The organism is Serratia sp. 22264 (assembly GCF_052045345.1).
In the GTDB taxonomy this organism is placed as follows: Bacteria; Pseudomonadota; Gammaproteobacteria; order Enterobacterales; family Enterobacteriaceae; genus Serratia; species Serratia plymuthica.
The window spans coordinates 115,344-229,942 of record NZ_JBQEOY010000006.1 but is presented as its reverse complement, the minus strand read 5'-3'; the positions used below and the strand labels follow the sequence as shown (position 1 = coordinate 229,942).

Genomic DNA, 114,599 nt, shown 5'->3' with positions numbered 1-114,599 from the left:
TGAGCGAACCTGTAGTGGGTACCGGCTCAAGCCGCCGTAAAGCCGAACAGGCAGCAGCGGAACAAGCGTTGAAAAAGCTGGAGCTTGAATGAGCGAAGAAAAACAATACTGTGGTTTTATTGCGATAGTCGGTCGTCCCAACGTGGGCAAATCCACGTTGCTCAACCAACTGCTGGGGCAAAAGGTCTCCATCACCTCGCGTAAACCGCAGACGACCCGTCACCGCATTATGGGTATCGACACCGATGGCGCCTATCAGGCTATCTACGTCGACACCCCGGGTCTGCATATCGAAGAAAAACGCGCCATCAACCGTTTGATGAACCGCGCGGCCAGCAGCTCAATCGGCGACGTAGAGCTGGTGATCTTCGTAGTAGAAGGCACTAACTGGACTGCCGACGATGAAATGGTGGTCAACAAGCTGCGCAGTCTGAAATGCCCGGTCCTGCTGGCGATCAACAAGGTCGACAACGTTACCGACAAATCCAAGCTGTTGCCGCACATTGCGTTCTTGAGCCAGCAGATGAATTTCCTCGACGTGGTGCCAATTTCTGCCGAAAAAGGCATGAATGTGGACACTATCGCCGCTATCGCGCGCAAGTTGCTGCCGGAAGCGGAACACCACTTCCCGGACGATTACATCACCGACCGCTCCCAGCGCTTTATGGCGTCGGAAATCATCCGTGAAAAGCTGATGCGTTTCCTGGGTGAAGAGCTGCCTTACTCGGTTACGGTCGAGATCGAACAGTTTGTGCCGAACGAGCGCGGTGGTTACAACGTGCACGGGTTGATTCTGGTCGAGCGCGAAGGCCAGAAGAAAATGGTCATCGGCAACAAAGGCTCGAAGATCAAAACGATCGGTATCGAAGCTCGCCACGACATGGAACAGATGTTTGAAACCAAAGTGCATCTGGAACTGTGGGTGAAAGTGAAATCGGGCTGGGCGGACGACGAACGTGCGCTGCGTAGCCTGGGCTATACCGACGACCTGAAGTAACTTCTCCAATGGACGGCTGGGAGCGCGCTTTCGTCCTGCATGGGCGACCGTACAGTGAAACCAGCCTGATGCTGGACATGTTCACGGAAGGTCATGGGCGGGTGCGCTTGCTGGCAAAAGGCGCGCGCAGCCGCCGCTCCAATCTAAAGGGTTGTCTGCAACCCTTTACTCCCCTGCTAGTGCGCTGGGGCGGCCGTGGCGAAGTGAAAACGCTGCGTAACGCCGAAGCGGTTTCTCTCGGTTTACCTCTCAGCGGCATGATGCTGTACAGCGGCCTGTACGTGAACGAACTGTTGTCGCGGGTGCTGGAGCAGGAAGCCAACTACTCGGTATTATTCTTCGACTATCTGCAATGTCTGCAGGCGCTGGCGGCGGAAGATATTTCCCCGGAGCAGGCGCTTCGTCAGTTTGAGCTCGCACTGCTGAATCACCTGGGCTATGGCCTTGATTTCCTGCACTGCGCCGGCAGCGGCCAGCCAGTGGACGATGGCATGACCTACCGTTACCGCGAGGAAAAAGGCTTTATCGCCAGCCTGGTGGTGGACCATTACAGCTTTACCGGCCGCGAGCTGCGTGCGCTGGCAGAGCGTCAGTTCCCCGATGCGCAAACCTTGCGTGCCGCCAAACGCTTTACCCGCATGGCGCTGAAACCCTACCTGGGCGGCAAACCGCTGAAGAGCCGCGAACTGTTTCGTCAGTTCGTCCGCAAGCAGCCGGATACGCCGGTCGACGACGCCTGACCTTTTCCCCTTTTGCGGCCCTGCGCCCGCGTGTAAACTGCTGGCACTGAAAATCGTTTTTAGAGGGTTGTCATGGCTGATTTGCTGCTGGGCGTTAATATCGATCACATCGCCACGTTACGTAACGCGCGCGGAACCCAATATCCGGATCCGGTTCAGGCGGCATTTATCGCCGAACAGGCGGGGGCTGACGGGATTACCGTGCACCTGCGTGAAGACCGCCGCCACATCACCGATCGCGACGTGCGTATCCTGCGTCAAACCATCCAGACGCGCATGAATCTTGAAATGGCCGTGACCGACGAAATGTTGGATATCGCCATTGAAGTGAAACCGCAGTTTTGTTGCCTGGTGCCGGAAAAACGTGAAGAGGTCACCACCGAGGGTGGGCTGGACGTTGCCGGGCAACAGGACAAAATGGCCGTGGCGGTTGAGCGTTTGACACAGGCCGGCATTTTGGTGTCGTTGTTTATCGACCCGGATCATCGCCAGATTGATGCGGCGGTGGCGGTTGGCGCACCCTATATTGAAATCCATACCGGCGCCTATGCCGAAGCCACAGGCGAGCTGGCGGTGAAGGCCGAGCTGCATCGTATTGCGGTCGCGGCTACCTATGCCGCCGGCAAGGGCCTGAAGGTCAATGCCGGTCATGGCCTGACTTACCATAATGTTCAACCGATAGCTGCGTTGCCAGAGATGTATGAACTGAATATCGGGCACGCCATTATCGGCCAGGCAGTAATGAGTGGATTGCCGGCAGCGGTTGCCGACATGAAATTGCTGATGCGGGAAGCGCGTCGCTAATGGCCGTACTGGGGCTGGGTACCGACATCGTTGAGATGGCGCGCATTGAAGCCGTGGTGGAGCGCAGCGGCGATCGCCTGGCACGCCGCGTGCTGAGCGCAGCCGAGTGGGAGGTGTATCAGCAGCATCAGCAACCGGTCCGCTTTCTCGCCAAGCGCTTTGCGGTGAAAGAAGCGGCCGCCAAGGCTTTCGGTACCGGCATCCGCAACGGGCTGGCATTTAATCAGTTTGAAGTTTTCAATGACGGTCTCGGCAAGCCGAACATTCGTCTGCACGCTCGCGCTGCGGAGTTGGCGCAGGAGATGGGCGTTACCGCCATCCACGTCTCGCTGGCGGATGAACGCCGTTACGCCTGTGCAACGGTCATTATCGAAGGGTAAGGCGGTATCGGCCGTAAAACAAAAGGGCGCCTGTTGGCGCCCTTGTCGATCGGAAGGTAGCGGTTACAGCCGATCGGCGTGATGCAGCATCACAAACTTGTCCCACAGCTGTTCGTTGCTTTCACTGTGCTGCGGGTTAACGATAATGGTGTTATCGATCGGGCATACCTGCTGGCAGGTTGGGATATCGTAATGGCCAACGCACTCGGTGCAGCGATCGGTGTCGATCTGGTAGATATCCTCCCCCATCGAAATGGCCTGATTCGGGCATTCCGGCTCGCACATATCGCAGTTGATGCATTTGCGTGTGATTAGCAGGGCCATGGTTTATCTCTCATCATTAATAGGGGTATTTTGCGCAGCGCGGATTATAACGTCTAAACCAGTTTTTTCACTAACTGTTCGCTGTGTTTGATACGGTCGCGGGCATGATCGAGATCGTGCTGAATCAAGGCCATGAACAGCAGGTCGGTGAGGGCGAACTGGGCGGTGCTGGAAGAAATAGCGGCGCTGCGGGTATTGGGTTCCTCTGCGATGGTATACAGGCAGTGATCGGCGCGTTGCTGCAGCCCGTTCGGCGAGAAACTGGTCAGCGCCAGCACCTTGGCCCCGGCCAGGCGGGCTTCCTCCGCCGCCAGGTTGATTTCCCGCCGTTCCCCGCTGAATGAGATCGCCAGCAGCAAATCCCGCTTGTCCAGTGCCTGTACTGCCGCCAGTTGGACGTGCATATCCGGCTCTGCTATCGCCATCACGCCAATTTTCAGCAGCTTGTAGGAGAAATCCTTGGCGACCAACCCGGAAGCGCCGATCCCCACCAAAATGATCCTTCGCGCCTGACGCAGCATATCCAGCGCCTGATGCAGACGCTCTTCGCTATTGATATCCAGCGTGGCGCGCAACGCGGACTGCTTTTCCACCAACAGCTTTTCGCCGACCGTTTTCAGCGCATCGCTGCTGAGGATCCGGTTATGCACGGTGACCGCCGGCTCGGCCTGCGGCTGGGCCAGGGTTTCGCTCAGCGCCAGCTTCAATGCAGGAAAGCCTTTGTAGCCCATCTTCTGAGCAAATTTCACCACGCTCGACTGACTGACTCCCGCCAACTGGGCCAGCTTTTGCGAGCTGAGATGGCGCGCCTGCTGAGCATTATGCAGCAGGAAATCCGCCAGTTTGCGGTCGTTTTGAGCCAGCGTTGGATACATCTGACGAATGCGAAGAAGGGTACTCATAAGGTTGTGTCCCATAATTGATCGTGGCACCGTCGCAGACCCAAAAGTCCGTAATCAAGGCGGAGGGTGCAAAGCATAGCGGACCTATGTTTAAACCCGACAACACAGAGTGCGGGCTTTTGGGGCGCGACCCGAAGGGCTGGGGCCATTTGAACGCGCATCGGTGTTACGAGCCGCTTATTTGGCCCACCAAACCTCACGACTCGTGCCTGGTTGCGCGCTCACATGACCGCCAGCGGTGCTCGCGTGCAACTATGGGGCGCAACCCGTATTTCCCTGGAAACCAGCGGGTATTCTGCCACGCCGGCGGCGAAAACGCGCAGTGAAAATTTTTTGTGAGCTCGTCTTTAAAATAGCAAATAGTGCTCGCTTTAATGAATAAAATATTCAAATAATGTTTTTATGTTTGGAATTAAAAATTCAAAGGTAAACAAATGAACCTAGGCGCATTGGTATCTGAAACCCGTAACCCAGCCACCATGGGGCTGGATGAAATGTCGACGCTGGAGATGGTGAGCTGCTTTAACCGGGAAGACCGCAAGGTGCCGGAAGCGATTGAAAAAGAGCTCCCGGCCATCGCGGAGGCGGTGGATCTGGCGGCGGCGGCGTTGAAGGCCGGCGGCCGGTTGATTTATCTGGGGGCGGGTACCAGCGGCCGTCTTGGCGTGCTTGACGCCTCCGAATGCCCGCCCACCTTCGGCGTGCCGCATGGCAGGGTCGTTGGGCTGATAGCCGGCGGGCCGGGCGCGCTGCTGAAGGCGGTAGAAGGCGCAGAAGATGATGCAGCCCTGGGAGAGGCCGATTTGCAAGCGCTGACGCTGACGGCCACCGACATGGTGGTGGGGCTGGCGGCATCCGGGCGTACGCCTTATGTGATCGGCGCCTTGCGCTACGCGCGTCGGTTGGGATGCCCGACGGCGGCGATTTCCTGTAATCCGGATTCACCCATTGCCCACGAAGCGCAGGTGGCGATTTCACCGGTAGTGGGGCCGGAGGCGTTGACCGGCTCGACGCGCATGAAATCCGGCACAGCGCAAAAACTGGTGTTGAACATGCTGTCGACCGGCGCGATGGTCAAACTGGGCAAGGTATATCAGAACCTGATGGTGGACGTGAAAGCCACTAACGTAAAACTGGTGGATCGCGCCTGCCGCATCGTCGTGGAAGCCACCGGCGCCGAACGCAGCCAGGCTGAGGCGGCGCTGACGCAGACCGGTTTTGAAGTCAAACCGGCGATTCTGATGATTCTGGCCGGTATTGGCGCTGAAGAAGCGCAGCGTCGCTTGCAGCAGCACGACGGCTATTTGCGTGCGGCATTGACGCGTTAAACCACACTTGGGGCGGGCGATGGACAAAACAACGGCACTGGCAACACAGATACTGGCGGGGGTTGGCGGCGAGGGGAATATCCTCAGGTTGGAGAACTGCATGACGCGGGTTCGCGTCGAGGTCCGCGACGAACTGCGCCTGGATTTACCGGCGCTCAAGCAGTTGCCGGGCGTTAAGGGCTATATCAAACAGGGCGATCAGCATCAGTTTATTGTCGGTCCGGGCGCCGCCGCCAAGGTGGTGGACGCCATGCGTTCGCTGCTCAACGGTGCTCCCGCCGCGTTGGCGGGCGGTGATGATATCGCTCGTACCAAGGCGCAGGCCAAGCAGAAATACGCAGCCCCGATGAGCGGCGCACTGAAAAAACTGGCCGATGTCTTTATCCCGCTGATACCGGCGTTCATCGCTTCGGGCCTGATTACCGGCATCATCAACTTGCTGAAGCGGCCCGACATCGCCGGCGAGCTGGCGGTCAACTACCCCAACGTGCTCGGGCTGCTGGCGATTTTCGGCAGCGCGGTATTCGCCATCATGAACATTTTGGTGGGGGTCAACGCCGCCCGGGTGTTTGGCGGTTCGCAGGCGATGGGCGGCGTAATGGCCGGCATTCTCTCCAGCCCGGCGCTGGCGCAGATTACGCTGTTCGGCGAGGCGCTGCAGCCGGGGCGCGGCGGGGTGATTGCGGTGCTGCTGGTGGTGGCGCTGATGTGTTGGGTGGAAAAACGTCTGCGCAACCTGCTGCCGGAGTCTATCGAGCTTATCCTTAATCCGCTGTTGACCACGTTGGTGACCGCGTCGCTGGCGATTATGATTTTGCAACCGCTCGGCGGCTATATATCGGACGCCATCGCTCACGGCGCCAATCTGGCGATCGACAAGGGCGGGTTGCTGGTGGGCGCGATACTGTCCGGGTTGTTCCTGCCGCTGGTGCTGTCCGGTCTGCATCAGGGATTGGTGCCGATACATGTCGAGCTGGTGCAGGCGCACGGCTCCAACCCGCTGCTGCCGATCCTGGCGATGGCGGGAGTGGGGCAAGTGGGGGCTGCATTGGCGGTATTAATGAAAACCCGCAACGCGCGCCTGAAAAAGGTGATCAAAGGGGCGCTGCCGGTCGGTATTCTCGGCATTGGCGAACCGCTGATTTTCGGTGTGACTTTGCCGCTGGGCAAGCCTTTTATTGCCGCCTGCTTCGGCGGCGCGGTGGGGGGCGCGCTGATCAGCTACTGGAAAGTGGCGACGGTGATTACCTTCGGTATTTCAGGTTTGCCTTTGGCACTGACCATTGTCTCGGGTAAGGTGATGTTGTATCTGGCCGGTATGGTGATTACGATTGTGGCTGGATTTATTTTCACCTGGATAATGGGATTCAACGATCCTGAGGAGTAACGTTTGAGCGAGAAACAGAACCAGGAGGCCGTGGAAGGCCGCCGCGTGGTGTTCTTTGATCTGGACGGTACGCTGCATCAGGAAGACATGTTCGGCAGTTTCTTGCGTTTCTTGCTGCGTCACCTGCCGCTTAATCTGCTGTTGGTGGTGCCGCTGTTGCCGGTGGTCGGGCTGGCGATGTTGATGATGGGGCGCGCTGCGCGCTGGCCGATGAGCGTCTTGCTGTGGTCGATCACCTTTGGCCGTTCGGAGGCCAGGTTAAAGGCGCTGGAACAGCAGTTCGTCAGCTATTTCCGCAATAAGGTGACCGCGTTTCCGGTAGTGCAAATGCGTCTGCGTCAGTACCTCGATGTGCACGATGCGCAGGTGTGGCTGATCACCGGTTCTCCGGAACGGCTGGTGGAGCAGGTTTATCGGGACTCCGCTTTCCTGTCGCGGGTGCGCCTGGTCGGCAGCCGCATTGTGCGCAGTTACGGCGGCTGGGTGTTGACTATGCGCTGTCTTGGCGTCCAGAAAGTGATGCAACTGGAGCAGCGTCTCGGCGCGCCGCTCAGGTTGTACAGCGGGTACAGTGACAGCAAGCAGGATAATCCGCTACTGTATTTCTGCGAGCACCGTTGGCGGGTCAGCAAGCTGGGTGAGTTGCAGCAGTTGGAGTAAGCAAAGGGCGGATTTCCGCCCTTTGCCGTTTAGATCCCCTCGGGTTTTCCAATTGCAGCGTGAAAAACGGCAGCCATAACGCCTTAATCATCGGTCAGATCGTGCGGCTTGCGTCCCAACTGCCATATTTTCTCCGCATAGTGCCCCAGCGCCCACAGGCTCAGACCGAGCACCACAAAGAAAATCGCCTTGGGCATGCTGTCCCAGAAAAACTCGAAGAAGCGGGTATAAAGGTTGATGCACAGGAAGGTCAGACCGAATCCGCGCAGCATGGCGTCATCGCGTTTCAGCCCCAGCCAGATGACCACTGCGGCGGCGATGCCGAACAGCAGGCTCCAGTGGAACAGTTCGATCTGGCGCACGCTATACCAGCTGTCAAGATCGCCGTAATTGCCGAAGATCGACAGCAGCCACAGGGCGATAAACAAATACAGCAGCCCCATCGCCAGCGAAACCCGCTCCAGCCCACGCCGTGCAAGCAGCGGTTGCAGCAGCAATGCTGCGGCGATCAGGGCTGCGCCGAAGGCGATAAAGCGAATCGGGAAGCTCATGCCCAGCCAGTAAGCGCCCCAGCCGGACAGGTAACCGGTTTCGGCACCGAAGGCGTTGCCGAGCGACAGCAGGGCAAACCACCAGACCAACCCGGAGCGGCTGAACCAGCCAATCACGCCGTAAAGCAGAGCGGCGAACATCAACAGCAATGAAACCCGGCCACTGCCGTTGTCCAGCCAGACGCCCATTTGCCACAGTGCGCAGGCGGTGAAGAGCACGGCAATGAACAGCGCGGCCTCATTACCGTAGCGTTTTTCCGGATGACGGCGACGACGGCGCAAGGCCCAGGTGTAGGCCAGCGCGGCCAGTATGCCGGCCATCGCCATGCGAACCGGGGCATCGAAGCGGAACAAGCCGCTCAGCCAGTCCAACAGATCGCTGTCGGCGAACAGGCTGGTGATGGCAATGACCAGCGAGGCCAGTGCGGCGAGAAACGCATAACGCGCCAGCCGCCGCCAGTCGAAAGGCTGTACTTCCACATGCTGCAACAACAGCTCTTGCTGTTGCACCGTCAGCGCGCCTTCGCCGACCCAGCCGTTCAGGGCTTTGCGTACCACGGCGGCGTTCTTCTTGCTGAATTTCATGTTTCTTATCCCTGATAACATCGCTATTCGTTCAGTATATACCCGTTGCATTTCAAGCCGCAGCGCTCGGCTTCGCACCCGGCCGGCAGGGGCGAATATATTCACCCCGGTTAACGCGGGCGCAGCATGCAGCGCACCTACTGTGTATAATGCCCGCCGCAAAAGCGCACGAGGAATTATGCGATGACTGAATATAACGATGAATACTGGATGCGTCAGGCGTTGCTGCTTGCCCAGCGTGCTCAGGAAGAGGGCGAGGTGCCGGTGGGTGCGCTGCTGGTGCTGGACAATCAGGTGATTGGCGAAGGCTGGAACCGGCCGATTGGCCGCCACGATCCCACCGCGCATGCGGAGATCATGGCGCTGCGGCAGGGCGGAGCGGTGTTACAGAACTATCGCCTGTTGAATGCCACGTTGTATGTCACCCTGGAGCCGTGCGTGATGTGCGCCGGCGCAATGGTTCACAGCCGCATTCGTCGGCTGGTGTACGGCGCGGCCGATGTGAAAACCGGTGCGGCAGGGTCGCTGGTGGATATTTTGCGCCATCCCGGCATGAACCATCAGGTGGAGATCGCTTCAGGCGTGCTGGCGGACGAATGCGCCGCGACGCTGAGCAACTTTTTCCGCCTGCGCCGCGAGCAGAAAAAAGCGCTGAAGCTGGCGCAACGTGCGGCGGATAAGCCGGAGTAATTAGTGGTTAAGCGCCAGTTCCGGCATAACGACCGGATAGCCTTTCCCCAGCGCTTCCTGTTCGGCCGCTTCCTGCGCCGCCTTCCTCTCTTTTTCTTGCAGATAGCCGACCAGGCTGACCTGATAGCGGCGAATGTTTTCCACGTAGTTATAAGCTTCGCGTCCGCGCGCATAGCCGTAGGTCAGCTGCGGGTAATAACGTTTTTGGCTGAGCATCGGCAGGCGCTGTTTGACGTCCACCCAACTGTCCGGGTTGCCTTTTTGCATTTTGGTCAGCTTGCGGGCGTCGAGCATATGGCCCCAGCCCATGTTGTACGCCGCCAGCGAGAACCAGATGCGTTCGTCTTCCGGCACGCTGTCGGGCACCTTGGCCATTAACCTCTGCAGGTAAAGTGCGCCGCCCTGAATGCTTTCCTCGGGATCCAGACGATCGTTGACCCCCAGGCCGTCGGCGGTGGCCCGCGTCAGCATCATCAGGCCGCGCACGCCGGTGGGCGAGGTTGCCTGCGGGTTCCAGTGCGATTCCTGATAGGCGATGGCCGCCAGCAATTTCCAGTCGATCTCATTGGCGTATTTTTCAAACAGCGAGCGGAAGGTCGGCAGCACCGAGTCGATGGCCGACAGGAAGGTTCTGGTATCGACGTAATCGAAACTGCCGACGTGGCCGAGATACTTCTCTTCCAGCCGCGCCAGCGTGCCGTCGTCCACCATCTGGCTATAGAAATCCAGCATCGCCGCATACAGGCTATCGTCGTTGCCGCGTTTAAGATACCAGGTGACCGGCTCTTCATCGGTGACGTCGAACGCAACCGCCAGTTGCGGGTGGATGCGCTGAAGCAGGGCGATAGTCACAGAGTCGCCCAGGGTATAGTCCAGTTTGCCGTCGGCCACCTGCTCCAGCAGCTCTTTTGAAGTCAGATCGCTGGAGGCTTCCCAACTGAGGTCCGGGAATTTACTTTGCTTAAGCTGTTTCAGCGTGCTGACGTGCGCGGAACCGGAAGCGACCGCCAGCTTGCCTTTAATATCGGCAAAGGTTTTTGGCCGTGGGGTGCCCAGACGATAGACCAACTGCTGGGAAACGGAATAATAGGCCGGGCCGGTGCGTGCGCGGCTGAGGCGATCCTGGTTGTAGATCAGGCCGGCGGCCAGCAGATCGGCGTCGTCATCGTCCAGATCGTCAAACAGGTCATTGATATTGTTGTGCGGGATCACCACCAGCTTCACGCCCAGGTAATTGGCGAAGCGTTTCGCCAGCTCGTAGTCGAGCCCACCCGGCCCCTGCTTGGTGGTGAAATAGGTTAGCGGCGTGTTCAGCGTACTGATACGCAGCTCGCCACGGGATTTGATCTCTTCGAGCTGCCCACCCTGGCCGCCGCGCCAGGTAATATTGGGCCACAGGGCGAGCGCCAGAAGCAAGGTAACAACACCGATGAGAATGTAGTTTATTTTTAGGCGTTTCAAATAGTTATCCAGTGGTGGTACGGGTGCGCCGGTGACCGATGGTCAGTCTTTTCTTATGGTTAAATCACCAGTGCGGGAGCATTTTGCGCAACAAAACGCCAGCGTGCAACTTTATTGACACGTTATGACAATTCGAGGGGGCGAACAGCTTTTATCAATAATAGCTGCGCAAACGGTTTCGTCGGCGGCGTAGATTCTCTATAATGGCGCGCGTTTTCCCCTGTTGCGCCCAAAGAAGTGCTGAAGTCAGTTGCTTCGAAGACGAGAGAACTTTGATTATGGAAATACTGCGTGGTTCGCCCGCTTTGTCGGCTTTTCGTATTACCAAACTGCTGTCCCGCTGTCAGGACGCTCAACTTCCGGTCAGTGATATCTACGCCGAATACGTCCACTTTGCCGATGTTAATGCACCGCTGAGTGCCGAAGAACATGGCAAGCTCACGCGCCTGCTCAAGTACGGCCCCTCTCTCGCCGAACATGCCCCTGAAGGCCGCCTGCTGTTGGTGACGCCACGTCCGGGTACCATTTCCCCCTGGTCTTCCAAAGCCAGCGATATCGCCCACAACTGCGGTTTGAAGCAAGTGGTGCGGCTGGAGCGCGGCCTGGCGTTTTACGTCAAGGCGCCGACGCTGACCGAAGCGCAGTGGCAACAGCTTGCCGCGTTGCTGCACGATCGCATGATGGAAACGGTATTCGGCGAACTGCAGCAGGCAGAACAGCTTTTTGCTCAGCATCAGCCGGCGCCGTACCAGGCGGTGGACGTGCTGGGCGAAGGCCGCAGCGCGCTGGAACAGGCCAACCTCAAGCTGGGGCTGGCGCTGGCGCAGGATGAAATCGACTATCTGCTGAATGCCTTTACCGGTCTGGGGCGCAACCCGACGGATATCGAACTCTATATGTTCGCGCAGGCCAACTCCGAGCACTGCCGCCACAAGATTTTCAACGCCGACTGGATCATCGACGGCGAACAGCAACCTAAGTCGCTGTTCAAAATGATCAAAAACACCTTCGAGCAGACGCCGGATTACGTACTCTCTGCTTATAAAGACAACGCGGCGGTCATGGAAGGCTCTCAGGTTGGCCGTTTCTTTGCTGCGCCGGAAAACGGCCAGTATGACTACCATCAGGAAGACGCGCATATCCTGATGAAGGTGGAAACCCATAACCACCCGACGGCGATCTCCCCATGGCCGGGTGCCGCTACCGGTTCCGGCGGCGAGATCCGCGACGAAGGCGCCACCGGCCGCGGGGCCAAGCCCAAGGCGGGTCTGGTGGGCTTCTCGGTTTCCAACCTGCGTATTCCCGGTTTCGAACAGCCGTGGGAACAGGACTTCGGCAAACCGGATCGCATCGTGACCGCACTGGATATCATGACCGAAGGCCCATTAGGCGGCGCGGCGTTCAACAACGAATTCGGTCGTCCTGCGCTGGTCGGCTACTTCCGTACCTATGAAGAGCAGGTCAACAGCCACAACGGCGTCGAACTGCGCGGCTACCACAAGCCCATCATGCTGGCGGGCGGTATCGGCAACATCCGCGCCGATCACGTGCAGAAGGGCGAAATCACCGTGGGCGCCAAGCTGGTGGTGCTCGGCGGGCCGGCGATGAATATCGGCCTGGGCGGCGGTGCGGCTTCTTCCATGGCATCCGGTCAGTCCGATGCCGATCTGGATTTCGCCTCGGTACAACGCGACAACCCGGAAATGGAACGCCGCTGCCAGGAAGTGATCGACCGCTGCTGGCAGTTGGGCGAACAAAATCCGATTCTGTTTATCCACGACGTAGGCGCCGGCGGCTTGTCTAACGCCATGCCGGAACTGGTCAGCGACGGTGGCCGCGGTGGCCGTTTCGAACTGCGCGACATCCTTAACGACGAGCCGGGCATGAGCCCGCTGGAAGTGTGGTGCAACGAATCGCAGGAACGCTATGTGATGGCGATTGCGCCGGCGCAGATGGCGCAGTTTGACGAAATTTGCCGCCGTGAGCGTGCACCTTATGCGGTGATCGGCGAAGCCACCGAAGAACTGCATTTGACGCTGAACGACAACCATTTCGACAATCAACCGATCGACATGCCGCTGGACGTGCTGCTGGGCAAAACGCCGAAAATGACGCGTGACGTGACCAGTCTGCAGGCCAAAGGCGAGCCGATCCAACGTGCGAACATCACCCTGGAGGATGCGGTAAAACGCGTTCTGCATTTGCCGGCGGTGGCAGAGAAAACCTTCCTGATCACTATCGGCGACCGCACCGTAACCGGCATGGTAGCCCGTGACCAGATGGTTGGCCCGTGGCAGATCCCGGTAGCCGACTGCGCGGTGACCACCGCCAGCCTGGACAGTTACTACGGTGAAGCGATGTCGATCGGCGAACGTGCGCCGGTTGCCTTGTTGGACTTCGCCGCTTCCGGCCGCCTGGCGGTAGGGGAAGCGCTGACCAACCTGGCCGCGACCGAAATCGGTTCGCTCAAGCGCGTGAAGCTTTCCGCTAACTGGATGGCGGCTGCCGGTCACCCGGGTGAAGACGCCGGCCTGTATGCAGCGGTGAAAGCGGTAGGCGAAGAGCTTTGCCCGGCGCTGGGTATCACCATTCCGGTAGGCAAAGACTCTATGTCGATGAAAACCCGCTGGCAGGAAGGCGAAGAGCAGCGCGAAATGACGTCGCCGCTGTCGCTGGTGATCACCGGCTTTGCCCGCGTGGAAGACGTTCGCCACACAGTGACGCCGCAGTTGCGTACCGATAAGGGCGAGAGTGCGCTGTTGCTGATCGACTTGGGCAACGGCCACAACGCACTGGGCGCAACCGCATTGGCGCAGGTTTACCGCCAACTGGGCGACAAGCCGGCCGATGTGCGCAATGTAGAACAGCTGGCAGGCTTCTTCAACGCTATGCAGCAACTGGTGGCCGATCGTGCGCTGCTGGCATACCACGACCGTTCCGACGGTGGTCTGCTGGTCACGCTGGCGGAAATGGCGTTTGCCGGCCACTGCGGCGTGAACGTGGATATCAAAGGGCTGGGCGACGATGCGCTGGCAGCGTTGTTCAACGAAGAGCTGGGCGCGGTGATTCAGGTCACGGCCGACCGGCTTGAAGCGGTACAGCAGGTCTTTGCTCAACACGGCCTGACGGACAATGTGCATCACATCGGCAGCGTGCAGGCCGGCGATCGCTTTGTCATTACTCAGGGCGACAAAGCGCTGTACAGCCAAAGCCGCGCGACCTTGCGCACCTGGTGGGCGGAAACCACCTGGCAGATGCAACGCCTGCGCGATAACCCGGAATGCGCCGATCAGGAGCACCAGGCCAAGCAGGACGACCGCGACCCGGGCCTGAACGTCAAGCTGACCTTTGCGCCGGAAGAAGACATTGCCGCGCCTTACATCGCCAAGGGCGCACGCCCTAAAGTGGCGGTGCTGCGCGAGCAGGGCGTCAACTCCCACGTTGAGATGGCGGCAGCCTTCCACCGCGCCGGCTTCGATGCGGTAGACGTTCATATGAGCGATCTGCTGGAAGGGCGTCGCGATCTGCAAGACTTCCATACGTTGGTTGCCTGTGGCGGTTTCTCATACGGCGACGTACTGGGTGCCGGCGAAGGCTGGGCGAAATCGATTCTGTTCAACGACCGCGTTCGTGACGAATTCGAATCCTTCTTCCACCGTCCGCAAACCCTGGCATTGGGTGTGTGCAACGGTTGCCAGATGATGTCTAACCTGCGCGATCTGATCCCGGGTGCCGAACACTGGCCACGTTTCGTACGCAACCTGTCGGATCGTTTTGAAGCGCGTTTCAGCCTGGTGGAAGTGGCGGCCAGCCCGTCGCTGTTCATGCAGGGCATGACCGGTTCACGCATGCCGATCGCCGTATCCCACGGTGAAGGGCACGTTGAAGTGCGCGATGCAGCGCATCTGGCGGCGTTGGAAAGCAGTGGTCTGGTGGCATTGCGCTTTGTGGACAATGCCGGTCAGGTAACGGAAACCTATCCAGCTAACCCTAACGGTTCGCCAAACGGCATCACCGCAGTGACCAGCAGCAACGGCCGTGCGACGGTGATGATGCCGCACCCGGAACGTGTATTCCGTACCGTGAGCAACTCATGGCATCCGGAAGAGTGGGGCGAAGACAGCCCGTGGATGCGCATGTTCCGCAACGCCCGCAAGCAATTGGGCTAAGCGGTTACTACGCGGTAACGAAAGGGGCGCAAGAGATTGCGTCCCTTTTTACTTATTGCGCCGGTGCCGGTTTGCCGTTGTCTGCATTTTGCGACAGAGAACCTTTTTCATGTCTCTAAAAAGAGACACTTAACTCATTGATTTATAATGGTGAAAAATTAATTGGCTTAAGTTGTCGGTTTTTGGCGACAGGGTGATGGTTTTTTAATCGACCCATGGCAGGTTAATTTGAGCTTATAGACTGTTTTTTTATTTATTTATTAATATATTCAATGTGTTAATAAATATCTTGAAAAATTGGCACGTAAAGTGCATTATTCTCCCCAGTTGCTCATTCAACTTTTTATGACGGCCCCGTATTTAGACGGAAGTTTGCCTCATAAGCCTCCGAATGATGCCAAAGAAATGGTGCCTATCGTCCAACTAAACCGATAACAGACGCGTAAGCGGCTTTATCAAGCATCGGGCGACACGTGGAGTGAGGCACCGCCTGTATCCAACTGTGATGAGTGTTCATCAATCCCGGATACTTATGGATGCTATTCGTCCTGTTCGATGCCAGCCTTGTGCTACATCACCCTGGGGACGAGATTCAAGGGCATCCACAATTTCTTGCGATGGGGCAGTTTTGCCCCAGCGTCAATTCTCGAAGCAGCGCTTACGCCTACATCAGGCCTGTATCGCCATCGATATCCTCAAATGCCAAGGCTACCCAAAAAATCTTTTTACTCATGCTTTGCCGCGGGTTTCATTGGCCTTGGTTTGTACTGTTATTTGGCGAGCGGAATTTTTATCTTTTAACGACAGCACCGAGCCTGATGGCCGGTGCTTTTTTTTTGCGTTTAATCCCCCGTTATAGGCTGCCTTGGCAGGATAATCGCCCGCCGGGCTTTTTTCTCACCGGTGACTCGGTTAGCATCGAAGCAGATGAGAGACAATGAGATGATTTCGTTGAAAAGATGGCGTTTATTCCCCCGCTCGCTGCGTCAGCTGGTCCTGATGGCATTTCTGCTGGTGCTGCTGCCGCTGCTGGTACTGGCTTATCAGGCTTATCAAAGCCTGGATCATCTCAGCGCGCAGGCGGCGGATATCAACCGCACCACGCTGGTGGATGCGCGGCGCAGCGAGGCGATGACCAGCGTGGCGCTGGAGATGGAGCGCAGCTACCGTCAGTATTGCGTACTGGTCGATCCCACCCTGGAGCGGCTGTACCAAAATCAACGTAAGCAGTATTCGCAGATGCTGGACGCCCATGCGCCGATCCTGCCGGATGAACGCTATTATCAAACGTTGCGCAGCCTGCTGACCCAGCTCGCTGCGATTAAATGCCAGAGCAGCGGGCCGGACAAACAGGCATCGACGCTGCTGGAGTCTTTCTCGCGTTCCAACGCCGAGATGGTGCAAGCTACGCGCGCCGTAGTGTTCTCGCGCGGCCAGCAGTTGCAGCAGGCGATTGCCGAACGCGGCCAGTTTTTCGGCTGGCAGGCGTTGATGCTGTTTCTGGTCAGCGTGTTGCTGGTGGTGCTCTTCACCCGCATGATTATCGGCCCGGTGAAAGCGGTGGAGCGCATGATCAACCGTCTGGGGGAGGGGCGAGCGCTGGGCAGCACCGAGTCGTTTAAAGGCCCGCGTGAGCTGCGTTCGTTAGCGCAACGCATCATCTGGCTGAGTGAGCGCCTGGCGTGGCTGGAGTCGCAGCGGCATGAGTTCCTGCGCCATATCTCGCATGAATTGAAGACGCCGTTGGCCAGCATGCGCGAGGGGACGGAACTGTTGGCAGACGAAGTGGCCGGCCCGCTGACCTCCGATCAGAAAGAAGTCGTGACTATTCTCGATAACAGCAGCCGCCACCTGCAACTGCTGATAGAGCAGTTGCTGGATTACAACCGTAAACTGGCCGATGGCCCGGCGGAGCATGAGAATGTTGAGCTGCGCGATATGGTCGAGTTGGTGGTCGCCGCGCACAGTTTGCCGGCCAGGGCGAAAATGATCCGTACCGAGATCACATTGGATGCGGAAATCTGCTGGGCAGAGCCTACGCTTTTAATGCGCGTGCTGGATAATCTCTACTCCAATGCGGTGCACTACGGCAAGGAATCCGGTAACATTTGGATTCGCAGCCGTCAGGTTGGGCAACGGGTGCAGATTGATGTCGCCAACAGCGGCACGCCAATCCCCGAGGCCGAGCAAACCATGATTTTTGAGCCTTTTTTCCAGGGTAGCCACCAGCGAAAAGGGGCGGTAAAAGGAAGCGGTCTGGGGTTGAGCATCGCTCAGGATTGTATCCGCCGGATGCGCGGTGAATTGCAGCTGGTCGAAGTCGCCGGCGCAGACGTCTGCTTCCGCATTGAATTGCCATTAACCGCCGAGAATGAATAAATAATGTACACATGGTCTAAACGCCTTCGTCTATTGCAGACCGAACGTTCACCGCGTGCCACGCAGAGCGCGCCACTCGGCAAGCGTCGTCTTTCCTTTTTAGGCAGCGTTCTTTGCGTGCCGTTTTTGCTGGCAGGCTGCGTCGATCGTGCGGTCAGCAGCGGCCTGAGCCAGCAGCAGCAAGAAGCGATCCCGGACACCAAAGTGGTGGATTACCGCATCGCAGCCTGCGATACCCTGTGGCAGCTCGACGACAAAGACGCGTTGAATAATTCACTTTACTGGCTGCGCGCGATGGATTGCGCCGATCGCGTAGGATCGACCCAGGCGCGCTCGCTGGCGAAAACCCTGCCTGGCGACAGCTGGGACGGTATTTTCAAGCAAAGTATTCTGTTGGGCAGCGCCGAGCCGACGTCGGGCGAACGCCGCCAGATGGTCGATCGTCTGAACAGTTACCGCCTGGCGTTCCCAAGCTCCTTGCGCCCGTTGCTGCAACTGTGGCGCCAGCAGCAGGTTCTGCAGATCACCTTGTTCGACGAAAAGGCGCGCTATCAGCACCTGCAGGAAAGCTCGGACAGCCAGATAGATGCGCTGCGCCAGGGCCAGATCCGCTTGCAGGCCCAGTTACAGGATACTTCGCGCAAACTGGAGAATCTGACCGATATCGAACGTCAGCTCTCCTCGCGCAAGCAGTTACAGGGCGAAATCCCGGATAACGGCGCGACACAGCAAAAAACCGACGCCGCAGATAAAAATGCCGCGTCGGCCAAGGCCGCAGAGCCGGAAGCCGAACCGGAAAAGGGCACCGCCCTGCCGGTGGACCCGGAAGATACCTACGCGCCGCCCCCCGCTAACAAGGAGTCTCACGCGCGATGACAGCACGCAAACCGGCCAATCTGTTATTGGTTGACGACGATCCCAGCTTGCTCAAGCTGCTGGGTATGCGCCTGACCAGCGAAGGTTTTCATGTCACCACCGCCGAAAGCGGCCAGGAAGCGCTGCGCCTGTTGGGGCGCGAACAGATTGATCTGGTGATCAGCGATCTGCGGATGGACGAAATGGACGGCATGGCGCTGTTTGCCGAAATTCAAAAGCACCAGCCTGGCATGCCGGTCATCATCCTTACCGCCCATGGTTCGATCCCGGATGCGGTAGCCGCCACCCAGCAGGGCGTGTTCAGCTTCCTCACTAAACCGGTGGATCGCGATGCGCTGTATAAGGCCATAGATGAAGCGCTGTCGCTTTCGCTGCCGGCCGGTGACGACAGCTGGCGCGAAGATATCGTCACCCGCAGCCCGATTATGCTGCGCCTGCTGGAGCAGGCGAAAATGGTGGCGCAGTCCGACGTCAGCGTGCTGATCAATGGCCACAGCGGCACCGGTAAAGAAGTGTTGGCCCAGGCGATCCACGGTGCCAGCCCGCGCGGCAAAAAGGCGTTTATCGCCATTAACTGCGGCGCCTTGCCGGAACAACTGCTGGAGTCTGAGCTGTTCGGTCACGCCAAAGGGGCGTTTACCGGTGCGGTCAGCAGCCGTGAAGGGCTGTTCCAGGCGGCGGCGGGCGGCACGCTGTTCCTCGATGAGATCGGCGATATGCCGCTGTCGTTGCAGGTCAAACTGCTGCGCGTGCTGCAGGAGCGCAAGGTGCGCCCGCTGGGCAGCAACCGCGATCTGGACATCGACGTGCGCATTATTTCCGCCACCCACCGTGACCTGCAAAAGGCGATGGCGAAAAACGAGTTCCGCGAAGATCTCTACTACCGCCTGAACGTGGTGAACCTGAAGATCCCTGCGCTGAATGAGCGGGCTGAAGATATTCCACTGTTGGCCAACCATCTGCTGCGTGAATCCGCCAAGCGTCACAAGCCGTTTGTCCGCAGCTTCTCTTCCGACGCCATGAAGCGCCTGATGACCGCCACCTGGCCGGGCAACGTGCGCCAACTGGTGAACGTGATCGAGCAGTGCGTGGCGCTGACGTCTGCACCGGTGATCAGCGAAGCGCTGGTGGAGCAGGCGCTGGAAGGGGAAAATACCGCGTTGCCGACCTTCGTCGAGGCGCGCAATCAGTTTGAATTGCACTATCTGCGCAAGCTGTTGCAGATCACCAAGGGTAACGTAACCCAGGCCGCACGCATGGCGGGCCGCAACCGTACCGAGTTTTATAAATTGCTGTCGCGCCACGAGCTGGACGCCAACGATTTTAAAGAATGATATTTTCCGCCATGGCCTGCGCGCGCAGGTTCTCAACAAACGTGGCGGAATGATTTACACTCCGTTCTCTTTGTCGTGGCATGACCGGGCGTAGAGAACCATGGAACGTATTAAGCAGGATCCTAAACAATGAGCAGATCACTTTCCATCGCATTGGCCCAGCTGAATTTGCTGGTCGGTGACATTGAAGGCAACACCGAACGCATGTTGCAAACCGTGCAAGAGCAGCAGAAGGCGGGAGCCGATCTGGTCATGTTCACCGAGCTGGCGCTGTCCGGTTACCCGCCGGAAGACCTGCTGTATCGCGACGATTTCTACCAACGTTGCGACGCGCAGCTTCATCGCCTGCAGCAGGCGTCCACCGATGTGGCGATCCTGGTCGGCCACCCGTGGCGCGAAGGCGACAAGCTGTATAACGCGTTGTCGCTGTTCTCTGAAGGGCAACTGTTGGCGCGCTATTTCAAGCAACAGCTGCCGAACTACGGCGTCTTCGATGAGAAACGCTACTTCCACGCCGGCAACGAAACCTGCGTGGTGAACCTGAAAGGCTACCGTCTGGGCCTGCTGATTTGCGAAGACCTGTGGTTCCCGGAGCCGGTCGATGCCGCCAAGGCCGCCGGCGCCGAAATGATTTTGTCGATCAACGCCTCGCCGTACAATCGCGAGAAGCCGTATATTCGCAAGACGCTGATGGCCGGCCATTGCCAGCGCACCCATCTGCCGCTGGTGTATCTGAACCAGATCGGCGGGCAGGATGAATTGATTTTTGACGGTTGCTCGAAGGTGTTCGACGCGGCCGGCAACATGACCCACCGCCTGGCGGCGTTTGCCGAGCAGGTGACGCTGTTGAGGTTCAACGAACTGGACGTGGTGCCAATGACCGCACCGGCCGCCGAGTTGCCGCAGCTGGCGCAGGTTTATGAAGCGCTGGTGCTGGCGGTGCGCGATTACGTGACCAAAAACGGCTTCAAGGGCGCGGTGTTGGGGCTGTCCGGCGGTATCGACTCGGCGCTGACGCTGGCGATTGCCGTTGATGCCCTGGGTAAAGACAAGGTGCAGGCGCTGATGATGCCGTTCCGCTACACCGCGGATATCAGCATCGCCGACGCCAAGGAAGAGGCTGAAATCCTCGGCGTCGAGTTCGATATCGTCTCCATCGAACCGATGTTCGACGCCTTTATGGGCCAGTTGACGCCGATGTTCGCCGGTACCGAACGCGACACCACCGAAGAAAACCTGCAGGCGCGCTGCCGCGGAGTGGTGCTGATGGCGCTGTCCAACAAGCGCCGCAGCATCGTGCTGACCACCGGTAACAAAAGCGAGATGGCCGTGGGCTACGCCACGCTGTATGGTGATATGGCCGGTGGCTTTGACGTACTGAAAGACGTGCCGAAAACGCTGGTGTTCAAACTGTCCGAATACCGCAATACCGTCTCCTACGTGATCCCGCAGCGCGTTATCGATCGTCCGCCGTCCGCCGAGCTGGCGCCGGATCAGGTCGATCAGGACAGCCTGCCGCCGTACGACATTCTGGATGCGATTCTGGAAGGTTACGTCGAACGCGATAAGTCGGTTGCCGATCTGGTGGCCGAAGGCTTCGACGAGGCGATCGTGCGCAAGGTTATCCGCCTGGTGGATATCAACGAATACAAGCGGCGTCAGGCCGCCGTCGGGCCGCGTATTACCGCCCGCAATTTCGGCAAAGACCGCCGCTACCCAATCACATCCGGCTTTGGCCGCAAAAATTGGTAATTAAGGAAAGAAGATGAAAAAAATTGACGCGATTATCAAGCCGTTCAAACTGGATGACGTCCGCGAGGCCTTGGCCGAAGTCGGCATTACCGGTATGACCGTGACCGAAGTGAAAGGCTTTGGCCGCCAGAAAGGCCACACCGAGCTGTACCGTGGCGCAGAGTACATGGTCGATTTTCTGCCGAAGGTGAAAATTGAGATTGTCGTGGCCGACGATATCGTCGACACCTGCGTGGAAACCATCATGCAGACTGCGCAAACCGGTAAAATCGGCGACGGTAAAATCTTCGTCTTCGACGTGGCGCGCGTGGTGCGTATTCGTACCGGCGAACAGGACGAAGAAGCGATTTAATGCGATCCTCTACCGAGCACCGCCGGCTTGAGCCTGGCCGGTGCTCGGCTTCTTACCCCCACTAAAAACATCCCAAGGCTTTATCTCTCAGTCATTTCCGCCATAAGCATTCTAAAAAAGCGAAGGCTATCGCGTTTTTGATAGTTTTTTCGATCGCTTTCCTCACGGGATCTACACTCAACTCAACTGTCTTGATTAAGGCGATCCCCCATGAATGTCAAGTTGCGGCCAGGCGGCAAGGGCGCGCCTCCCCAGGATCTTTCTCACGTAAGTGGTTGTAAGCGTATGCAGACAACAACGCAACGGCTTGAAAGGTGATGGGGATGATGACGCTGCGCCAAATCCGCCACTTTATCGCCGTGGCGGAAACCGGTTCGATCTCCGCCGCCGCCCAAGCGGTGTTCGTTTCACAGTCTTCGCTGACGCTGGCCATCCAGCAATTGGAAACCGACATTGGCGTGCGGCTGTTTGATCGCCACGCCAAGGGCATGAACCTGACGCATCAGGGCCATCAGTTCCTGCGCCAGTCTTACCTGATCCTCGCCACGGTGGATAACGCCAAGCGCAGCCTGCAACTCGGCACCGAAAGCCTGACCGGCAAACTGACCATTGGCGTCACCAGCCTGGTGGCGGGCTACTTTTTGGTGGAACTGCTGAAGCGGTTTAAATCGGCCTATCCCAACGTCACCATTCAGGTGATAGAAGATGAACGTCCCTATATTGAGCACCTGCTGGTGAGTGGGGAGATCGATATCGGTGTGCTGATCTTGTCGAATATCGAAGACCGCGATGCGCTGCAAACCGAAGTGCTGATGCATTCACCGTATCGCCTGTGGTTGCCACCGCTGCATCCGTTGCTGGAGCACGAAAGCATCAGCCTGGCAGACGTGGCAAAGCAACCGCTGATCCAGCTTAACGCCGACGAAATGGACGTGCATGCGCGGCGCATCTGGGCGCGCGCCGGGCTGAAGCCGGAGATCGCCATGAAAACCGCCTCGACCGAAGCGGTGCGCAGCCTGGTGGCGGCGGGGATGGGGGTTTCCATCCAGCCGGACATGGCGTATCGCGCCTGGTCGCTGGAAGGCAATATGATTGAGGCGCGCAAGCTGGCGGATCTGCTGGAGCCGCTGGATATCGGCCTGGCGTGGCGGCGGGGCAGCGCGCGGCCGGAACTGGTCACGCCGTTTCTTACCATCGCGCGTGAGAATGGCAATATGCATGCCGCCGGCCTGAAGCATTCGATTTAATCGAACGCGGCCTTCAGTATTTAGAATTTGTTGGCTGCCTGATGCTCGCATAGTCTGATTAAAACTAACTTATTCACATTTTGTTAACGTTTTCGTCACTCAGGGGCAGCAGGCAATGACAGATGTGCATTTCCTTACAGGCTTGACCTGTCAGCAATTTATTAACGGTGAGTCGGTCGAAGGCGAAGGCCAGCAAGAGTGCATCGTTAATCCCGCCAATGGCGAAACGCTGGTTTCGATTACCGAGGCTTCATCGGCGCAGGTCGGCAGCGCGGTCAAGGCTGCACAACAGGCTTTTGGTCAATGGTCGCGTACCACCCCGGCTTACCGAGCTTCTATTTTGTTACGCATCGCCGACGCCATCGAGCGGCAGGCCGAGTATTTGGCAGGGTTGGAAGCGCTTAACTGCGGCAAGCCGCTGCACCAGGCACGCAGTGACGATCTCCCGGCAGCCATCGACGTTTTCCGCTTTTTTGCCGGCGCAGTACGTACCCAGCAGGGGCAGCTAGCCGGCGAATATATCGAAGGGCACACCTCAATGATCCGCCGCGATCCGATCGGCGTGGTGGCCTCGATTGCGCCGTGGAATTATCCGCTGATGATGGCGGCATGGAAAATCGCCCCGGCGCTGGCAGCGGGCAACACCGTGGTATTCAAACCTTCCGAACATACCCCGTTGAGCATTTTGGCGCTGGTGCCTGCATTGCAGGAGATCCTGCCGCCGGGGGTGCTGAACGTTCTGTACGGCGGCGGGGAGGGCGTCGGCAGCCATTTGGTCGGCCACCCGCAGGTTCGGCTGGTATCGGTGACCGGCGACATCGTGACCGGGCAAAAAATTCTGCAGGCGGCGGTGAAAAGCGTCAAACGCACGCATCTGGAACTGGGCGGTAAAGCGCCGGTGATTGTCTGTGACGATGCCGATCTCGACGAGGTGGTCAGCAGCATCCGCACCTACGGCTATTACAACGCCGGCCAGGATTGCACCGCCGCCTGTCGTATCTACGCGCAGGCGGGGATTTACCCGAAGCTGGTGGACGCGTTGGGTGAGGCCGTCGCCAGCCTGCGCTTTGCCCGCAAGCGCGATGAAGACAACGAAATAGGCCCGCTGATCAGCAGCCGTCAGCGCGATCGCGTCGCCAGTTTTGTCGAGCGGGCGCTTAGCCAGCCGCATATCGAATTGATCACCGGTGCCGCCGCGCACTCCGGCCCGGGGTTTTACTACCAGCCAACGCTGCTGGCCGGTTGCCTGCAAAGCGATGAGATCGTTCAGCGCGAAGTGTTTGGCCCGGTCGTGAGCGTAACCCGCTTTGACCATCTGGAGCAGGCGGTCAACTGGGCCAACGATTCCGAATACGGGCTGGCCTCATCGGTATGGACGCAGAATATCGACAAGGCGTTGCATATCGCAGCCCATCTGCAATACGGCAGCACCTGGATCAACACCCATTTCACCCTGGCGAGCGAGATGCCACACGGCGGCCTGAAGCGTTCCGGCTACGGTAAGGATCTTTCCAGCGATTCGCTGCAGGATTACAGCGTTGTAAGACACGTAATGGCGAAATTCAAAGCCAGCTTCTAGCGGTTTCATAAAGCAAAAAACCGCGGCAGCCGTTCCCTGCCGCACACAGATACGCAACACAGGGGTAATTACGATGGGAAAAACTACCGCAGTCACCACCACGCTCTCCGCACTCTGTATCACCGTGCTTTGCGGCTTGGCCCAGGCGGCCGAGTTGCCGCAGGCGCTCGGTAAAGGCGAAGGACGGCTGGATATCATCGCCTGGCCCGGTTACATCGAGCGCGGCCAGTCCGACAAAAACTATGACTGGGTCACCCAGTTTGAGAAACAAACCAGCTGCGCGGTGAATGTGAAAACCGCCGCAACCTCCGACGAAATGGTCAGCCTGATGGCCAAGGGCGGTTACGATCTGGTCACCGCGTCCGGCGACGCCTCACTGCGATTGATCCTCGGCAAGCGGGTACAACCGATCAATACCGCGCTGATCCCCAACTGGAAAAGCATCGACCCGCGCCTGCTGAACGGCGCCTGGTACACCGTGGACGGCAAAACTTACGGCACGCCGTATCAGTGGGGGCCAAACCTGCTGATGTACAACACCAAAACCTTCCCGACACCGCCGGACAGCTGGGGCGTGGTGTTCCAGCAACAGAACCTGCCGGACGGCAAAACCAATCAGGGCCGGGTGCAAGCTTACGACGGGCCGATTTATATCGCCGATGCGGCGCTGTTCCTGAAGGCCACTCAGCCGCAACTTGGCATCAGCGATCCGTATCAGCTTAATGAAGAGCAGTATCAGGCGGCGTTGAAGCTGTTGCGTACTCAACACGCGTTGATCCACCGCTATTGGCACGATACTTCGGTACAGATGAGCGATTTCAAAAATGAAGGCGTGGTCGCTTCCAGCGCCTGGCCGTATCAGGCCAACGCCCTGAAAGGCGAGGGCCAGCCGATCGCCACGGTCTTCCCTAAAGAAGGGGTTACCGGCTGGGCGGATACCACCATGCTGCATGCCGACGCCAAACACCCGAATTGCGCCTATCAGTGGATGAACTGGTCGCTGGAGCCGAAGGTGCAGGGCGACGTGGCCGCCTGGTTCGGTTCAGTGCCGGCCTCCCCGGCGGGCTGCAAGGCCAGCGCGCTGCTGGGCGAGAAGGGCTGTGAAACCAACGGTTTTAATCAGTTCGACAAGATCGCCTTCTGGAAAACGCCGCAGGCGCAGGGCGGCAAGTTCGTGCCGTACAGCCGCTGGACGCAGGACTATATCGCCATCATGGGTGGCCGCTAACGAACGGGGGCGCAGCTCGCTGCGCCCAAACAGCATCAGTGTGGAGCGTACATCATGACCATTGCCGTGCAATTTATCGATGTTTCGCGGACCTTCGGCGATGTTCGCGCCGTAGACCGGGTGTCTATCGAGATCCAGGACGGAGAATTTTTCTCCATGCTCGGGCCTTCCGGCTCGGGGAAAACCACCTGCCTGCGGCTGATCGCCGGTTTTGAGCAACTGAGCGCCGGCTCGATCCGCATACACGGGCAAGAAGCCGCCAACCTGCCGCCCTATCAGCGTGACGTGAATACCGTGTTCCAGGATTACGCGCTGTTCCCGCACATGTCGGTGCTGGAAAACGTCGCTTACGGGTTGATGGTCAAAGGCGTCGCCAAACGCGAACGGCTGGCGCGTGCGCAGGAGGCGCTGGACAGCGTGGCGTTGGGGTTTGTGGCCGAACGCAAACCGGCGCACCTTTCGGGTGGCCAGCGGCAGCGCGTTGCGTTGGCCCGAGCCCTGGTCAACCGGCCACGGGTGCTGTTGCTGGATGAACCGCTCGGCGCGCTGGATCTCAAACTGCGTGAACAGATGCAGGGCGAACTGAAAAAGTTGCAGCGCCAGTTGGGCATCACCTTTATTTTCGTTACCCACGATCAGAGCGAAGCGCTGTCGATGTCCGATCGCGTGGCGGTGTTCAACAATGGCCGAATCGAGCAGGTCGATGCGCCGCGTGAGCTGTATATGCGGCCGAGGACACCGTTCGTCGCCGAGTTTGTCGGCACCTCCAACGTGGTGCGCAGCGAACTGGCGCAGCGGTTGCTTGGCCAGACCGCCACCTTCTCGATTCGCCCGGAGCATATCCGCCTGGCGGATCAGGCCGGTGCGGCACCGGATGAAATCCAGGTGCAGGGCAGGTTGCAGGAGATCCATTATCAGGGCGCGGCAACGCGTTATGAAATCGCGCTGAGCAGCGGCGAAAAACTGCTGGTCAGCCAGGCAAATCCCCAGTGGCATGCCGGCGGGCAGCAGCGTTTGATCGGGCAGCCGGTCACCGCCTGCTGGTCGCGTGAGGCGATGGTGCCGCTGCTGGAGGAGAGGTGAGATGGATATGAGCATCGACTTTCCCGCGCCGCGCCGCGGTACTCTGCGCGCTCTGTCGACCTGGTTCTATCGCCGCCCGACGCTGTATCTGTTGCTGCTGTTGGTGCCGCCGCTGCTGTGGTTTGGCGCGGTGTATCTCGGTTCGCTGTTGACGCTGCTGTGGCAAGGGTTCTACACCTTCGACGACTTCACCATGACGGTGACGCCGGATCTGACCTTCGACAACCTGCGGGCGCTGTTCAACCCGGCCAACTACGACATCATCCTGCGCACCCTGACGATGGCGGTGCTGGTGTCGCTGGCCAGCGCGGTGCTGGCGTTCCCGATTGCCTATTATATGGCGCGCTACACCAGCGGCCGCGTCAAAGCGTTCTTCTACATTGCGGTGATGATGCCGATGTGGGCCAGTTATATCGTCAAGGCCTATGCCTGGACGCTGCTGTTGGCTAAAGACGGCGTAGCCCAGTGGTTCCTGCAACACCTCGGGTTGGAACCGGTACTGGCGGCAATCCTGAGCGTGCCGGGCGTAGGGGGCAACACTCTGTCGACCTCCGGGCTGGGGCGTTTTCTGGTGTTCGTGTATATCTGGCTGCCGTTCATGATTTTGCCGATCCAGGCTGCGCTGGAGCGTTTGCCGCCTTCGCTGTTGCACGCCTCGGCGGATCTGGGCGCGCGCCCGGCGCAGACTTTCCGTTACGTGATCCTGCCGCTGGCGGTGCCGGGCATTGCTGCCGGGTCGATATTCACTTTCTCGCTGACGCTGGGGGACTTCATCGTGCCGCAGTTGGTGGGGCCGCCGGGTTACTTTATCGGCAGCATGGTGTACGCCCAACAGGGGGCGATCGGGAATATGCCGATGGCGGCGGCCTTTACCCTGGTGCCGATCGTACTGATCGCGATTTATCTTTCCATTGTGAAACGTCTGGGGGCCTTCGATGCACTCTGAACGCGCGCCGTTAGGGCTGAAGTTGGCCGCCTGGGGCGGTTTGATCTTCCTGCATTTCCCGCTGGCGATTATCGCCATCTATGCCTTCAACACCGAGGATGCTGCGTTCAGCTTCCCGCCAAAGGGGTTTACGCTGCATTGGTTCAGCGTGGCCGCCGGCAGGCAGGATATCCTCGATGCGATGCTGCTTTCGGCGCAAATAGCCGCGCTGGCGACCGCCGTGGCGCTGGTGCTGGGCACCCTGGCGGCAGCGGCGCTGTATCGGCGTGATTTCTTCGGCAAGGACAGCATTTCGCTGCTGCTGCTGTTGCCGATCGCGCTGCCGGGCATCGTCACCGGTCTGGCGCTGCTGGCGGCGTTCAAGGCGCTGAATATCGAGCCGGGGGTGCTGACCATCGTCATCGGTCATGCCACCTTCTGCGTGGTGATCGTGTTCAATAACGTGATTGCCCGTTTCCGCCGCACCTCTTACAGCCTGATCGAGGCGTCCATGGATTTGGGCGCCGACGGTTGGCAAACCTTCCGTTACGTGATTTTACCCAACCTGGGGTCGGCGCTGCTGGCCGGCGGCATGCTGGCGTTCGCGCTGTCGTTTGACGAAATCATTGTCACCACCTTCACCGCCGGACATGAGCGCACGTTGCCGCTGTGGTTGCTAAACCAGCTCGGCCGACCGCGCGACGTGCCGATCACCAACGTGGTGGCGTTATCGGTGATGTTGCTGACCATGATCCCGATTTTGGGCGCCTATTACCTGACTAAAGGCGGCGAAAGCGTCGCCGGCAGCGGCAAATAATTTCCTAACCAGACATCTTACAAAAGGATAACCCTATGCAAAGCCAACTGCTGATTAACGGTCAACTGGTTACCGGCCAGGGGACGTCGCTGCCGGTGTATAACCCGGCGACCGGAGAGGTGATCTTGCAGGTAGCGCAAGCCAGCCTGGAGCAGGTGGATCAGGCGGTGCTGGCGGCCGACGCCGCCTTTGCCGAATGGGGGCAGACCACGCCGAAAGAGCGTGCCGACTGCCTGCTGAAGCTGGCGAATCTGATCGATAGCCACGCGGAAACCTTTGCCCGGCTGGAATCGCTCAACTGCGGCAAACCTTATCACTGCGTGCTGAACGACGAACTGCCGGCAGTGGCCGACGTATTCCGCTTCTTCGCCGGTGCCAGCCGCTGCCTGAGTGGGCTGGCGGCCGGCGAGTATCTGGCCGGGCATACCTCGATGATCCGCCGCGATCCCCTGGGCGTGGTGGCCTCGATTGCACCCTGGAACTACCCGCTGATGATGGCGGCGTGGAAGTTGGCCCCGGCGCTGGCGGCGGGCAATTGCGTGGTGATTAAACCGTCGGAACAGACCCCGCTGACCACCTTTAAGCTGGCCGAACTGGCCGCCGGGCTGTTCCCGCCGGGCGTGCTTAACGTGCTGTTCGGCCAGGGGGCCGGGGTCGGCGATCGGCTGACCGGCCATGACAAGGTACGAATGGTGTCGCTCACCGGTTCGATTGCTACCGGGGAACACATTATCGCGCATACCGCGCCGGGCATTAAGCGCACCCATATGGAGCTGGGGGGCAAGGCGCCGGTGCTGGTGTTTGATGATGCCGACCTGCAACAGGTGGTAGAAGGCATCCGCAGTTTTGGTTTTTACAACGCCGGCCAGGACTGCACCGCCGCCTGCCGCATTTATGCCCAGAAAGGCATTTACCCCGAACTGGTGAAGCGGCTGGGCGAGGCGGTCGCCAGCCTGAAAATAGGGCCGCCGGAGGACGAAAGCAGCGAGCTTGGCCCGCTAATCACCGCCCAGCATCTGGAGCGGGTGGCGGGATTTGTCGAGCGGGCGAAGGCGTTGCCGCATGTGCAGGTGGTGACCGGCGGTGAGCGAGTTAGCGGCCCCGGCTACTATTTCCAGCCGACGCTGCTGGCCGGTACGCGGCAGGACGATGAAATCGTGCAGCGGGAGGTGTTCGGCCCGGTAGTCACTATCACCGAGTTTGACGATGAGGCGCAGGTGCTGGCCTGGGCCAATGAGTCCAACTACGGGCTGGCATCGTCGTTGTGGACCCGTGACGTGGGCCGTGCGCATCGGTTGAGCGCCCGCCTGCAATACGGCTGCACCTGGGTGAATACCCATTTCATGCTGGTGAGCGAAATGCCGCACGGCGGCCAGAAGCTGTCGGGCTACGGCAAAGATATGTCGATGTACGGGTTGGAGGACTACACCGCGATCCGGCATGTGATGTTTAAACATTGATTTTACTGTGTTTACCCGCACAATAGCGCACCTTCAGGCCGGTGTTGACCGGTCTGATTGATAATAAGAATTGAAAGGAAGCTAATATGGGAATCACCCGACGCGATTTTCTCAACGGGGTGGCGATCACCATCGCCGCCGGGCTGACGCCGCTGCAAATTCTGCGCGCGTCCCCGCAAACCGCCAATCAAACCCTGTATTATCCGCCAGCGCTGACCGGGCTGCGCGGTAACCATCCGGGCTCGTTCGAGCACGCGCACCAACTGGGGCGCGACGGTAAGGCATTCGATTTCGGCAGCGTACCCGCTACGGAAGAGTTTGACCTGATCGTGGTCGGTGCGGGCATCAGCGGGCTGGCCGCCGCCTGCTTCTGGCAGCAGATGAAGGGCACACAGCAGCGTATTTTGCTGATCGACAACCACGATGACTTTGGCGGCCACGCCAAGCGTAATGAATTCAGCAGCGAAAACGGCACTATTCTCGGCTATGGCGGCAGTGAGTCGCTGCAATCACCACGCTCGAACTTCAGCCCGGTGGCGATGGGGCTGCTGCAAAAACTCGGCGTCAGCATCGACAACCTGGAAAAGGCGTTCGATAAAACTTTCTACCCGGATCTGAACCTGAGCCGCGGCGTCTATTTCGATCGTAAAAACTTCGGCGTCGACAAAGTGGTGAATGGCGATCCGGGGCGTATGGTGGCGGATGATATTCCGCGTGATCGGCTTAATGGCCGCTCCTACGAAGCCTTTATCGGCGATTTCCCGCTGCCGGAAAGTGACCGACAGGCGCTGATCGCGCTGCACACGGTGGACAAGGATTATCTGCCGGACCTGACTCAGGAACAAAAGAGCGAATGGCTCGACAAGCACAGTTATACCCAGTTCCTGCGTGAAAAGGTCGGTCTGAGCGAAATGGCTATCCGTTATTTCCAGCAGACCACCAGCGATTTCCAGGCGGTGGGTATCGACGCCACTTCGTGCAGCGATGCGCGCATCTGCGATCTGCCCGGCCTGAACGGCATGAATTTGCCGCCGCTGGATGAGGAGTCGCAGGCGGATCTCGACGATCCTTACGTGTTCCACTTCCCGGATGGCAACGCCACGCTGGCGCGCCTGATGGTGCGTCATCTGATCCCGGCGGTGGCGCCGGGCGGCAAGGATATGAACGACATCGTGCTGGCGAAGTTCGACTACAGCCGGCTCGATCGGCCGGAATCGCCTGTAAAACTGCGCCTGAACAGTACCGGCTTGCACGCGGCGAACGTCGGCGACAAGGTTGAAGTGACCTATATGACCGGCGAGAAAATGACCAAGGTGCGCGCCGGGCAGGTGGTGATGGCCGGTTACAACATGATGATCCCGTATCTGGTGCCGGAAATGTCGCATGAGCAGCAAGAGGCGCTGAAGCAGAATGTGAAATCACCGCTGGTGTACAGCAAAGTGGTGATCCGCAACTGGCAGCCGTTTATCAAGCTGGGTGTGCATGAAGTGTATTCGCCGACCGCGCCTTATTGCCGCGTGAAGCTGGATTATCCGGTAAGCATGGGCGGTTATGAACATCCTCGCGACCCGAATCAGCCGATTGGCCTGCATATGGTGTATGTGCCGACGCTGGCGGGCAGCGGGCTGAGCCCCCGCGAACAGTCGCGCAAAGGCCGCGCCTTGCTGCTGGGCACACCGTTTGAGGTGCATGAGCAGATGATCCGCGAACAGTTGCAGGGCATGCTGGGTTCCGCCGGTTTCGACCATCAGCGCGATATTCAGGCGATCACCGTTAACCGCTGGTCGCACGGCTATTCCTACTTCCTCAATGGGCTGTTTGATGATGAAGAGGAGGCGAAAAAAATCATTGAGACGGCGCGTAAGCCGATAGGCAAGATTGTCATAGCCAACTCGGATTCGGACTGGAGCCCGTACGCCAACTCGGCAATCGATCAGGCATGGCGCGCGGTCAATGAACTGGCCTTCGGCCAGGCGGCCGTCAAGGAGGGAGCATGAGTCTACGTTCATGGTATCTGCTGACCTTGCTGGCGGCGGGCGGTTCGGCTCAGGCGATGTCGGCCGGGGAATACGTGGCCAAGGCCGGTGACTGCACCGCCTGCCATACCGCGCCGGGCGGTGCCTTGCTGGCCGGCGGCATGAAGTTCCCGACGCCGCTGGGCGCTATTTACGCCACCAATATCACGCCGGATAAGCAGCACGGCATCGGCGCCTATTCTTTTGACGAGTTTGACCGCGCCATGCGCCAGGGCATCGCCAAAGATGGCCATCGCCTGTATCCGGCGATGCCCTATACCTCTTACGCCAAGATGAATGCGGCGGATATGCGCGCGCTGTACGATTATCTGATGCAGGAAGTGCCGGCGCAGAACGCCGCCAACCGCGCCAGCGATATCAGTTGGCCGTTGTCGATGCGTTGGCCGCTGGCGGTTTGGAATCAGCTGTTCCATGACGATGCCCAATATCGGCCGGACAGCGGGCAGAGCGCCGAGTGGAACCGCGGTGCTTATCTGGTGCAGGGCGCAGGCCACTGCGGCAGTTGCCATACGCCGCGCGGCTGGGCAATGCAGGAAGAAGGGCTGGACAGCAGGGAACCGGCCTTCCTGAGCGGGGCCGAGCTGGACGGTTGGTTCGCGTCTAACCTGCGCGGTATGCCGCAGGAAGAGGTGGCGGCACTGTTGAAAACCGGCCGCAGCCGACATGCTGCGGTGGCCGGGCCGATGAGCGAGGTGGTCACCCACAGTACGCAGTATCTTACCGATGGCGACCTGAACGCCATTGCCACTTATCTGCACAGCCTGGCGGCGGAAAAACCTCCGGCAGAGAAAGCCGTTGCCCCGGTGGCCGGCAGTCAACAGGCCGGGCAGCGCACCTATGCAATGTACTGTTCAACCTGCCACGGCAATAAAGGCGAGGGCAGCGACAACACCATTCCGGCATTGGCAGGCAACGCGACGGTGACGGCGGACAATCCGCTGACGGCGCTGCGAGTCTTGCTGGAAGGGGCGCAAACGCCGATCACTCAACAGGCTACCGCGATCGCCATGCCAGGTTACGGCTGGGCATTGAATGACCGGCAGGCGGCCGATCTGATGAGTTACTTACGCGGAAGTTGGGGCAATCAGGCTGGGGCGGTAACGGCGCAGCAGGTGCAGGAAGCGCGTAAGCTGGCGGAGAAATAACGGTGGGGCGCGGTGCTGTTCATAGACCGCGCCCCTTTTGATTACAGTACTTTATGCGGGCCGAAGCATTCGTAATGGATGCGTTCGGCGCTCACGCCCATTTCCAGCAGTTGTTTGCCGACATGCTGCATAAACGGCACCGGACCGCAGAAGTAGTAATGCATCTGTGGATCGTCGAGCGTTTCGCGCAGTGCGCTGAGGTCCATCAACCCGCGGCTCTGATAATCGCGGCCTTCCACGTCGTCGGTGCCCGGCTCGCGGTACCAGACGTGACTGCTCAGGTTTGGCATGCGGCCGGCGATATCAGCCACTTCATCTGCGAAGGCGTGAACGCTGCCGTTTTCCGCTGCGTGCAACCAGCGCACGTTCGCCTGATGTTGGCTGTCGTGCAGGGCATTGAGCATACCGAGCATGGGCGTTTGGCCTACGCCGGCGGAGATCAGGGCTACCGGAGTGGTTGGCTGCACGTCAAGGAAGAAATCCCCGTGCGGCGGAGCAAGGTAAATCACGTCGCCCTCTTTGGCCTGCTGATGCAGGAAGTTCGAAACCTTACCTTGATCTTCACGCTTCACCGCGATGCGGTAGTATTCGCCGTTAGGCGCGGTGGTCAGTGAGTATTGGCGGATTTCCTGATTTTCCATGCTGTCGTGATTGATATAGACCGCCAGATATTGCCCCGGCTTGAAGTCAATCACGCGGCCACCGTCCACCGGCGCCAGCACGAAGCTGCAAATCACGTCGCTTTGCGGCTGCTTTTTGACAATGCGGAAAGCGCGCCGTTCGCGCCAGCCGCCATTCGCGTTTTCACTTTCCTGATAAATCTGGCCTTCACGCTGGATGAATACGTTCGCCAATACGCCGTAGGCCTTGCCCCAGGCATCCAGTACTTCCTGGCCTGGGCTGAACATTTCGTCCAGCGTCGCCAGCAGGTGGCCGCCGACGATTTGATACTGCTCCGGCTGGATATTCAGGCTGGCGTGCTTTTGGGCAATACGCTCTACCGCCGGCAGCAACGCCGCCAGATTTTCGATATTGGCGGCATAGGCGCAGATCGCATCGAACAACGCCTGGCGTTGATCGCCGTTGCGCTGGTTATTCATGTTGAAAACATCTTTCAACTCAGGATTGTGTTCGAACATGCGATCGTAGAAATGGGCGGTCAGTTTAGGCCCGGTCACGGCCAGCAAGGGGATTGTGGATTTTACGGTGGCGATGGTTTGGCTATCCAGCATGGTTGCGCTCCTTTGGCTTCAATTATTGGTATATTTAAAAAGTTGCATATTAAATGCATCTTTATGTTTGCGCAAATACTAGCGATTTCAGCCGGGGCTGTAAATACCCTTATTTTTGTTGCGGCGTTGTTAAGCGTCGATCTCGCTCACAGAACATGAAAAAACCGCATCCTCAGCATGAGTAAAAGTCCGTTGCCGGATGGCGTGATATATAGGATCAAAGCCTTGCAGCGCCTTATGCCAATCGTTTGCGTAAAAACCTCTGTCAAGACCTATCCTCGGTAGGGGAAAACAGTTTACACTGTTGCCCAGAACCCAACCGGGTAGTTATTTGGTGATTTTTTAGTTAGCCGATTTAAGTCAGGAGATGCCGGATGTTAAAGCGTGAAATGAACATTGCTGATTACGATGCCGAACTGTGGCGTGCAATGGAGCAAGAAGTCGTGCGTCAGGAAGAGCACATTGAACTGATTGCGTCTGAGAACTACACCAGCCCGCGCGTAATGCAGGCTCAGGGTTCCCAGTTGACCAACAAATACGCTGAAGGCTATCCGGGCAAGCGTTATTACGGCGGCTGCGAATATGTGGATATCGTTGAGCAACTGGCCATCGATCGTGCTAAAGAGCTGTTTGGCGCAGATTATGCCAACGTTCAGCCGCACTCCGGCTCCCAGGCTAACTTCGCCGTCTACACCGCGCTGCTGCAGCCGGGCGACACCATTCTGGGCATGAACCTGGCGCACGGTGGCCACCTGACCCACGGTTCGCCGGTCAACCTGTCCGGCAAGCTGTACAACGTGGTGCCTTACGGCATCAACGACAAAGGCGAAATCGACTACGACGATCTGGCCAAGCAAGCGCAGACCCACAAACCAAAAATGATCATCGGCGGCTTCTCGGCCTTCTCCGGTCTGGTTGACTGGGCAAAAATGCGTGAAATCGCCGACAGCATCGGCGCTTACCTGTTCGTTGATATGGCGCACGTTGCGGGCCTGATCGCCGCCGGCGTTTATCCGAACCCGGTTCCGCACGCGCACATCGTTACCACCACCACCCACAAAACCCTGGCGGGCCCGCGTGGCGGCCTGATCCTGGCGAAGGGCGGTGATGAAGATCTGTACAAGAAGCTGAACTCCGCCGTATTCCCTGGCGGCCAGGGCGGCCCGCTGATGCACGTGATCGCCGGTAAAGCGGTGGCGCTGAAAGAAGCGATGGAGCCTGAATTCAAGGTTTACCAGCAGCAAGTTGCCGATAACGCCAAAGCGATGGTGAAGGTGTTCCTGGAGCGCGGCTACAAAGTGGTTTCCGGCGGTACTCATAACCACCTGTTCCTGCTGGACCTGGTTGACAAAAACCTGACCGGTAAAGAAGCTGACGCCGCCCTGGGCCGCGCCAACATCACCGTGAACAAAAACAGCGTGCCAAACGATCCTAAGAGCCCGTTCGTTACCTCTGGCATTCGTATCGGTACGCCGGCTGTGACCCGTCGCGGCTTCAAAACCGCTGAAGTGACTGAGTTGGCCGGTTGGATCTGCGACGTGCTGGACAACATCAACGATGAAGCCACCATCGAACGCACCAAGAAGAAAGTGCTGGATATCTGCGCCCGCCTGCCGGTCTACGCATAATTCTGCTTTCTCTTTAAAAACCCGCTTCGGCGGGTTTTTTTATGCCTGTTACCGGCAAACTGTGAACTGCTTGGCACTCTATCCCCTTGATCGTGGATGAATGTTGCTCGTGAGTGTGAGCTCTGTCAAAGTATCGCCTACACACCGGAGGGATCATGGTTCTGCAATCAACGCGTTGGCTTGCTCTCAGTTATTTCACCTACTTCTTTTCTTATGGCATCTTCTTACCGTTTTGGGGCGTTTGGCTGAAAGGCGAAGGCATAGCGCCTGAAACCATAGGTCTGTTGCTCGGTGCCGGTTTGGTGGCGCGTTTCCTCGGCAGTTTGCTGATTGCTCCCCAGGTTAAAGATCCTTCCCATCTGGTGACGGCACTTCGCCTGCTGGCGTTGCTGACGTTGGCCTTCGCCGTCGGTTTTTGTTTCGGCAACGGCTGGGGTTGGCTGATGCTGGTGATTGCCGGCTTCAACCTGTTCTTCTCGCCGTTGGTACCGCTGACCGACGCGTTGGCCGCCACCTGGCAAAAACAAATCACCATGGACTACGGTCGAGTCAGGCTGTGGGGCTCGCTGGCGTTCGTGATCGGTTCTGCGCTGACTGGGCAAATGGTGTCGGTTTGGGGCCATAACGCCATTCTCTATAGCCTGATCGCCAGCGTGCTGGCGATGCTGCTGGGCATGATGCTGAAACCGAGCGTGATGCCGCAGGGGGAGACGCGTACCCAAAGCGGGCCAGACCGCTCACTGCGCGAAATGCTCAAGGAAGGGCCGGTCTGGCGTTTCCTGTTGTGCGTCACGTTGTTGCAGGGTGCGCATGCCGGCTATTACAGCTTTGGCTCTATCTACTGGCAGGAAGCCGGTTACTCGGCTTCGACGATTGGTTATCTGTGGTCGCTGGGCGTGGTGGCGGAAGTCATCATTTTCGCCAGCAGCAATGTCCTGTTCCGCCGCTGGAATGCGCGCAATCTGCTGTTGCTTTCCGCCTGCTGCGGGGTGCTGCGCTGGAGCCTGATGGCTTACAGCACCGAACTGGGTTGGCTGCTGGTGATCCAGATCCTGCATTGCGGCACCTTTACCGTTTGCCATCTGGCGGCGATGCGTTTTATCGCTGCACGCAAAGGGCCGGAGGTGATCCGGTTGCAGGCGATTTACTCGGCGCTGGCGATGGGGGGCGGCATTGCGATTATGACGGTGATTGCCGGCTTCCTGTTTGAACATCTGCAGGGCGGGGTATTCTGGGTGATGGCGGCGGTGGCGTTGCCGGCGCTGTTTATCCGTCCGCCGGCCGTTGCGGTCAGCGGCAACCGTTAAGTCGTTTCCAGCAGCGCGCGGATGGCTTTGCGCTGCTGGCGTTCTAACGGCAATTCGGTATAAATCAGCGGCGGTTGCGGTTCACTGTGTACCGCCGCATAAGGGCTGATCACCAGCGTGATACCCTGCGGCGCGCCGGAGCGCAGGTAATCGCGCAGCGGCAGATACTTGATATTTAATGGCAACAGCGTTAATTCGCGGATCTGATATTCCACTTCCTCTTCCAACTGCGGGTTGTCCAGCGTCAATAACAACACCTGTTTTTCCTGCAGCGCATTACCCTGCATCAGCCAGGCGCCGAAACTGATGGCCACCAACCCCGCTTCCTCGCTGGAAAAACGAATTTCATATTCCTGTTCGAGCGGTGCCAGCGCTTCCTTGGTGGTGCGCATCAGGCGCGGGTACATGCGTAACACTTCCTCGAGCAGCATATTGTCAATGCCGATGTCAAAACGACAGCGCTCGACCGCAGGCGCCAGATGGGCGAATAGCTGGCTGATCAAATCCTCTTTACTGCTGAAGGTCATGCCGGAAATCTGCTGGAAGCGCTCGACCATGTTTTCAATCGCTCTCATTAAGCGCAGATCTTCCTCCGAGTCGTTGCTGTAGTAGCTGTGGTTTTTCAGCATGGTGAACATCAGCACCAGAAAATCGATTTCGCTGGTCTCGGGTTGCAGGGCGAAAAGCTGATTCAGCGATTGATGAAGCAAGCTGGCCGCCTGATGCTCTGGTTTCTGATGCAGCCAGGCGCGCTGGGTGGCGGTGAATAGCGGGTGCCGCTGGCGTTGGGTTTCCCAGGCGCAGTAACACAGATAATACTGCAGAAATTGGCGATCGCGCTGATCGAGGGGCCGGTTGAGCATCGGTTCACAACTGCTGATGTAACTTTCCAACTGCGGCGACGGATCGGCGTTTACCGCCAACGCCTGATGCAGCCAGGGGGCAAAATGCTGGTCGACAAACTCCGGGCTGCAGCGCAGGGCTCTGCGCAACCAGTGGAGCAGGCAGAGGCGTTGGTTGAGCGCGCTTCCCTTGAGCCGGTAGCCTTCGTCGGAATTGCCGACGAGCTCCAGATGGTGGAAACGCTGGATTTCACTGGCAACCTCGGCTATATCTTGCCGGGCAGTAGGGTGGTCGACGCCGTTGATTTGGCTGATAGTCTCCAGTTGTACTGCGGGCACTGGCGCATACAGCATCAGTAACAGATGGCAGCGCCGTTGTTGACCGGAGAGCTCAGGCACAGGGTCAGTGTCCAGGCTCATATCACCTTCTGGTGCGTAACGTTTAAATTATGAATAAGCATAGCAAAAGGCTATGCGGCGGCGGGGCTGCGGCGCCCGGTTTTATTTCGGCTTACCACTTTCGTCACAATTATTGTGCCGATTAACGGCGGTTGAAGGTTGGTTGATGTTACTTTATAACAATAATGAGTATCGTTTGATGATGAAGTTACGTTTTATTGTGGCCGGTTTTTTCGCGTTATTCAGCGCCGGCGTCGTCGCACACCCGCACAGTTTTATTGATATGAACACCACCTTTGTGGCGAAAGATCAAAAACTGGTCGGCTTGAAAATGGTTTGGGTAATGGATGAAATCACCTCGGCGGATCTGCTGTACGATGCGCAGAACGCGAAAAGCGACTCGGAAGTGTGGAAAAAGCTGGCGGCGGAAGTGATGGCCAACGTGCTAGGTCAGCACTACTTCACCGACGTGTATCGCGACGGCAAGCCGGTGAAATACCTGAATCTGCCGACCGAATACCATTTGTCGCGCCAGGGGCACCAGGCGGTGCTGGAGTTTGTGCTGCCGCTGGCCGAGCCGCAGCCGCTGGCAGGCAAGCCGTTTGAAATCTCCACCTACGATCCCACCTATTTTGTCGATATGACTTACAAAGACCAAACGGCGCTGCATCTGCCGCCGGAAATGGCGCCGCAGTGCAAGTTCAGCCTGATGACGCCGAAGCCGGATTCCTCCTTGCAGGCTTACGCATTGTCCCTCGATAAGAACGATGCACCCAGCGAAGATATGGCGCTGGGGCAACAGTTCGCGCAGCGGGTCACTTTGCAATGTCAATAAACCTTAGCCAGAACGCCGCGCGTAAGCGGCACTGGGCCTTCAGCCTGTGGCCGCTGCTGCTGTTTGCGCTGTTGCTGGCGTTGGCCGCGCAGGTGGCGTGGCACTATTGGCCGCAACTGCTGATGCAAAGCGTGGTGTGGCAGAAGGGGCTGCATCAACAACTGGCCGGCCTGTTGCAGCAGGTAAAAGCCGCCCCCCAGCAGGCCGGGCTGGCGTTGATGCTGTTTAGCCTGAGCTATGGCGTGCTGCATGCACTTGGCCCCGGTCACGGCAAGGTGGTGATTGCCACTTATCTGGCCACCCACCCGGCGCGGCTGAAAAGCAGCCTGAAACTGACCTTTGCCGCCTCGCTGGTTCAAGGGCTGGTGGCTATCGCGTTGGTGACGCTGATGCTGGTGGTACTGCAATTATCCTCCCGCCAACTGCATCAGAGCAGTTTCTGGTTGGAGAAGGGCAGTTTTATTTTGGTCATGCTGCTTGGCGTGCTGCTGAGCTGGCGGGCGCTGAAACGCCTGTATTACGCGGTGAAAGCGCTGCGCCCATCACCGGTGCTGCGAATCAACAGCCTGCAACCTTTGCCGGCGGATCACGTTCACAGCGAGCATTGTGGTTGCGGGCATCGCCATTTGCCGAGCGACAGCGAATTGCAGGCGGGCAGTGACTGGCGCACGCAAACTGCCATCGTGCTGGCGATGGGCATGCGCCCCTGCTCGGGGGCGATACTGGTGCTGCTGTTTTCCAAGGTGATTGGCGTATTCGCCTGGGGCGTGGTTTCGGCGTTGGCGATGGCGTTTGGCACGTCGCTGACCATTTCATTGTTGGCCTTGCTGGTGCATTACAGCCGCCGGTTGGCGGTGCGCCTCAGCCGTTCGCGCGCACCGGCCGCCTGGAGCGCCGTTGCCTGGGGATCGCTGGCATTGGCCGGTGGCTTGATTCTGCTGTTCGCCGGATTGCTGCTGTATGCCAGCGCTCAGCCGGAGTTCGGTGGTGGTATCCGGCCTTTCTCCCGCTGACCGGCATAAAAAAAGCGCTGCAATAAATTGCAGCGCTTTTTCTTTATTCATTCACTCACTTCGCGATATTAACGCTTCAGCGCTTCGCTCAGTTCTTCACGCATGGTAGAAAGCATGGCTTTCACTACGCGCGGGTTGCCTGCAACCACGTTGCCGGAGCTGAAGTGGTTATGGCCACCAACAAAGTCGGTCACCAGGCCGCCAGACTCGCGCACCAGCAGTTCGCCGGCAGCAAAGTCCCACGGCTTCAGGCCAATCTCGAAGAAACCGTCAACGCGGCCGGCGGCCACATAGGCCAGGTCCAGCGCGGCGGAGCCGGTACGACGGAAGTCTGCACACTGAGTGAACAGTTTGCCAACCACGTTGATGTAAGGGGTTGCGTGCTGTTTAACCTTGAACGGGAAGCCGGTCGCCAGGATGGTGCCATCCAGATCTTTGGCATTGGTGCCGCGCAGGCGGTAGCCGTTGAGCTGTGCGCCTTGGCCGCGGGTAGCGGTAAAGAGTTCGTTGCGCATTGGATCGTAAACCACAGCCACTTCTGTACGGCCTTTGATGCGTACGGCGATGGAAACGGAGAAGTGTGGGAAACGTTTAATGAAGTTTGAGGTGCCATCCAGTGGATCGATCACCCATTGTACATCCTGATCTTCGCCGACCAGCTCACCGCGTTCTTCGGTAACAATAGTATGTTGCGGATAAGACTTGCGGATCACGTCGATGATCAGATGCTCTGCATCGCGATCGACGTTAGTGACAAAGTCATTGGTCCCTTTCTGGCTCGCTTCTACAGCGTCCGGGGTTTCGTAGTTTTTGGCAATCAGGTTACCGGCCTTGCGCGCAGCGCGCACGGCGATAGTCAGCATCGGATGCATGGGTATCTTCCAACTAGGATGTTAAAGAACAGGAAACGGCGCGAAGTATAGCAGCTGTTCGGCAAAATGCCTACGGCTGTGTTAAGATGCTGTGATTTTCCGCTACGCTCAGAGTTTGTATGCTGCACAACATCCGCATTGTTCTGGTAGAAACCTCCCATACCGGTAACATGGGCTCGACCGCACGAGCCATGAAAACCATGGGGTTAACCAACCTTTATCTGGTTAACCCGCTGATAAAACCCGATTCGCAGGCGATTGCCCTGGCCGCAGGCGCCAGCGACGTGATCGGCAACGCCACTATCGTTGACACCCTTGATGACGCTATCGCCGGCTGTAGCCTGGTGGTCGGTACCAGCGCGCGTTCGCGCACTTTGCCGTGGCCGATGCTGGAACCGCGCGAATGCGGCGTACGCGCCGTGCACGAAGGCGAGCACGCGCCGGTTGCGCTGGTGTTCGGTCGCGAACGCGTTGGCCTGACCAACGATGAACTGCAAAAGTGCCATTATCACGTCGCCATTCCCGCCAACCCGGATTACAGCTCGTTGAACCTGGCGATGGCGGTGCAAATCCTGGCTTATGAAGTGCGCGTGGCTTATCTCGATCGCCAGCAAGTGGGGGTGCCGCAGTTGGAAGAAACGCCTTATCCTCTGGTGGACGATCTCGAACGTTTCTATCAGCACCTGGAACAAACGCTGCAGCACAGCGGCTTTATCCGCCCGGCACATCCGGGGCAGGTAATGAGCAGGTTGCGCCGTTTATTCACCCGAGCGCGGCCGGAAGCTCAGGAGCTGAATATCTTGCGTGGCATGCTGACGTCGATAGAGAAACAGGATAAACATCAAGGTAATTAATTTGATGTGGCGTAACGGCCGGTAATAATAGTATTAGTTATCCAATGGTTATAACATGCATTTTATATGCTTTTGGTCTGGCTAAGGCCAAAATGTGCTAATACTTGAGTAAATTAGTAGGTTAAATAGTTGACTGATTTACTCGGGAATGTCAGAATTTCGGCCATGTTTCACCAACAGGTAACCATTTAGCTATGAGACTGACATCCAAAGGCCGTTATGCCGTAACCGCTATGCTTGACGTGGCATTGCACTCCCAGGAAGGGCCCGTTCCTCTGGCGGATATTTCTGAGCGCCAAGGGATTTCGCTCTCTTATCTGGAACAATTATTCTCCCGTCTGCGTAAAAATGGCCTGGTGGCCAGCGTGCGTGGGCCGGGCGGTGGTTATCTGCTGGGAAAAGAGGCAAGTGAGATCGCCGTTGGCGCTGTCATCACTGCCGTCGATGAATCGGTAGATGCAACCCGTTGCCAGGGTAAAGAAGGCTGTCAGGGTGGCGATCGCTGTCTGACTCATACCCTGTGGCGCGATCTGAGCGAGCGCATCAGCGGGTTCCTGAACAACATTACGCTGGCAGAACTGGTGAACAACCAGGAAGTGCTGGTGGTGGCGGACCGTCAGAACAATGATACCCGTCGCACGGCCAACGGTCGTCCGCAAGAAACTATCAACGTTAATCTGCGCGCATAAGCAGCTGGCGATATTTTTTTAGTTTTTGGAAGTGATGTACGGAGCACAAGAGCAATGAAATTACCGATTTATCTCGATTACTCAGCAACGACGCCGGTTGACCCGCGCGTTGCCGAGAAAATGATGCAGTTTTTGACCCTGGACGGGACTTTCGGTAACCCGGCTTCCCGTTCCCACCGCTTTGGGTGGCAGGCGGAAGAAGCGGTAGATATCGCCCGTAACCAAATTGCTGAACTGGTTGGCGCTGACCCGCGTGAAATCGTGTTCACTTCCGGAGCGACCGAATCCGACAACCTGGCGATTAAAGGTGCGGCCAATTTCTATCAAAAGAAAGGCAAGCACATCATCACCAGCAAAACCGAACACAAAGCCGTGCTGGACACCTGTCGTCAGCTCGAGCGTGAAGGGTTTGAAGTGACCTACCTGGCGCCGCAGAGCAACGGAATTATCAGTCTGCAGGATCTCGAAGCCGCCATGCGTGAAGACACCATTCTGGTATCGATCATGCACGTGAACAATGAAATCGGCGTGGTGCAGGATATCGAAGCTATCGGCGAAATGTGCCGTGCGCGCGGTATCATTTACCACGTTGACGCTACCCAGAGCGTGGGCAAACTGCCTATCGATCTGAGCAAGCTGAAAGTCGATCTGATGTCGTTCTCCGGCCACAAAATCTATGGCCCGAAAGGCATTGGCGCGCTGTACGTGCGTCGTAAACCGCGTATTCGCATCGAAGCCCAGGTCCACGGCGGCGGTCACGAGCGCGGTATGCGTTCCGGCACCCTGCCAGTGCACCAGATCGCCGGTATGGGCGAAGCCTACCGTATCGCCAAAGAAGAAATGGCGACGGAAATGGCGCGCCTGCGTACGCTGCGCGATCGTCTGTGGAACGGCGTGAAAGATATGGAAGAAGTGTATCTGAACGGCGATCTGGAACACGGCGTTCCGAACATTCTCAACGTCAGCTTCAACTACGTTGAGGGCGAATCGCTGATCATGGCGCTGAAAGACCTGGCCGTCTCTTCAGGTTCCGCCTGTACCTCCGCTAGCCTTGAACCCTCCTACGTGCTGCGCGCGCTGGGGATGACCGACGAGTTGGCGCATAGCTCGATCCGTTTCTCTCTGGGGCGTTTTACCACGGAAGAAGAGATCGATTACACCATTCAACTGGTGCGTAAATCCATCGGCCGCCTGCGCGACCTGTCTCCGCTGTGGGACATGTTCAAACAGGGCGTGGATATCAACAGCATCGAATGGGCACATCATTAATTCTCAGGATTCAGGAGCAAGGTCATGGCTTACAGCGAAAAAGTAATCGATCATTATGAAAACCCACGTAACGTGGGCTCGTTTGACAACGAAGATCCTACCGTCGGTAGCGGCATGGTGGGTGCACCGGCCTGTGGCGACGTGATGAAACTGCAGATCAAAGTCAACAATGAAGGCATCATCGAAGACGCCCGCTTCAAGACTTACGGCTGCGGTTCTGCCATCGCCTCCAGTTCGCTGGTGACCGAATGGATGAAAGGCAAGTCTCTTGATCAGGCCGAAGCGATCAAAAACACTCAGATCGCCGAAGAACTGGAATTGCCGCCGGTTAAAATTCACTGCTCTATTCTGGCTGAAGATGCCATCAAAGCAGCGATCGCCGACTACAAGAGCAAGCACAGCGCCAAGTAGTTTTTGTGTAGGGGCGCTGTATATTGCGCCTGCGTTGATCGGGGCGAAGATATTCGCCCCCTACACCGGTTTGCTCCCCAACACCGGTTTTGCAAGAGGTTGGGGATATTGAGTGTGAGGTTGTGATGTCAATTACCATGAGCGACAGCGCTGCGCAGCGTGTTCAGGCTTTTATGAATAACCGCGGCAAAGGTCTGGGTTTGCGTCTGGGGGTAAGAACCTCCGGCTGCTCCGGGATGGCTTATGTGCTGGAATTTGTTGACGAAATGAACGATGACGACATCGTTTTTGAAAACAAAGGCGTCAAGGTGATCATCGACGGCAAGAGCCTGGTCTACCTTGACGGCACCGAGCTTGATTTCGTTAAGGAAGGCCTGAACGAAGGCTTCAAGTTCAACAACCCCAATGTCTCGAGCGAGTGCGGCTGCGGCGAAAGCTTCAACGTCTGACAGCCCATCGTGCTCCCCCGCGTGCTGCGGGGGAACTCCATCCGATAACGCCCAGAGCACGCTATGGATTATTTTACTTTATTCGGGCTGCCAGTTCGCTATTCCGTGGACGGCGGCCTGCTTGCCTCTCGCTATCAGGATTTGCAGCGCCAATTCCATCCCGATCGCAATGCCCTCCAGCCAGAACGCGAACGCCTGATGGCGTTGCAGCAGGCGGCGACCATTAATGAAGCCTACCAAACGCTGAAGCACCCATTAAAACGCGCGGAGTATATGCTATCTTTGCACGGTTTTGATTTGGGTAATGAGCAGCACACTGTGCGCGATACCGCGTTCCTGATGGAACAGTTGGAACTGCGTGAAGAGCTCGATGCCATTGAACGCAAAGCGGATGCAGAAAGCCTGCTGGCCGATTTTGGCGCGCGGGTGAACGAGACGGTCAAACAGCGCAGCGCGCTGATGGTACAGCAGTTGGATAGCCAGCAGTGGTCCGAAGCCGCCGACACCGTGCGTAAGCTGCGCTTTTTGGACAAACTCCAGCAACAGGTTGAACAACTCGAAGAAAAACTGCTGGGTTTTGAGTAATACATTCTGATTGTGGAAGCTTCAATATGGCCTTATTACAAATTAGCGAGCCTGGCCTCAGCGCCGCACCGCACCAGCGCCGTCTGGCTGCCGGTATTGATTTAGGCACCACCAATTCTCTGGTCGCTACGGTACGCAGTGGGCAGGCGGAAACCCTGGCCGACGCGCAGGGGCGCGATTTATTGCCTTCGGTGGTGCACTATCAGACTGACGGGTTGCGCGTAGGTTGGGAAGCGCGCCAGCAAGCGGCGCAGGATCCGGCCAATACCATCAGCTCGATCAAACGCATGATGGGCCGCTCGCTGGCCGACGTTCAGCAGCGTTACCCGAACCTGCCGTACCAATTCCAGCCCAGCGATAACGGCCTGCCGATGATTGTCACCGCCGCCGGTCTGGTTAATCCGGTAGGCGTTTCCGCCGACATCCTCAGGGCACTTTCCGCTCGAGCGCAAACGGCGTTGGAAGGGGAGCTCGACGGTGTCGTGATCACCGTTCCCGCTTATTTTGACGATGCACAGCGCCAGGGCACCAAAGACGCTGCGCGTCTGGCCGGCCTGCACGTGCTGCGCCTGCTGAACGAACCGACCGCCGCGGCGATTGCCTATGGCCTGGATTCTGGTCAGGAAGGCACCATTGCGGTTTATGATCTGGGCGGAGGAACCTTCGATATTTCCATTCTGCGCCTGAGCCGTGGGGTGTTTGAAGTGCTGGCTACCGGCGGGGATTCTGCGCTGGGCGGTGATGACTTTGACCACCTGCTGGCCGACTGGTTGCGCGAGCAGGCCGGCGTGGCCGATCGCAGCGATCACGGCGTCCAGCGCCAGTTGTTGGATGCGGCTATCGCCGCCAAAATTGCGTTGAGCGATGCCGACAGCGTCAGCATCGACGTGGCCAACTGGCAAGGCGAAGTGACCCGCGCGCAGTTCGATGCGCTGATTGCTCCGCTGGTTAAACGCACCCTTATGGCTTGCCGCCGTGCTCTAAAAGACGCGGGCGTCAGCGCGGAAGAGGTGCTTGAAGTGGTGATGGTAGGCGGCTCCACTCGCGTGCCGCTGGTGCGTGAGCAGGTGGGGGCGTTCTTTGGCCGCACGCCGCTGACGTCTATCGATCCGGACAAAGTGGTCGCCATCGGCGCGGCGATCCAGGCCGATATCCTGGTGGGTAACAAGCCGGACAGCGACATGCTGTTGCTGGACGTGATCCCGCTGTCGCTCGGGCTGGAAACCATGGGTGGTCTGGTCGAGAAAGTGATCCCGCGCAACACCACCATTCCGGTGGCGCGCGCGCAGGAATTCACCACCTTTAAAGACGGCCAGAGCGCGATGATGATCCACGTGTTGCAGGGTGAACGTGAGCTGGTGCAGGATTGCCGCTCGCTGGCGCGTTTTTCGTTGCGCGGTTTACCGCCAATGCCTGCCGGGGGCGCACATATTCGCGTCACCTTCCAGGTGGACGCGGACGGCCTGCTGAGCGTCACGGCGATGGAGAAATCCACCGGCGTTGAGGCTTCGATCCAGGTGAAGCCGTCTTATGGCCTGTCCGATGGCGAGATCGCCGACATGATCAAAGACTCGATGGCCAATGCGCACAGCGACGTCGGCGCGCGCATGCTGGCGGAACAGCGGGTAGAGGCATCGCGGGTGCTGGAAAGCCTGCAGGGCGCCCTGGCCAGCGATGCCGCCTTGCTGAGCGAAGCTGAAAGTACGGCGATCGCCGCTGCGGTGGAAGGCCTGCAACAGGCGACGCAGGGCACCGATCCTGCCGCCATTGAAGCCGCAATTAAAACATTAGATGCACAAACGCAAGATTTTGCCGCGCGCCGTATGGATGCTTCCATTCGCCGCGCGCTGGCTGGCCATTCTGTGGATGAGGTTTAATCATGCCTAAAATTGTTTTCCTGCCCCATCAAGATCTGTGCCCGGAGGGGGCAGTACTGGAAGCCGAGCAAGGCGAATCGATCCTTAACGTTGCCCTGCGCAACGGGATTGAAATCGAACATGCCTGCGAGAAATCCTGCGCCTGTACCACTTGCCACTGCATCGTGCGCGAAGGCTTTGATTCGCTTGAAGAGAGCAGCGAGCTGGAAGACGACATGCTGGACAAGGCTTGGGGTCTGGAGCCGGAAAGCCGCCTGAGCTGCCAGGCGCTGGTCGCCGATGAAGACCTGGTGGTAGAAATGCCGCGTTATACCGTTAACCATGCGCGTGAGCATTAATTGCTAGTCGCGGCGCAGAGCTGGAGATCATAATGGGACTGAAGTGGACCGACAGCCGTGAAATCGGCGAAGCCCTGTACGACCAATACCCGGATACCGATCCGAAAACCGTACGCTTTACCGACATGCATCAGTGGATTTGCGATCTCGAAGAGTTCGACGACGATCCTCAGGCTTCCAACGAAAAAATACTGGAAGCGATTCTGCTGGTCTGGTTAGATGAAGCGGAGTAAATAGCGTAACGGGCTGCCTTGGGCGGCCCGTTTATTTTGTATCCGACAAGATTAATAAAAGAATAATCCGGAGTGAGAAGGCTATGACAACTGAAATTATGCTGGTAACGCTGTCGCACCAACCTGCGGACGCTCGCTGGGGCGAGAAAGCGTTGCTGAGCACCAATGCGGAAGGGATGACCATTCACCTGACCGGCAACGACAAGCTGGGCAGCGTTCAGCGCGCCGCGCGTAAAATCGACGGTCAGGGCATCAAAAAAGTGAAGCTGGCCGGTGAAGGCTGGGATCTGGAAAACAGCTGGGCATTCTGGCAGGGGTTCCGTGGGCCGAAAGGCAAACGCAGCGTCGAGTGGGCAGAACTGCCGGAAGCCGACCGTAAAGAGCTGGAACAGCGCCTGAAGATTGTTGACTGGGTGCGCGACACCATCAATATGCCGGCAGAAGATCTGGGGCCGGAGCAACTGGCCACCCGCGCCGTCGATCTGCTGTGTGATGTCGGCTGCGATGCCGTCAGTTACCGCATCACCAAGGGTGAAGATCTGCGCGAGCAAAACTACTCCGGCCTTCACACCGTGGGCCGCGGTTCCGACCGTTCCCCTGTGCTGCTGGCGTTGGATTTCAACCCGACCGGCAACCCGGATGCACCGGTATTCGCTTGCCTGGTGGGGAAAGGCATCACTTTTGACACCGGCGGCTACAGCCTGAAACAAAGTGCTTTTATGGACTCGATGAAGTCCGACATGGGTGGTGCAGCCACCATTACCGGCGCACTGGCGCTGGCTGTCGCTCGCGGCCTGAAGCAGCGCGTGAAGCTGTTCCTGTGCTGTGCCGACAACATGGTCAGCGGCAATGCCTTCAAACTGGGCGACATCATCCGCTATCGCAACGGCAAAACCGTTGAGGTGATGAATACCGATGCGGAAGGGCGTTTGGTGCTGGCTGATGGCCTGATTGACGCGTCCGAGCAAAACCCCGAGCTGATTATCGACTGCGCCACTCTGACCGGCGCGGCGAAAACGGCGGTAGGTAACGATTACCATGCGCTGTTCAGCTTTGACGATGCGCTGGCGCAGGAACTGTTGACCAGCGCGGCGGCGGAGCAAGAACCTTTCTGGCGCCTGCCGCTGGCCGAGTTTCACCGCAGCCAATTGCCGTCCAATTTTGCCGAGCTGAACAACGTGGCCGGCCCGGCTTACACCGCCGGCGCCAGCACCGCGGCCGCCTTCCTGTCGCATTTCGTGAAAAACTATCAGCAAGGCTGGTTGCACATCGACTGTTCCGCGACCTACCGCAAAGGCGCGGTCGATCAGTGGTCTGCCGGCGCGACCGGTCTGGGCGTGCGGACTCTGGCCAATCTGCTGCTGAGCAAAGCCAAATAATTGAAAGCCCGCAGCGGCGGGCGGTAGAATATGGTTTATCCTCGGGGCCCAGCATGCTGGGCCCCGTTATTTAATTGCTGGAGTTTGCCATGAGTTCCCATCATCACGATGCCGCCCCGGGCGAGAACGAGCTTGAACGTCTGCTGAAGCTGGCGGTGACGGAGCCGGCCCATCGCCCGGCGTTTTTCCGCGAGTTGCTCGATGCCACGGTATTGATTCTCGGCGACAGCGATCAGGTGCAGCAGGACGGCGACATTACGCTGAATGCCGATACTCCGGTGAATATCCAGCACTGGGAAAAACAGGACGGCGGCAGCATCATTCCGTTCTTCTCCTCGCTGGAGGCGTTGCAGAAAGCCGTCGAAGATGAACAGCCGTTTATCGCCATGCCGGCGCGGGTATTGTTCGAGATTACCGAAGGCGCGGATCTGTTCCTTAATCCGAAAGCCGAGTACGGCAAAGAGTTCTACCCTGAGGAAGTCGCGATGCTGCTGGCTACCGGCGGCGTAGCCAAGCCTGCGGAACGCTATGTCGACAAGGATACCCAGATCCTGCTGGGCCAGCCGGAAGAATATCCGTCGGCGATGGTGGATGCGTTGACCACGCTGTTCAGCCAGCGCAAACCGGTACGCCGTGCGTTTCTGGCGCTGATGCATGATCAGGCGGTGGATGAAAAGCCTAACCTGCTGGTGGGGCTGGAAGTGGATGGCGATCAAGGCGATATCGAAGCCTTGATCAACGAAGCCGGCAGCGTGGCCAGCGAAACGGCGCCCAACGACGAACCGGTGGATTTTTGTCTGGTGTCGGAAAAAGAGCGTGGGGTCAGCCATTATCTGATCACCCATACTCAACCTTTCTATCAGCGCCGCTGGGGCAGCTGGTTGCGTAACATCATTCCTTCCACTGACAAAACGCAGTAACCCTTCTTTTGCTACCGTGCGGCGCGCAGCCCGCCGGTAGCGCTCAGTTGTCTATCTATCCTTTTGTTTTAAAAACAAATAGTGCTAATGGTAACCAGTGACGTTACGCAGTGTGATCGGCGTAACAGTTCTTTGCATAGCGCTTTGCCATTACGCTCGACACAGATTGAAATGTTTCACGGCTTGGGGAACAGCGCTGCTATTATTCATCCATATCCGGATATTGCGCCGACGAGCTGCGCAAAGGCTGCCAGGGAGTTAAACGATGAAACCATGCCGTTCAGGGGCATTCGCGTCAGGCAAGAAATTTTGTCAGGGGATCGCATTGGCGGGGGGCTTGCTGCTGCTGGCCGCCTGTGATGATGGCGGTCAAAAAACAGCCGTGGCGCAAGCCGATGGGGCGACGAGCAGCGCAACCCAGGCGAAACGGCCGGATGCCGCCGCACTGGCGGGGCTGGCGAAACGCGACGCAGGCAAGCCGCTGGCGTTGCTGGATGCTTCCGAACTGCAACTCGATGGCGCCAGCGCTATGGTGCTGACGTTTTCTTTGCCGCTGGATCCGAATCAGGATTTCGCCGCGCGGGTGCACCTGGTCGACAGCGTCAGCGGTAAAATCGACGGTGCCTGGGAGCTGTCGGATAACCTGATGGAGCTGCGGCTGCGTCATCTGCAACCCAACCGCAAGCTGGTGCTGACCGTTGAAGGCGGCCTGAAAGCGGTCAACGGCGCCGAACTGGGCCAACAACAGCAACAAACTCTCGCCACCCGCGATATCAAACCCAGCGTCGGCTTTGCCGGCAAAGGCTCGCTGCTGCCGACCAAGTTGGCACAGGGGTTACCGGTGATGGCGCTGAACGTCGACAACGTGGACGTTAACTTCTTTCGGGTGAAGGCCGATGCCTTACCGGCGTTCCTGGCCAACTGGGAATATCGCAACGCGCTTTCCAACTGGGAGTCGGAAGATCTGTTGAAAATGGCCGACCTGGTCTACAGCGGCCGTTTCGATCTCAACCCGCAACGCAATACCCGCGAACGCCTGCTGTTGCCACTGAACGGCATAGAGGCATTGCAGCAGCCCGGCGTTTATTTGGCGGTGATGCAGCAGGCCGGTCATTACGGTTACACCAATCCGGCGACCTTGTTCACTCTCAGCGATATTGGCGTTTCGCTGCACAGCTACCACGATCGTCTGGATATCTTTACCCAGGGGTTGGAAGGCGGTGCGGCGCTAAGCGCGGTTGAGCTGCGCCTGCTGGATGAAAAAGGCCAAACCCTGGCCCAGGGCACGACCGATAAGCAAGGGCACGCTCAACTGGCGAAAAACAGCAAGGCGCGCTTGTTGCTGGCTACCCAACAGGGCCAGACCAGCATGATAGATCTCTCGACGCCGGCGCTGGATCTGGCCGAGTTTGATATCGCCGGGCCGGAAGGCTACAGCAAACAGTTCTTCGCCTTTGGCCCGCGCGATCTGTACCGGCCGGGCGAAACGCTGATCGTCAACGCTTTGCTGCGCGATGCCGACGGCAAGCCGCTGCCGGCCCAACCGGTGAAGGTGGATATCGTCAAGCCGGACGATCAGGTGGCACGTAGCTTTGTCTGGCAGCCGCAGGACGGCTTGTATCAATACCAATATCAAATCCCCGAGGGCGGGCCGACCGGCAACTGGTCGCTGCGCTTTAATCTGGGGGACAACCAGCCGCGGCTTTACGGCTTCAAGGTTGAGGATTTCCTGCCGGAGCGCATGGCGCTCGACATCACCGCACAGAAAAACCCGCTGCAACCCGACGCGCAACTGGTGTTTGACGTCACTGGCCGCTATCTGTACGGTGCGCCGGCTTCCGGCAATCGCCTGCAAGGACAGGTGTTCCTGCGGCCCCAGCGTGAGGCGGTCAGCAGCCTGCCGGGTTATGAATTTGGCTCGGTGACGGAAGAAAGCCTGTCGCGCAATATGGACGAGTTCGATCAGGCGCTGGACAGTGCGGGCAAGGCGCAGGTGGCGGTAGACAGCAGTTGGGCCGAGGTGAAATCCCCGCTGAAAGCGATCCTGCAGGCCAGCCTGCTGGAGTCCGGCGGCCGCCCGGTAACGCGCCGCGCCGAACAGGCGATCTGGCCTGCCGATGTGCTGCCCGGCATTCGGCCGTTGTTCAACAAACAACAGATTTATGACTACCGCAGCGACAGCTATCAGGCTCAACCGGTCGTGGATGAAAACACCCAGGCCGGCTTTGATATCGTTTACGCCAATGCCGCCGGGGAGAAGCTGGCGGCCAGCGGGCTGAAGGCCCGGCTGGTGCGTGAGCGCCGCGACTATTACTGGCAATGGTCGGAAGGGGAAGGCTGGCAGTCGCTGTATGACAAGAAAGATCTGCCGCTGGCGGAACAGACTTTGGATATTGCCGCCAACGGCAGCGCCAAGGTGAGTTTCCCGGTGGAATGGGGCGCGTATCGCATTGAAGTGGTGGATCCGCAGAGCAACCTGATCACCAGCTTGCGATTCTGGGCAGGCTACAGCTGGCAAGACAACACCAACGGCAGCGGCGCGGTGCGGCCGGACCAGGTGAAGCTGAAGCTGGACAAGCCGGCCTATAAGCCGGGCGAAAAAGTAAAACTGCATATTGAAGCGCCGGCCGCCGGCAAGGGGTATTTGCTGGTGGAATCCAGCGATGGCCCGTTGTGGTGGCTGGAGCTGGAGGTGCCGGCCGGCGGTGCCGATGTCGAGGTGCCGATTAACCAGGAGTGGAAGCGCCACGATCTGTATCTCAGCGCGCTGGTGATCCGCCCTGGTGACAAACAGCAGCAATCGACGCCGAAGCGGGCGGTGGGTCTGTTGCATCTGCCGCTGGTGGATGAAGGGCGCAAGCTGGCGTTAACGCTGGAGGCGCCGCAGCGCATGCGGCCGAATCAGACGCTGACGGTGAAGGTCAAGGCGGCCCATAGCGAGGGCAAACCGCCGCAGCAAATCAACGTACTGCTTTCCGCCGTGGACAGCGGCATTCTCAATATAACCGACTACGCGACGCCGGACCCGTATCAGGCATTCTTTGGCCGCAAGCGCTACAGCGCCGATCAGTACGATGTCTACGGTCAGTTGATTGAGGGGAAAGGGCGCCTGGCCAACCTGCGTTACGGCGGTGACGGCGACGAAGAAGATGCGTTGTCGCGCGGCGGTAAAAAACCTATTACCACGGTGACCATCGTGGCCCAACAGGCGCAGCCGGTTAAGCTGGACGCCAAGGGCGAGGGCGAGATCCAGATCGCCATTCCGGATTTCAACGGCGAACTGCGGCTGATGGCGCAAGCGTGGAGCGACGAAGACTTCGGCAAGGCGGAGGCCAAAACCCTGGTCGCCGCACCGGTGGTGGCAGAGCTGGCGACGCCGCGTTTCCTGGCCGGGGGCGACAGCACCCAGTTGGCATTGGACGTCAGCAATCTGTCCGGCCAGCCTCAGACGCTGACGGTGAAATTGGCCGCCAGCGGATTGGTGGCGCTGCAAGGTGCGGGCGAACAACAGGTCAGCCTGGCAAACGGCGAACGCACTACGCTGCAGATACCGGTGCAGGCGTTGATGGGCTTTGGCCAGGGTGAGGTGGCGCTGAGTGTCAGCGGCCTGACGCTGCCGGGTGAAACGTTGAAAGATTATCAGCATACCTGGAAGATTGGCGTGCGGCCGGCTTACCCGGCGCAAACCCGCCAGTTCGCCAGCGTGATCCGCGCCGGTGAAAGCTGGAGCCTGCCGGCCGATGCCGCCGCCGGCCTGGTGCCGACAACCCTGGAGGGGCAATGGCTGTTAACCAGCAGGCCGCCGATTAATCTGGCGCGTTATATCAGCGAACTTTACGCCTATCCGTACGGTTGCCTGGAACAAACGACCAGCGGACTTTATCCGTCGCTGTATACCAACCGGGCGCAACTGAGCGCATTGGGCATCAAAACCGGGAGTGATGAAAGCCGCCGCAGCAGCATCGATGCCGGCATTGAGCACTTGCTCAGCATGCAGCGCTTTAACGGCGGCTTTGGCCTGTGGAACCGCGACAGCCAGGAAGAGTTCTGGTTGACCGCCTACGCCACAGACTTCCTGTTCCGCGCCAGCGAGCAGAATTACAGCGTTCCGGCCGATGCATTGACCGCGGCCAATAACCGCCTGCAGCGCTATTTACAGGACCGCAGCCAGATCGACGTCGCCTATACCCCGTTCCCTGATCACACCCGCTTTGCGGTGCAGGCCTATGCCGGGTTGGTGCTGGCGCGTCAACAGCAGGCACCGCTTGGCGCACTGCGGCAGCTGTATGAACGCCGTGCCGACGCTCGCTCAGGCTTGCCGCTGGTGCAGCTTGGCGTCGCGCTGAAGCTGATGGGGGATATGCCGCGCGCCAATCAGGCGATCGAACAAGGGTTGGCGACACAACGCAACGCCAAGGATTATTGGCTGGAAGATTACGGCAGCCCGCTGCGTGACGATGCGATGATCCTGGCGCTGCTGACCGAAAATAATCTGCTGCCGGCGGTACGCGACCAGCGCTTGCTGTCGCTGTCCGAGCGGCTTAACGGCGAGCGTTATCTGTCCACGCAGGAGAGCAATGCCCTGTTCCTGGCGGCGCGTAACCTGATCGGCAGTGCCGAAACGCCGTGGCAGGCGCAAATGGCGCAGGGCAAGACGCTGTCCGGCAGCCAGGCACTGACGCAAAGCTTGTCCGCCGAGCAGCTGGTCGCGGGGCTGCAATTCACCAATACCGGCAGCGGTACGCTGTACAGCCGCGCCGATCTGGTCGGTTACCCAGAACAGGCGCCGCAGCCGCAGAGCAACGTGCTGAACATTCGCCGTGAATTCCTGGGATTGGACGGCAAACCTGTGGATCTGACCCAGTTGAAAAGCGGACAGCTGATTCTGGTGCATCTGGATGTCTGGGCCGATAACGCGGTGCCGGACGCGCTGGTCGTCGATCTGCTGCCGGCCGGTCTGGAGCTGGAAAACCAGAATCTGGGGGACAGCAGCGCCAGCCTGGGCGAAAGCGCCAGCAGCGTGACCGAACTGTTGCAGGACATGCAGCAGGCCGATATCAAGCACCAGGAGTTCCGCGACGATCGCTACGTGGCGGCGGTGAATATCGACGGCTACCGTCATACCACGCTGCTGTATCTGGCGCGGGCGGTGACGCCGGGCGCCTATCTGGTGCCGGCGCCGCAGGTTGAGTCGATGTATGTGCCCGCCTGGCGTGCGTTGGGCGCTACGCCGCCGCGACTTGAGATTGCCCGATGACCTACCCTGTCCCGCCCCGGAGGTTTAGCCGGTGGCGGGGCAAGGGAGCGATGTTTTCCTTATGACTCTCTTCCTCGCCCATTTGCGTCGCCGCGGGTTAGTTTGGCTGCTGGTGATTTTACTGCCGCCCGTTTTGCTGTGGCTGGCGGACCGGCTGTGGCCGTTGCCGCTGAAAGATGCCGAGATGGCCCGAGTGGTGGTGGCGGAAGACGGCACGCCGCTGTGGCGCTATGCCGACGGCGACGGCGTGTGGCGTTATCCGGTGACGTTGCAGCAGGTGTCGCCCTATTATCTGCAAGCGTTGCTGACCTATGAGGACCGCTGGTTTTATCGGCACCCCGGTATCAACCCGTTGTCGCTGGCTCGCGCCGCCTGGCAGGACCTGCGCAATGGGCAGATTGTTTCCGGCGGCAGCACGCTGTCGATGCAGGTGGCGCGCCTTATCGATCCCCATCCGCGCACGCTGGCCGGCAAATTACGGCAGGTGTGGCGTACCGCACAGCTGGAATGGCATTTATCTAAGGATCAAATCCTCGAAATCTACCTTAACCGGGCGCCCTATGGCGGCACGTTGCAGGGGATTGGCGCGGCAAGCTGGACCTATCTGGGCAAACCGCCTTCGGCACTCACGCGTGGAGAAGCGGCCTTGCTGGCGGTATTGCCGCAAGCTCCCAGCCGTTTGCGGCCGGATCGTTATCCGGAACGGGCGCAGGCCGCACGGGACAAGGTGCTGGAGCGGCTGGCGCATTACCGCGTTTGGCCGGCGCGGCAGGTGAATGAAATTCGTCAGGAAGCCTTGTGGCTGGCACCGCGTCAGGTGCCGCAGCTAGCGCCGTTGCTGGCACGGCGCATGACGCAGGGTAACCGCAGCCAGGTCGTAACGACCACGCTGGACGCCACGTTACAGCGACGGCTTGAAGAACTGGCGCGCGGCTGGAAGAGCCAACTGCCGGAAAAAACCTCGGTTGGCGTGCTGGTGGTCGATCACACCAACATGAAGGTGCGCGCCTACCTGGGTTCGTTGGATTTTAATGACAACGGCCGTTTTGGTCATGTTGATATGGTGGCGGCATGGCGTTCGCCGGGATCGACGCTCAAACCCTTTTTGTATGGGCTGGCGCTGGACGATGGGCTAATCCACGCTGAATCGCTGTTGCAGGATGTGCCGCGTCGCTTCGGCGATTACCGGCCCGGCAATTTTGATACCGGCTTTCACGGTCCGGTCAGCGCCAGCGAGGCACTGGCGCGCTCGCTCAATCTGCCGGCGGTGCAGTTGCTGGAGGCTTACGGTCCAAAACGTTTTGCCGCGAATTTACGCAACGTAGGCGTGGAGCTGCGGCTGCCGGCCCACGCCGAACCGAGCCTGGCGTTGATTCTGGGCGGAGCCGGCGCGCGGTTGGATCAGTTGGTCGCCGGGTTCAGCGCATTGGCCCGGCAAGGCAAAGTGGCACCGCTGCGTTTTACGCCTCGGCAAGGGCTTTACGATCGCCAGTTGCTGTCGCCGGGCGCAGCCTGGATTGTGCGGCGCATATTGGCGGGAGAAGCGCGCCCGTTACCGGATGACGTGCTGCCTGCCAGCGTGCCGCTGGCGTGGAAAACCGGTACCAGTTACGGCTACCGCGACGCCTGGGCGATTGGCGTTAACGCCCGTTACACGCTGGGCATATGGGTTGGGCGACCGGACGGCACGCCGGTGGCCGGGCAGTTCGGTTTCGCCACGGCGGTACCGCTGCTGAACCAGGTCAATAATTTGCTGCTGACCTCTTTGCGCCAACGCGGGCAAGGGATCCCGACCGATCCGCGCCCGGCGAGCGTCAGCCGCGCGGAGATCTGCTGGCCTGGCGGGCAGCCGCTTGCCGCCGGGGACAGTAACTGCCGCCAGCGGCGCCTGAGCTGGATCCTCGACGGAACCCTGCCGCCGACGTTGTCTGCACCGGGCCAGGAAAGCGCGTTGGGCAGCCAACCCCTGGTGTGGCTGAACGCTCGCGGGCTGCGCGTGGCGGCGGATTGCCCGGGGGCGGTGGCGCATCGTTTGGCGCTGTGGCCAACGCCGCTGGAGCCGTGGTTGCCGCCGGCGGAACGCCGCGCCCAACGTTTGCCGGCCGTCGATCCGCTGTGCCCGCCTTTGCCACAGCAAGAGGCGCCGCCGCTGCTGATGCTGGGCATACGCGACGGTGCGATACTGCGTCGCCTGCCGGGTAAAAATGCGCTTGATTTGCGGGTTAGCGCCCAGGGAGGCAGCGGGCAGCGCTGGTGGTTCCTGAACGGCCAGTTGGTGGGGGAAGGGGAGTCGCTGTTGCAGACGCTGACGCAGCCGGGCCGCTACCAGCTCAGCCTGCTGGATGAGAGTGGCCAGGTGGCGCTACGCGGTTTTAGCCTCGACTAAGCCGGTTCTTCATCGTCAGCCCGCAGGGCGCACAGTGAAGAATGAAGATAATAATTTTTAATGAAATGTTGATTTTCCCGTAGGCAAGCGTTAACGGCGCACATATAATCTGCGCCACTTAAGAAGGCCGGCACGCGTTTAATTGCAGACCGGTCAGTTTTGGAAGCCATATAGAGGCCATCATGACCGTAGAACGTACCTTTTCCATTATCAAACCAAATGCTGTAGCCAATAACGACATCGGCGCAATCTACGCTCGTTTCGAGCGTGCCGGTTTCAAAATCATCGCATCCAAAATGCTGCGTCTGACTCGCGAACAAGCCGAAGGCTTCTACGCTGAGCACAAAGGCCGCCCATTCTTCGACGGTCTGGTTGAGTTCATGACTTCAGGCCCAATCGTGGTTCAGGTTCTGGAAGCTGAAAACGCAGTACAGCGCAACCGTGACATCATGGGCGCAACCAACCCGGACAACGCACTGGCAGGCACCCTGCGTGCAGACTACGCGGACAGCTTCACAGCCAACGCCGTGCACGGTTCTGACGCAGTAGAATCTGCCCAGCGCGAAATCGCTTACTTCTTCAACGAAAGCGAAATCTGCCCACGCTAATACCGGCTGTCTTTCAAGCCGCAGCATGTTGGCTGCAACTTGAAATTCATAAGGTATTCTGTGTTGTGGGTTGCAGAGGCTCGATGAGCATTCACCGGCTGAAACAATAAAAATGCCCTGAATGCCTTTCAGTCGTGGCAACCCGCTACTAAAATTTGTACAATGCCGCGCCCCTGATGAGTCGTCTTGTCAGGGGCGCGTTTTTCAGTGCGATTTAAACGCACACTTACTTTCCATTCTTTAGCGCCATAACGTGTAACAACGAGGCCAGAGATCATCATGTTAGAACCCATCACGTCCGAGCACATCGTGTCTGAAAATAATTCGCTGACTACTCAATCCGTTAACGCGGAAACCCCGGCTGCGGCCAAAATTAACCTGCTGGATTTGAACCGTCAGCAAATGCGTGAGTTCTTCGCCAAAATGGGCGAAAAACCTTTCCGTGCCGATCAGGTCATGAAGTGGATATACCACTATTGCTGCGATGATTTTGAGCAGATGACCGATATCAACAAGGTGCTGCGCAACAAACTGCAGAGCGTCGCCGAAATTCGCGCGCCGGAAGTGGCAGAAGAACAGCGTTCAGCCGACGGCACCATTAAATGGGCGATCACAGTAGGCGATCAGCAGGTCGAAACCGTGTTCATTCCGGACGGCGATCGCGCGACCCTGTGCGTGTCATCCCAGGTGGGTTGTGCGCTGGAGTGCAAATTCTGTTCGACCGCTCAGCAGGGCTTTAACCGCAACCTGCGCGTGTCGGAAATCATCGGCCAGGTGTGGCGCGCGGCGAAAATCATCGGCGCACTGAAAGTCACCGGCGAACGCCCGATCACCAACGTGGTGATGATGGGCATGGGGGAGCCGCTGCTCAACCTGAACAACGTCGTGCCGGCGATGGAAATCATGCTGGACGACTTCGGCTTCGGCTTGTCCAAACGCCGCGTTACCCTGTCTACTTCCGGCGTTGTGCCGGCGCTGGACAAATTGGGCGATATGATTGACGTTGCGCTGGCGATCTCGCTGCACGCGCCGAACGACAAGATCCGCGATGAAATCGTGCCGATCAACCGCAAATACAATATCGAGACCTTCCTGGCTGCGGTACGCCGCTACCTGGAGAAATCCAACGCCAATCAGGGCCGGGTTACGGTCGAGTACGTGATGCTGGATCATATCAACGACAGTACCGACGATGCGCACCAGCTGGCGGAGGTTCTGAAAGACACGCCATGCAAGATCAACCTGATCCCATGGAACCCGTTCCCGGGGGCGCCGTATGGCCGCAGCTCCAACAGCCGCGTGGATCGTTTTTCCAAAGTGTTGATGGAATACGGCTTTACGACTATTGTTCGTAAAACCCGTGGTGATGATATCGATGCCGCCTGCGGGCAATTGGCAGGTGAAGTGATCGACCGTACCAAGCGTACCCTGAAAAAGAAAATGGCCGGGGAACCTATCAACGTGCGTGCGGTCTGAATCCTATAGCATGATTTTTTTTGTTATCTAACAGTCTGTTATGTGAATAGACACCAAGATGACATCAGATAAGGAAATGAATGCGGGCATGAAGCTGAATCTGTGGGGCATGGTGCTGGCGGCCGGTTTACTGGCCGGCTGTTCCGGTTCGTCACCGGAAAAAGACGCGCAACCTGAAGCGGGCCAGACGCGTTTGCAACTGGGGCTGGAATATCTTAAGCAGGGCGATTTGAACGCCGCGCGGCAGAATCTGGAAAAAGCGGCGGACGCTGCCCCACAGGATTACCGTACTCAATTGGGCATGGCGCTTTACGAGCAGCGGATTGGCGAAAATGGCGCGGCTGAACAACGTTATCAGCAGGCGCTCAAACTTGCGCCAAACAATGGCACCGTGCTGAATAATTACGGTGCGTTTCTCTGCAGTTTAGGGCAGTATGTACCGGCACAACAGCAGTTTAGCGCCGCGGCACTGGCACCGGATTATGGTCAGGTTGCCGACAGCCTGGAAAACGCAGGTTACTGTTTTCTCAAGGCCGGACAGAACGATGAAGCGCGCACCTTGTTAACGCGCGCCCTGAAGGTCGATCCGGACAAAGGCACTCCACTTTTGGTGGAGGCAGAAAAGCAATTTGGAGAAGGGAAGCGCGCTCAGTCGCAACTTTTATTGGATAGTTATCAACATGTTCTGCCGGCCAGTGCCGACAGCTTATGGTTACAGATTCGTTTCGCCGCGTTAGCAGGCCGCCAGGATAGCGTTCAACGCTATGGCAAGCAGCTAGCGCGAAGTTTTCCACAATCCAAACAGTACCAGCAGTTCTTAGCTAATGAATACTGAAGCCTCCCAAGATAAAACCGTATCCATGACGACAGGCCAACGTCTGCGTCAAGCCCGTGAAGAACTCGGGTTGAGTCAACAGGCCGTTGCAGAACGCCTGTGCCTCAAAATGTCTACCGTGCGCGACATAGAAGAAGACAATCTCTCCGCAGACCTTGCTTCGACCTTCGTGCGTGGTTATATCCGTTCCTACGCCAAGCTGGTGCGTTTGCCGGAAGATGAGCTGCTGCCGATGTTGGCCAAGCAGGCTCCGCTGAAGGTGGCAAAAGTCGCGCCCATGCAGAGCTTCTCGTTAGGCAAGCGTCGCAAAAAACGCGATGGCTGGCTGATGAGCTTCACCTGGCTGATTGTTTTCGTGGTAGTCGGTCTGACCGGCGCCTGGTGGTGGCAAAACCACAAGGCGCAGCAGGATGAGATCGCCACCATGGCCGATCAATCTTCCGCCCAGCTTTCGCAAAACAATGAAGGCCAATCCGTGCCGTTGACCGACAGCAATGCCGACAACAGCGCGCCTTTGGCTGACAATGGTTCAACGCCGGTAGATACCGGCGTTGCGCCTGCGCAACAGGCAGCACCGGCTCCGGCCGCAACCGGCAGTGAAACCGCGCAGCAACCTGCGGTGGTTTCGCCAAGCCAAGCTCCGCTCCCAGAGACCACGGCTGCGGCTCCGACGGCGCAAGCCCCGCTGCCGACCGGCGAAGCGGGCCTGGCTGCACCGGCCGAAGATCCTAACGCGCTGGTGATGAACTTCTCCTCCGACTGTTGGTTGCAGGTAAGCGACGCCAGCGGCAAGACGTTGTTCAGCGGCACCCAAAAGAGCGGCGGCAAGCTGAACCTGGCAGGCACCGCGCCGTATAAACTGACTATTGGCGCACCGGCCGCAGTACAGATTCAATATCAAGGTAAGCCGGTGGATTTAAGCCGGTTTGTTAAATCAAACCGTGTTGCTCGTCTGACCGTTGCCGCGCAGTAATTGCGCGGCCATTGTCTGAAGCCAGAGCAACAATGGAGAGTAAGTAATGCATAACCAAGCGCCCATCAACCGTCGAAAATCAACGCGAATTTACGTCGGCAAGGTGCCTATTGGTGATGGCGCGCCGATTGCCGTGCAGTCGATGACCAACACCCGTACCACCGATGTTGAAGCAACGGTTAATCAGATCAAAGCGCTGGAGCGCGTGGGCGTAGATATCGTCCGCGTTTCAGTTCCCACCATGGACGCCGCCGAGGCGTTCAAGCTGATCAAGCAGCAGGTTAACGTGCCGCTGGTCGCCGATATCCACTTCGATTACCGCATTGCGTTGCAGGTTGCCGAATACGGCGTGGATTGCCTGCGTATCAATCCGGGCAATATCGGCAACGAGTCGCGTATCCGCTCCGTCGTGGACTGCGCGCGCGATAAAAACATCCCGATTCGTATTGGGGTGAACGGCGGCTCGCTGGAAAAAGACATTCAGGAAAAATACGGCGAACCTACGCCGGAAGCGCTGCTTGAATCGGCGATGCGCCATGTTGATATCCTCGATCGCCTCAACTTCGATCAGTTCAAGGTCAGCGTCAAAGCCTCCGACGTATTCCTGGCGGTGCAATCTTATCGCCTGTTGGCCGCACGTATCGATCAACCGCTGCATTTGGGCATCACCGAAGCCGGCGGCATGCGCAGCGGTTCGGTGAAATCGGCGATTGGCCTGGGGCTGCTGCTGTCGGAAGGCATCGGCGATACCCTGCGTATTTCGCTGGCGGCCGATCCGGTGGAAGAAGTGAAAGTCGGTTTCGATATTCTGAAATCGCTGCGCATTCGCGCGCGCGGCATTAACTTCATCGCCTGCCCGACCTGTTCGCGTCAGGAGTTTGACGTGATAGGTACGGTGAACGCGCTTGAACAACGCCTGGAAGACATCATCACGCCGATGGACATCTCGATTATCGGTTGTGTGGTCAACGGGCCGGGCGAAGCGCTGGTTTCCACGCTGGGCGTGACCGGTGGCCATAACAAGAGCGGTTTTTACGAAGACGGCGTGCGTCAGAAAGAGCGTTTTGACAACGAGCAGATGATTGACCAACTGGAGGCGAAGATTCGCGCCAAGGCGTCGATGATGGATGAAAGCAATCGCATCTCGGTCAATCTGCTGGAAAAATAAGCGTTATCGCTACATGGCGGGCTGATTAGCCCGCTTGTTTATGAACCCGGGAGGCAGAAAGCGGCACCCGCGTTGAATACGGGGCGGCAAAGTCCCTATAATCGGGTTCATTTTTATAGACAACGGACAGAGAAATCACGTGGCAAAGAACATTCAAGCCATTCGCGGCATGAACGACTACCTGCCGGAAGATACGGCATTATGGCAGCGTATTGAAGGCACACTGAAGCAGGTGCTGGGCAGCTACGGTTACAGCGAAATCCGGTTGCCGATTGTAGAGCAGACCCCGTTATTCAAACGCGCGATCGGCGAAGTGACCGACGTCGTGGAAAAAGAGATGTATACCTTCGAGGATCGCAACGGCGAAAGCCTGACGCTGCGTCCGGAAGGGACGGCTGGCTGCGTTCGCGCCGGCATCGAACATGGTCTGCTGTACAATCAGGAACAGCGTCTGTGGTACATCGGCCCGATGTTCCGCTATGAGCGTCCGCAAAAAGGCCGCTATCGCCAGTTCAATCAATTGGGTGTGGAAGTGTTCGGCCTGCAAGGCCCGGACATCGACGCCGAACTGATCCTGCTGACCGCCCGCTGGTGGAAAGCGCTGGGCATTTCCGAGCACGTGAATCTGGAGCTGAATTCAATCGGTTCTCTGGAAGCGCGCGCCAACTACCGCGATGCTCTGGTGGCGTTCCTGGAACAGCATAAAGACACGCTGGACGAAGATTGCAAACGCCGCATGTACAGCAACCCGCTGCGCGTACTGGACTCCAAAAATCCGGAAGTTCAGGCCCTGCTGAACGACGCACCGCGCCTGTCCGAGTATCTGGATGAAGAATCCAAAGCCCACTTCGACGGCCTGTGTGAACTTTTGTCTCAGGCAGGTATCCCATATACCATCAATGAACGCCTGGTGCGCGGTCTGGACTATTACAACCGTACGGTATTCGAATGGGTGACCACCAGTCTGGGCGCTCAGGGTACGGTGTGTGCAGGCGGCCGTTACGATGGCTTGGTCGAGCAACTGGGCGGGCGTGCGACGCCGGCGGTCGGTTTCGCGATGGGCCTGGAGCGTCTGGTATTGCTGGTTCAGGAAGTTAATCCGGATTTCAAAGCCCCGGCGACCATTGACGTGTACGTTATCTCCTCCGGTGCAGGCGCCCAAAGCGCGGCGATGCAGTTGGCAGAAAACGTGCGCGATGCAGCACCACAGCTGAAATTAATGACCAACTACGGCGGCGGCAACTTTAAGAAACAGATCACCCGTGCGGACAAATGGGGCGCGCGCGTCGCTTTGATCCTCGGTGAGAACGAAGTCGCGGCACAGCAGGTGGTGGTTAAGGACCTGCGCAGTGGTGAACAAGAAACGCTGGCGCAAAGCGAAGTCGCAGTGCGTCTGGCAACGATGTTAGGTTAAGGAGAAGGACACCGTGGAAGTCTATACCACTGAAAACGAACAAGTCGACGCCGTGCGTCGGTTCTTTGCCGAAAACGGCAAAGCGCTGGCGGTGGGGGTGGTGCTCGGAATTGGTGCCCTGGTCGGCTGGCGTTTCTGGCAGAACCACCAAAACTCCAACATGATGGCTGCGTCCCAATCCTACCAGGAAGCCAGCGATCGTCTGGCTGCCGGTAAGCCGGACGACGTGTCCGCTGCGGAGGCGTTTGCCAAGGCCAACAGCAATAGCTATGGCGTACTGGCCTCGCTGGAGTTGGCGAAACACTTTGTCGAGCAGAATGATTTTGCCAAGGCAGAGCAACAGCTGGTGCTGGCTCAGGGCCAGACCAAAGACGATAACCTGTTGGCGATGGTTAGCCTGCGTCTGGCGCGTGTCCAGTTGCAGGAGAAAAAGCTGGATGAAGCGCTGAAAACGCTGGATGGCGTGAAAGGCGAAGGTTGGGCGGCGATGGCGCAAGATGCACGCGGTGACGCGTTGCTGGCCAAAGGCGACACCAAAGGTGCGCGTGAGGCTTACAGCAAAGGCATTGAGTCCAACGCTTCTCAGGCGCTGCAGGTTTTGCTGCGCATGAAATTGAATAACTTGTCCAGCTAAGGGGAATTCCCATGCAATTGCGTAAAACACTCTTGGTCGGACTGGTTTCCGTCGCCTTGCTGAGTGGTTGCTCGCTGTTTAACAGTGAAGAAGACGTGGTTACCATGTCGCCGCTGCCAAAAGTTGAAAATCAGTTCACGCCGAACAAGGCGTGGAGCACCTCGGTAGGTGACGGTATCGGTGAGTTTTATTCTCACCTGCGTCCCGCTTTCCAGGACAGCACACTGTATGCTGCCGACCGTCACGGTATCGTGAAAGCGTTGGACGCCGACAGCGGTGACGAAAAGTGGAAGGTCGATCTTTCCGAGAAAACCGGCTTCTTCTCCAGCAACCTGCCGGCATTGCTGTCGGGCGGCCTGGCGGTCGCGGGCGATAAAGTTTACGTCGGCAGTGAAAAGGCGGTGGTTTACGCGCTGAATACCGCAGACGGTAAAGTGGCGTGGCAGACCAAGGTGGCCGGCGAAGCGATTTCTCGCCCGGTCATCAGCGACGGCATGGTGCTGATTCATACCTCCAACGGTTTGCTGCAGGCGCTGAACGAATCGGATGGTGCGGTGAAGTGGACGGTTAACCTGGACATGCCATCGCTGTCACTGCGCGGTGAGTCTGCTCCGGCCGTTGCCTTCGGCGCGGCGATTGTCGGCGGTGATAACGGCCGCGTCAGCGCAGTGCTGATGCAGCAGGGCCAGTTGATCTGGCAACAGCGTATTTCCCAGCCGAGCGGCGCGACCGAGATCGATCGCCTGAACGATGTGGACACGACACCGGTGATTGTTGAAGGCGTTGTCTACGCATTAGGTTACAATGGCAACCTGACGGCGTTGGATCTGCGTTCCGGCCAGATCATGTGGAAACGTGAACTGGGTTCCGTGAACGACTTCATCGTGGATGCGGGCCGCATCTACCTGATCGATCAGAACGATCGCGTGGTAGCGCTGAGCACCGAAGGTGGCGTAACAGTGTGGACGCAAAGCGATCTGCTGCACCGCAACCTGACCCCGCCGGTGATGTATAATGGTTATCTGGTGACCGGTGATTCCGAAGGTTACCTGCACTGGATCAACACCACGGACGGCCGTTTTGTTGCCCAGCAGGAAGTGGATAGCTCCGGCTTCCTGTCTGCGCCGATGGTGGCTGGCGATAAGCTGGTTATTCAGGCCCGAGGCGGAAAAGTTTACGCTTTCACCCGCTAACGCTGCCGGTCATCGCACGGTTTGCAAACGGCTCCTGAGTGTTCAGGGGCCGTTTCGTATTTTTATAAGCTGCACTTCTGGTGTCTACCCATGGTGCAGTAACGCATTGATTATTAAGTAATGAGGCTTCACAATGATACCTGTCGTCGCGCTGGTTGGGCGCCCGAATGTGGGTAAATCCACCTTGTTTAACCGTTTAACACATACGCGCGATGCGCTGGTGGCGGATTTCCCCGGGCTAACGCGAGACCGCAAGTATGGTCGTGCCGAAGTTGAGGGTAATGAATTTATTATCGTCGATACCGGGGGCATCGACGGTACCGAAGACGGCGTGGAAACGCGTATGGCCGGCCAGTCGCTGTTGGCGATTGAAGAAGCGGACATCGTGCTGTTCATGGTCGACGCGCGTGCCGGCCTGATGCCGGCCGATCAGGGCATTGCCCAGCATCTGCGCAACCGTCAGAAAGCCACCTTCCTGGTCGCCAACAAAACCGACGGCATGGATCCGGACATGGCCACCGCCGATTTCTACTCGCTGGGCCTGGGTGACGTGCATGCGATTGCCGCTTCGCACGGCCGTGGCGTAGCGCAACTGATCGAGCACGTGCTGGTGCCGTTTGTCGGTGAAAAACCCGAAGAAGTCGAGCTGACCGAAGAAGAGGCGAACGCCGCTTACTGGGCTGAGCAGGAAGACGAAATCCCGGAGGATGAAGAGCCGGAAGACGACTTCAACCCGCAAGATTTGCCGATCAAGCTGGCGATCGTTGGCCGCCCTAACGTAGGTAAGTCCACACTGACTAACCGTATCCTCGGCGAGGAGCGTGTGGTGGTGTACGACATGCCGGGCACAACCCGCGACAGTATCTATATCCCGATGGTACGCGACGAGCGCGAATACGTGCTGATCGATACCGCCGGGGTGCGCAAACGCGGCAAGGTGACGGAAACCGTAGAAAAATTCTCGGTAATCAAAACTCTGCAGGCGATTGAAGACGCCAACGTAGTGCTGTTGGTGGTTGACGCGCGTGAAGGCATTTCCGATCAGGATCTCTCGCTGCTCGGCTTTATCCTCAATAGTGGGCGCTCACTGGTGATTGTGGTCAACAAGTGGGACGGCATGAGCGAAGAAGATCGCGAGCACGTGAAAGAGATGCTCGATCTGCGCCTGGGCTTTGTCGATTTCGCCCGCATTCACTTTATTTCAGCTCTGCATGGCAGCGGCGTTGGCAATCTGTTCGTATCGGTGCTGGAAGCCTACGAGTGTGCGACCCGTCGTGTGAACACCTCCATGCTGACCAAAATCATGCAGATGGCTGCCGAAGACCACCAGCCGCCGTTGGTGCGCGGCCGCCGCGTGAAGCTGAAATATGCTCACGCCGGGGGTTACAACCCACCGATCGTGGTGATCCACGGCAACCAGGTGAGCGATCTGGCCGACTCTTACAAACGCTATCTGATGAACTACTTCCGTCGTTCACTGAAGGTCATGGGTACGCCAATCCGCATCCAGTTCAAAGAGGGTGACAACCCGTTCGCCGGCAAACGCAACTTGCTGACGCCGAACCAGATGCGTAAACGTAAACGCCTGATGAGCCACCTGAAGAAAAGCAAGTAATCTTCAAAAAGAGCGCGGTAGCCATACCGCGCTCTTTTTTATTGCCCCGAAGTCGTTCTATTATCTGCATATTGTCGCCGTCAGTTGAAGGAACACCATGTCTTGGGAAACCTGGAGTTTTGCGTTCAGCGTCACCGTACCTAATTTGTTAATGATGCTGTTGGGCGTATTGTTGCGCCACTGGCGGCTGATGGACGATCGTTTTATTGATGGCGCCACCCGGTTGGTGTTCAATCTGGCGCTGCCCTGCCTGCTGTTCTTCAGCATCGCCACCAGTCATCCGCAACTGCTGGGCAACCTGCCGTTGGTCCTCTACGGGGCGATCGGCACCATCGCCACTTTCCTGCTGCTGGAGGTGGCGGCGGTCTGGCTGGTTAAGGAGCCGCGTGAACGGGGCGTGTTCGTGCAGGGCGGGTTCCGCGCCAATACCGCCATTGTCGGGCTGGCGTACGCCATGACTGCGTATGGCGACGAAGGGGTGGCGCTGGGTTCGCTGTACCTGACGGTCACGGTGATCCTGTTTAACGTGCTGTCGGTGATTACCCTGACGCGCAGCTTGCAGGGCGGGCATGGCAAGAAGATCAGCCGTTTGTCGCTGCTGCGCAGTATTGTCACCAATCCGCTGATTATCGGCCTGGTGTGCGGGCTGCTGTTCGCGCAAACCGGCCTGGCAATCCCGCAGGTGATCCGGCAGACCGGCAGTTATATCTCCGGGTTGTCGCTGCCGCTGGCGTTGCTGTGCACCGGCGCAAGCCTGGATCTGCGCGCCATGTTCCGTTCGTCCAACGTTGCCGCGTTGTCATCTTCGGCCAAGCTGTTTCTGGTGCCCGTATTGATGACGCTGGGCGGCTGGCTGTGGGGCTTTCACGGTGCGGCGCTGGGGATTATCTTCCTGTTCTCAGCCACGCCGACCGCCTCGGGCAGCTATGTCATGACGCGCGCCATGGGCGGCAACGCCACGCTGGCGGCGAATATTATTGCCATCACCACCGTCGGTTCGTTTTTTACCACCGCGCTGGGGATCTACTTCTTGCGCTCGTGGGGCGTCATCTAATTCAGGTTCAGGAGTAAGTATGGAAGCGCACTGTCCGCAATGCGATCAAACGATGGAGTGGGTGAATGGTCACTACCATTGCGCCGCCTGCGAACGCGATTATCGGCAATTGGCCCATTGCCCGGACTGCGGGCAACCGTTGCAGGAGCTGAAGGCCTGCGGCGCGGTGGATTACCTGTGTCAGAACGGCCACGGGCTGGTATCCAAAAAGCGCGTGCTATTTGATTATCAGCCGTTGTAAGCGTTCACTTATCCACCTGACCGGTTTTCCACAAGTCCACCAGCGCCTGCGGCGCGCTGGTTTCCGGGATCAGCAAGACGATTTCGCTGCACAGATTCTGGCTGTAATAGCTGATTTGCACGCGAAAGTAGCGCTGGTCGCCGCAGCCGGGGGAACCCGGTTTTCCCTCTTCCTGCGCGTAGGGCAGCGTTTGATTCAATAACTGGCTCAGGCGTTGGCGTTGCTCCGGCGTAATATCGGCCAGCGCAATGCGCCGCTGGCCTGCCAGTTTGGGAATAAAGGCGAAGCCGCCTTCACGCGCCAGCTCAATGACCGTGTCCTGATTGAGCGACGGCAAGGGTTTCATTATTCCACCCCCACCTGATGCCAGGCTTGCTGCACTTTGTCCGCCACGGTGCGATCAAAACGTTGCTGTGCATGTTTTACCGTAGTACGGGCGAAGGTGGCGAAGTCGGCATCCTGCGGCAGCGCTTTGTCGCACAACGTGTCATACCAGACGTAGCCGGCTTTCTCCCAGGCGAAGCCGCCGAGTGCGGTGGCCGCCAGATAGAAGGCACGGTTGGGGATGCCTGAGTTGAGGTGCACGCCGCCGTTGTCCTCTTTGGTCTGAATGTAATCCTTCATGTCGGCCGGCTGCGGATCTTTACCCAGTAGCGGATCGTCGTAGGCGGTGCCGGGCGCAGACATCGAGCGCAGGCCCTTGCCGTTGATGCCCTTGGCCAGCAGGCCCGCACCTATCAACCAGTCGGCCTTATCGGCGGTTTGCCTAAGGTGGAACTGCTTGACCAAGGAACCGAAGACGTCAGACATAGACTCATTCAGCGCGCCGGCCTGTTGGAAGTAAATCAGCCCGGCTTCGCTTTCGGTTACGCCGTGCGCCAGTTCATGGCCGACGACATCGATAGCGATGGTAAAACGGTTGAAGATCTCGCCGTCACCGTCGCCGAATACCATCTGCTGGCCATTCCAGAAGGCATTCTGATACTCGTGGCCGTAGTGGACGCTGCCGGTCAGCGGCAGGCCTTTGTTGTCCAGCGAGTTGCGCTCAAACGCCTGCCAGAAGAAATCGTAGGTTACGCCGAGATAGTCATAGGCTTCGTCCACCGCCACGTCATGGTTGCTGGCCTGGCCCTCGTTGCGCACTTGCTTGCCGGGAAGCTGAGTGCCGTTTTGAGCGTCGTAGATATCGCGGATGACTTCGCCGCCGCTGGCGGTTTGCGCGCCGGGCGCACGCAGCGGCTTGTTGCCGAGCAGGCTTTGGACGTGGTTCAGGGTGTGCAATGCGCAGTCGCGCTGCGGTACGCTGCCGTGTTCAATAATCCTGCGAAGCATATAAGGGGGGATGACTGAACGTGCGGTCAGGGTCGGCATGGTGGCTCTCCTTAGGCAAAATTACCCTCAATAAGTCAATATTCCACCACTAAGTGTAGTTCAGACATCGTAAAGACGATGATCGTGGGTACTGACCGCCGGGCTGGTCTTGTGCGGGCTGATGCGCTTGACCGAGGCGCGTACCGCCAGTTTTCCGTGCAGCAGCAGGTTGCACGGCGGCGCATCGGCGCGCAGCATCCGGCGCTGCAACAGTTGGATCGCCTCATGCCCCAGTTCGTCTCGCGGCACATGCACCGAGGTGAGCGGCACATCATGAATTTCCGCCAGATTGAAACCGTCGGTGCTCATGACCGAGATATCCGTCGGTACGTTCAGCCCCAGTTTGTTCAATGCCTTGACCGCACCGACCGCCATATAGTCGCCCCCGGCGAGAATAGCCGTCGGTAGTTGCGAACGCTGGCCGACCTGATTGATAAAGGTGGTCAACGCCTGCTCGGCTTCTTCGCTGCCGAAGCCGGAGGTGGTAACCAGATGGCGGCCTTCGTCAAAGGCGATGTTGTGCTGCGCATAGGCCTGCCTGATACCCGCCAGCCGCAGCTCCATGGTGTGTCGGCGCAGGCATTGCAGGTTCAGAATATGGCTGTGGCCCTGTTGGATCAGATAATTGGCGGAGAACTCGCCGATCAATTGATGATCGGGGGAGACGCTGTCCAGCCGCATCTGGCGATCGGTGCAGTTGATCAGCACGCAGGGCTTGTGCAGATCGGCGGCCAACTGGTGAATGTGCTCGTCGTCGATGCCGATAATCAGCGCCGCCTCGGTCTGTGGATCGCTCATTTTTTCCAGGAACAGCGCGCCGTCGCTGTGTTGCTCTTCGAGCCCGCAATAGCGGATGCGCACCTCATGCTCCGCCAGCGCGGCGGTGATCCCCTGGATCACCTTGTGATAAAAGATGTCGGTGCGCACGTCGAAGGCGCGCTGCGGGGCAAACACCATGACGTTGTTCAGCATCAGCCGGCCGTTGGACAGGCCTTGCAAGATGCCGTTCTGTTGGGCGCAGGCCAATACTTTGTGGCGCGCCTCGGCGCTGGTGTTGGACTTGCCCGCGAGTACGCGTGAAACGGTGCTGATCGACAGCCCTGTTTGGCGGGCGATTTCCTGTATTTTCAGCTTTCCGTTCATTCTGTGATCTCCTTCAAATTTGCCGGTGAAAATATTTTCACCGCTTTTTTTCAGCGTACTGTCTGGCTTGGAACGCCATTATGGCGAGCTTTTAGGCTGCCTATGAAAACTTTTGCAAAAAACCACGTTTCGCTCACGCTCCCGGCTGGCTAGTCTGCATTGGTACACCAATTTTATAGACTTATCAGTCCAATTTATCGGCTGAATTATAAATAAAATGAAAATAAATCATGTGGTTGTGAGCGTTGAGTGTGATTTTTCGTGATCGTCATCGCAAATTTTAGCAACCCATACCTTCGATACCAAAACGTGCCCTACCAAAAAGCGAGCTGTTTCACCGGGCAGCCGCCGTGGAGAGAAGACAGATGAGTGTTGAAATTAATCAGACGGTCGCGCACAGCGGCCGCCGCAAGTTTAAATCGCTGCGTTGGTGGATGCTGGCGCTGTTTCTGCTCGGCGTTACGGTCAACTACATCACCCGTAACTCGCTGGGTATCCTGGCGCCGGAGCTGAAAACCAGCCTGAACATGACCACCGAACAATATTCCTGGGTGGTGGCGTCATTCCAACTGGCCTATACGGTATTTCAGCCGATCTGCGGCTGGCTGATCGATGTTATCGGCCTGAAGATGGGCTTTTTGATCTGCGCCAGCATCTGGGCTGTGGTGTGTATGCTGCATGCTGGAGCGGGCACCTGGGTGCAGTTGGCTATTCTGCGCTTCTTTATGGGCGGGGCGGAAGCGGCGGCCACACCGGGCAACGCCAAGGCGATCTCCGACTGGTTCCCGAAAAAGGAACGGCCGATTGCCGCCGGCTGGGCGGGCGTAGGTTTTTCTATCGGTGCCATGCTGGCTCCGCCGATCATCGTCATCGCCCATATCTCTTTTGGCTGGCAGGGCGCCTTCTTGTTCTCCGGCGCGCTGGGGTTGATCTGGGTGGTGCTGTGGTGGCTGTTCTACCACGAGCCGTTAAAGCACCCGAACCTGAGCCAAAAAGAGCTGGATCTGATCCGCGAAGATAACGAGCCGGTCTTGCCGAGGCTGCCGTTTTTAAAATCATTGGCAATCTTGTGTAAAAACAAAAAGTTCTACGGCATCGCCATCCCGGCCTTTCTCGCCGAACCGGCCTGGGCGGTGTTCAGCTTCTGGGTGCCGCTGTACCTGGCCACCGAACGCGGCATGGATTTAAAGCACATCGCCATGTTTGCCTGGCTGCCGTTTTTGGCGGCGGATATCGGCAGCGTCGCCAGCGGTTATCTCACCACCCTGTACCGCAAATGGTTCGGCTGCAGCCGCGTCAACTCGGTGGTCGCCAGCTCGGTCACCGGCGCCTTCATGATGGTTTCGCTGGCGTTCGTGGCGATCACCAAAGATCCCTATGTGGCGATCGCGTTGATCTCGATCGGCGGTTTCGGCCACCAGGTGATCTCCTGCATGCTCAGCGCGCTGGTGGTGGAGTCGTTCGATAAAAACCAGATGGCGACGGTCAACGGCATGCGCGGCTCCAGTGCCTGGATCGCCAGCTTCCTGTTTACGCTGCTGATCGGTGCGGTTTCCGACACCGTCGGTTTCAATCCGCTGTTTATCGCCATGGGCTTCTTCGATCTGATCGGCGCCCTGTTCCTGATTGCCTTGATCGCCGAGCGCGGCGGTAAAAAAACACTGAATAATTAAGTTGGATACCTATGAAAACGTTAAAAAAATGGACGCTGGCAGGCGAATATGCCGATCGCATTGAGCTGTTGGTCGACGAGCGTCATCTGTTCTGCCTGTACGTGCTGGAAGACAACCTGTTCCGCGTGCTGATCAAACGCAACGGCGAGCTGGCGCTGGACCGCACCTGGAGCATTGCGCCGCAGGCCGACGTGCCCTGGGAAGGGCGCGATCGCCTGAGCGTCGCCGGTTTTAGCCTGCCGGGTTATCAACTGCAACAGCATGAGGATCGGCTGGTGGTGACCAGCGCCGCGCTGCGCGTTACCGTACATCAGCCGCTGTGGCTGGAGTGGGAGCACCGTAGCGCTGCCGGTGAATGGCGGCCGTTGGCGGCCGACCGGCCAACCAGCGCCTATCTGCTCAATCCGCAGGGTGACGGCGTGGCGCACTACCAGCGCCGCTTTGCCGGCGAGCGCTATTATGGCCTGGGCGAGAAGGCCGGCGATCTGGAGCGCAGCGGCCGCCGCTTTGAAATGCGCAATCTGGATGCGATGGGCTACAACGCCGCCAGCACCGATCCGCTGTACAAACATGTGCCCTTTACCATCACCCGCGGTGCAGAGGCCAGTTTCGGGCTGTTTTACGACAACCTGAGCAGCTGTTGGCTGGATTTGGGCAACGAGATCGACAACTACCATCTGGCCTACCGCCGTTATCAGGCCGAGGCGGGGGATCTCGATTATTACCTGTTCCTGGGGCCGCAGGTGCTGGACGTGACCAAAGCCTTTGTGCGCCTCACCGGCAAGACCCACTTCGGGCCGAAATGGAGCCTCGGGTACAGCGGTTCGACCATGCATTACACCGACGCGCCGGACGCCCAGCAGCAGTTGCAACAGTTCATTGCCTTGTGCAAGCAGCACGATATTCCCTGCGATTCGTTCCAGCTGTCTTCGGGTTATACCTCGATCGGCAACAAGCGCTACGTGTTCAACTGGAATTACGACAAGGTGCCAGAGCCGAAGCTACTGAGCCAGGCGTTCCACGCCGCCGGGCTGAAGCTGGCGGCCAACATCAAACCCTGCCTGTTGCAGGATCATCCGCAGTACCGACAGGCGGCGGAGCAGGGGCTGTTTATCCGCGATTCGGAAAGCGACCAGCCGGAACGTTCCAGTTTTTGGGACGACGAAGGTTCGCACCTCGATTTCACCAATCCGGCGACGGTACGCTGGTGGCAGCAGGGCGTTACTCAGCAACTGCTGGAGATGGGCATAGATTCAACCTGGAACGACAACAACGAATACGAAGTGTGGGACGCGGAGGCGCGCTGCCAGGGTTTTGGCCGGCCGATCGCCATCAAGCATATCCGCCCGGTAATGCCGTTGCTGATGATGCGCGCGTCGATGGAAGCCCAGCAGCGCTTTGCGCCCGACCTGCGGCCGTACCTGATCTCCCGTTCCGGCTGTGCCGGCATGCAGCGCCACGTGCAGACCTGGAGCGGCGACAACCGCACCAACTGGCAAACCCTGCGCTACAACATCCGCATGGGCTTGGGCATGAGCCTGTCGGGGTTGTATAACCTGGGGCACGACGTCGGCGGTTTTTCCGGCGACAAACCGGACGCCGAACTGCTGGTGCGCTGGGTGCAAAACGGCGTGATGCACCCGCGTTTCACCATTCACTCCTGGAATGACGACGCGACGGTTAACGAGCCGTGGATGTATCCGGCCGCCACGCCGGCCGTCCGCGAGGCGATCAACCTGCGCTATCGCCTGATGCCCTATTTCTACACCCTGCTGTGGCAGGCCAGCGCCGACGACGAGCCGATGCTGCGCCCGACCTTCCTCGATCACGAGCATGACGAACGCACGCTGAACGAGACCGATGATTTTATGATTGGCCGCGATTTGCTGGTGGCCAGCGTGGTGGAGCAGGGGCAGCGTGCGCGTTCGGTCTATCTGCCGGATAACGGCGAAGGCTGGTACTGCTTCCACAGCGGCCAGTGGTTCAGCGGTGGCCAGACGGTGGTGCTGGATGCGCCGCTGGAGCGTTTGCCGCTGTTGGTGCGCGCCGGGGCGGCGTTGCCGCTGTCATCACGCTTGGCGCACGTTGACGTTGCCGCCGACGATCGGCGCGAGTTGCAACTGTACCCGTTTAAAGGCTGTGGCAGCGCTTCTGGGCTGTTGTTCGAAGACGACGGGGAAAGTTATGGCTGGCAGCAGGGCAACGCGCTGTGGCTGCGCTGGGAGATGCACAGCGATAATCGGCGCGTCATGCTGAATGTTACCACCGAGGGGCAGTTCAAACCGGCATGGCGGACGCTGACGGTCAGCCTGCCTGCCGGAGAAACGCGGGAATTGTGGATCAACGGTGAGCCGGGCGAGAGTTTTACGCTGAAATAACGGAAACAGCTATTCGGCCGCGTCAGCCGCGCGCTTTTTGCGCGGCTTCTTGGCCACAGTGATGGTTTTCACTTCGCTTTCCACCCAGCCATCCTGCAGGCGGGTTTTCAGCAGTTCGCCGACCTGCGCCTGTTTGGTGGTTTTCAGCAATTCGCCGCGCGGGGTTTGCGTCACGCTGTAGCCGCGCGCCAGCGTCGCCAACGGGCTGACCGCTTCGAGCTGGCTGCAGGCCACGCCGAAACGCTGGCGGTAAGCGTTGAGTTGGCGCTCCAGCGCCTGCTGCAAACGGTATTCCTGTTGCTGCACGCGTTGCTGGTAGCGATGAATGCGTGCCTGCGGCTGTACCTGCGCCAAACGCTGTTGCGCCCGATCGCTGCGGCGTGAAGACAGGCGCAGCTGGTTTTGCATGCCGTCTTCCAACCGGCGTTGCAGCTTGAACAACAGCGTCTGCTGGCGCGCCAGGCGCAGGTGCGGATGCTGCTGTTGCAAGCGGTGGTTGATGCGGGTGAACTGCTGCTGACGCTGGGCCAGATAGTAATCCATCGCCATTTCCATCCGCTGCTGCTGGGATTGCAACTGACGCAGCAGCTCCAGCTGATTGCGGCTGACCAGTTCGGCGGCGGCGGAAGGGGTTGGCGCACGCAGATCGGCGACAAAGTCGGCAATGGTGACGTCGGTTTCATGGCCGACGGCGCTGACGATCGGAATGCGGCTGGCGAATATCGCCCGCGCTACGCGTTCGTCGTTAAAACTCCACAGGTCTTCCAGCGAGCCGCCGCCACGACCGACGATCAGCACGTCGCATTCGTCGCGGCGGTTGGCCGTTTCGATGGCGCGCACGATCTGCAATGGCGCTTCCGCGCCCTGCACCGAGGTCGGGTAGATAACGATGGGCAGCGAAGGATCGCGCCGTTGCAGCACTTGCAGCACATCGTGCAGCGCCGCGCCGCTGGCGGAGGTGATCACCCCGACGCGTTTGGCCGGGCTGGGTAGCGGTTGCTTGAACTGTTGATCGAACAGGCCTTCGGCGCTCAGGCGCTGTTTCAGTTGCTCGAATTGCTGTTGCAGCAGGCCGTCGCCGGCGGGTTGCATGCTTTCGGCAATCAGCTGATAGTCGCCGCGCGGTTCATACAGCGTGATGCTGGCGCGAACCAACACTTGCTGGCCGTTTTGCGGGCGGAAGGTGGTGCGGCGGTTGCTGTTGCGGAACATCGCACAGCGCACCTGCGCGCGGTCGTCTTTCAGCGTGAAATACCAGTGGCCGGAAGCCGGTTGGGAGAAGTTGGAAATCTCGGCGGAGAGCCAAATCTGGCCCATTTCCATTTCCAGCAGCTGTCGAACCGTCTGATTCAGGCGGCTTACGGTAAAAATAGACGGCGAAACAGGTAGCGACATGTGACCTAGATCAAATTCCAAAACAACCACTTAATTGGTCGATACTACAGGGCTGAAAAAGGTAATCAAGAGTTTTTGTGAGAAAGTGCTGGAGGCAACCGATTACGCTCTGTATAATGCCGCGGCAATATTTTATCTTTTTCACAGCCCACTCTGGTGAGATATTGCCCATGCTACGTATCGCGAAAGAAGCACTAACGTTTGACGACGTTCTCCTGGTTCCAGCTCACTCTACGGTTCTGCCTAATACCGCTGAGCTCGGCACCCAATTGACCAAAACTATCCGCCTGAATATCCCTATGCTGTCCGCAGCCATGGATACCGTAACCGAAGCCGGCCTGGCCATTGCGCTGGCGCAGGAAGGCGGCCTGGGCTTCATTCACAAAAACATGTCCATCGAGCGTCAGGCTGAAGAAGTCCGCCGCGTGAAAAAACATGAAAGCGGCGTAGTTACCGACCCGCAAGCCGTAACCCCCTCCACCACGCTGAAAGAAGTGAAAGAACTGACCGCGCGTAACGGCTTTGCCGGCTACCCGGTAGTGACCGAAGAGAACGAACTGGTCGGTATCATCACCGGCCGTGACGTGCGCTTCGTGACCGATCTGAACCAGCCTGTTACCGCCGTGATGACGCCGAAAGAGCGCCTGGTCACGGTGAAAGAGGGTGAAGCGCGTGAAGTCGTGCTGCAAAGAATGCACGAAAAACGCGTTGAGAAAGCGCTGGTGGTGGACGACAACTTCCATCTGCTGGGCATGATCACCGTAAAAGACTTCCAGAAGGCGGAGCGCAAGCCAAACGCCTGTAAGGACGAGCATGGCCGCCTGCGCGTTGGCGCTGCGGTTGGCGCCGGTGCCGGCAACGAAGAGCGCGTTGACGCGCTGGTCGCTGCAGGCGTTGACGTACTCCTGATCGACTCCTCTCACGGCCATTCCGAAGGCGTATTGCAGCGCATTCGCGAAACCCGTGCCAAATACCCGGATCTGCAGATCGTTGGCGGCAACGTCGCTACGGCCTCCGGCGCCAAAGCGCTGGCCGACGCCGGCGTGAGCGCGGTGAAAGTGGGTATCGGCCCTGGCTCCATCTGTACCACCCGCATCGTGACCGGCGTGGGCGTACCGCAGATCACCGCTATCGCCGACGCGGTTGAAGCGCTGGAAGGCACCGGTATCCCGGTTATCGCCGACGGCGGCATCCGCTTCTCCGGCGACATTGCCAAAGCCATCGCGGCCGGCGCATCCTGCGTAATGGTCGGCTCCATGCTGGCGGGCACCGAAGAATCGCCGGGCGAAATCGAGCTGTATCAGGGCCGTTCGTTCAAATCCTACCGTGGTATGGGCTCGTTGGGCGCCATGTCCAAAGGCTCTTCCGACCGTTACTTCCAAACCGATAACGCCGCCGACAAACTGGTGCCGGAAGGTATCGAAGGCCGCGTGGCTTACAAAGGCATGCTGAAAGCGATCGTGCACCAGCAAATGGGCGGTCTGCGCTCTTGCATGGGCCTGACCGGCTGCGCCACCATCGACGACCTGCGCACCAAGGCTGAATTTGTGCGCATCAGCGGCGCCGGCATTCAGGAAAGCCACGTGCATGACGTGACCATCACCAAAGAGTCACCGAACTACCGCATGGGTTAATGCTTGACCCTCTCCTGCGGGAGAGGCCGGGGCGGGGGGCTTGGCTCCTCGCCCCGAAACCTTATTTTTCGCTCTTTTTCTCTGTTGCTGGAATTCGCCTCACATGACAAATAATATCCATAAGCATCGCATCCTTATTCTGGATTTTGGTTCGCAATACACTCAACTGGTAGCACGCCGCGTGCGCGAAATCGGCGTTTACTGCGAGCTGTGGGCCTGGGACGTTAGCGAAGAGCAAATCCGCGAATTCAATCCAAGCGGCATCATCCTTTCCGGCGGCCCGGAGAGCACCACCGAACATAACAGCCCGCGTGCGCCAGAATACGTGTTCACCGCCGGTGTGCCGGTACTGGGCGTATGCTACGGCATGCAGACCATGGCGATGCAGCTGGGCGGCCATGTGCAGGGTTCCAACGAGCGTGAGTTCGGCTATGCGCAGGTGGAAGTGACCACCGACAGCGCGCTGGTTCGCGGCATCGAAGACGCCCTCAGCTCCGCCGGCAAACCGCTGCTGGACGTGTGGATGAGCCACGGCGACAAAGTGACCGCCATCCCTTCCGACTTCGTGACCGTCGCCAGCACCGATACCTGCCCGTTCGCCATTATGGCCAACGAAGAAAAACGCTTCTACGGCGTGCAGTTCCACCCGGAAGTGACCCACACCCGCCAGGGCCAGCGCATGCTGGAGCGTTTCGTATTGGACATCTGCCAGTGTGAAGCCCTGTGGACGCCTGCGACCATCATCGAAGATGCGGTTGAGCGTATCCGCGAGCAAGTGGGTGAAGATCACGTGATCCTCGGCCTTTCCGGCGGCGTGGATTCTTCCGTTACCGCCATGCTGCTGCACCGCGCCATCGGCAAACGCCTGACCTGCGTGTTCGTGGACAACGGCCTGCTGCGCTTGAACGAAGCCGACCAGGTGCTGGAGATGTTCGGCGACCACTTCGGCCTGAACATCGTGCACGTCGCGGCGGAAAACCGCTTCTTGGACGCACTGGCCGGCGTTGACGAGCCGGAAGCCAAGCGCAAGATCATCGGCCGCGTATTCGTTGAAGTGTTCGACGAAGAAGCCTGCAAGCAAGACGAAGTGAAATGGCTGGCGCAAGGCACCATCTACCCGGACGTGATCGAATCCGCCGCTTCCGCCACCGGCAAAGCGCACGTGATCAAGTCGCACCACAACGTGGGCGGCCTGCCGAAAGAGATGAAGCTGGGCCTGGTCGAGCCGCTGAAAGAGCTGTTCAAAGACGAAGTGCGCAAAATCGGCCTGGAGCTGGGCCTGCCGTACGACATGCTGTACCGCCACCCGTTCCCGGGGCCAGGTCTGGGCGTGCGCGTGCTGGGCGAAGTGAAGAAAGAGTACTGCGACCTGCTGCGCCGTGCAGATGCCATCTTCATCGAAGAGCTGCACAAAGCCGATCTGTACAACAAGGTCAGCCAGGCGTTCACCGTATTCCTGCCGGTGCGTTCGGTCGGCGTGATGGGCGACGGCCGTAAATACGACTGGGTTGTTTCACTGCGCGCAGTGGAAACCATCGACTTTATGACCGCGCATTGGGCGCACCTGCCGTACGATTTCCTCGGCCGCGTCTCCAACCGCATCATCAACGAAGTGGACGGCATTTCCCGCGTAGTTTACGACATCAGCGGCAAGCCACCGGCTACCATTGAGTGGGAATAAACCTGCGTCTGGCAGAGAATGAAAGAAAATAGAAATAACCCTCTGTTATACAGAGGGTTATTTTAAAATCATCAAATTGGTCCGAGCCGTTTGAAGATATATACTGTGGTGTCTTGATTAAATTACAAGTTATCTCAGATGAGTTCTGTACAGAAAACTGTCATACAGCTTTATTTCTGTCACTGATAGATTAGTTATGAAATGTATGGTATGGCTGTGTCGTGAAATTGTTTATTGAGATTATTCTTGGGTGATTCGAGACTTAAGTTATAGCATTACTTCGCTTGGCGGCCAACTACAGTAATATAGGTTGGCTATGGCGTCAGCGGCATCTTTTTCTATTTAAATGGGCGTTGCTAATTTTTCTCAAAATTTTAAATGAAATTCGGTAATCCTATCTATCCCACGAGACATAAGTCATCTGAATGCAAAGGGTATTTGTTCATTATGCTTAATGCCATATGAGTGATGCAGGTTCACAAATGAATATGGTGCTTTTTTCGTTACTGGGGGTTGAGAATAGTTCTCTGATTGTGGTATATGTATGAAGCTCTTTAGTGTTGGACAATTACGTCTAGTCGGGTGTTTAGCCAGACTCTAAGTTATTGAACGGCATTATGGTTGCGATAGTCTCGCAACCTAATCTCGTTCCTCGTTTAGGTTGCGAGACTATCGCTTCCTCTAGTAAAGAGCTAAACTAGGCCCAAAAATATGATTTTTGGGCTTTTTCTATGGGGGTACGTATGACTATAATTAAGCAACTGGCTTTGGGTCTTGGTAGAACTGAGGCTGATATAGTTAAATTTCTAGTCAACGCACCAAAAAAATATAAAGTTTATACAATTCCAAAGCGTACATCTGGACATCGAGTTATTGCACAGCCATCAAAAGAACTTAAGATTTTTCAACGTAAATTCATGGAGTTGTATGAGCTTCCTGTTCACAAGGCCGCAATGGCGTATCGCGAAAAATTAAGTATTAAGAATAATGCGCAAGCTCATCAGAAAAATCATTTTTTACTAAAGATTGATTTGGAAAATTTCTTTAACTCTATTAATTGTTCTGTTTTTTGGAAAGAGTGGCTGAATTTTTATCCCTTACCTAATCATGAAGATAAATTAGCATTTGAAAATCTTCTTTTTTGGTCGCCGAGTAAGACTTTAGGAGGTAAGCTGATTTTGAGCATTGGGGCTCCGAGTTCACCACTCTTGTCTAATTTTATAATGCATAAATTTGATGAGATGATTTCGCGCGAATGTTCTCTTCTCAATGTAACTTATACGCGTTATGCAGATGATTTGATTTTTTCTGTAAGTGTAAAAAATGTGCTATTTGACATTCCAGATATGGTAGAGAAGTATCTTTTGTCGCATTTCGAAGGGGCATTAAAGATTAATAAAAAGAAAACTATTTTTTCTTCCAAAGCTCATAATCGACATGTTACAGGTGTTACATTAAATAATGATGGGGAATTATCTCTTGGAAGGGAAAGGAAAAGATATATTAAACATCTAATTCATCAATATAAGTTAAATAAATTAAGTGAAGGCGGCTTTTCTCATCTAAAGGGATTGCTAGCTTTTTCACATCATATTGAACCTGTTTTTATTCAGACACTTATTTATAAATACTCAGCTGAAACTATTAATAAAATAACTGGGAGATGAAATGAGCAAGCCACATAAAGAGTATAGTAAAGCGATAAAGTCATTAACCAGTAAAGCAGAGAAAGGCCTACTGGAAGCGCAATTCCAACTGTATGAGAACTATACTAAAGGGAAGTATGTTGAACAAAAGGATATCGAGTTAGCTGATAAATATTTTCAAGAGTTGCAACGTTCACTTCCTCAAAAAAGAATGTATTTGAAGAGTTTCAATATTTATAATTTTAGAAGATTTAAAAATATAAATATTGATTTTGATAGTTACCTGACGGTGATAATTGGTGACAATGGGACCGGAAAGACAAGCATATTGGATGGGATTTCAAAGGTTTTTTCTTGGTTTAATAATAATTTAGAAAAAGATGATGTAAATGGAAAACCTATCACAATGGCTGATATCAATGTTTATGCAAATGATTATGCAGAAACCACTAGCACGTTTGAACTCGATGAGAACAATTTTTTTGTGGCCTCTTTAGGTCGTATTGTTCCAGGTTTTTCAGGAAGTTCTCCTACAGAAGTTTCCACCATAAAACAGTTTGCTTCAATGTATAGAAAAACTGCACATAATACGTCTATTATGCTGCCACTTCTAGCATTCTACTCTGCTGAGCGCTCTGCTTTTGACTTAAAGCAAACGATATCGGAAGTGGCATTTTTAGACTCATCGGTAAACAGATATGAAGCATTAAAAGATGCTCTAGAGGGAAGTGGTAAATTTGAGTCTTTTTCAAGTGTATATATTGAGCTAGTAAACTTGGCCGAAGGTGAAGAAACTAAAGAAATAAAAGAACTAAGAGAGCAGATAGTTGGCCTTGAAAAAGTTATTATTGATGTGTATGGTCAGGAGTCACCTTCTGCTGGTGACAGACTTTTTGTTACTTTATCTGAAAAAAAAGAAGAAATTAATAGGCTTATAAGTAACTCTTCATCTGGAAAATATCAGAAGCATCTAAAATATGTTAATTCTGCCATAGAGAAATTAGTATCAGATGTTAAAAATTTAAAAGTTGACCGGAGTACTGGTAAACCAAGGATTTTACTTGAAAATTTTGGAATGAAAGTAAATATCGCGCAACTTTCAAAAGGTCAAAAAACGATGGTTGCATTAGCTGGGGATCTAGCACGTAGACTCGTTACTCTTAATCCAGATTCAAGAGATCCGCTAAGTGGGCCAGGTATTGTATTAATTGATGAGGTTGAATTGCATTTGCATCCTAAATGGCAGCAAGAAATATTGTTAGGTTTGCATGAAACATTCCCAAATATTCAATTTATTGTGACAACACATAGCCCACAAGTATTATCGACAGTTGATAATAAATGTATTCGTAAAATTTATTTAGATGACAATGGTGAACCTATTGTTGGTACTCCATCCTTCCAAACAAAAGGAGTTACAAGTGCCGATGTTTTGGCAAGAATAATGGGAATTAATTCCATACCTGAAAATCTTCAAGAGGCAAGGTGGGTTGAGAAATTTTCAGAGTCGTTATTAAATGGAAATAATTCAGAAAGAGATTTTTATTTCGAAAGGATTTTAAAACACTTTGGAGAAAATCATCCTGTTGTAATTGATTGCCAAAGTCAAATGCGTATCGTGGAAATGAAAAGTAAATGGATGAAGTCTGAGGGAGGTAAATGAAATGAGAAAATTGAATAGACCTCAGCCTGCGCCAATGTGTTTGTCAAAATATAATTTTATAATCGATAAATGGACTAAACAAAGTCCTAAAAAAAAAGAGAGGATTATCATTTGGAGAGCCTTGGAAGAAATGCAAGGTAAATATTGTTGCTATTGTGAATCTATTGCTGAAAAAGGGAATGGACATATTGAGCATTTTTATCATAAAGGTGCGAAAAATGATGGAAATGCTCCCTATAAACATTTGACTTTTGATTGGGATAATTTATTTGCATCTTGTGGTTACACCTCTGGAGATACATGTGGTCACTATAAAGATCGTTTGGGTAAAAATGGCCCTGGGGACTATGAACCTAATGAAATTATTAAACCAGACAGGGATGATCCAAATGATTATTTTGACTTTTTACAAACCGGAACCATAAAAATAAAAGAAAAACTTTCTAATGAAAATGCTACTAAAGCGAGAGAAACATTGAGGGTTTTAAATCTGACTCACGGAGCTTTAAATAGTGCGAGAAAAAAACAAATTGATATATTTAAGCGGGAGTTATTATCGTTAATAGAGCTGGATATTCCGTATGAAGCTATAAGTATGGCAATGGATGATATAAAGAAATCGATTAGAAATGGCGAGTTTCAAAGTGCCGTATTAGGAGCTCTTTTTTAATAAAACGACATACAATGTAGCAATATGCACATAGCCATATACCGTTGTTGATATGAGACCGTTTTTCAGATGTTATACTCATATCGTAACGACGAGCACTTAGGCTCGAAGCTGCAGCACAGATATGTGCAGCAACGCCGATTATTGTGGCTGTATTTTCACTTTCGTCGCTGGATCCTACAGTTAAGCATTTACATAACGAACACAAATAGCGGGCTCATAGTGCCAAATCGTTCTTGGTTCGCTGATTAAAATCGTCCCGATTACGTGCCATTTTGTATAATTATTCTCAAAAATTACTTTTTTAAGCTTATCATGTTAGCAATTTCAATCTTCATCTAGTAGTAGCATGACATTTACCTTAAAAATCATACTTTGTTGCGTTTAGGGTATATGAAAGATAAGTACTGTTGAAGTCGCATATGAGCATCTAGTAATATCTTGACTCTGCCCTAACACAATGTTCTATTAGGGAATTTATTCTTCATTAAACATGCCATGTATCCCCATAAATTGAATATTCAGGAAGTGATCATTTCTAATTAAAGAGATAATATGATTTTTTCTGAACATCACCGATCTTGCATTGATCGAGCCATCCCACCTCTGGAATAAAAAAGTTTCTGCGACTTTAAATCCAACACCCCACCAATGCACAAATACATTTAAAAACGATGTCATCACTTGAAGTGCTGCTTTGGCATCTTCATGGGTGTAAAGTTCTGGGTCACTTCCCAATAATTTGGGTTTTAAATCGTGGCCCTTTCGATGTTCAGGCTGTACCGCAGAATGCCTGATGATGCCATCTTGCCCAATATCACTCTCAACTGAAATCAGCTTTGTTGTGACTTTTGGGTGGACCATTGCATTTCGATTCTTTATAAGGTTTCTCACTGCTTGAACATCAGAGTCTCCGGCATTTAGGTAGTGGCCTGTATGCCATTGCAGGACAAAGTCGAACTTATCTACAGTAGAAAATTTATCAATCTTCTCCTGTAAAGCCTTTGACATTTCGATAGATTGAAGGAACGAATTGGCTGCTGCCTCGAGTGCGTAATTAACCGATAAAACAGAAGATTTTGCCAGTACATTGTTCAGGTCTGCATCTTCACACGCTGCCGCTGCCTCGTAGAGCAGAACTGCATCTGAGAAAATTAATAAGAAATTATTTTGATGTACTGTAACTTTACGAATCATTTTCACCTCAATGATCAAGTACTCATATGGAGATGGTTTTTGGTATGTCTTGTGATATTTAATCCATAATATTATAAACTTTTCTCATCGCTCCTCTAGGTCATTGCGTTAATATCGGATGCAGCTTCGCTGGCTCCAGCAGCTTGTCCAGTATCAGGTATTCCTCCTGCTCGGCCTCTTGCAGAATCGGTGAGTTGCACTCGCCACTGCCCATGGCGCCGCTGGCGCTTGGCACATCCGCGCAATAGTTATAGCCAGCCTCAATTTTCAATCTGGTTGTTCTGCTCATCATACCTCCTCTGGCAGTCCTGAATCGCCTCCATATTCCCCAGCGTCCAGTTGAACAGTATCGAGAACGGCCCCTGCAAGGATTCGCCAAGCGGCGTTAGTGAATACTCTACGCCAAGCACCCGCCCATCCAACACCTTGCGTTTCACCATGCCGTTGCGTTCCAGCTTGCGCAGCGTCTGGGTCAGTACGCGCTGGGTGACGCCATCCAGGCGGCGCTTGATGGCGTTAAAACGCTGCGGCTCACGCAGCACCTCCAGCACCATCATTGACCATTTGTCGGCGATCTGGTCGAGAACGATGCGGCTCGGGCAGTCTGCGCGGTAGATCGGGTCAGTTTTGTCCATAGGTATTCTCCAGCATCCCTGGGATGCTTAAGGTGCGTAATTGACGCCAGGTATGCAAAGTATACCATTCGACGAACGGCACGAAAATCCAGCACCGCTATCCCCAGGCAAAAAGGACATGGATATGAAAGATACAGATTTCAGCAAGCTCAGGCTGTCTCACGCGCACGGCGTATTGACGATCGCTATCGATAATCCGCCGGTAAACGTGCTTGATGTGGCACTGATGTCGGAAATGAGTCGTTTATTGCTCTCGGTACGCGACGATCCGGATACGCGCGTGCTGGTTTTCCAGAGTGCGGACCCCGAGTTCTTCATTGCGCATGTTGATATGACCCTGATCGATGAGCCGCACGCCTTCGATGAACTGGCGCGCAACGCACCGGAAGGGCTTAATCCGTTCCAGGCTTTTGGCGAACTGATGCGCAGCCAACCGCAGGTCACCCTCGTTAAGCTGGCCGGGCTGGCGCGCGGCGGCGGCGCAGAATTCGTGGCGGCAGCCGACATGGCCTTTGCCGCGGAAGGGCGGGCGGGGCTTGCCCAGTGCGAAGCCCTGATGGGCATTACGCCCGGCGGCGGCGCGACCCAATATCTGACGAGCCGCATGACGCGCGGCCGCGCGCTTGAAGTGGTCCTTGGCGCCGATCTTATCGACGCGGTAACCGCAGAGCGTTACGGCTGGATTAATCGCGCATTACCCGCCGCCGAGCTTGATGAGTTCGTCGATCGGCTAGCGCGTAACATCGCGGCATTGCCTGCCGGGGTTATCGCAGCGGCCAAGCAGGCGATGCCCGCGCCGGACCTGCGGGCGGGCTTTCAGTGCGAGCACGAAGCCTGGGCGGGTTTGTTTGCCCGCCCGGCAGCGGAGCAACTGATTCGCGGTGGGCTTAAGGCAGGCGCCCAGACTAAAGAGGGGGAGCGCAACCTCGAGGGCCTGCTGCGCGGGCTTGGCGTTTAAGGTGTTTTGGCGGTGGGGCCGGGGGCCAGTCTGTGTTCGCTAACTACTCGCCCACTGGCTCAACAAAGCATGCAATTTCGCCGGCTCCAGCGGCTTTCTCAATACCAGATAACCTTCCTGCTCGGCCTCTTGCAGAACCGGCGAGTTGAACTCCCCGCTGACCATGGCGCCGCTGGTATCCGGCAGGCGCTCAAACAGCGCTTTCAAGATATCGAAGCCGCTCTCGCCGGAGCGGAGCCGTTGGTCGCACAGCACGGCGAAAGGCGTGAAGCCTTCGTCGATAATCGCAAAAGCCTCCTCTGCGGAAGCCGCACAGCGCACGGTAATGCCCCAGGTGCTCATCAAACTCTCCCAGGCGGAGGTCACCAGCGGATCATCATCCACCACCAGGCAGGCGCCACTTAATGACTCATAGCGGGTTGGGGCACCGGTGTTGGCGTAGCTGTTAACGCTTTCCGGCGGATGCTCTTCACCGGCATACAGGGCAAAACGCATCCAGAAACGCGATCCTTTGCCTTCGATGGAGCGCATGCCGTATTTCACCTTCATCAATTTGGCGCAGCGCGCCACCACCGCCAGCCCCAATCCATGGCCGGCGCTGTCGATTTTCCACGCCAGCTCGGGCCGATAATAGGGGGAAAAGATTTTACCTTTCTCTTCATCGGCGATGCCGACGCCGGTGTCCCACACTTCGATCAGGCATTCCTCGCCCCGTGGGCGGATCGCGATCAATACGCCGCCTTCTTGCGTATAACGCAGCGCATTTTGTATCAGGTTGATCAGCGATTGCCGGATGAGCAATTGATCGCCCATCACGCAAACCCGCCGTTTGGGCCGCCATGTGCGCAGTGATAATGCCCGGCTGTTGGCCTCTTCGCGGAACAGCGTAATCACGGAATCCAGTAGCTTTCCGATGTCCACATGGGTAGTCGCCGTACTGACGTTGCCGGACTCAATCTTGCTGAGATCGAGCAACGAATTAAACATCAGGTGCACGGATCGCACGCTTTGTTGCAGATCCAACAGCTGAGGGATCAGCGTGGCGTCGCGATTCTTATGGATGATCGCCTCGATCAGAAAACCCATCGCGTGCACCGGCTGGCGCAAATCATGGCTGGCGGTGGTCAAGAATTGATTTTTATCCAGCAAGGCTTGCTCCGCCTCTTCTTTGGCCTGCCGAAATTGTTCCGCAAGGCGCGAGCTTTTTTCTTCGAGCAGGGCTTGCTGAATAAAAAAGGCATGCGAGGTTAATGCGTGCCGGTAAATGGCGAACCCATAAAGCAAATTGAGCATCAGCACGATCGGCATGACATCGCCCAGTCGCCAGATAATGCCAAGATTAAGCACACCCCAGGAGGCGAAGAAAAAGCGCGTAAAGGTGCTGATGACCGGCGTCAGATGGGTTGCGTTGGCGGCGACGATGGCCGCGATACTGATGTTTAATAACAGGAAAAAATCGAAACTGTTTTTTTCTGGGGCGATTAAATATAAGGATGAAATACCCAAACCATGCACGAATGCAACGTTATTAATGCGCGGCAGCCAACGGCTAATCACTGCGCTGGCGTTATTTTCCTGGGTGTCATGACGATAACGCCGATGCCATAATCTGATGGCCAATGCGCAGAGAAAATATATCAGTATCCAGACAATAATCGGCGTGAGTTCTTTCCCCAACAAATAGAGCCAAATGGCGAAAGGAATACCGACAAAGGGCACGGCGGTAAAGCTGAAGACCAACCGCATGAAGGTATTGTCCAGCAGGCGGATCTGCGCGCGTGGGGAGATCTCATCATTTTGTAATGATTGAAGTAATTTCATTGCAAATGATCCTGCCTGCCATGCAGCAGGGTGATGGCTTCCACCCGGCTGTTTACGCCTATTTTTTTGAGAATGTTGCTGATGTGCTCTTTCACCGTGGGTTCGGAAATAGACAGCTGCGCAGCTATTCGCTTATTGGGGAAGCCGCGCATCATCATGATTAATACATCTATTTGCCGCGGGGTTAAATTGAATTTTTGCAGGTGGCCGTGAGCGTTATTTACACACTCCTCATGCTCCAAAGGGAACCATTTTTTATTTTCCATCAGTGCGGAAACGGCTTCGGCGAATAATTCAGGTGGTTCGTTTTTAAATACAAATCCGTGCCCGCCGGCATCACGCACCTTTTGCCATATTTCATTGTTCTCATCGCCGCTGACCACCAAAAAACGAATCTTAGAATACTGGTTTTTTAGCTCTTTGAGTAACTTCAACGCCGTCCCCTCGGACAACCAAAAGTCGATGACCATTAAGCGTGGCGCGCCATTTTCCAGAATGTGGCGATAACAATGAGTTTCGTTGGTTACCACATAGGCATGTTTAAAACGACAATGCGTATTCAGGTAATTGGCGATGCCGCTTGCCACCAACGGATGGTCATCGACAACCAGTGCATAATCCTGCTCCAAAGATATCTCCTTTCGTGTAAACGTACCAGATTGGCTCCGATGACTTGTTATTATCAACCCTCCCTACTTTAGGAGGGTTTTTTTGTTTAGGAAAGGGAAATATATTATTCGAGGATTTGGATAAGAGAAAACATAAAGCCAATCAGTATTTTGAACTGTTTGGTTACAAAGGATAATTTATGAAAAAACCACTTATCGCTTTAGCCGTTACTTTACTGGTGGCCGGCTGTTCAACGTTGAAAACCGATCAGGCAATACCCTTGTTGCAGGCGGAAACGGCTAAAATGCTGGGCCTGGGCTCATCCGATGAAATAACCGTGACCAATGTCAATGGCGCTCAACCCGATGCCCTGGGCGGGCAAAAACTTTCTTACCGCGCCACCACCGAGAAAGGCCGCATTTTCGACTGCTCCTCGCTGATGATGCCGGGTATTTTAGGTTCGGCGCCATCATTGAGCGCACCGACCTGTACTCCAGTCGTCACGCATAAATAATTCGCCTCAGGCGCGAGCCGGAGTTGGCAATCAGGACTGATCCGCAGTCCCAATAATTTTGGCATCGGGGCATTGGCGCTGGGGGGCAATAAGCCGGCGTCTCGATGACAATCCCTCTGTGCTCGCCCGCTGTGTTCGTGAATAACGCACCACGCATCCTCTAATGCATTGAGTTTTTCATATAAATAATAACTTTGATGGCATCAAGATAATTGGGCCGGAGATAGAACATGAAAGATCAAACATCGCACCACTTAGCGGTAAAAAAACCGCTTTCCAAAGTTTACCTTGCACTTTTTTCCGCGCCATTGATATTGATTGGGCCCGCCGATATGGCGCGCGCCGATGATGCTATTTTTGATGGCGACTCCCGTATTACGGAACCTTTGAGTTACGCGGGCAATGTTTATGTCGGCCGTAATCAAGGCGGGAACCTGTTGATCGATAATGGTGAAGTCAACGCCTATAACATCAATATCGGCACCCGCGCCAATGGTCAAATTTATGAAAGTTCGGTCACGGTCAAAGGGCCGAACGCGGTATTGAACGCCATCAATGACCAATCCGTCATGCACGGCAATATTAATCTGGGGCTGGGCACATTGCGGGTTGAAGAAGGGGCGCTGGCCAGCGCGAAAGAGATCGTCGTCGGCTCCAACCGCGGCTACGACAGCCACCTTGTCGCGACGGGCGCCGGTTCCAGAGTCGTCAGCAATTTTCTCAGCGTCGGCACCGATCTGGGGGCCCGATCCACTCTGTCGATTGAAGACGGCGCGGTGCTGAACACCACGTTCGATGCGCGCATCGGCAACGGTTCCGGGCCTGGCGAGACCGATAAGCTAAGCCCGAAAGCCACGGTTACGGGGGCGAATTCGCAGTGGCATGTCGGCCGTGCGCTCACGCTTTACGGTGATCTTGATGTGCTGAACGGCGGTGCGGTCAACGTCGGCAGCATCGAGGTGGCGGGCGTCTCAGGCGCGCGTAAAACCGCCGAACTCTACATCGCCGGCAATGGCTCGCGCTTTACCAGCGGGAGCCATGTCAACGTGGGGGATTACGGCAATGGCGTGCTGTCGGTCGTTGACGGCGGCGAGTTTTCCGCCGGCGCAAACGAACTGCGGTTGGGCGATACCGGCTCCGGCTCGAACAGAGGCGCGCTGATCATCGGCAGCCGCGGCAATATGGATACCGGCACCGGATTGACCGAACCCACGCTCGGCGCGGCGGGTGGCGCGGGCACGGTCGATGCTCAGACGGCGATCAACCTGCGGGGCGGCTTGTTCGGCAGCTATGTTTACTTTAACCATACTTCCGACAACTACGACTTCCGCAACAAGATGATGGGGGAAGGCGAGGTTATCAATACCGCCGGGCGCACAACCCTGAGCGGCGATCTGACCCAGCTCCAGGCGAATGTGACCGCGCGGGGCGGCAAAATCATCATCGCCGGCGATATCAATACGCAACCAGAAGACAGTCCTTTCGATGTGCAGACGCTGAGCGCCGAGAACGGCGGCACCTTGATCCTCAACGGCACGGCCGGTTCTGACGTCAGCAATGGCCTGGGTTACAGCAGCGCCGCGTCGATCAAATCCGGCGGTACCTTGGGCGGTAACGGCACCCTGGGCCAGACCGAGATCCAGTCCGGCGGCCATATTTCCCCCGGCGACGGCAATATCGGCACGCTTACGCTGAAACGCTATCTTAATTTCCTCGGTGAATCTTTCTACGACGTCGATATCGCCGGCGACGGCAGCAGCGACAAACTGGTCGTCGCGGGTAAAACCACCATCAGCGAGCAGGCCAAAGTGCAGGTTACCGCGCTGGATCCGCAAACCAGTTATAAGACAGGACAAAGCTACCGCATTTTAACCTCGGAGGGCGGGATTGACGGCAAGTTTGCCGAGGCTATCTCAAAATCTGCATTTTTGGACGTGGCGCTCAACCAGAGTACGAATGCCGTGGATCTGACGATTGCGCAAAAAGGCGGCAACCCAGGCGAGGGCGGTAACCCAGGCGAAGGCGGCAACCCAGGCGAAGGCGGCAACCCAGGTGAAGGCGGCAACCCAGGCGAGGGCGGCAATCCAGGTGAAGGCGGTAACCCAGGCGAGGGTGGCAACCCAGGTGAGGGTGGCAACCCAGGTGAGGGCGGCAATCCAGGCGAGGGCGGCAACCCAGGTGAGGGCGGCAGCAAGCCCGGTATTTTCCAAACGGTGGCGCAAACCGACAACCAGTGGAATACCGCCGGCGCCCTCTCGACGTTGGCGCAGAGCGGCCCTTCACTGGCCTTATACAACTCCTTGCTGTTGTTGAACGCGCCGGAAGCTCGCGACGCATTCAATCAACTGTCTGGTGAAGTCTATCCCTCCATTCAGTCAAACCTGATTGCCGGCAGCACCCAAGTGTTCAGCGTCCTGAATCAGCGCATGCTGCGCGCGTTTGATAATGATGCGTTGCCCGTTCCACCGCTGGCGATGACGCTGGTTCAGCCGGCCAATGCCGAAAATAACGGCGTATGGGGGCAGACCTTCGGCTCCTGGACAAGAAACAGCGGTAACGACAACGTGGGGAAACTGGATGGCAACACCAGCGGTTTCCTGATCGGTGCCGATCGCAAGCTCACTGACCACAATGTCCGCATTGGGGGATATTTTGGGTATAGCCGCGGCGATTACGATATTGATAGCCGCCGTTCCAAGTCCGACAGCGACAATTATCATCTGGGTCTGTATGCCGCAGGGCAGCAGGATGCCTTCTCCTTGCGCGGTGCGCTGGGTTACACCTGGCATCGGCTTGAGAATGAGCGCAACGTTGATTTCGGCAATTTCTCCGATCGGCTCAAGGCGGACTACGACGCCGACTCGCTGCTGGCGTTCACCGAAGCGGGCTACCGTTTCGGGCAGCCGGACGCTAACGTCGAGCCCTTTATCAATCTGAGCTACATCCGTCTGCACACCGATAACTTCCAGGAAAGGGGCGGCGCCGCCGCGCTGAGCGTCCGCAATGAAACGATGAATACGTTCTATTCGACATTGGGCGTGCGCGGTATCAAAGAGTTGCCGAAAAACGTCAGCCTTTACGGCTCACTGGGTTGGCAGCATGCCTACGGCGATAAAAATACCTCATCGCGCATGGCATTTGCCGGCAGTGACGCTTTTGTCACCCAGGGGCAGGCGGTTGATGACAATCTGATGGTGGCTGATGTCGGGGTGAGCGTGAAGCTGTCGCGATCCACCACGCTGGCCGTCGGTTATCAGGGGCAATACGGTTCCGATACTCAGGTTAATGCGGTCAATGCCAACATCAAATGGTCATTCTGATGTGCTGAGGCATTAGGTCTTTGTGGTATCGAGATGTCGCTGGGCAACGGGGTGTTGCCTGGCGATATCTCAGCTTCGGCGCTCTTGTGCCGCAAGGCAAGGCTCTTCGGACGATGAGTGCTCTATCAGCTTAAATAATTCGAGCCGTTCATCAGCGGTAAAATCCCGCCACTCGCCCAGCGCCAGCCCGGTGAGATCGACGTTCATGATGCGTACGCGCTCAAGCTTGGTGACCTCATAACCGAAATATTTGCACATGCGGCGAATCTGGCGGTTAAGCCCCTGAACCAGCGTGATGCGAAACACCTGCGGGGTTTCTTTCTCCACCTGGCATGGATGGGTCACTTTACCCAATATCGGCACACCCGCTCCCATACCTTGAATAAACGCATCGGTCAGCGGTTTGTTTACGGTGACCAGGTACTCTTTTTCGTGATTATTGCCGGCGCGGAGGATCTTGTTGACCAGTTCACCCTGATTGGTCAGAAAAATCAGCCCCTGTGAGGCCTTATCCAGGCGGCCGATAGGGAAGGTGCGTTGGCTGTGGTTAACGAAATCGCCGATGTTATCCCGCTCGTGCTTGCCCATGCTGGTGAGGACGCCAACCGGCTTATTGAGCGCGATAAGCACCAGATCATCCGCGTCACGCGGCGCGATCTGCCGATCGTTAACCCTCACCCTGTCCCCGGAAAATACCTGTGCGCCCACGGCGGCCAGCCTGTCGTTGATAAAAACGTTGCCCAGCTTGATGTGACGATCGGCATGGCGACGGGAACAGATGCCACTGTCGCTAATGTATTTGTTAAGGCGAATGGATGGTTGAGTCAGCATGGTTTCCCCGTAAAACGCGGACTATACCTTACGCAGGGGGCGTTGCAAGGCCGGGGCACGTTCACGTCGTTTTAAGCTCGGTCACGCCAAGCAAGGTTATTCTCCTTGCCACGTACCTGAGCACGGCTTCACGTTGTTCTGCCGGAAACCATAAAGTGTCATATCTGACACTTTTGGTCTTTTATGCATGCCGATACTCTGATTTCAGGCGTACAAGGTTCAACGATGACCTTCCTCGGTAAGGTTTGCCCGACAGTGGGAGCCATGGCGACGCTGATGCTCATTCCACCTTCACCACTCGGGTATTCAGCGGCGTAAGAGTCTGCCCGCCGTGGCCGGTCGGCGTCATGCGCGGGATAGGTTGGCCGCTGCCGCTTTCCACCAGATGCGAGTGCGCTTCGCCCGGTGCAAACAGATGATCTTCCCCCCACTGGCGCAGGCCGACGATCACCGGAAACAGGGCGCGGCCCTTGTCGGTGAGAATATATTCCTGATAGGCGCTGCCGTCCGAAGCGGGCGCTATTTCCAAAATGCCGTGCGCCACCAGCGTGCGCAGGCGGGTGGAGAGAATGTTCTTCGCCATTCCCAACCCCTTTTGAAACTCGCTGAAGCGGCGTATGCCGTCAAAGGCGTCGCGCACGATCAGCAGCGACCACCAATCGCCGATCACATCCAGCGTACGTGCCACCGGACACTGTGCATCTTCCAGGCTTTTACGTTTCATGGCTCAGTTCCCTTCATGACATCTGGTTGCATTATAAAACCTCTACGCGTAAAGTTCATTGGGTTTAATAATGAAACCACTTTAAGGGTGAACGATGAGTGACAAAACGCTGGATCCGATCTGTCCACCGCAAAGCCGTGCGCTCAGCCGGCTACCCGTTTCGCTAGTGCTGCTGCTGGCCGGGGCCAGCGCTTTCAGCGTGGCTAACGTGTATTACGCCCAACCGCTGCTGGATGCGATCGCTCATGATTTCAACATCAGCCTGGCGTCGGTGGGGATGGTGATCACCGCCACCCAGCTTGGCTGTGCGCTGGCTCTGTTGCTGGTGGTGCCGCTGGGGGATCTGATTAATCGCCACCGGCTGCTGGCGGTACAGCAACTGTTGTTGATGGCCGCGCTGTGCATGGTGGGTTGGGCGCACAGCAGCGTGCTATTGCTGGCAGGCATGCTGTTGGTGGGGCTGCTCGGCACCGCCATGACTCAGGGATTGGTCGCCTTTGCCGCCACGCTGGCGGCACCACATGAACGCGGGCGGGTAGTGGGCGCGGCGCAAGGCGGGGTGGTGCTGGGCCTGTTGTTGGCGCGCACCTTGTCCGGCTCACTGGCGGATATCGGCGGCTGGCGGGCGGTCTATTTTTTCTCGGCTGCGGTGACGTTGATCCTGTTGCCGGTGTTGTCGCGCCTGTTGCCAACGCCGCGCACGCCGCCGCCGTCGCTCAGTTATCCGGCCTTGCTGCACTCGATGCTGGCTTTATTGCTGCGCGATCGCACGCTGCAAATTCGCGGCATGCTGGCACTGCTGATGTTTGGCGCGTTCAGTATCTTCTGGAGCGCGCTGGTGCTGCCGCTCAGCCAGGCACCGTTCAATTTTTCACATTCGGTGATTGGCGCCTTCGGTTTGGTCGGGGCGGTGGGTGCGCTGGCGGCGGTGCGTGCCGGGCATCTGGCGGATCGCGGGTTAGGGCAAGTGGCGAGCGGTGTCTGCCTGCTGTTGCTGGTGCTGGCCTGGCTGCCGCTCGGCATGCTGGGGTACGGTCTGGGGTGGCTGGTGGTCGGCATTGTGCTGCTCGATCTGGCCGGGCAGGCGATTCACGTGCTGAACCAGAGCATGATTTTTAGCGCGCACCCGCAGGCCCACAGCCGGTTGGTGGGCTGTTATATGCTGTTTTACGCCGTGGGCAGCGGGCTGGGTGCCTTTGCCAGCACCCATGTCTACGCCGTGGCGGGTTGGCCCGGCGTGTGTTGGTTAGGGGCGGGCGTCAGCCTGGTCGCCTTGCTGTTCTGGTGGCTGACGCTGCGTGGCATGCCGGCCTCAGGCACGGCGGTAGAGCAATGACAGCCGGAAACCCAGCGCGTCGCACAGCAACTGCGGTGAGGTAAAACCGCTTTCCGTCAGCAGCAATCGGGCGCGCTGTGCCGCTAGCGGATGCCAGTTGCTGCGGGTGCGTTCAATCACCTCACGTGCGCCATCGAGGGAATGCCCGGCGCTTTGCAGCCAATGCTGATAGTGGCTGACCGGCAGGCCATCCGGCTGATAGTCGAACAGCAGCAGCGGCGCACCTGGCGACAACCGCGCGGCCAACTGTTGCAGGAAGGCCTGCTTGGCGCCGTCATCGGCAATAAAGTGCAGCACCAGCGAACAAACGGCGGCGTCGTGCAGCCCTTGCGGCACCTGGTCCAGCAGTTGTTGGTGGAAGGTGACTCTCGGTTCACAGCCTGCCACTTCCGCCTTGATACGTGCCGCCGCCAGCATACCGGCGGAAGGTTCCACGGCGCTGAAAAGCCATTGTGGGCCGATATCCGCCAGCGCAATCAGTTCGTTGCCGGTGCCGCAACCGGCCAGCAGCAGCCGGGCTTGCGGCGGTAACGCTTGTGCCAGGGTGGCGGTCAGCAGCGACTGGGCGAACTGATAGCCGGGCACCAGCGTCAGAATACGGCGATCGTAGTCTGCCGCAGCGGCGTCCGGGAAACGGGTATCCGTTTGATGTTGCATGTCCATTCCTTGAATAGCCTGTAAGAGGTAAACCGGAGGATAGTCTTTAACGCAAATGAAATCCATTCGCATTGTCGCATTGACGCTGGGCAGTGCTGAAAGGCCCTAGACACAGGGCGGCTAACCCGGTGCCCCTCTCTTATCCCACTCATTTCGCCATTCTTACCTTTAGGGTTTGTCTGGCGCCTCACACAAACCTAACCGCATGCATTAGCCAAACCGATTTAGCAATATAGCGGCACGGCCACTCATCAGCCGCAGCGCGTCACATTTTGCCGCGCTCACCGCTCCTGCCGCCGTCGTTCCCGGCATGGGGGAGCTTACTTGCTAAGAGGAAATCATTATGACAAACGTAAATTACAAACCGACCATTTGGACCCGAGCAGAGGCGCTGAAAGTTAACGAAAAGGATCCGACCACCACGCAACCTTTGGTGAGCGCCGATTTTCCGGTAATGAGCGACAGCGTGTTCATCTGGGACACCATGCCGCTGCGCACCCTGGATGGCACCGTGGTCTCCGTCAACGGCTGGTCAGTGATTTTGACGTTGACCGCCGATCGCCATCCGCATGACCCGCAGTATATTGATGGCAATGGCAATTACGACATCAAGCGTGACTGGGAAGATCGCCACGGCCGTGCACGCATGTGTTACTGGTATTCCCGTACCGGCAAAGACTGGATCTTCGGCGGCCGGGTGATGGCGGAAGGGGTTTCACCGACGACGCGTGAATGGGCCGGTACCCCGATCCTGTTGAATAACGAAGGCGACATCGACCTGTATTACACCTGCGTGACGCCGGGTGCCACCATTGCCAAAGTGCGCGGCCGCATTGTGACGTCGGATGACGGCGTGCAACTGCAGGACTTCAACGAGGTGAAATCGCTGTTCGAGGCCGATGGGGTGTATTACCAGACCGAAGCGCAGAATGCCTACTGGAACTTCCGTGACCCAAGTCCGTTTATCGATCCGCAGGATGGCAAGCTGTATATGGTGTTCGAAGGCAACGTAGCCGGCGATCGCGGTTCGCATGTGGTTGGCCCGGATGAGTTGGGGCTGGTGCCGCCGGGCCATGAAGAGGTGGGCGGCGCACGTTTCCAGGTGGGCTGCATCGGCCTGGCGGTGGCAAAGGATCACAGCGGTGAAGAGTGGGAGATTTTGCCGCCGCTGGTCACGGCGGTGGGTGTCAACGATCAGACCGAACGTCCGCACTATGTGTTCCAGGACGGCAAGTATTACCTGTTCACCATCAGCCATAAATTCACCTATGCCGAAGGTCTGACCGGGCCGGATGGGGTGTACGGTTTCGTCAGCGATCGTCTGACCGGGCCTTACACGCCGATGAACGCCTCAGGTCTGGTACTGGGTAACCCGCCGGAACAGCCTTTCCAGACGTATTCGCACTGCGTGATGCCGAATGGTTTGGTGACGTCGTTTATCGACAGCGTGCCGACCGTCGGCGAGGATTACCGTATCGGCGGAACTGAGGCGCCAACGGTACGGATTGTGCTGGAAGGTGACCGTTCCTTTGTACGCGAGGTCTATGATTACGGTTATATCCCTGCGATGCAGGATATCGTTTTGCAAGGGTAACCTGCGGCCAGTAGTCTGAGACGCTCCAGAGGCCTGACGATGTCAGGCCTTTTCAGGTTTGACTCACAGCGGATAAGGCTATTTTTTAGGCGAATGCAGCAGGTAGTATTCTTCGCCGCCGTCGTTGCCGGTGGTTATCTTTTGCCAGCCATGCTTATGGTAAAACGCCAGCGCCTTCTCGTTTTTCACCAGGCATTTCAGCGAGCCGGTGGCGGTAAAGGTTCGCTCCGCCGCTTGCAGCAGGGCCGTGCCGACGCCGCGTGGCGGGAGGTGAGGATCGACATACAGGTTGTGAATAAAGTTATCTTGGCGATAAATCGACACGAATCCCAGCAGTTTTCCCTGATCTTCCGCCACCCAGATATCCTCGCCCAGCGTCGAGCGGTCGAAATCCTCCAGCCGGTAATCTTCGGTATCGCGCCAGGTGAACGCCGCCTTGCGCGCAGCCAGATAAAGGGTGCGCAAGAACGGACGATCGGCTTCACGGTAGGGTCTTATTTGCATGGCAGCTCCTTTTTATTTTTTGACACTATAGCGCGATTGACCTCACCGGCAGCAACCCCAATAATGGCCTCCTTGACTCGGGGTGCCCCAAGGGGCTGAGATTTTACCCGTATTACCTGATCTGGATTATGCCAGCGTAGGGAAGTCTCGGTGCCCCAACCGGTACCCGCCTTCTTGAACGCCGGTTGGGAGGAATATGTTCGCTCGACCTGATGCTTTACCCGGCGCCCGCGCCGCGGCCTGTCTGACCCAATTCAAACAACAGCCCCCGCTGATTCACTGCCTGACCAACGAAGTGGTGCAGGAGCTGACGGCTAACGTATTGCTGGCGCTTGGCGCTTCCCCGGCGATGGTGGTGGAACCGACCGAAGCGGCGCAGTTCAGCCAGATGGCGAGTGCCCTGTTAATCAATATCGGTACTCTCAATGCCTCGCGCGCCGAATCCATGCTGGCGGCGGTAGAAGCCGCCAATTTGGCGGGAACGCCCTGGACGCTGGATCCGGTGGCGGTGGGCGGGTTGGCGTACCGCACCGCCTTTGCCCGTCGTTTGCTGGGCGAGAAGCCGGCGGCGATCCGTGGCAACGCGTCTGAAATTATGGCGCTGAGCGGCCGGCAGAGCGCCGGGCGCGGCGTAGACAGCACCGACGACTCGCTGGCGGCTTTGCCGGCGGCACGGGAACTGGCGCAGCTCAGCGGCGCGGTGGTGGCGGTAACCGGCGTGGTGGATTACATCACCGATGGCCGGCGCGACTGGGCGGTCGCCGGTGGCGATGCGCTGATGACGCGGGTGGTGGGCACAGGTTGCGCGCTTTCGGCGGTGGTGGCGGCATTTTGCAGCCTGCCGGGCGATCGGCTGGACAACGTCGCGACCGCTTGCCGGGTGATGTCGCTTTGCGGCGAGCGGGCCACGCACCGGGCTGCGGGGCCGGGCAGCTTTACCCCGGCGTTCCTCGACGCCCTGTATCAACTGCGTGCGGAGGAGCTGCAATGAAACGGATTAACGCTTTGACCATCGCCGGCACCGATCCGAGCGGCGGCGCCGGCATCCAGGCCGATCTGAAAGCCTTTTCTGCCTTGGGGGCTTACGGCACTTCCGTGATCACCGCGCTGGTGGCGCAAAATACCCGTGGCGTGCAGTCGGTATATAACATCGATCCGGCGTTCGTCGCCGCCCAGTTGGATTCGGTATTCAGCGACGTGCGCATCGACAGCGCCAAGATCGGCATGCTGGCCAACGCCGATATCGTGCAGGCGGTGGCCGAACGCCTGCGGCATTACCGGCCGCCGTTCGTGGTGCTGGACACGGTGATGCTGGCGAAAAGCGGCGATCCCTTGCTGGCGCCGGAGGCGGTAGAGTCTATCCGCCGCGAACTGCTGCCGCAGGTGTCGATCATCACGCCGAACCTGCCGGAGGCGGCGGCTTTGTTGGCGTGCGCCCCGGCGGAAAATGAGCATCAGATGCGCGAACAGGGCCGGGCATTGCTGGCCATGGGGTGCCAGGCGGTGCTGATGAAGGGCGGCCATCTCAGCGAAAACGAAAGCCCGGACTGGTTGTTCAGCGCGGAGCAGGAACTGCGCTTCACTGCACCGCGCGTGGCGACTCGTCATACGCACGGCACCGGCTGCACGCTCTCCGCCGCGCTGGCTGCGCTGCGCCCGCGCCATGAAGACTGGGCCGGCACGGTCGCCGCCGCCAAGGACTATCTGCAAAAGGCATTGCAGCAAGCAGATACCCTGGAGGTGGGGCACGGCATCGGGCCGGTGCATCATTTTCACGCGTGGTGGTGATTCAACTTTTTGCCCTTGTTGTGGTCAGACTGGATCCATGCCCGGCGTTTGCCGGGTACGATCGGATTTAACCAAGGGAGAAGGCCATGACAGGACAAAACGCACTTCGCTGCGCCATCTTCGGCGCGTTACTCAGCCTCAGTGCGGGCAGCGTTGCCCAGCAGATTGTTACCACCTCGGACGTGATCCAGCAGCCGGGTTATCAAACCAGCTGGCAGAACATGGTGAAGGGGCAGGCTCGTCTGCCGGGCTGGGCGCGCAAGGGGATGGGTACTTCCACTCCGGCGCAAAGCCTGAGCTGGAAGGGGCAGAACTACCTGGTGGGTAATCTGTGCAAGCCGCACGATTGCGCCAACAACTTCTTGATCGTGGCGTTTAAAGAAGACAAATCCCAGGCCTGGGGCGTGCGGGTAGAGGTCGCCAACAAACCGGAAGCGATCGATCATCCAAAGAAATACGCCAAGTACCAATGGCTGGGCAAGCCGGACGAAGACATGAAGGCGCTGCTGAAAAAACAGTTCGAGAGCAATCCCGACTGGAAATAAAACGACCTGGGGCGCAGTTCATTGCCTGCGCCCTGAGGCCACGCACTCAGCCGATGCCGGCCTGATGCAGGTCGTGCAGGTTGATCGCGCCCACCAGCACGCCATCCAGATTGACCACCGGCGCAGCGCTGATGTGCTGTTCGTGCAATGCCTCCAGCGCTTCTCCGGCGCGCCACTGTTCCGGCAAACGGTAGCCGGGGCGGGTAATCGCCTGGCCCAACGCATCCTGCAGGCTATGGCCTTTTACCAGCCAGCGGCGCAGGTCGCCGTCGGTAAACACCCCCACCACTTTTTGCTGCGCATCGCACACCGGTACCAACCCCAGCCCGGTGCGGCTCAGTTCGAGCATCGCTTCCATCACGTTGGCTTTTTCACTGACCTGCGGCAGACGATCGCCGGTGCGCATCAGGTGGTGTACCCGGTTCAACAGGCGCGCCCCCAGGCTGCCGCCTGGATGGGAGCGGGCAAAGTCTTCGGCGTTGAACCCGCGTTGGCGCATCAATGCCATCGCCAGTGCGTCGCCCATCATCAGCGTATTGACCGCGCTGGAGGTGGGGGCCAGCCCCATCGGGCAGGCCTCGCGTTCGACGCTGATGTCCAGCACGCAGGCTGCGGCCAGCGCTAGCGGCGACTCTTTGCCACCGGTAATGGCGATCACCGGGATGTTGTTCTCCGCCAGCAGCGGCAGGATCAAATCCAGCTCCTTGGCGCGGCCGGAATAGGAGATAAACACCACCACGTCATCGGCGCCGATCATGCCGAGATCGCCGTGCAGCGCTTCCGCAGGGTGGACGAAGAACGACGGCGTGCCGGTGCTGGCCAGCGAGGCGGCAATTTTTTTGCCGATATGGCCGGATTTGCCGATGCCGGAAATCACCGCCTTGCCCCGGCAGTTCAACAGCAGTTCGCAGGCGCAGACGAAATTGTCGTCCAGGCGCGCCAGCAGGCGCTGCGCTTCGGTCAGCTCAATTTCCAGCGTTTCGCGGGCAAAAGCCAGCAGGGCAGTAGCGTTACTCATCGGAATCTCCTACCAGAATGATATTGATGCCTTTCGCTTGCAGCGCGGCGAGGTAATCCGGATTGATGTTTTTATCGGTGATCAGCGTATCCACGGCGCTCAGGTCGCACACCACGTTCGGGCTTTTGCGGCCGAATTTCGACGAATCCACCAGCAGGATAATGCGGCTGGCAGCCTCGCACATCGCCTTGCTGACGTTATGCACCTCGTTAAAGGTGGTGACGCCGGCGTTGAGATCGACCCCGTCCGCGCCAATAAACAACTTGTCGAAGCTGAACTTCTGGAACGCCGACTCCGCCAGGCTGCCGTGGAACGAGGCCGATTTTTTGCGGTAGGTGCCGCCGGGCATCAGGATGGTTTGGTCGTTGTCCAGCTCCACCAGCGCGTTGACGATATGCAGGCTGTTGGTCATCACCGTGATGTTATTGAACTGCGCCAGATGTGGGACCATTTGCAGCACCGTGCTGCCGGCATCGAAAATCAACGAGTCGCCGTCGTTAATCAGCTTGATGGCGGCGTAAGCGATTTGGCGTTTCTTTTCGCTGTTGATATGGGTTTTACGGTCGATCGGCTGGTCGCCGTCGTCGCGGCTGAGCACCACGCCGCCGTAAGTGCGGATCACCTCGCCTTCGTCTTCCAGCAGGGTGAGATCCTTGCGGATGGTGGTGCCGGTAGTGGAAAAATGCTCGGCCAGGGCGTCCACTGCCGTTTTGCCATGCCGCTGCAGATATTCAAGGATAGCGGCCTGCCGCTGCTTTGGTTTCATCGCGATTCCCGTTCACAAGAGGTGAGCATTTCCCTTCAGCGAATAATTCAATATGAAAGGTAATGTCTTTTAATGTGAAAATATCATGATTTAGGGGCAATCGCTAACGATAGTGCAGTCCGGCATGCACGATCCTCGGGGAAGATCACATCCGGGCGCAAATCCTGTTGATGCAGGCCGTGCAAATGGGTGAGCGGCTGCGGCCGGGCGAAGATGGTCAGGCCGCGCATCATCAGGCTGCCGCAGACTCGCCGCTCGGCGTCGAAAGCCAGCGCCAGCACGACCCGGGGTCGAAAACGGCCGCCGGAGCGCCCGACGCCGACGGTGCCCTGCCGGCACAGGCGATCGAAGGCGCGGTTGAAATGGCGGATTTGCCACCCGCCCAGGCCGATTTGCAGCAGCCAGGCCAGTACGGCGAAGATAACCAATGCTTGAGTCATAATGCCTCCTTAATCCCCCTCCGGGTGGAGGGGGAGGCGATCACATCAGAACATCACCTGACCGCCGGTGATGTTAATCGACTGGCCGGTGCAGTAAGACGCTTTGTCGCTGGCGTAAAACAGCAGGGTGTTCAGCACGTCCTGATAGTCGCAGCCGCGTTTCAACGGCACCTTGTCGGTGTAATATTTTTCGACCTGATCCGGCTCGATCCCCAGCTTTTGCGCGTATTGCGGCAGCAGCGACTGGAACATCGGCGACTTCAGCAGGTTGCCGAGCATCAGTGAATGCACGGTAATGCCGTATTCCGCCAGATCGAGCGCCAACGACTGGGTCAGCCCCACGCCGCCGAACTTGGCCGCACTGTAACCGGAGTTGTGCTTGCTGCCCACCTTGCCGGATTTGGAGTTGATCTGGATGATACGCCCGGCCACGCCGTCGCGGATCATCAGGCGGGAAAACTCGCGGGCGCACAGAAAATAGCCGACAAGATTGACCTGCAACGAGCGGTCAAAATCCCCCAGCAGGAAATCGGTGATCGGCGCCGCCTTGGCGATACCGGCGCTGTAAACCAGCAGATTGGCTTGGCCGAACGCCTGATCCACCGCCGCCGCCAGCGCAATGACGCTCTGCTCGTCGGTGGCGTCGGCCTGGAAAGCCTGGGCGCGGCCCGCACCGAACTCATGGTTAATCTGTTGCGCCACCTGCCGGGCATTGTCGGCGTTCAAATCGGCTACCGCGACCCGGTAACCCGCTTGCGCCAGGCCGTGGGATAAAAACGCACCTAAGGTTTGGCCGCCGCCAATCACTACCGCTACTTCAGACATGGTCTACTCCTTATGCAATAAATTTCAGCGTGCTGCCTAACGGGATATCGGCCGGCGTGGCGCCGGAAACGTGGATCGAACCCGGAAACTCGGCCTGGGTTACGCCGTCGAAGCGTACGGTGACATGACCCAGCTCACGCAGGTTTTGCGTAGCGACGCTGCCGACGGCGGTGATCGGATAACGCTGCTCCGCCAGCTCCATCCAGCCGCCGACCTGCAGTTCACCGGCGGTGTCGCCGTGCCGATGGATAAAGCAAAACTCTTCAATGTCCGCCGGCGCGCCTTCGCGGAAGGTGATCAGCATGTCATCCTGCAATGCCTCGCGGGCGCTGCCGCCAATCTGCGTAATGGTGGTGTGGAAAATGGTGTGCATGATCTTTTCCCTGCAAAACAGTGTCATTGATAGATGAAGGCCGAAGCGGCCCAGGCGATCAGCACCGTTGGCGCTCCGGTCAGGAAACGCCCGACCAGTACCGACGGCACGCCGACCCGCACGGTGTCCTGTTTGGCTTCCGCCAGCGACAGGCCGACCGGAATAAAGTCGCAGGCAGCCTGCGCGTTAATCGCAAACAGCGCGGGCAGCGCCAGCTGCGGCGGAATATGCCCGAGACCGATCTGCACCCCGACCAGCACGCCAATCACCTGGGCGATCACCGCGCCGGGGCCGAGGAAGGGCGACAACAGCGGGAAGGAACAGATCAGCGCCAGCGTCACCAGGCCGATTGGGCTGCTGGCCAGCGGCGTCAGGCCGTGGGCGATAAAATCACCCAGACCCGAGGCCATGATGATGCCGATCAACGCCGAGACGAACGCCATAAACGGCAGGATGGTTTTCAGCACCGTGTCGATGGTGTCGCGCCCGGCCTGGAAGAACACCGCCACCACCGAGCCCATGCCCATACCGACCTTGGCCAGCAGGCCGTCGCTCTGTTCGGTGATTTTTTTGCTGGTGTCGTAATCCCGCCCTTTTGGCTGCGGGGCGGGGGCCTTTTGCGCCGTATCGGTTGCCGACGTTACCAGGCTGATGTTGTTGTCACGTACGCCGGAGACGTAAATGTCCTCGAGGATAAACTGCGCCAGCGGGCCGGACTGGCCGGTGGCGTGGATATTGACCGTCGGGATGCGGCGCTTCGGATACAACCCGCAGCGCAGGGTGCCGCCGCAGTCGATCACCATCACGCCAATCTCTTCCGCCGGCGGTTCGCCCTCTTTAAAGCCGTCGACTGCCGGCCAGCCGGTCAGCTCGCTGAGCCGATCGACGATCGAAGGGCGGGTGCCGGCGGTGATGTACACCACTTTCTTGCCGGGTTCGACAGCAATCTCCAACGGGCCACCCCAGCCGCTGGCGCCTTTCTCAATACGGATATAAGCACTCATGCTGCACTCCACGGATTAAAGTTGCACCTGGCGATCCAGGCGGATGCCCATTTTGCGTTCGAACAGACTGGTGGTGAGGTCGGTTACCCAGCCACGGAAGAAATTGGTGAACAACCCGACCAGGAAATAGCTTACCGCCAGTGGCCCAAGCGGCAGGCCGAGAGTCGTCAGGCCGCTGGCGATACCGAGGTAAACGAACAGCTCGCCGGGGTTGATGTGCGGAAACAGGCCGTTCATCGAGTGGCAGCTGTAGGATGCCGCCGCATAGTAGCTGGGCTTGTATTTCTCCGGCATAAAGCGCCCGAGACTGAGGGTCATCGGGTTACAGAAAACAAAGGTACCGATCAGCGGCAGCAGCAGATAGCGCGATACCGGGTTGCCCGCACAGCGCTGCGCCAATCGTTCGATACGTTCCTGGCCTACAAATTTGATCAGCGCATTCATAATGACCAACAGGCTGATTAACAAAGGTAAAATGCCGGTCACCATGCCGACGAACACTTCACCACCTTTCTGAAACAGGCCGATAAACCACTCGGCGCCGTGGGTGATTAGCTCAATCATTATTGCTCTCCTGTGATGGACGATATGGCCTGGAGCGAAAAGTGGCTCTGTCGCCATGGGCCTTACACTAATCACTTTACGGATTCATTTGTTTTAAATAGATCACATTTTGAAAGATAAATATTTTATTGTGAAAGTTAATAATGAAAGAAAGGTAAGGGTGAAACGAAGGTATTGGCGGAAGACAGGCACAAAAAAGCCCGGCGTACCGGGCTGTGGGGGTAGGAAAAGGGGTCAGGCGATGGTGACGTTTTTGTCCAGGTAGGTGTCCTGCACGGCGTTGATCAGCGCCACGCCTTCTTTCATCGATTTCTTGAACGCCTTGCGCCCCAGGATCAGGCCCATGCCGCCCGCACGCTTGTTGATGACTGCGGTGCGCACCGATTCCTGCAGGTCGTTTTCACCGGCGGCGCCGCCGGAGTTGATCAAGCCCGCGCGGCCCATATAGCAGTTGGCCAACTGGTAACGCACCAGATCTATCGGGTGATCGGTGGTCAGCTTGTTGTAGACGCGGTCATCGGTATAGCCGAATTTTACTGCGCGGTAGCCGCCGTTGTTTTCCGCCATTTTTTGCTTGACGATATCGGCGCCGATGGTGGCGGCAATATGGTTGGCCTGGCCGGTGAGATCGGCGCTGGAATGGTAATCCACGCCGTCTTTGGTGAACGCCGGGTTACGCAGATAGGCCCAGAGTACGGTGACCATGCCCAACTCGTGCGCGCGTTCGAAGGCGGCGGAGATCTCCTCGATCTGGCGGCGAGATTGCTCGGAGCCGAAGTAAATGGTTGCGCCGACCGCGACCGCCCCCATATTGAAAGCCTGCTCGACGCTGGCGTACAGCGTCTGGTCGTATTGGGTCGGGTAGCTCAGAGTTTCGTTATGGTTCAGTTTGACCAGGAACGGAATTTTGTGGGCATAGCGGCGTGATACCGACGCCAGCACCCCGTAGGTGGAGGCGACGCAGTTACAGCCGGCTTCGATTGCCAGTTCGACGATGTTTTTCGGATCGAAATACAAAGGGTTGGCGGCGAAAGAAGCGCCGGCCGAGTGTTCAATGCCCTGATCGACCGGCAGAATCGACAGGTAACCGGTGCCGGCCAGGCGGCCATGGTTGAGCAGGGTTTGCATGGAACGAAGGACGGTATTGGGACGGTTGTTATCGATCATTATCCGGTCGACAAAGTCGGCGCCCGGCAGGTACAGATTCTCAGCAGGGATGGTGGTACAGCGGTGTTGCAACAGGTCTTCCGCTTCCTTTCCTAACAACTGCGCGATATCAGTCATGATTGACTCCCGATTTAGCTCCCTTATACACCGGCAATGCCATCCCCGTCGTCTTTCAAGCCCTGGCTGCAACTTGAAAGCCATAGGGGATATTGGGTCACCGGCATAGCAGAAAGCGGTGATTAAAGCTGTAAGAACGAGACTACTGAATTTCCTTTGGCAAGGAGAAACAATAGATGCGATTGAGAGGAAATTCCATTTGCAGGGGCAAATACGCGAGGGCGATCGCCCCCGGCGCGGTAACTGGCTGATTACTCGATATCGAACCACTCGGTGTTTTGCAGGGCGATCGGCGTAATAGAGTAGATCATCTCCTGCAGGTGCTCATGAATGGCGCGTTCGGCGGCGTCCGCATCCTGCGCCTTGAGCGCGGCAAAGATCCGATAATGCTGCTGGATCAGGCTTTCCGGCGGCGACACTTCGCTCAGGCTGAGAAAACGCACCCGATCCATGGTGGCCTTAATGGTTTCGATGGTTTCCCAGGCCAGCGGGCAGTCGGCGAACTGGGTCAGCAACTGGTGGAACTCATCGTCCAACGCCAAAAACTCGCGCGTCTGTTGGTTTTGCGCCGCCAGTTCCTGGCGATGCAAATTGTGCTCCAGCGTCATCAGCTGTTCCGGTGTGATCCGCTGCGCCACGCGGCGGACGATCGCGCACTCCACCGCCTGGCGGATAAAGCGTCCGTCGGCCACCCGCTTGGCGGAAATCTTCATCACGAAAGTGCCGCGCTGCGGCAGTATCTGCACCAACCCGGCCTCCGCCAGCTTGATGAAAGCCTCGCGCACCGGTTGGCGCGAAACGCTAAAACGGGTGGAAATCTCTTTCTCGGAAAGCAGCGTGCCGGGCGGAATGGTGCAGTCGACAATGTCTTTACGCAGGAAACGGTAAATTTGCTGGTTGACCGGAAGGGTGTTGGTGAGGCTGTAGGATTCAGACATGGCGACAATCAGTGACCCGACTTGCTGTGAATGCCACCATACTAGCAGATTATCTTGGGGCTGCGGGCGTATAAATCCCGCCGCAGCCTGATGAATTTCAATCGATCTATCAACTAACCGCTAATCCGGCGACGGCGGCTTTTGCTCCCTTATCCAACAGCGTCAAATAGGCTTGGGTTACTGCGCTAACGAAGCATGGGCTGTCCGGAAGGTCATGGCCAAATACCCTTTCCAACTGGAGCAACGCAAGCACGCGCTGTGGACCTTCCTCGCTGCCCGCCACCAAATCGGCAATGCGTTCACGCAAGGGATCGCTGATTTCTATCGGTTGGCCCTGCTCATCCAGGCCGCCGACATAGCGCATCCAACCGGCCACGGCCAATGCCAGGGCGTCAAAACGGCTGCCGTGCGCCAGATGGTGGCGAATGGGATCCAGCAGGCGCTGCGGCAATTTTTGCGTGCCGTCCATGGCGATCTGCCCGGTGCGGTGTTTCAACGCGCTGTTACGGTAGCGCTGCAACAGCGAGTCGGCGTAATGAGCCAAATCGACACCGCTTACCTGCAGCGTCGGCGCTTGTTCCGCCAACATTAAATGGCGCGCTGCGCGGACAAAATCCTCATCTTGCATGCAGTCGCTGACGTGCGGATAACCGGCCAGATAGCCGAGATAGGCAAGGAACGAGTGGCTGCCGTTCAGCATCCGCAGCTTCATTTCCTCGTACGGCAGCACGTCGCCGACCAGCTCGGCGCCCGCTCGTTCCCACTCTGGCCGCCCCTGCGGGAAGTCGTCTTCGATCACCCATTGGCGAAAGGGTTCGCAAGCCACGCCGACCGCATCGCTCACGCCGCCCAGCAATGCCTGCAACTGGCGTTGGGTTTCCGGCGTCACCGCCGGGACAATGCGGTCTACCATGGTGGAAGGAAAGCGGACGTTTTGCCGCACCCAGTCGGCCAACCCGGCATCCTGCCGCTGCGCCAGTTGAGTGACGACGTTGCGGGTTACCTGGCCGTTGGCCGGCATGTTGTCGCAGGACATCACGCTAAATGCCGGCAGGCCGCGTTCCCGGCGCAGGCGCAGCGCAGCCAGGATCAGCCCCGGCGCGGACCGCGGCCGCAGCGGGTTGGCGATGTCGTGTTGAATATCCGGGTGATCGAGCATCAACTGGCCGTTGGCAGGTTGATAGCAGTAGCCTTTCTCGCTGACGGTCAATGAAACTATGGCAATCTCTGGCTGCGCCATGGCGCCGAGTACCGCTGCCAACCCGTCGATCTGCAAGTGCAGCGCTTGCCTGATCACGCCGATCGTGCGGCCGCGCCAGCCGTTGCCGTCCATTTCGGCCACCGTATACAGCAAATCCTGCTGCTGCAGATCGGCGATTTTTTGCTGGCCGTTATGCATGCTGATCACGCAGTAGCCCCAGTCGCCGGCGTGCTCGTTGGCCAACTGCTCGGCATACACGGCCTGATGCGCGCGGAAAAAGGCGCCAAAGCCGAGGTGGACAATGCGGGGTTTTATGCGTTCACGGGCGTAACCTGGCCGGGCAATTGCCGCCGGCAGCGCGCTGTTGCTGGAAAGTGTCATGCTGAAATCCCTGAAAGAGCGGGGCGACGTTGGCCGCCCCGAAGGGGTTAGTGTTTCGAGATCTGCGGTTGTGCGGCATTGCGCGGTGCCTTGATCACCAGCAACACCAACACGGCGCCGAGTGCGGCCACGCCGCCGGCCAGGATAAAGGCACTGTCGAACTTGCCGGTGTTCTGCACGATATAACCGGTCACTACCGGGCCAATGATCCCCGACACGCTGCCGATCATATGAACGAAGCCGCTGGCGCCGCCGACCCGGGATTTATGCACCACGTCCTGAATGATCGCCCAATAAATGGCCCCGGTGATATACAGGAAGAAGATGGAGACCGACATCAGCATGACCGCCGGCACCACGCTGCTGACGGTGCCCGCCAATGCGACGCAAATGGCCGCCGCCAACAGGCTGGTCACCAGGACGATCTTGCGTGACAGCAGCAGCTTGCCGGTGATATTGAAAATCTTGTCGGAGATATAGCCGCCGAGCGCCAGCCCAACAAAACCGACAATCCACGGGATCATGGTGGTGAGGCTCATTTCCTTGATGTTCAGGTTGTGCGCCTGCACCAGATACGCCGGGAACCAGCTCAGGAAGAAGAACAGGATGTAGTTGTAGCAGAAGAAGGCGAACGCGGTGACCAGGATGATCGGCTGCTTCAGGTAGTAGCCCAGCCCATGCGCGGCGTCGCTCAGCTCTTCTTCTTCGCTGATTTTTTCCTCTTTCAGTTTGTTGATCAGTGCCCGCTCGTTTTCGCTGACGTGCTTGCTCTTGGCCGGGTTATCCGCCACCACGAAGAACCACACCAGCATCCAGACGATGCCGATCGAGCAGATGATCATAAACGCCATCCGCCAGCCGAACGCCAGCGCCAGATAGCCGACGATCGGCCCGGCTACCGCACCGCCCAAAGGCGAACCGGCGCTGAGCAGGCCCATGGCGGTGGCCGCCTGTTTCTTCGGGAACCAGCCGTTGATCATTTTGTTGGCGGAAGAGCTGATCGGCCCTTCGGCCATGCCGAACAGGATGCGCAGGATCAGCATGGAATAGAAGCCGGTGGCGAACGCCGTCATGCCGCAGAAGATTGACCATAAGGCCACGGCGATGCCGAGCACCAGCGTCGGGCCGTACCTGTCGACCGCCAGCCCGCCGATGAAGTTGAAGATGGCGTAGCCGAAGAAGAAGCTGCCGAAGATGAGGCCGAACTGCTCGGCGTTCAGCATCAGATCTTTTTCGATCATCGGTACGGTAATCGACAGCGCGACGCGGTCGAGGTAGTTGATCATAAAGACCATGAACAGCAGGAATACTATGGTCCAACGCAGGTTTTTAAACATAAAAGCACTCCATATATTTCTAGTTTTGATGCTTTGTTCTCTGCAAGGGCGGCCAGGCCGCCCTATGCCCCGGTGTTAACAAAACTAACTGAATTGCAGTAACACTTTGCAGCAGGTGCGCTGATCTTTTTCGAACATCAGCATCGCCTGTTCCACTTCACTGGCGGCGACGCAATGGGTGATTAACCGCTGCGGGTCGATTTTTCCGCCGGCCATCCAGTCGATAACCTGCGGGAAGCGGGCGCTGTTGAGGCGCGAGGAGAAAATCGACAGCTCCTTGCTGGTGATGCTTTGCTGGGTGACGGTGCAGGCATCGCCGGAGAAACCCATGATGCCGATGCGCGCCGCCGGTGATGCAAGGTTAATGGCTTCCTGCAAAATAGCCGGGTGGCAGGCGGCGTCGACGATCAGCGTCGGGCGGATGCCGCGTCGTTCCAGTTCTGCCGGCAGCGAAGCCTCGGCGTTATTGAACGTCCAGTCGGCACCGTTTTCTTGCGCCATAACCAGCCGTTCGGCGATGCGATCGGTAACAATCACCTGCTTCACGCCGTAGACCCCTTTCAGCGTCTGGATCACCGTCAGCCCCATCGGCCCGGCGCCGTAGATTAGCGCGATATCCTCGGCCCTGGGCTGCAGGTGGGCGGTGATATTGGCGGCAATGGTGAAAGGCTCGACCATCGCGGCGTGGCGATCGCTGATGCTTTCAGGAATGCGGTAAGCGTTGCGCGCCGGGGCGCAGGCATAATCGCTGAAGCCGCCGTCGCGGTGCACGCCGATCACCTGCAGCTCGGTACAGACGTTGGGGCGCCCGATGGAACAAGGATAGCAATGGCCACAGCTCACCACCGGATCCACCGAAACGCGTTCGCCGATGCGTTGCGGATCGACGTCGCTGCCCACCTGGTCGATCACGCCGAAAAACTCATGGCCGATCACGCGCGGGTAGCGGGCGAACGGGTTATGCCCATGATAAATGTGCACATCGGAGCCGCAGATGCCGGCAAACTTCACCTTTACCCGCACTTCGCCGGCCGCCGGCTGCGGCAGTGGGCGCTGCTGGATAACCAGCCGGCCAGGTTGTTCAATCACCACGCTTTGCATTGCGCGTTCTCCCGTTACCAGTTCCATAAGGTGCCGTCCTCCAGGCGCGCGACCGGCAGATAGGCCGGTTCGTACGGATAGCGTGCGGCCAGTTTTTCGTCGAACTCAATGCCCAACCCCGGTTTGTTGCCCGGGTGCATGTAGCCGTCGTTGAAGGTCCAGCTGTGCGGGAACACCTCGAGCATTTGTTCGGAGTAACCCATATATTCCTGCACGCCAAAGTTCGGTACCCACAGATCAAAGTGCAGCGCCGCCGCCATGCAGATAGGCGACAGGTCGGAAGGGCCATGCGAACCGGTACGCACCTGATACAGCGAGGCGAAATCGGCGATGCGGCGCATGCCGGTGATACCGCCTGCGTGGGTGAGGGTGGTGCGGATATAGTCGATAAGTTGTTCTTCAATCAGCTGTTTGCAGTCCCAGATGCTGTTGAAGACTTCGCCGACGGCGATAGGCGTAACGGTATGCTGGCGGATCAGACGGAAACATTCCTGGTTCTCCGCCGGGGTCGGATCTTCCATCCAGAACAACCGGTACTGTTCAATGCTTTTGCCAAAGCGCGCGGCCTCGATCGGCGTCAACCTGTGGTGCATGTCGTGCAGCAGATGCTCGTCAAAACCGAACCTGTTGCGCACTGCCTCGAACAGCTTGGGGGTGAAATCGAGGTATTTCTCCGTGGACCACAGCTGCTCTTCCGGCCAGTTGCCTTTGGTGGCCGGCTCGTAGGCCAGCCCTTTGCCTTTGGCCATGCCGTAAGTGGTTTTCATGCCCGGCACGCCGCACTGGGCGCGGATGGCTTTAAAGCCCAGCTCTTTATGTTTGGCGTAGTCGTCGAGCACTTCGTCGATGGAATGGCCGGTGGTGTGGCAGTAAACCATCACGCCGGTGCGCGATGCGCCGCCCAGCAACTGATACAGCGGCATATTGGCGGCTTTGCCTTTAATGTCCCACAGCGCCATATCGACGGCGGAGATGGCGGACATGGTGACCGGGCCGCGCCGCCAGTAGGCGCCCTTATAAAAGAATTGCCAGATGTCTTCGATCTGGTGGGCATCGCGGCCGATCAATTGCGGGCAGACATGATCTTTCAGGTAGGAGGCTACCGGCAGTTCGCGGCCATTGAGGGTGGCGTCGCCGATGCCGGTAATGCCGTCGTCGGTGGTGATCTTCAGCGTGACGAAATTCCTGCCTGGGCAAGTGACAAACACCTCTGCGTTAACAATTTTCATAACGTCTACATCCTGTTCCCACGGGTCATTAATAGGGGGAAAATACGCCATGAACTAACTACCATACAAGTATGATTTAAAGGATTTGCCGGGGAAGATCACATTTCATCGCGTAAATAGAGGGAAGGGAGAAGGGGGGGAACCGGCGGGGGCGCAGCAGGCTGGCTACGCCCAGGGATCAGAGAAAGGGCGGCCTTAACCCAGCAGCTCGCAGTTGGGCGGTAGGCGGCATTCAATGGCGTTCGGCAGCACTTCGATGCGGAAATGCGTGCCCTTCAGCGGCTCGCCGTCGAGGTTAAAGGTGATCTCGTGCGGCGCATTGATTTCCAGCCAAGGCAGCGCGGCGCTAACCACGTTTTTGTTTTCCTCGCCGTTAACCAGGCTGGCCACCAACGCCGGCAGCAGTTCGTCTGCGATCAGCAGCCGCAGTTGCAGCAGCCCGTCGTTGATTAACGCGTCCGGGCACAGCTGCTGGCCGCCTCCGGCCTGCTTGCCGTTGCCGATGCCAATCACCAGCGCGTCTCCGGACCACTGGAAATCCGGCCCGCGGATCTCGCAGCGGTCGGCCTTCAGCGTATCCATGCGCAGCAGGCCATGAATAAAGTAAGAAACGCCGCCCAGTACGGCCTTTAGTTTTTCCGGCGTTTCGGTGGTGATGCGGGTGCCGAAACCAC

102 protein-coding genes and 1 riboswitch (2 of these 103 cut by a window edge) are annotated in these 114,599 nt (G+C 57.5%); of the genes, 68 read left to right on the top strand and 34 right to left on the bottom strand.

Translation table 11 applies throughout. The features are described from left to right. The 5 genes from rnc to acpS form a co-directional block, all read left to right on the top strand. Positions 1 to 92, top strand: partial view of a ribonuclease III gene (gene rnc, locus ACTJJ1_RS19830; protein ID WP_004953587.1) — the 3' portion only. It extends 589 nt beyond the left edge of the window; 92 of the gene's 681 nt are visible here — the last part of the coding sequence; the start codon falls outside the window, past its left edge; it ends in the stop codon at positions 90 to 92. Next, on the top strand, positions 89 to 997 hold the full coding sequence (era, locus tag ACTJJ1_RS19825; RefSeq protein ID WP_004953584.1) for a GTPase Era: 909 nt from the start codon (positions 89 to 91) through the stop codon (positions 995 to 997). The genes rnc and era overlap by 4 nt, the downstream gene beginning before the upstream one ends. A gap of 8 nt (positions 998 to 1,005) precedes the next feature. Next, positions 1,006 to 1,737: a DNA repair protein RecO gene (recO, locus tag ACTJJ1_RS19820; protein ID WP_004953582.1), complete on the top strand. Its 732-nt coding sequence runs from the start codon at positions 1,006 to 1,008 to the stop codon at positions 1,735 to 1,737. A gap of 72 nt (positions 1,738 to 1,809) precedes the next feature. Then, the gene (gene pdxJ, locus ACTJJ1_RS19815; RefSeq protein ID WP_440834978.1) at positions 1,810 to 2,541 is read left to right on the top strand and encodes a pyridoxine 5'-phosphate synthase; all 732 of its coding nucleotides are present in this window, start codon (positions 1,810 to 1,812) and stop codon (positions 2,539 to 2,541) included. Beyond that, positions 2,541 to 2,921, top strand: a complete 381-nt coding sequence (gene acpS / locus ACTJJ1_RS19810) for a holo-ACP synthase (RefSeq protein ID WP_006318461.1) — start codon at positions 2,541 to 2,543, stop codon at positions 2,919 to 2,921. Before pdxJ ends, acpS begins: the two co-directional genes overlap by 1 nt. Positions 2,922 to 2,984: 63 nt before the next feature. Here acpS and ACTJJ1_RS19805 read toward each other — a convergent pair whose 3' ends face one another. Further along, positions 2,985 to 3,245 (bottom strand): YfhL family 4Fe-4S dicluster ferredoxin, encoded by a 261-nt coding sequence (locus ACTJJ1_RS19805; RefSeq protein WP_062868309.1) that lies wholly within the window; start codon positions 3,243 to 3,245, stop codon positions 2,985 to 2,987. A 53-nt stretch (positions 3,246 to 3,298) separates the two neighbouring features. Further along, the gene (locus ACTJJ1_RS19800) at positions 3,299 to 4,147 is read right to left on the bottom strand and encodes a MurR/RpiR family transcriptional regulator (RefSeq protein WP_004952146.1); all 849 of its coding nucleotides are present in this window, start codon (positions 4,145 to 4,147) and stop codon (positions 3,299 to 3,301) included. A gap of 434 nt (positions 4,148 to 4,581) precedes the next feature. Between ACTJJ1_RS19800 and murQ the strand changes: the two genes are divergently transcribed. The 3 genes from murQ to yfhb are packed head-to-tail and all read left to right on the top strand — an operon-like array spanning position 4,582 to position 7,522. Beyond that, positions 4,582 to 5,475 carry an N-acetylmuramic acid 6-phosphate etherase gene (gene murQ, locus ACTJJ1_RS19795; protein WP_440834975.1) on the top strand — a complete coding sequence of 298 codons (894 nt, stop codon included), beginning with the start codon at positions 4,582 to 4,584 and terminating at the stop codon, positions 5,473 to 5,475. 19 nt (positions 5,476 to 5,494) lie between these two features. Then, positions 5,495 to 6,862: a PTS transporter subunit EIIC gene (locus tag ACTJJ1_RS19790; RefSeq protein ID WP_440834973.1), complete on the top strand. Its 1,368-nt coding sequence runs from the start codon at positions 5,495 to 5,497 to the stop codon at positions 6,860 to 6,862. A 3-nt stretch (positions 6,863 to 6,865) separates the two neighbouring features. Beyond that, positions 6,866 to 7,522, top strand: coding sequence for a phosphatidylglycerophosphatase C (gene yfhb, locus ACTJJ1_RS19785; protein WP_004952141.1), 657 nt, complete (start codon positions 6,866 to 6,868; stop codon positions 7,520 to 7,522). Between the two features lie 83 nt (positions 7,523 to 7,605). Here the strand turns inward: yfhb and ACTJJ1_RS19780 are convergent, their stop codons facing one another. Continuing rightward, positions 7,606 to 8,658, bottom strand: coding sequence for a hypothetical protein (locus ACTJJ1_RS19780; RefSeq protein ID WP_020439618.1), 1,053 nt, complete (start codon positions 8,656 to 8,658; stop codon positions 7,606 to 7,608). Between the two features lie 183 nt (positions 8,659 to 8,841). On the opposite strand from ACTJJ1_RS19780, the gene tadA reads away from it, so the two are divergent. Further along, positions 8,842 to 9,348: a tRNA adenosine(34) deaminase TadA gene (gene tadA / locus ACTJJ1_RS19775; RefSeq protein ID WP_004952136.1), complete on the top strand. Its 507-nt coding sequence runs from the start codon at positions 8,842 to 8,844 to the stop codon at positions 9,346 to 9,348. On the opposite strand, the gene mltF is transcribed toward tadA, so the two are convergent. Then, entirely contained in the window at positions 9,349 to 10,809 is a 1,461-nt protein-coding gene (mltF, locus tag ACTJJ1_RS19770; protein ID WP_020439617.1) for a membrane-bound lytic murein transglycosylase MltF, read from the bottom strand. It lies immediately after the preceding gene. Between the two features lie 275 nt (positions 10,810 to 11,084). Between mltF and purL the strand changes: the two genes are divergently transcribed. From purL to ACTJJ1_RS19690, 16 genes are all read left to right on the top strand, one after another. Beyond that, positions 11,085 to 14,978, top strand: coding sequence for a phosphoribosylformylglycinamidine synthase (purL, locus tag ACTJJ1_RS19765; protein ID WP_172458763.1), 3,894 nt, complete (start codon positions 11,085 to 11,087; stop codon positions 14,976 to 14,978). 536 nt (positions 14,979 to 15,514) lie between these two features. After that, on the top strand, positions 15,515 to 15,919 hold the full coding sequence (locus tag ACTJJ1_RS19760; RefSeq protein ID WP_440834970.1) for a hypothetical protein: 405 nt from the start codon (positions 15,515 to 15,517) through the stop codon (positions 15,917 to 15,919). 1 nt (position 15,920) lies between these two features. Next, complete coding sequence (locus ACTJJ1_RS19755; RefSeq protein WP_013814167.1) at positions 15,921 to 17,357, top strand: sensor histidine kinase; 1,437 nt, start codon at positions 15,921 to 15,923, stop codon at positions 17,355 to 17,357. Between the two features lie 3 nt (positions 17,358 to 17,360). Beyond that, a complete protein-coding gene (gene qseG / locus ACTJJ1_RS19750) occupies positions 17,361 to 18,233 on the top strand; it encodes a two-component system QseEF-associated lipoprotein QseG (protein WP_020439615.1) in 873 nt (290 codons plus the stop codon). Continuing rightward, the gene (glrR, locus tag ACTJJ1_RS19745; protein WP_004952130.1) at positions 18,230 to 19,567 is read left to right on the top strand and encodes a two-component system response regulator GlrR; all 1,338 of its coding nucleotides are present in this window, start codon (positions 18,230 to 18,232) and stop codon (positions 19,565 to 19,567) included. Before qseG ends, glrR begins: the two co-directional genes overlap by 4 nt. Positions 19,568 to 19,696: 129 nt before the next feature. Further along, positions 19,697 to 21,319 carry an NAD+ synthase gene (locus ACTJJ1_RS19740; RefSeq protein WP_004952129.1) on the top strand — a complete coding sequence of 541 codons (1,623 nt, stop codon included), beginning with the start codon at positions 19,697 to 19,699 and terminating at the stop codon, positions 21,317 to 21,319. Between the two features lie 13 nt (positions 21,320 to 21,332). Further along, positions 21,333 to 21,671 carry a nitrogen regulatory protein P-II gene (gene glnB / locus ACTJJ1_RS19735; protein WP_004847623.1) on the top strand — a complete coding sequence of 113 codons (339 nt, stop codon included), beginning with the start codon at positions 21,333 to 21,335 and terminating at the stop codon, positions 21,669 to 21,671. 323 nt (positions 21,672 to 21,994) lie between these two features. Further along, positions 21,995 to 22,918 carry a LysR substrate-binding domain-containing protein gene (locus tag ACTJJ1_RS19730; protein ID WP_004952128.1) on the top strand — a complete coding sequence of 308 codons (924 nt, stop codon included), beginning with the start codon at positions 21,995 to 21,997 and terminating at the stop codon, positions 22,916 to 22,918. Between the two features lie 115 nt (positions 22,919 to 23,033). After that, positions 23,034 to 24,497, top strand: coding sequence for a gamma-aminobutyraldehyde dehydrogenase (locus ACTJJ1_RS19725; protein WP_440834966.1), 1,464 nt, complete (start codon positions 23,034 to 23,036; stop codon positions 24,495 to 24,497). 73 nt (positions 24,498 to 24,570) lie between these two features. After that, on the top strand, positions 24,571 to 25,725 hold the full coding sequence (gene ydcS / locus ACTJJ1_RS19720; RefSeq protein WP_062791754.1) for a putative ABC transporter substrate-binding protein YdcS: 1,155 nt from the start codon (positions 24,571 to 24,573) through the stop codon (positions 25,723 to 25,725). A 54-nt stretch (positions 25,726 to 25,779) separates the two neighbouring features. Then, positions 25,780 to 26,808, top strand: a complete 1,029-nt coding sequence (locus tag ACTJJ1_RS19715; protein WP_004952122.1) for an ABC transporter ATP-binding protein — start codon at positions 25,780 to 25,782, stop codon at positions 26,806 to 26,808. A 7-nt stretch (positions 26,809 to 26,815) separates the two neighbouring features. Further along, a complete protein-coding gene (locus ACTJJ1_RS19710) occupies positions 26,816 to 27,754 on the top strand; it encodes an ABC transporter permease (protein WP_373282276.1) in 939 nt (312 codons plus the stop codon). Then, positions 27,744 to 28,550 carry an ABC transporter permease gene (locus tag ACTJJ1_RS19705; protein WP_006327351.1) on the top strand — a complete coding sequence of 269 codons (807 nt, stop codon included), beginning with the start codon at positions 27,744 to 27,746 and terminating at the stop codon, positions 28,548 to 28,550. The genes ACTJJ1_RS19710 and ACTJJ1_RS19705 overlap by 11 nt, the downstream gene beginning before the upstream one ends. Before the next feature lie 35 nt (positions 28,551 to 28,585). Beyond that, positions 28,586 to 30,010, top strand: a complete 1,425-nt coding sequence (gene patD / locus ACTJJ1_RS19700; protein ID WP_062791752.1) for an aminobutyraldehyde dehydrogenase — start codon at positions 28,586 to 28,588, stop codon at positions 30,008 to 30,010. An 86-nt stretch (positions 30,011 to 30,096) separates the two neighbouring features. Beyond that, positions 30,097 to 32,007 (top strand): NAD(P)-binding protein, encoded by a 1,911-nt coding sequence (locus tag ACTJJ1_RS19695; RefSeq protein WP_122288985.1) that lies wholly within the window; start codon positions 30,097 to 30,099, stop codon positions 32,005 to 32,007. After that, positions 32,004 to 33,191 carry a c-type cytochrome gene (locus ACTJJ1_RS19690; RefSeq protein WP_440834961.1) on the top strand — a complete coding sequence of 396 codons (1,188 nt, stop codon included), beginning with the start codon at positions 32,004 to 32,006 and terminating at the stop codon, positions 33,189 to 33,191. Before ACTJJ1_RS19695 ends, ACTJJ1_RS19690 begins: the two co-directional genes overlap by 4 nt. A gap of 41 nt (positions 33,192 to 33,232) precedes the next feature. Here ACTJJ1_RS19690 and hmpA read toward each other — a convergent pair whose 3' ends face one another. Continuing rightward, a complete protein-coding gene (gene hmpA / locus ACTJJ1_RS19685; protein ID WP_440834959.1) occupies positions 33,233 to 34,423 on the bottom strand; it encodes an NO-inducible flavohemoprotein in 1,191 nt (396 codons plus the stop codon). Positions 34,424 to 34,797: 374 nt separating this feature from the next. On the opposite strand from hmpA, the gene glyA reads away from it, so the two are divergent. Beyond that, positions 34,798 to 36,051: a serine hydroxymethyltransferase gene (gene glyA / locus ACTJJ1_RS19680; RefSeq protein ID WP_004952110.1), complete on the top strand. Its 1,254-nt coding sequence runs from the start codon at positions 34,798 to 34,800 to the stop codon at positions 36,049 to 36,051. Between the two features lie 155 nt (positions 36,052 to 36,206). Then, positions 36,207 to 37,358 carry a 3-phenylpropionate MFS transporter gene (locus ACTJJ1_RS19675; protein WP_004952108.1) on the top strand — a complete coding sequence of 384 codons (1,152 nt, stop codon included), beginning with the start codon at positions 36,207 to 36,209 and terminating at the stop codon, positions 37,356 to 37,358. Here ACTJJ1_RS19675 and csiE read toward each other — a convergent pair. Then, entirely contained in the window at positions 37,355 to 38,620 is a 1,266-nt protein-coding gene (gene csiE / locus ACTJJ1_RS19670) for a stationary phase inducible protein CsiE (RefSeq protein WP_440834956.1), read from the bottom strand. The two genes, ACTJJ1_RS19675 and csiE, sit on opposite strands and share 4 nt — an antisense overlap. A gap of 178 nt (positions 38,621 to 38,798) precedes the next feature. Here csiE and ACTJJ1_RS19665 point away from each other — a divergent pair, with 178 nt between their 5' ends. After that, positions 38,799 to 39,434, top strand: coding sequence for a DUF1007 family protein (locus ACTJJ1_RS19665; RefSeq protein WP_373282272.1), 636 nt, complete (start codon positions 38,799 to 38,801; stop codon positions 39,432 to 39,434). Further along, positions 39,425 to 40,447, top strand: a complete 1,023-nt coding sequence (locus ACTJJ1_RS19660) for a nickel/cobalt transporter (RefSeq protein ID WP_440834954.1) — start codon at positions 39,425 to 39,427, stop codon at positions 40,445 to 40,447. Before ACTJJ1_RS19665 ends, ACTJJ1_RS19660 begins: the two co-directional genes overlap by 10 nt. Before the next feature lie 68 nt (positions 40,448 to 40,515). Here the strand turns inward: ACTJJ1_RS19660 and suhB are convergent, their stop codons facing one another. Beyond that, entirely contained in the window at positions 40,516 to 41,319 is an 804-nt protein-coding gene (suhB, locus tag ACTJJ1_RS19655) for an inositol-1-monophosphatase (RefSeq protein ID WP_004952100.1), read from the bottom strand. 119 nt (positions 41,320 to 41,438) lie between these two features. On the opposite strand from suhB, the gene trmJ reads away from it, so the two are divergent. The 24 genes from trmJ to ACTJJ1_RS19535 all read left to right on the top strand — a co-directional run bounded on the left by trmJ (position 41,439) and on the right by ACTJJ1_RS19535 (position 69,177). After that, positions 41,439 to 42,173: a tRNA (cytosine(32)/uridine(32)-2'-O)-methyltransferase TrmJ gene (gene trmJ / locus ACTJJ1_RS19650; protein WP_004952097.1), complete on the top strand. Its 735-nt coding sequence runs from the start codon at positions 41,439 to 41,441 to the stop codon at positions 42,171 to 42,173. Positions 42,174 to 42,367: 194 nt separating this feature from the next. Continuing rightward, the gene (gene iscR / locus ACTJJ1_RS19645) at positions 42,368 to 42,862 is read left to right on the top strand and encodes a Fe-S cluster assembly transcriptional regulator IscR (RefSeq protein ID WP_004952096.1); all 495 of its coding nucleotides are present in this window, start codon (positions 42,368 to 42,370) and stop codon (positions 42,860 to 42,862) included. 54 nt (positions 42,863 to 42,916) lie between these two features. Then, a complete protein-coding gene (locus tag ACTJJ1_RS19640) occupies positions 42,917 to 44,131 on the top strand; it encodes an IscS subfamily cysteine desulfurase (protein WP_004952093.1) in 1,215 nt (404 codons plus the stop codon). A 24-nt stretch (positions 44,132 to 44,155) separates the two neighbouring features. Then, entirely contained in the window at positions 44,156 to 44,542 is a 387-nt protein-coding gene (gene iscU / locus ACTJJ1_RS19635; protein ID WP_004952090.1) for a Fe-S cluster assembly scaffold IscU, read from the top strand. A gap of 125 nt (positions 44,543 to 44,667) precedes the next feature. Next, complete coding sequence (gene iscA / locus ACTJJ1_RS19630) at positions 44,668 to 44,991, top strand: iron-sulfur cluster assembly protein IscA (RefSeq protein WP_004952089.1); 324 nt, start codon at positions 44,668 to 44,670, stop codon at positions 44,989 to 44,991. A gap of 63 nt (positions 44,992 to 45,054) precedes the next feature. Continuing rightward, on the top strand, positions 45,055 to 45,576 hold the full coding sequence (gene hscB, locus ACTJJ1_RS19625; RefSeq protein WP_004952088.1) for a co-chaperone HscB: 522 nt from the start codon (positions 45,055 to 45,057) through the stop codon (positions 45,574 to 45,576). 26 nt (positions 45,577 to 45,602) lie between these two features. Further along, positions 45,603 to 47,453 carry a Fe-S protein assembly chaperone HscA gene (hscA, locus tag ACTJJ1_RS19620; RefSeq protein WP_020439609.1) on the top strand — a complete coding sequence of 617 codons (1,851 nt, stop codon included), beginning with the start codon at positions 45,603 to 45,605 and terminating at the stop codon, positions 47,451 to 47,453. 2 nt (positions 47,454 to 47,455) lie between these two features. Then, complete coding sequence (gene fdx, locus ACTJJ1_RS19615; protein ID WP_004952086.1) at positions 47,456 to 47,791, top strand: ISC system 2Fe-2S type ferredoxin; 336 nt, start codon at positions 47,456 to 47,458, stop codon at positions 47,789 to 47,791. Between the two features lie 32 nt (positions 47,792 to 47,823). Further along, positions 47,824 to 48,024, top strand: a complete 201-nt coding sequence (gene iscX / locus ACTJJ1_RS19610) for a Fe-S cluster assembly protein IscX (RefSeq protein ID WP_006327336.1) — start codon at positions 47,824 to 47,826, stop codon at positions 48,022 to 48,024. 83 nt (positions 48,025 to 48,107) lie between these two features. Then, complete coding sequence (pepB, locus tag ACTJJ1_RS19605; protein WP_440834948.1) at positions 48,108 to 49,403, top strand: aminopeptidase PepB; 1,296 nt, start codon at positions 48,108 to 48,110, stop codon at positions 49,401 to 49,403. Between the two features lie 89 nt (positions 49,404 to 49,492). Further along, the gene (sseB, locus tag ACTJJ1_RS19600; RefSeq protein ID WP_004952083.1) at positions 49,493 to 50,323 is read left to right on the top strand and encodes an enhanced serine sensitivity protein SseB; all 831 of its coding nucleotides are present in this window, start codon (positions 49,493 to 49,495) and stop codon (positions 50,321 to 50,323) included. A 265-nt stretch (positions 50,324 to 50,588) separates the two neighbouring features. Further along, a complete protein-coding gene (locus ACTJJ1_RS19595; protein ID WP_440834946.1) occupies positions 50,589 to 55,580 on the top strand; it encodes an alpha-2-macroglobulin family protein in 4,992 nt (1,663 codons plus the stop codon). Positions 55,581 to 55,641: 61 nt separating this feature from the next. Then, entirely contained in the window at positions 55,642 to 57,966 is a 2,325-nt protein-coding gene (gene pbpC, locus ACTJJ1_RS19590; protein WP_110605942.1) for a peptidoglycan glycosyltransferase PbpC, read from the top strand. A 182-nt stretch (positions 57,967 to 58,148) separates the two neighbouring features. Next, positions 58,149 to 58,574, top strand: coding sequence for a nucleoside-diphosphate kinase (gene ndk, locus ACTJJ1_RS19585; RefSeq protein WP_004952077.1), 426 nt, complete (start codon positions 58,149 to 58,151; stop codon positions 58,572 to 58,574). Positions 58,575 to 58,853: 279 nt separating this feature from the next. After that, positions 58,854 to 60,050, top strand: coding sequence for a bifunctional tRNA (adenosine(37)-C2)-methyltransferase TrmG/ribosomal RNA large subunit methyltransferase RlmN (locus ACTJJ1_RS19580; protein ID WP_004952075.1), 1,197 nt, complete (start codon positions 58,854 to 58,856; stop codon positions 60,048 to 60,050). 88 nt (positions 60,051 to 60,138) lie between these two features. Then, the gene (pilW, locus tag ACTJJ1_RS19575) at positions 60,139 to 60,885 is read left to right on the top strand and encodes a type IV pilus biogenesis/stability protein PilW (protein WP_006327320.1); all 747 of its coding nucleotides are present in this window, start codon (positions 60,139 to 60,141) and stop codon (positions 60,883 to 60,885) included. Then, a complete protein-coding gene (gene rodZ / locus ACTJJ1_RS19570; RefSeq protein WP_440834942.1) occupies positions 60,875 to 61,858 on the top strand; it encodes a cytoskeleton protein RodZ in 984 nt (327 codons plus the stop codon). The genes pilW and rodZ overlap by 11 nt, the downstream gene beginning before the upstream one ends. Positions 61,859 to 61,904: 46 nt before the next feature. Further along, on the top strand, positions 61,905 to 63,026 hold the full coding sequence (ispG, locus tag ACTJJ1_RS19565) for a flavodoxin-dependent (E)-4-hydroxy-3-methylbut-2-enyl-diphosphate synthase (RefSeq protein WP_004952070.1): 1,122 nt from the start codon (positions 61,905 to 61,907) through the stop codon (positions 63,024 to 63,026). Between the two features lie 139 nt (positions 63,027 to 63,165). Then, positions 63,166 to 64,440: a histidine--tRNA ligase gene (hisS, locus tag ACTJJ1_RS19560; RefSeq protein ID WP_004952068.1), complete on the top strand. Its 1,275-nt coding sequence runs from the start codon at positions 63,166 to 63,168 to the stop codon at positions 64,438 to 64,440. A 13-nt stretch (positions 64,441 to 64,453) separates the two neighbouring features. Then, positions 64,454 to 65,074 (top strand): YfgM family protein, encoded by a 621-nt coding sequence (locus tag ACTJJ1_RS19555; protein WP_006327307.1) that lies wholly within the window; start codon positions 64,454 to 64,456, stop codon positions 65,072 to 65,074. Positions 65,075 to 65,085: 11 nt separating this feature from the next. Further along, positions 65,086 to 66,267, top strand: coding sequence for an outer membrane protein assembly factor BamB (gene bamB / locus ACTJJ1_RS19550; RefSeq protein WP_004952064.1), 1,182 nt, complete (start codon positions 65,086 to 65,088; stop codon positions 66,265 to 66,267). 133 nt (positions 66,268 to 66,400) lie between these two features. After that, positions 66,401 to 67,882, top strand: coding sequence for a ribosome biogenesis GTPase Der (gene der / locus ACTJJ1_RS19545; RefSeq protein ID WP_004952062.1), 1,482 nt, complete (start codon positions 66,401 to 66,403; stop codon positions 67,880 to 67,882). A 97-nt stretch (positions 67,883 to 67,979) separates the two neighbouring features. Continuing rightward, positions 67,980 to 68,936: an AEC family transporter gene (locus ACTJJ1_RS19540; RefSeq protein WP_004952059.1), complete on the top strand. Its 957-nt coding sequence runs from the start codon at positions 67,980 to 67,982 to the stop codon at positions 68,934 to 68,936. A 19-nt stretch (positions 68,937 to 68,955) separates the two neighbouring features. Further along, positions 68,956 to 69,177: a zinc ribbon domain-containing protein gene (locus tag ACTJJ1_RS19535; RefSeq protein WP_004952057.1), complete on the top strand. Its 222-nt coding sequence runs from the start codon at positions 68,956 to 68,958 to the stop codon at positions 69,175 to 69,177. A 4-nt stretch (positions 69,178 to 69,181) separates the two neighbouring features. On the opposite strand, the gene ACTJJ1_RS19530 is transcribed toward ACTJJ1_RS19535, so the two are convergent. From ACTJJ1_RS19530 to ACTJJ1_RS19520, 3 genes are read right to left on the bottom strand one after another with little or no spacing between them, the layout of a single operon-like run. Beyond that, positions 69,182 to 69,523 (bottom strand): protealysin inhibitor emfourin, encoded by a 342-nt coding sequence (locus ACTJJ1_RS19530; protein ID WP_440834938.1) that lies wholly within the window; start codon positions 69,521 to 69,523, stop codon positions 69,182 to 69,184. Then, positions 69,523 to 70,548: a M4 family metallopeptidase gene (locus tag ACTJJ1_RS19525; protein WP_004952054.1), complete on the bottom strand. Its 1,026-nt coding sequence runs from the start codon at positions 70,546 to 70,548 to the stop codon at positions 69,523 to 69,525. Before ACTJJ1_RS19525 ends, ACTJJ1_RS19530 begins: the two co-directional genes overlap by 1 nt. Positions 70,549 to 70,608: 60 nt before the next feature. Next, positions 70,609 to 71,691, bottom strand: a complete 1,083-nt coding sequence (locus ACTJJ1_RS19520) for a LacI family DNA-binding transcriptional regulator (RefSeq protein WP_004952051.1) — start codon at positions 71,689 to 71,691, stop codon at positions 70,609 to 70,611. 365 nt (positions 71,692 to 72,056) lie between these two features. On the opposite strand from ACTJJ1_RS19520, the gene ACTJJ1_RS19515 reads away from it, so the two are divergent. Beyond that, the gene (locus tag ACTJJ1_RS19515; RefSeq protein ID WP_440834935.1) at positions 72,057 to 73,364 is read left to right on the top strand and encodes an MFS transporter; all 1,308 of its coding nucleotides are present in this window, start codon (positions 72,057 to 72,059) and stop codon (positions 73,362 to 73,364) included. Positions 73,365 to 73,375: 11 nt separating this feature from the next. Next, positions 73,376 to 75,742, top strand: coding sequence for a TIM-barrel domain-containing protein (locus ACTJJ1_RS19510; protein WP_440834933.1), 2,367 nt, complete (start codon positions 73,376 to 73,378; stop codon positions 75,740 to 75,742). Positions 75,743 to 75,751: 9 nt separating this feature from the next. On the opposite strand, the gene xseA is transcribed toward ACTJJ1_RS19510, so the two are convergent. Beyond that, complete coding sequence (gene xseA, locus ACTJJ1_RS19505; RefSeq protein ID WP_202290593.1) at positions 75,752 to 77,137, bottom strand: exodeoxyribonuclease VII large subunit; 1,386 nt, start codon at positions 77,135 to 77,137, stop codon at positions 75,752 to 75,754. A gap of 170 nt (positions 77,138 to 77,307) precedes the next feature. Here xseA and guaB point away from each other — a divergent pair, with 170 nt between their 5' ends. The 5 genes from guaB to ptuB all read left to right on the top strand — a co-directional run bounded on the left by guaB (position 77,308) and on the right by ptuB (position 84,431). Beyond that, positions 77,308 to 78,771, top strand: a complete 1,464-nt coding sequence (gene guaB / locus ACTJJ1_RS19500; protein ID WP_004952045.1) for an IMP dehydrogenase — start codon at positions 77,308 to 77,310, stop codon at positions 78,769 to 78,771. 103 nt (positions 78,772 to 78,874) lie between these two features. Further along, a complete protein-coding gene (gene guaA / locus ACTJJ1_RS19495; protein WP_202290594.1) occupies positions 78,875 to 80,452 on the top strand; it encodes a glutamine-hydrolyzing GMP synthase in 1,578 nt (525 codons plus the stop codon). 743 nt (positions 80,453 to 81,195) lie between these two features. Beyond that, positions 81,196 to 82,119, top strand: coding sequence for a retron St85 family RNA-directed DNA polymerase (locus tag ACTJJ1_RS19490; RefSeq protein WP_440834930.1), 924 nt, complete (start codon positions 81,196 to 81,198; stop codon positions 82,117 to 82,119). A gap of 1 nt (position 82,120) precedes the next feature. After that, positions 82,121 to 83,761, top strand: a complete 1,641-nt coding sequence (gene ptuA / locus ACTJJ1_RS19485) for a retron Ec78 anti-phage system effector ATPase PtuA (RefSeq protein WP_440834928.1) — start codon at positions 82,121 to 82,123, stop codon at positions 83,759 to 83,761. A gap of 1 nt (position 83,762) precedes the next feature. After that, positions 83,763 to 84,431 (top strand): retron Ec78 anti-phage system effector HNH endonuclease PtuB, encoded by a 669-nt coding sequence (ptuB, locus tag ACTJJ1_RS19480; protein ID WP_440834926.1) that lies wholly within the window; start codon positions 83,763 to 83,765, stop codon positions 84,429 to 84,431. Positions 84,432 to 84,908: 477 nt separating this feature from the next. Here ptuB and ACTJJ1_RS19475 read toward each other — a convergent pair whose 3' ends face one another. From ACTJJ1_RS19475 to ACTJJ1_RS19465, 3 genes are all read right to left on the bottom strand, one after another. After that, on the bottom strand, positions 84,909 to 85,628 hold the full coding sequence (locus tag ACTJJ1_RS19475; protein ID WP_440834924.1) for a hypothetical protein: 720 nt from the start codon (positions 85,626 to 85,628) through the stop codon (positions 84,909 to 84,911). A gap of 100 nt (positions 85,629 to 85,728) precedes the next feature. Then, positions 85,729 to 85,917 (bottom strand): hypothetical protein, encoded by a 189-nt coding sequence (locus ACTJJ1_RS19470; protein ID WP_440835059.1) that lies wholly within the window; start codon positions 85,915 to 85,917, stop codon positions 85,729 to 85,731. Then, a complete protein-coding gene (locus ACTJJ1_RS19465; RefSeq protein WP_037433513.1) occupies positions 85,889 to 86,263 on the bottom strand; it encodes a winged helix-turn-helix transcriptional regulator in 375 nt (124 codons plus the stop codon). The genes ACTJJ1_RS19470 and ACTJJ1_RS19465 overlap by 29 nt, the downstream gene beginning before the upstream one ends. A gap of 124 nt (positions 86,264 to 86,387) precedes the next feature. On the opposite strand from ACTJJ1_RS19465, the gene ACTJJ1_RS19460 reads away from it, so the two are divergent. Next, positions 86,388 to 87,221: an enoyl-CoA hydratase/isomerase family protein gene (locus tag ACTJJ1_RS19460; RefSeq protein WP_440834922.1), complete on the top strand. Its 834-nt coding sequence runs from the start codon at positions 86,388 to 86,390 to the stop codon at positions 87,219 to 87,221. Positions 87,222 to 87,260: 39 nt separating this feature from the next. Here ACTJJ1_RS19460 and ACTJJ1_RS19455 read toward each other — a convergent pair whose 3' ends face one another. Continuing rightward, entirely contained in the window at positions 87,261 to 89,042 is a 1,782-nt protein-coding gene (locus tag ACTJJ1_RS19455; protein WP_440834920.1) for an ATP-binding protein, read from the bottom strand. Next, entirely contained in the window at positions 89,039 to 89,671 is a 633-nt protein-coding gene (locus ACTJJ1_RS19450; RefSeq protein WP_004952029.1) for a response regulator transcription factor, read from the bottom strand. Before ACTJJ1_RS19450 ends, ACTJJ1_RS19455 begins: the two co-directional genes overlap by 4 nt. 179 nt (positions 89,672 to 89,850) lie before the next feature. On the opposite strand from ACTJJ1_RS19450, the gene ACTJJ1_RS19445 reads away from it, so the two are divergent. After that, positions 89,851 to 90,165, top strand: coding sequence for a hypothetical protein (locus ACTJJ1_RS19445; protein ID WP_004952028.1), 315 nt, complete (start codon positions 89,851 to 89,853; stop codon positions 90,163 to 90,165). Positions 90,166 to 90,395: 230 nt separating this feature from the next. Beyond that, positions 90,396 to 93,485: an autotransporter outer membrane beta-barrel domain-containing protein gene (locus ACTJJ1_RS19440; protein ID WP_440834918.1), complete on the top strand. Its 3,090-nt coding sequence runs from the start codon at positions 90,396 to 90,398 to the stop codon at positions 93,483 to 93,485. A 69-nt stretch (positions 93,486 to 93,554) separates the two neighbouring features. Here ACTJJ1_RS19440 and rluF read toward each other — a convergent pair whose 3' ends face one another. Both rluF and ACTJJ1_RS19430 read right to left on the bottom strand, forming a co-directional pair. Continuing rightward, the gene (gene rluF, locus ACTJJ1_RS19435) at positions 93,555 to 94,316 is read right to left on the bottom strand and encodes a 23S rRNA pseudouridine(2604) synthase RluF (protein WP_440834916.1); all 762 of its coding nucleotides are present in this window, start codon (positions 94,314 to 94,316) and stop codon (positions 93,555 to 93,557) included. 280 nt (positions 94,317 to 94,596) lie between these two features. Continuing rightward, a complete protein-coding gene (locus tag ACTJJ1_RS19430; RefSeq protein ID WP_202290606.1) occupies positions 94,597 to 95,040 on the bottom strand; it encodes a winged helix-turn-helix transcriptional regulator in 444 nt (147 codons plus the stop codon). A gap of 94 nt (positions 95,041 to 95,134) precedes the next feature. Here ACTJJ1_RS19430 and ACTJJ1_RS19425 point away from each other — a divergent pair, with 94 nt between their 5' ends. Next, positions 95,135 to 96,376 (top strand): MFS transporter, encoded by a 1,242-nt coding sequence (locus ACTJJ1_RS19425; protein WP_325986889.1) that lies wholly within the window; start codon positions 95,135 to 95,137, stop codon positions 96,374 to 96,376. On the opposite strand, the gene ACTJJ1_RS19420 is transcribed toward ACTJJ1_RS19425, so the two are convergent. Further along, a complete protein-coding gene (locus ACTJJ1_RS19420) occupies positions 96,353 to 97,033 on the bottom strand; it encodes a class I SAM-dependent methyltransferase (protein WP_202290608.1) in 681 nt (226 codons plus the stop codon). The two genes, ACTJJ1_RS19425 and ACTJJ1_RS19420, sit on opposite strands and share 24 nt — an antisense overlap. 343 nt (positions 97,034 to 97,376) lie before the next feature. Between ACTJJ1_RS19420 and ACTJJ1_RS19415 the strand changes: the two genes are divergently transcribed. Then, positions 97,377 to 98,627, top strand: coding sequence for a glycoside hydrolase family 68 protein (locus ACTJJ1_RS19415; protein WP_202290609.1), 1,251 nt, complete (start codon positions 97,377 to 97,379; stop codon positions 98,625 to 98,627). A gap of 78 nt (positions 98,628 to 98,705) precedes the next feature. Here the strand turns inward: ACTJJ1_RS19415 and ACTJJ1_RS19410 are convergent, their stop codons facing one another. Next, on the bottom strand, positions 98,706 to 99,131 hold the full coding sequence (locus ACTJJ1_RS19410) for a GNAT family N-acetyltransferase (RefSeq protein WP_004952013.1): 426 nt from the start codon (positions 99,129 to 99,131) through the stop codon (positions 98,706 to 98,708). Positions 99,132 to 99,199: 68 nt separating this feature from the next. Next, positions 99,200 to 99,291: riboswitch (TPP riboswitch) on the top strand. A gap of 36 nt (positions 99,292 to 99,327) precedes the next feature. Between ACTJJ1_RS19410 and thiM the strand changes: the two genes are divergently transcribed. The 3 genes from thiM (at position 99,328) to ACTJJ1_RS19395 (ending at position 101,464) form a co-directional block, all read left to right on the top strand. Next, positions 99,328 to 100,122 carry a hydroxyethylthiazole kinase gene (gene thiM / locus ACTJJ1_RS19405; RefSeq protein WP_006327256.1) on the top strand — a complete coding sequence of 265 codons (795 nt, stop codon included), beginning with the start codon at positions 99,328 to 99,330 and terminating at the stop codon, positions 100,120 to 100,122. After that, positions 100,119 to 100,919, top strand: a complete 801-nt coding sequence (thiD, locus tag ACTJJ1_RS19400) for a bifunctional hydroxymethylpyrimidine kinase/phosphomethylpyrimidine kinase (protein ID WP_006327254.1) — start codon at positions 100,119 to 100,121, stop codon at positions 100,917 to 100,919. The genes thiM and thiD overlap by 4 nt, the downstream gene beginning before the upstream one ends. An 86-nt stretch (positions 100,920 to 101,005) precedes the next feature. Next, positions 101,006 to 101,464 carry an inhibitor of vertebrate lysozyme family protein gene (locus ACTJJ1_RS19395; protein ID WP_004951993.1) on the top strand — a complete coding sequence of 153 codons (459 nt, stop codon included), beginning with the start codon at positions 101,006 to 101,008 and terminating at the stop codon, positions 101,462 to 101,464. Between the two features lie 46 nt (positions 101,465 to 101,510). Here ACTJJ1_RS19395 and gutQ read toward each other — a convergent pair whose 3' ends face one another. The 14 genes from gutQ to yegS all read right to left on the bottom strand — a co-directional run. Then, positions 101,511 to 102,482, bottom strand: coding sequence for an arabinose-5-phosphate isomerase GutQ (gene gutQ / locus ACTJJ1_RS19390; RefSeq protein ID WP_208904333.1), 972 nt, complete (start codon positions 102,480 to 102,482; stop codon positions 101,511 to 101,513). Continuing rightward, positions 102,475 to 103,248: a glucitol operon DNA-binding transcriptional repressor SrlR gene (srlR, locus tag ACTJJ1_RS19385; RefSeq protein ID WP_004951988.1), complete on the bottom strand. Its 774-nt coding sequence runs from the start codon at positions 103,246 to 103,248 to the stop codon at positions 102,475 to 102,477. Before srlR ends, gutQ begins: the two co-directional genes overlap by 8 nt. 83 nt (positions 103,249 to 103,331) lie before the next feature. Continuing rightward, entirely contained in the window at positions 103,332 to 103,688 is a 357-nt protein-coding gene (gene gutM, locus ACTJJ1_RS19380; protein WP_004951985.1) for a transcriptional regulator GutM, read from the bottom strand. A 45-nt stretch (positions 103,689 to 103,733) separates the two neighbouring features. After that, positions 103,734 to 104,513, bottom strand: a complete 780-nt coding sequence (gene srlD / locus ACTJJ1_RS19375; RefSeq protein ID WP_004951983.1) for a sorbitol-6-phosphate dehydrogenase — start codon at positions 104,511 to 104,513, stop codon at positions 103,734 to 103,736. A gap of 10 nt (positions 104,514 to 104,523) precedes the next feature. Continuing rightward, positions 104,524 to 104,886 (bottom strand): PTS glucitol/sorbitol transporter subunit IIA, encoded by a 363-nt coding sequence (gene srlB, locus ACTJJ1_RS19370; protein ID WP_004951982.1) that lies wholly within the window; start codon positions 104,884 to 104,886, stop codon positions 104,524 to 104,526. A gap of 23 nt (positions 104,887 to 104,909) precedes the next feature. Next, positions 104,910 to 105,890: a PTS glucitol/sorbitol transporter subunit IIB gene (gene srlE / locus ACTJJ1_RS19365; protein WP_064799090.1), complete on the bottom strand. Its 981-nt coding sequence runs from the start codon at positions 105,888 to 105,890 to the stop codon at positions 104,910 to 104,912. Between the two features lie 15 nt (positions 105,891 to 105,905). Further along, on the bottom strand, positions 105,906 to 106,454 hold the full coding sequence (srlA, locus tag ACTJJ1_RS19360) for a PTS glucitol/sorbitol transporter subunit IIC (RefSeq protein ID WP_004941528.1): 549 nt from the start codon (positions 106,452 to 106,454) through the stop codon (positions 105,906 to 105,908). Positions 106,455 to 106,688: 234 nt separating this feature from the next. After that, the gene (gene fbaB, locus ACTJJ1_RS19355) at positions 106,689 to 107,738 is read right to left on the bottom strand and encodes a class I fructose-bisphosphate aldolase (protein ID WP_004951977.1); all 1,050 of its coding nucleotides are present in this window, start codon (positions 107,736 to 107,738) and stop codon (positions 106,689 to 106,691) included. Between the two features lie 251 nt (positions 107,739 to 107,989). After that, positions 107,990 to 108,676, bottom strand: a complete 687-nt coding sequence (locus tag ACTJJ1_RS19350; protein WP_006327242.1) for a GntR family transcriptional regulator — start codon at positions 108,674 to 108,676, stop codon at positions 107,990 to 107,992. A 109-nt stretch (positions 108,677 to 108,785) separates the two neighbouring features. Beyond that, positions 108,786 to 110,258 carry a mannitol dehydrogenase family protein gene (locus ACTJJ1_RS19345; protein WP_440834911.1) on the bottom strand — a complete coding sequence of 491 codons (1,473 nt, stop codon included), beginning with the start codon at positions 110,256 to 110,258 and terminating at the stop codon, positions 108,786 to 108,788. A 47-nt stretch (positions 110,259 to 110,305) separates the two neighbouring features. Continuing rightward, entirely contained in the window at positions 110,306 to 111,595 is a 1,290-nt protein-coding gene (locus tag ACTJJ1_RS19340; RefSeq protein WP_006327239.1) for an MFS transporter, read from the bottom strand. 84 nt (positions 111,596 to 111,679) lie between these two features. Then, a complete protein-coding gene (locus ACTJJ1_RS19335; protein WP_004951970.1) occupies positions 111,680 to 112,696 on the bottom strand; it encodes a Zn-dependent oxidoreductase in 1,017 nt (338 codons plus the stop codon). A 14-nt stretch (positions 112,697 to 112,710) separates the two neighbouring features. After that, positions 112,711 to 113,925: a D-mannonate dehydratase ManD gene (manD, locus tag ACTJJ1_RS19330; RefSeq protein WP_006327237.1), complete on the bottom strand. Its 1,215-nt coding sequence runs from the start codon at positions 113,923 to 113,925 to the stop codon at positions 112,711 to 112,713. A gap of 195 nt (positions 113,926 to 114,120) precedes the next feature. Beyond that, positions 114,121 to 114,599 carry the 3' portion of a lipid kinase YegS gene (yegS, locus tag ACTJJ1_RS19325; protein WP_166729158.1) on the bottom strand. It continues 421 nt past the right edge of the window, so only the last 479 of its 900 coding nucleotides appear in the window; the start codon falls outside the window, past its right edge; its stop codon occupies positions 114,121 to 114,123.

Excerpts from the sequence above, each read along its gene's own strand:
- era (WP_004953584.1), top strand. The coding sequence starts at position 89 with ATGAGCGAAGAAAAACAATACTGTGGTTTTATTGCGATAGTCGGTCGT.
- recO (WP_004953582.1), top strand. The coding sequence starts at position 1,006 with ATGGACGGCTGGGAGCGCGCTTTCGTCCTGCATGGGCGACCGTACAGT.
- pdxJ (WP_440834978.1), top strand. The coding sequence starts at position 1,810 with ATGGCTGATTTGCTGCTGGGCGTTAATATCGATCACATCGCCACGTTA.
- acpS (WP_006318461.1), top strand. The coding sequence starts at position 2,541 with ATGGCCGTACTGGGGCTGGGTACCGACATCGTTGAGATGGCGCGCATT.
- ACTJJ1_RS19805 (WP_062868309.1), bottom strand. The coding sequence starts at position 3,245 with ATGGCCCTGCTAATCACACGCAAATGCATCAACTGCGATATGTGCGAG.
- ACTJJ1_RS19800 (WP_004952146.1), bottom strand. The coding sequence starts at position 4,147 with ATGAGTACCCTTCTTCGCATTCGTCAGATGTATCCAACGCTGGCTCAA.
- murQ (WP_440834975.1), top strand. The coding sequence starts at position 4,582 with ATGAACCTAGGCGCATTGGTATCTGAAACCCGTAACCCAGCCACCATG.
- ACTJJ1_RS19790 (WP_440834973.1), top strand. The coding sequence starts at position 5,495 with ATGGACAAAACAACGGCACTGGCAACACAGATACTGGCGGGGGTTGGC.
- ACTJJ1_RS19780 (WP_020439618.1), bottom strand. The coding sequence starts at position 8,658 with ATGAAATTCAGCAAGAAGAACGCCGCCGTGGTACGCAAAGCCCTGAAC.
- tadA (WP_004952136.1), top strand. The coding sequence starts at position 8,842 with ATGACTGAATATAACGATGAATACTGGATGCGTCAGGCGTTGCTGCTT.
- ACTJJ1_RS19760 (WP_440834970.1), top strand. The coding sequence starts at position 15,515 with ATGCTATTCGTCCTGTTCGATGCCAGCCTTGTGCTACATCACCCTGGG.
- ACTJJ1_RS19755 (WP_013814167.1), top strand. The coding sequence starts at position 15,921 with ATGATTTCGTTGAAAAGATGGCGTTTATTCCCCCGCTCGCTGCGTCAG.
- qseG (WP_020439615.1), top strand. The coding sequence starts at position 17,361 with ATGTACACATGGTCTAAACGCCTTCGTCTATTGCAGACCGAACGTTCA.
- glrR (WP_004952130.1), top strand. The coding sequence starts at position 18,230 with ATGACAGCACGCAAACCGGCCAATCTGTTATTGGTTGACGACGATCCC.
- ACTJJ1_RS19740 (WP_004952129.1), top strand. The coding sequence starts at position 19,697 with ATGAGCAGATCACTTTCCATCGCATTGGCCCAGCTGAATTTGCTGGTC.
- glnB (WP_004847623.1), top strand. The coding sequence starts at position 21,333 with ATGAAAAAAATTGACGCGATTATCAAGCCGTTCAAACTGGATGACGTC.
- ACTJJ1_RS19730 (WP_004952128.1), top strand. The coding sequence starts at position 21,995 with ATGATGACGCTGCGCCAAATCCGCCACTTTATCGCCGTGGCGGAAACC.
- ACTJJ1_RS19725 (WP_440834966.1), top strand. The coding sequence starts at position 23,034 with ATGACAGATGTGCATTTCCTTACAGGCTTGACCTGTCAGCAATTTATT.
- ydcS (WP_062791754.1), top strand. The coding sequence starts at position 24,571 with ATGGGAAAAACTACCGCAGTCACCACCACGCTCTCCGCACTCTGTATC.
- ACTJJ1_RS19715 (WP_004952122.1), top strand. The coding sequence starts at position 25,780 with ATGACCATTGCCGTGCAATTTATCGATGTTTCGCGGACCTTCGGCGAT.
- ACTJJ1_RS19710 (WP_373282276.1), top strand. The coding sequence starts at position 26,816 with ATGAGCATCGACTTTCCCGCGCCGCGCCGCGGTACTCTGCGCGCTCTG.
- ACTJJ1_RS19705 (WP_006327351.1), top strand. The coding sequence starts at position 27,744 with ATGCACTCTGAACGCGCGCCGTTAGGGCTGAAGTTGGCCGCCTGGGGC.
- patD (WP_062791752.1), top strand. The coding sequence starts at position 28,586 with ATGCAAAGCCAACTGCTGATTAACGGTCAACTGGTTACCGGCCAGGGG.
- ACTJJ1_RS19695 (WP_122288985.1), top strand. The coding sequence starts at position 30,097 with ATGGGAATCACCCGACGCGATTTTCTCAACGGGGTGGCGATCACCATC.
- ACTJJ1_RS19690 (WP_440834961.1), top strand. The coding sequence starts at position 32,004 with ATGAGTCTACGTTCATGGTATCTGCTGACCTTGCTGGCGGCGGGCGGT.
- hmpA (WP_440834959.1), bottom strand. The coding sequence starts at position 34,423 with ATGCTGGATAGCCAAACCATCGCCACCGTAAAATCCACAATCCCCTTG.
- glyA (WP_004952110.1), top strand. The coding sequence starts at position 34,798 with ATGTTAAAGCGTGAAATGAACATTGCTGATTACGATGCCGAACTGTGG.
- ACTJJ1_RS19675 (WP_004952108.1), top strand. The coding sequence starts at position 36,207 with ATGGTTCTGCAATCAACGCGTTGGCTTGCTCTCAGTTATTTCACCTAC.
- csiE (WP_440834956.1), bottom strand. The coding sequence starts at position 38,620 with ATGAGCCTGGACACTGACCCTGTGCCTGAGCTCTCCGGTCAACAACGG.
- ACTJJ1_RS19665 (WP_373282272.1), top strand. The coding sequence starts at position 38,799 with ATGATGAAGTTACGTTTTATTGTGGCCGGTTTTTTCGCGTTATTCAGC.
- ACTJJ1_RS19660 (WP_440834954.1), top strand. The coding sequence starts at position 39,425 with ATGTCAATAAACCTTAGCCAGAACGCCGCGCGTAAGCGGCACTGGGCC.
- suhB (WP_004952100.1), bottom strand. The coding sequence starts at position 41,319 with ATGCATCCGATGCTGACTATCGCCGTGCGCGCTGCGCGCAAGGCCGGT.
- trmJ (WP_004952097.1), top strand. The coding sequence starts at position 41,439 with ATGCTGCACAACATCCGCATTGTTCTGGTAGAAACCTCCCATACCGGT.
- iscR (WP_004952096.1), top strand. The coding sequence starts at position 42,368 with ATGAGACTGACATCCAAAGGCCGTTATGCCGTAACCGCTATGCTTGAC.
- ACTJJ1_RS19640 (WP_004952093.1), top strand. The coding sequence starts at position 42,917 with ATGAAATTACCGATTTATCTCGATTACTCAGCAACGACGCCGGTTGAC.
- iscU (WP_004952090.1), top strand. The coding sequence starts at position 44,156 with ATGGCTTACAGCGAAAAAGTAATCGATCATTATGAAAACCCACGTAAC.
- iscA (WP_004952089.1), top strand. The coding sequence starts at position 44,668 with ATGTCAATTACCATGAGCGACAGCGCTGCGCAGCGTGTTCAGGCTTTT.
- hscB (WP_004952088.1), top strand. The coding sequence starts at position 45,055 with ATGGATTATTTTACTTTATTCGGGCTGCCAGTTCGCTATTCCGTGGAC.
- hscA (WP_020439609.1), top strand. The coding sequence starts at position 45,603 with ATGGCCTTATTACAAATTAGCGAGCCTGGCCTCAGCGCCGCACCGCAC.
- fdx (WP_004952086.1), top strand. The coding sequence starts at position 47,456 with ATGCCTAAAATTGTTTTCCTGCCCCATCAAGATCTGTGCCCGGAGGGG.
- iscX (WP_006327336.1), top strand. The coding sequence starts at position 47,824 with ATGGGACTGAAGTGGACCGACAGCCGTGAAATCGGCGAAGCCCTGTAC.
- pepB (WP_440834948.1), top strand. The coding sequence starts at position 48,108 with ATGACAACTGAAATTATGCTGGTAACGCTGTCGCACCAACCTGCGGAC.
- sseB (WP_004952083.1), top strand. The coding sequence starts at position 49,493 with ATGAGTTCCCATCATCACGATGCCGCCCCGGGCGAGAACGAGCTTGAA.
- ACTJJ1_RS19595 (WP_440834946.1), top strand. The coding sequence starts at position 50,589 with ATGAAACCATGCCGTTCAGGGGCATTCGCGTCAGGCAAGAAATTTTGT.
- pbpC (WP_110605942.1), top strand. The coding sequence starts at position 55,642 with ATGACTCTCTTCCTCGCCCATTTGCGTCGCCGCGGGTTAGTTTGGCTG.
- ndk (WP_004952077.1), top strand. The coding sequence starts at position 58,149 with ATGACCGTAGAACGTACCTTTTCCATTATCAAACCAAATGCTGTAGCC.
- ACTJJ1_RS19580 (WP_004952075.1), top strand. The coding sequence starts at position 58,854 with ATGTTAGAACCCATCACGTCCGAGCACATCGTGTCTGAAAATAATTCG.
- pilW (WP_006327320.1), top strand. The coding sequence starts at position 60,139 with ATGAAGCTGAATCTGTGGGGCATGGTGCTGGCGGCCGGTTTACTGGCC.
- rodZ (WP_440834942.1), top strand. The coding sequence starts at position 60,875 with ATGAATACTGAAGCCTCCCAAGATAAAACCGTATCCATGACGACAGGC.
- ispG (WP_004952070.1), top strand. The coding sequence starts at position 61,905 with ATGCATAACCAAGCGCCCATCAACCGTCGAAAATCAACGCGAATTTAC.
- bamB (WP_004952064.1), top strand. The coding sequence starts at position 65,086 with ATGCAATTGCGTAAAACACTCTTGGTCGGACTGGTTTCCGTCGCCTTG.
- der (WP_004952062.1), top strand. The coding sequence starts at position 66,401 with ATGATACCTGTCGTCGCGCTGGTTGGGCGCCCGAATGTGGGTAAATCC.
- ACTJJ1_RS19540 (WP_004952059.1), top strand. The coding sequence starts at position 67,980 with ATGTCTTGGGAAACCTGGAGTTTTGCGTTCAGCGTCACCGTACCTAAT.
- ACTJJ1_RS19535 (WP_004952057.1), top strand. The coding sequence starts at position 68,956 with ATGGAAGCGCACTGTCCGCAATGCGATCAAACGATGGAGTGGGTGAAT.
- ACTJJ1_RS19530 (WP_440834938.1), bottom strand. The coding sequence starts at position 69,523 with ATGAAACCCTTGCCGTCGCTCAATCAGGACACGGTCATTGAGCTGGCG.
- ACTJJ1_RS19525 (WP_004952054.1), bottom strand. The coding sequence starts at position 70,548 with ATGCCGACCCTGACCGCACGTTCAGTCATCCCCCCTTATATGCTTCGC.
- ACTJJ1_RS19520 (WP_004952051.1), bottom strand. The coding sequence starts at position 71,691 with ATGAACGGAAAGCTGAAAATACAGGAAATCGCCCGCCAAACAGGGCTG.
- ACTJJ1_RS19515 (WP_440834935.1), top strand. The coding sequence starts at position 72,057 with ATGAGTGTTGAAATTAATCAGACGGTCGCGCACAGCGGCCGCCGCAAG.
- ACTJJ1_RS19510 (WP_440834933.1), top strand. The coding sequence starts at position 73,376 with ATGAAAACGTTAAAAAAATGGACGCTGGCAGGCGAATATGCCGATCGC.
- xseA (WP_202290593.1), bottom strand. The coding sequence starts at position 77,137 with ATGTCGCTACCTGTTTCGCCGTCTATTTTTACCGTAAGCCGCCTGAAT.
- guaB (WP_004952045.1), top strand. The coding sequence starts at position 77,308 with ATGCTACGTATCGCGAAAGAAGCACTAACGTTTGACGACGTTCTCCTG.
- guaA (WP_202290594.1), top strand. The coding sequence starts at position 78,875 with ATGACAAATAATATCCATAAGCATCGCATCCTTATTCTGGATTTTGGT.
- ACTJJ1_RS19490 (WP_440834930.1), top strand. The coding sequence starts at position 81,196 with ATGACTATAATTAAGCAACTGGCTTTGGGTCTTGGTAGAACTGAGGCT.
- ptuA (WP_440834928.1), top strand. The coding sequence starts at position 82,121 with ATGAGCAAGCCACATAAAGAGTATAGTAAAGCGATAAAGTCATTAACC.
- ptuB (WP_440834926.1), top strand. The coding sequence starts at position 83,763 with ATGAGAAAATTGAATAGACCTCAGCCTGCGCCAATGTGTTTGTCAAAA.
- ACTJJ1_RS19475 (WP_440834924.1), bottom strand. The coding sequence starts at position 85,628 with ATGATTCGTAAAGTTACAGTACATCAAAATAATTTCTTATTAATTTTC.
- ACTJJ1_RS19470 (WP_440835059.1), bottom strand. The coding sequence starts at position 85,917 with ATGAGCAGAACAACCAGATTGAAAATTGAGGCTGGCTATAACTATTGC.
- ACTJJ1_RS19465 (WP_037433513.1), bottom strand. The coding sequence starts at position 86,263 with ATGGACAAAACTGACCCGATCTACCGCGCAGACTGCCCGAGCCGCATC.
- ACTJJ1_RS19460 (WP_440834922.1), top strand. The coding sequence starts at position 86,388 with ATGAAAGATACAGATTTCAGCAAGCTCAGGCTGTCTCACGCGCACGGC.
- ACTJJ1_RS19455 (WP_440834920.1), bottom strand. The coding sequence starts at position 89,042 with ATGAAATTACTTCAATCATTACAAAATGATGAGATCTCCCCACGCGCG.
- ACTJJ1_RS19445 (WP_004952028.1), top strand. The coding sequence starts at position 89,851 with ATGAAAAAACCACTTATCGCTTTAGCCGTTACTTTACTGGTGGCCGGC.
- ACTJJ1_RS19440 (WP_440834918.1), top strand. The coding sequence starts at position 90,396 with ATGAAAGATCAAACATCGCACCACTTAGCGGTAAAAAAACCGCTTTCC.
- rluF (WP_440834916.1), bottom strand. The coding sequence starts at position 94,316 with ATGCTGACTCAACCATCCATTCGCCTTAACAAATACATTAGCGACAGT.
- ACTJJ1_RS19430 (WP_202290606.1), bottom strand. The coding sequence starts at position 95,040 with ATGAAACGTAAAAGCCTGGAAGATGCACAGTGTCCGGTGGCACGTACG.
- ACTJJ1_RS19425 (WP_325986889.1), top strand. The coding sequence starts at position 95,135 with ATGAGTGACAAAACGCTGGATCCGATCTGTCCACCGCAAAGCCGTGCG.
- ACTJJ1_RS19420 (WP_202290608.1), bottom strand. The coding sequence starts at position 97,033 with ATGCAACATCAAACGGATACCCGTTTCCCGGACGCCGCTGCGGCAGAC.
- ACTJJ1_RS19415 (WP_202290609.1), top strand. The coding sequence starts at position 97,377 with ATGACAAACGTAAATTACAAACCGACCATTTGGACCCGAGCAGAGGCG.
- ACTJJ1_RS19410 (WP_004952013.1), bottom strand. The coding sequence starts at position 99,131 with ATGCAAATAAGACCCTACCGTGAAGCCGATCGTCCGTTCTTGCGCACC.
- thiM (WP_006327256.1), top strand. The coding sequence starts at position 99,328 with ATGTTCGCTCGACCTGATGCTTTACCCGGCGCCCGCGCCGCGGCCTGT.
- thiD (WP_006327254.1), top strand. The coding sequence starts at position 100,119 with ATGAAACGGATTAACGCTTTGACCATCGCCGGCACCGATCCGAGCGGC.
- ACTJJ1_RS19395 (WP_004951993.1), top strand. The coding sequence starts at position 101,006 with ATGACAGGACAAAACGCACTTCGCTGCGCCATCTTCGGCGCGTTACTC.
- gutQ (WP_208904333.1), bottom strand. The coding sequence starts at position 102,482 with ATGAGTAACGCTACTGCCCTGCTGGCTTTTGCCCGCGAAACGCTGGAA.
- srlR (WP_004951988.1), bottom strand. The coding sequence starts at position 103,248 with ATGAAACCAAAGCAGCGGCAGGCCGCTATCCTTGAATATCTGCAGCGG.
- gutM (WP_004951985.1), bottom strand. The coding sequence starts at position 103,688 with ATGACTCAAGCATTGGTTATCTTCGCCGTACTGGCCTGGCTGCTGCAA.
- srlD (WP_004951983.1), bottom strand. The coding sequence starts at position 104,513 with ATGTCTGAAGTAGCGGTAGTGATTGGCGGCGGCCAAACCTTAGGTGCG.
- srlB (WP_004951982.1), bottom strand. The coding sequence starts at position 104,886 with ATGCACACCATTTTCCACACCACCATTACGCAGATTGGCGGCAGCGCC.
- srlE (WP_064799090.1), bottom strand. The coding sequence starts at position 105,890 with ATGAGTGCTTATATCCGTATTGAGAAAGGCGCCAGCGGCTGGGGTGGC.
- srlA (WP_004941528.1), bottom strand. The coding sequence starts at position 106,454 with ATGATTGAGCTAATCACCCACGGCGCCGAGTGGTTTATCGGCCTGTTT.
- fbaB (WP_004951977.1), bottom strand. The coding sequence starts at position 107,738 with ATGACTGATATCGCGCAGTTGTTAGGAAAGGAAGCGGAAGACCTGTTG.
- ACTJJ1_RS19350 (WP_006327242.1), bottom strand. The coding sequence starts at position 108,676 with ATGTCTGAATCCTACAGCCTCACCAACACCCTTCCGGTCAACCAGCAA.
- ACTJJ1_RS19345 (WP_440834911.1), bottom strand. The coding sequence starts at position 110,258 with ATGACACTTTCCAGCAACAGCGCGCTGCCGGCGGCAATTGCCCGGCCA.
- ACTJJ1_RS19340 (WP_006327239.1), bottom strand. The coding sequence starts at position 111,595 with ATGTTTAAAAACCTGCGTTGGACCATAGTATTCCTGCTGTTCATGGTC.
- ACTJJ1_RS19335 (WP_004951970.1), bottom strand. The coding sequence starts at position 112,696 with ATGCAAAGCGTGGTGATTGAACAACCTGGCCGGCTGGTTATCCAGCAG.
- manD (WP_006327237.1), bottom strand. The coding sequence starts at position 113,925 with ATGAAAATTGTTAACGCAGAGGTGTTTGTCACTTGCCCAGGCAGGAAT.